Source organism: Chitinophaga caeni (assembly GCF_002557795.1).
In the GTDB taxonomy this organism is placed as follows: Bacteria; Bacteroidota; Bacteroidia; order Chitinophagales; family Chitinophagaceae; genus Chitinophaga; species Chitinophaga caeni.
Genome location: NZ_CP023777.1, coordinates 2285687 through 2401029, shown reverse-complemented (window position 1 = coordinate 2401029; position 115343 = coordinate 2285687). Strand labels below are relative to the sequence as shown.

Annotated in this window: 113 protein-coding genes, 6 tRNA genes and 1 other RNA gene (2 of these 120 running past the window's edge); 36 read left to right on the top strand and 84 right to left on the bottom strand. The window is 42.9% G+C overall.

Annotation, left to right across the window (positions count from 1 at the left end; translation table 11 throughout):
- From COR50_RS10220 to rpsU, 20 genes are all read right to left on the bottom strand, one after another.
- On the bottom strand, positions 1 to 433 hold the beginning of the coding sequence (locus tag COR50_RS10220) for a hypothetical protein (RefSeq protein WP_198405820.1). It extends 2597 nt beyond the left edge of the window; only the first 433 of its 3030 coding nucleotides appear in the window; its start codon is at positions 431 to 433; the stop codon falls past the left edge of the window.
- Positions 434 to 573: 140 nt separating this feature from the next.
- Positions 574 to 2061 (bottom strand): hypothetical protein, encoded by a 1488-nt coding sequence (locus COR50_RS10215; RefSeq protein ID WP_098193889.1) that lies wholly within the window; start codon positions 2059 to 2061, stop codon positions 574 to 576.
- A 56-nt stretch (positions 2062 to 2117) separates the two neighbouring features.
- Complete coding sequence (locus COR50_RS10210; protein WP_098193888.1) at positions 2118 to 3317, bottom strand: hypothetical protein; 1200 nt, start codon at positions 3315 to 3317, stop codon at positions 2118 to 2120.
- 721 nt (positions 3318 to 4038) lie between these two features.
- Positions 4039 to 7158: an efflux RND transporter permease subunit gene (locus tag COR50_RS10200; protein WP_098193886.1), complete on the bottom strand. Its 3120-nt coding sequence runs from the start codon at positions 7156 to 7158 to the stop codon at positions 4039 to 4041.
- Between the two features lie 33 nt (positions 7159 to 7191).
- Positions 7192 to 8292, bottom strand: a complete 1101-nt coding sequence (locus tag COR50_RS10195) for an efflux RND transporter periplasmic adaptor subunit (protein ID WP_098193885.1) — start codon at positions 8290 to 8292, stop codon at positions 7192 to 7194.
- A 17-nt stretch (positions 8293 to 8309) separates the two neighbouring features.
- Entirely contained in the window at positions 8310 to 9581 is a 1272-nt protein-coding gene (locus COR50_RS10190) for a TolC family protein (RefSeq protein ID WP_098193884.1), read from the bottom strand.
- Between the two features lie 166 nt (positions 9582 to 9747).
- The gene (locus COR50_RS10185; RefSeq protein WP_098193883.1) at positions 9748 to 11103 is read right to left on the bottom strand and encodes a sensor histidine kinase; all 1356 of its coding nucleotides are present in this window, start codon (positions 11101 to 11103) and stop codon (positions 9748 to 9750) included.
- Between the two features lie 33 nt (positions 11104 to 11136).
- The gene (locus COR50_RS10180) at positions 11137 to 11820 is read right to left on the bottom strand and encodes a response regulator transcription factor (RefSeq protein ID WP_098193882.1); all 684 of its coding nucleotides are present in this window, start codon (positions 11818 to 11820) and stop codon (positions 11137 to 11139) included.
- A gap of 694 nt (positions 11821 to 12514) precedes the next feature.
- Positions 12515 to 13084: a transcription termination/antitermination protein NusG gene (gene nusG / locus COR50_RS10175; RefSeq protein ID WP_098193881.1), complete on the bottom strand. Its 570-nt coding sequence runs from the start codon at positions 13082 to 13084 to the stop codon at positions 12515 to 12517.
- Positions 13084 to 13275: a preprotein translocase subunit SecE gene (secE, locus tag COR50_RS10170; protein ID WP_098193880.1), complete on the bottom strand. Its 192-nt coding sequence runs from the start codon at positions 13273 to 13275 to the stop codon at positions 13084 to 13086. The genes nusG and secE overlap by 1 nt, the downstream gene beginning before the upstream one ends.
- A 108-nt stretch (positions 13276 to 13383) precedes the next feature.
- Positions 13384 to 13454: transfer RNA gene (locus COR50_RS10165), tRNA-Trp, on the bottom strand.
- Positions 13455 to 13575: 121 nt separating this feature from the next.
- Complete coding sequence (gene tuf, locus COR50_RS10160) at positions 13576 to 14763, bottom strand: elongation factor Tu (RefSeq protein ID WP_098193879.1); 1188 nt, start codon at positions 14761 to 14763, stop codon at positions 13576 to 13578.
- 70 nt (positions 14764 to 14833) lie between these two features.
- A tRNA-OTHER gene (locus COR50_RS10155) sits at positions 14834 to 14906 on the bottom strand.
- 97 nt (positions 14907 to 15003) lie between these two features.
- A tRNA-Thr gene (locus COR50_RS10150) sits at positions 15004 to 15075 on the bottom strand.
- A 58-nt stretch (positions 15076 to 15133) separates the two neighbouring features.
- Positions 15134 to 15206, bottom strand: a tRNA-Gly gene (locus COR50_RS10145).
- A 141-nt stretch (positions 15207 to 15347) separates the two neighbouring features.
- Positions 15348 to 15430: transfer RNA gene (locus COR50_RS10140), tRNA-Tyr, on the bottom strand.
- Positions 15431 to 15478: 48 nt separating this feature from the next.
- Positions 15479 to 15555, bottom strand: a tRNA-Thr gene (locus COR50_RS10135).
- A 244-nt stretch (positions 15556 to 15799) separates the two neighbouring features.
- Complete coding sequence (locus tag COR50_RS10130) at positions 15800 to 16099, bottom strand: HPF/RaiA family ribosome-associated protein (RefSeq protein WP_098193878.1); 300 nt, start codon at positions 16097 to 16099, stop codon at positions 15800 to 15802.
- A gap of 327 nt (positions 16100 to 16426) precedes the next feature.
- Positions 16427 to 17377 carry a tyrosine-type recombinase/integrase gene (locus tag COR50_RS10125; protein ID WP_232516345.1) on the bottom strand — a complete coding sequence of 317 codons (951 nt, stop codon included), beginning with the start codon at positions 17375 to 17377 and terminating at the stop codon, positions 16427 to 16429.
- Between the two features lie 77 nt (positions 17378 to 17454).
- Positions 17455 to 17652, bottom strand: a complete 198-nt coding sequence (rpsU, locus tag COR50_RS10120; protein ID WP_098193877.1) for a 30S ribosomal protein S21 — start codon at positions 17650 to 17652, stop codon at positions 17455 to 17457.
- 159 nt (positions 17653 to 17811) lie between these two features.
- Between rpsU and COR50_RS10115 the strand changes: the two genes are divergently transcribed.
- The 10 genes from COR50_RS10115 to COR50_RS10070 all read left to right on the top strand — a co-directional run bounded on the left by COR50_RS10115 (position 17812) and on the right by COR50_RS10070 (position 27321).
- Positions 17812 to 18429: a riboflavin synthase gene (locus tag COR50_RS10115; RefSeq protein WP_098193876.1), complete on the top strand. Its 618-nt coding sequence runs from the start codon at positions 17812 to 17814 to the stop codon at positions 18427 to 18429.
- A 51-nt stretch (positions 18430 to 18480) separates the two neighbouring features.
- Positions 18481 to 19482 carry an NAD(P)H-dependent flavin oxidoreductase gene (locus COR50_RS10110; RefSeq protein WP_232516344.1) on the top strand — a complete coding sequence of 334 codons (1002 nt, stop codon included), beginning with the start codon at positions 18481 to 18483 and terminating at the stop codon, positions 19480 to 19482.
- Positions 19483 to 19527: 45 nt separating this feature from the next.
- Positions 19528 to 20661, top strand: a complete 1134-nt coding sequence (locus tag COR50_RS10105; protein ID WP_098193875.1) for an MFS transporter — start codon at positions 19528 to 19530, stop codon at positions 20659 to 20661.
- A 6-nt stretch (positions 20662 to 20667) separates the two neighbouring features.
- Positions 20668 to 21468, top strand: coding sequence for a glycoside hydrolase family 16 protein (locus COR50_RS10100; protein WP_098193874.1), 801 nt, complete (start codon positions 20668 to 20670; stop codon positions 21466 to 21468).
- A gap of 34 nt (positions 21469 to 21502) precedes the next feature.
- Complete coding sequence (locus tag COR50_RS10095) at positions 21503 to 22153, top strand: hypothetical protein (RefSeq protein ID WP_157760731.1); 651 nt, start codon at positions 21503 to 21505, stop codon at positions 22151 to 22153.
- Between the two features lie 177 nt (positions 22154 to 22330).
- An RNA gene (ffs, locus tag COR50_RS10090) (signal recognition particle sRNA small type) lies at positions 22331 to 22430 on the top strand.
- Between the two features lie 220 nt (positions 22431 to 22650).
- Positions 22651 to 23301, top strand: a complete 651-nt coding sequence (gene fsa, locus COR50_RS10085; RefSeq protein ID WP_098193872.1) for a fructose-6-phosphate aldolase — start codon at positions 22651 to 22653, stop codon at positions 23299 to 23301.
- Positions 23302 to 23518: 217 nt separating this feature from the next.
- Complete coding sequence (glpK, locus tag COR50_RS10080) at positions 23519 to 25024, top strand: glycerol kinase GlpK (protein ID WP_098193871.1); 1506 nt, start codon at positions 23519 to 23521, stop codon at positions 25022 to 25024.
- Positions 25025 to 25056: 32 nt separating this feature from the next.
- Positions 25057 to 25764, top strand: coding sequence for an MIP/aquaporin family protein (locus tag COR50_RS10075; RefSeq protein WP_098193870.1), 708 nt, complete (start codon positions 25057 to 25059; stop codon positions 25762 to 25764).
- Positions 25765 to 25989: 225 nt separating this feature from the next.
- A complete protein-coding gene (locus COR50_RS10070; RefSeq protein ID WP_098193869.1) occupies positions 25990 to 27321 on the top strand; it encodes an NAD(P)/FAD-dependent oxidoreductase in 1332 nt (443 codons plus the stop codon).
- Between the two features lie 81 nt (positions 27322 to 27402).
- Here COR50_RS10070 and COR50_RS10065 read toward each other — a convergent pair whose 3' ends face one another.
- Complete coding sequence (locus COR50_RS10065) at positions 27403 to 28689, bottom strand: type IX secretion system plug protein (protein ID WP_098193868.1); 1287 nt, start codon at positions 28687 to 28689, stop codon at positions 27403 to 27405.
- A 161-nt stretch (positions 28690 to 28850) separates the two neighbouring features.
- Here COR50_RS10065 and COR50_RS10060 point away from each other — a divergent pair, with 161 nt between their 5' ends.
- A complete protein-coding gene (locus tag COR50_RS10060; protein WP_098193867.1) occupies positions 28851 to 30083 on the top strand; it encodes an ABC transporter permease in 1233 nt (410 codons plus the stop codon).
- 331 nt (positions 30084 to 30414) lie between these two features.
- Here COR50_RS10060 and COR50_RS10055 read toward each other — a convergent pair whose 3' ends face one another.
- Positions 30415 to 31164 (bottom strand): RNA methyltransferase, encoded by a 750-nt coding sequence (locus COR50_RS10055; RefSeq protein ID WP_098193866.1) that lies wholly within the window; start codon positions 31162 to 31164, stop codon positions 30415 to 30417.
- A gap of 95 nt (positions 31165 to 31259) precedes the next feature.
- Here COR50_RS10055 and tamL point away from each other — a divergent pair, with 95 nt between their 5' ends.
- Positions 31260 to 33698 carry a translocation and assembly module lipoprotein TamL gene (tamL, locus tag COR50_RS10050; RefSeq protein WP_098193865.1) on the top strand — a complete coding sequence of 813 codons (2439 nt, stop codon included), beginning with the start codon at positions 31260 to 31262 and terminating at the stop codon, positions 33696 to 33698.
- Here the strand turns inward: tamL and truB are convergent.
- The 4 genes from truB to COR50_RS10030 all read right to left on the bottom strand — a co-directional run bounded on the left by truB (position 33695) and on the right by COR50_RS10030 (position 37636).
- On the bottom strand, positions 33695 to 34381 hold the full coding sequence (truB, locus tag COR50_RS10045; RefSeq protein WP_098193864.1) for a tRNA pseudouridine(55) synthase TruB: 687 nt from the start codon (positions 34379 to 34381) through the stop codon (positions 33695 to 33697). The two genes, tamL and truB, sit on opposite strands and share 4 nt — an antisense overlap.
- A 48-nt stretch (positions 34382 to 34429) precedes the next feature.
- Positions 34430 to 35164: a shikimate dehydrogenase family protein gene (locus COR50_RS10040; protein WP_098196174.1), complete on the bottom strand. Its 735-nt coding sequence runs from the start codon at positions 35162 to 35164 to the stop codon at positions 34430 to 34432.
- A gap of 93 nt (positions 35165 to 35257) precedes the next feature.
- A complete protein-coding gene (locus COR50_RS10035) occupies positions 35258 to 36022 on the bottom strand; it encodes a phosphosulfolactate synthase (RefSeq protein ID WP_098193863.1) in 765 nt (254 codons plus the stop codon).
- Between the two features lie 183 nt (positions 36023 to 36205).
- A complete protein-coding gene (locus COR50_RS10030) occupies positions 36206 to 37636 on the bottom strand; it encodes a tetratricopeptide repeat protein (RefSeq protein WP_098196173.1) in 1431 nt (476 codons plus the stop codon).
- Positions 37637 to 37792: 156 nt separating this feature from the next.
- On the opposite strand from COR50_RS10030, the gene COR50_RS10025 reads away from it, so the two are divergent.
- Positions 37793 to 38197 (top strand): hypothetical protein, encoded by a 405-nt coding sequence (locus COR50_RS10025; protein WP_098193862.1) that lies wholly within the window; start codon positions 37793 to 37795, stop codon positions 38195 to 38197.
- Between the two features lie 98 nt (positions 38198 to 38295).
- Here COR50_RS10025 and COR50_RS10020 read toward each other — a convergent pair whose 3' ends face one another.
- From COR50_RS10020 to pafA, 3 genes are all read right to left on the bottom strand, one after another.
- The gene (locus COR50_RS10020; protein ID WP_098193861.1) at positions 38296 to 38946 is read right to left on the bottom strand and encodes a DUF4412 domain-containing protein; all 651 of its coding nucleotides are present in this window, start codon (positions 38944 to 38946) and stop codon (positions 38296 to 38298) included.
- A gap of 56 nt (positions 38947 to 39002) precedes the next feature.
- Complete coding sequence (locus COR50_RS10015) at positions 39003 to 39782, bottom strand: enoyl-CoA hydratase/isomerase family protein (RefSeq protein WP_098193860.1); 780 nt, start codon at positions 39780 to 39782, stop codon at positions 39003 to 39005.
- A gap of 186 nt (positions 39783 to 39968) precedes the next feature.
- The gene (gene pafA / locus COR50_RS10010) at positions 39969 to 41630 is read right to left on the bottom strand and encodes an alkaline phosphatase PafA (RefSeq protein WP_232516343.1); all 1662 of its coding nucleotides are present in this window, start codon (positions 41628 to 41630) and stop codon (positions 39969 to 39971) included.
- Positions 41631 to 41751: 121 nt separating this feature from the next.
- Between pafA and COR50_RS10005 the strand changes: the two genes are divergently transcribed.
- Entirely contained in the window at positions 41752 to 42993 is a 1242-nt protein-coding gene (locus tag COR50_RS10005) for an aminotransferase class I/II-fold pyridoxal phosphate-dependent enzyme (RefSeq protein WP_098193859.1), read from the top strand.
- A 134-nt stretch (positions 42994 to 43127) separates the two neighbouring features.
- On the opposite strand, the gene COR50_RS10000 is transcribed toward COR50_RS10005, so the two are convergent.
- Positions 43128 to 45323, bottom strand: a complete 2196-nt coding sequence (locus COR50_RS10000) for a glutamine synthetase III family protein (protein WP_098193858.1) — start codon at positions 45321 to 45323, stop codon at positions 43128 to 43130.
- A 382-nt stretch (positions 45324 to 45705) separates the two neighbouring features.
- Here COR50_RS10000 and purL point away from each other — a divergent pair, with 382 nt between their 5' ends.
- Positions 45706 to 47931, top strand: coding sequence for a phosphoribosylformylglycinamidine synthase subunit PurL (gene purL / locus COR50_RS09990; protein WP_098193856.1), 2226 nt, complete (start codon positions 45706 to 45708; stop codon positions 47929 to 47931).
- Positions 47932 to 48204: 273 nt separating this feature from the next.
- Here purL and COR50_RS09985 read toward each other — a convergent pair whose 3' ends face one another.
- A complete protein-coding gene (locus COR50_RS09985) occupies positions 48205 to 49293 on the bottom strand; it encodes a PepSY-associated TM helix domain-containing protein (RefSeq protein ID WP_157760729.1) in 1089 nt (362 codons plus the stop codon).
- A 2-nt stretch (positions 49294 to 49295) separates the two neighbouring features.
- Positions 49296 to 51647, bottom strand: coding sequence for a TonB-dependent receptor (locus COR50_RS09980; RefSeq protein WP_198405819.1), 2352 nt, complete (start codon positions 51645 to 51647; stop codon positions 49296 to 49298).
- Positions 51648 to 52324: 677 nt separating this feature from the next.
- On the opposite strand from COR50_RS09980, the gene COR50_RS09975 reads away from it, so the two are divergent.
- Complete coding sequence (locus COR50_RS09975; protein ID WP_098193854.1) at positions 52325 to 52537, top strand: hypothetical protein; 213 nt, start codon at positions 52325 to 52327, stop codon at positions 52535 to 52537.
- A 92-nt stretch (positions 52538 to 52629) separates the two neighbouring features.
- Positions 52630 to 53250, top strand: a complete 621-nt coding sequence (locus COR50_RS09970; protein WP_098193853.1) for a hypothetical protein — start codon at positions 52630 to 52632, stop codon at positions 53248 to 53250.
- Positions 53251 to 53372: 122 nt separating this feature from the next.
- On the opposite strand, the gene accC is transcribed toward COR50_RS09970, so the two are convergent.
- From accC to efp, 3 genes are all read right to left on the bottom strand, one after another.
- The gene (gene accC, locus COR50_RS09965) at positions 53373 to 54710 is read right to left on the bottom strand and encodes an acetyl-CoA carboxylase biotin carboxylase subunit (protein ID WP_098193852.1); all 1338 of its coding nucleotides are present in this window, start codon (positions 54708 to 54710) and stop codon (positions 53373 to 53375) included.
- Between the two features lie 126 nt (positions 54711 to 54836).
- On the bottom strand, positions 54837 to 55325 hold the full coding sequence (gene accB / locus COR50_RS09960) for an acetyl-CoA carboxylase biotin carboxyl carrier protein (RefSeq protein ID WP_098193851.1): 489 nt from the start codon (positions 55323 to 55325) through the stop codon (positions 54837 to 54839).
- Positions 55326 to 55376: 51 nt separating this feature from the next.
- Positions 55377 to 55943, bottom strand: coding sequence for an elongation factor P (efp, locus tag COR50_RS09955; protein ID WP_098193850.1), 567 nt, complete (start codon positions 55941 to 55943; stop codon positions 55377 to 55379).
- 223 nt (positions 55944 to 56166) lie between these two features.
- On the opposite strand from efp, the gene COR50_RS09950 reads away from it, so the two are divergent.
- The 5 genes from COR50_RS09950 to COR50_RS09930 all read left to right on the top strand — a co-directional run bounded on the left by COR50_RS09950 (position 56167) and on the right by COR50_RS09930 (position 59754).
- Complete coding sequence (locus tag COR50_RS09950; protein ID WP_098193849.1) at positions 56167 to 56679, top strand: peroxiredoxin family protein; 513 nt, start codon at positions 56167 to 56169, stop codon at positions 56677 to 56679.
- 93 nt (positions 56680 to 56772) lie between these two features.
- On the top strand, positions 56773 to 57714 hold the full coding sequence (gene mdh / locus COR50_RS09945; protein WP_098193848.1) for a malate dehydrogenase: 942 nt from the start codon (positions 56773 to 56775) through the stop codon (positions 57712 to 57714).
- A gap of 173 nt (positions 57715 to 57887) precedes the next feature.
- Positions 57888 to 58466, top strand: coding sequence for a YceI family protein (locus COR50_RS09940; RefSeq protein ID WP_098193847.1), 579 nt, complete (start codon positions 57888 to 57890; stop codon positions 58464 to 58466).
- Positions 58467 to 58731: 265 nt separating this feature from the next.
- A complete protein-coding gene (locus COR50_RS09935) occupies positions 58732 to 59193 on the top strand; it encodes a MarR family winged helix-turn-helix transcriptional regulator (RefSeq protein ID WP_098193846.1) in 462 nt (153 codons plus the stop codon).
- A gap of 27 nt (positions 59194 to 59220) precedes the next feature.
- Positions 59221 to 59754 carry an NADPH-dependent FMN reductase gene (locus tag COR50_RS09930; RefSeq protein WP_098193845.1) on the top strand — a complete coding sequence of 178 codons (534 nt, stop codon included), beginning with the start codon at positions 59221 to 59223 and terminating at the stop codon, positions 59752 to 59754.
- Positions 59755 to 59775: 21 nt separating this feature from the next.
- Here the strand turns inward: COR50_RS09930 and COR50_RS09925 are convergent, their stop codons facing one another.
- The 3 genes from COR50_RS09925 to COR50_RS09915 all read right to left on the bottom strand — a co-directional run bounded on the left by COR50_RS09925 (position 59776) and on the right by COR50_RS09915 (position 63114).
- The gene (locus COR50_RS09925; RefSeq protein WP_098193844.1) at positions 59776 to 61047 is read right to left on the bottom strand and encodes an MFS transporter; all 1272 of its coding nucleotides are present in this window, start codon (positions 61045 to 61047) and stop codon (positions 59776 to 59778) included.
- A gap of 39 nt (positions 61048 to 61086) precedes the next feature.
- Positions 61087 to 61773 (bottom strand): DedA family protein, encoded by a 687-nt coding sequence (locus tag COR50_RS09920; RefSeq protein ID WP_098193843.1) that lies wholly within the window; start codon positions 61771 to 61773, stop codon positions 61087 to 61089.
- Between the two features lie 90 nt (positions 61774 to 61863).
- Positions 61864 to 63114: a dicarboxylate/amino acid:cation symporter gene (locus COR50_RS09915; protein ID WP_098193842.1), complete on the bottom strand. Its 1251-nt coding sequence runs from the start codon at positions 63112 to 63114 to the stop codon at positions 61864 to 61866.
- Positions 63115 to 63389: 275 nt separating this feature from the next.
- Here COR50_RS09915 and COR50_RS09910 point away from each other — a divergent pair, with 275 nt between their 5' ends.
- Together COR50_RS09910 and COR50_RS09905 are read left to right on the top strand one after the other, a co-directional pair.
- Positions 63390 to 64838 (top strand): amino acid permease, encoded by a 1449-nt coding sequence (locus tag COR50_RS09910; RefSeq protein ID WP_098193841.1) that lies wholly within the window; start codon positions 63390 to 63392, stop codon positions 64836 to 64838.
- A 230-nt stretch (positions 64839 to 65068) separates the two neighbouring features.
- Positions 65069 to 65779: a YebC/PmpR family DNA-binding transcriptional regulator gene (locus COR50_RS09905; RefSeq protein ID WP_098193840.1), complete on the top strand. Its 711-nt coding sequence runs from the start codon at positions 65069 to 65071 to the stop codon at positions 65777 to 65779.
- Positions 65780 to 65837: 58 nt separating this feature from the next.
- On the opposite strand, the gene COR50_RS09900 is transcribed toward COR50_RS09905, so the two are convergent.
- The 5 genes from COR50_RS09900 to COR50_RS09885 form a co-directional block, all read right to left on the bottom strand.
- A complete protein-coding gene (locus COR50_RS09900) occupies positions 65838 to 66803 on the bottom strand; it encodes a D-2-hydroxyacid dehydrogenase (RefSeq protein WP_098193839.1) in 966 nt (321 codons plus the stop codon).
- A 116-nt stretch (positions 66804 to 66919) separates the two neighbouring features.
- Positions 66920 to 67189 (bottom strand): hypothetical protein, encoded by a 270-nt coding sequence (locus COR50_RS22295; RefSeq protein WP_157760727.1) that lies wholly within the window; start codon positions 67187 to 67189, stop codon positions 66920 to 66922.
- A 206-nt stretch (positions 67190 to 67395) separates the two neighbouring features.
- The gene (locus COR50_RS09895; RefSeq protein WP_098193838.1) at positions 67396 to 67755 is read right to left on the bottom strand and encodes a hypothetical protein; all 360 of its coding nucleotides are present in this window, start codon (positions 67753 to 67755) and stop codon (positions 67396 to 67398) included.
- Between the two features lie 6 nt (positions 67756 to 67761).
- Complete coding sequence (locus COR50_RS09890) at positions 67762 to 68697, bottom strand: DnaJ C-terminal domain-containing protein (RefSeq protein ID WP_098193837.1); 936 nt, start codon at positions 68695 to 68697, stop codon at positions 67762 to 67764.
- Between the two features lie 153 nt (positions 68698 to 68850).
- Positions 68851 to 71247, bottom strand: coding sequence for an alpha-ketoacid dehydrogenase subunit alpha/beta (locus COR50_RS09885; RefSeq protein WP_098193836.1), 2397 nt, complete (start codon positions 71245 to 71247; stop codon positions 68851 to 68853).
- A 246-nt stretch (positions 71248 to 71493) separates the two neighbouring features.
- Between COR50_RS09885 and COR50_RS09880 the strand changes: the two genes are divergently transcribed.
- Both COR50_RS09880 and COR50_RS09875 read left to right on the top strand, forming a co-directional pair.
- Positions 71494 to 71892, top strand: a complete 399-nt coding sequence (locus COR50_RS09880) for a DUF1573 domain-containing protein (protein WP_098193835.1) — start codon at positions 71494 to 71496, stop codon at positions 71890 to 71892.
- Between the two features lie 158 nt (positions 71893 to 72050).
- On the top strand, positions 72051 to 73244 hold the full coding sequence (locus COR50_RS09875) for a pyridoxal phosphate-dependent aminotransferase (RefSeq protein WP_098193834.1): 1194 nt from the start codon (positions 72051 to 72053) through the stop codon (positions 73242 to 73244).
- 1133 nt (positions 73245 to 74377) lie between these two features.
- On the opposite strand, the gene carA is transcribed toward COR50_RS09875, so the two are convergent.
- The 33 genes from carA to fusA form a co-directional block, all read right to left on the bottom strand.
- Complete coding sequence (carA, locus tag COR50_RS09870; RefSeq protein WP_098193833.1) at positions 74378 to 75487, bottom strand: glutamine-hydrolyzing carbamoyl-phosphate synthase small subunit; 1110 nt, start codon at positions 75485 to 75487, stop codon at positions 74378 to 74380.
- Between the two features lie 307 nt (positions 75488 to 75794).
- A complete protein-coding gene (gene rplQ, locus COR50_RS09865) occupies positions 75795 to 76280 on the bottom strand; it encodes a 50S ribosomal protein L17 (RefSeq protein WP_394336709.1) in 486 nt (161 codons plus the stop codon).
- A 130-nt stretch (positions 76281 to 76410) separates the two neighbouring features.
- Positions 76411 to 77406 carry a DNA-directed RNA polymerase subunit alpha gene (locus tag COR50_RS09860; RefSeq protein ID WP_098193831.1) on the bottom strand — a complete coding sequence of 332 codons (996 nt, stop codon included), beginning with the start codon at positions 77404 to 77406 and terminating at the stop codon, positions 76411 to 76413.
- 75 nt (positions 77407 to 77481) lie between these two features.
- Entirely contained in the window at positions 77482 to 78087 is a 606-nt protein-coding gene (rpsD, locus tag COR50_RS09855) for a 30S ribosomal protein S4 (protein WP_098193830.1), read from the bottom strand.
- Between the two features lie 154 nt (positions 78088 to 78241).
- Positions 78242 to 78637, bottom strand: coding sequence for a 30S ribosomal protein S11 (gene rpsK, locus COR50_RS09850; protein WP_098193829.1), 396 nt, complete (start codon positions 78635 to 78637; stop codon positions 78242 to 78244).
- A gap of 114 nt (positions 78638 to 78751) precedes the next feature.
- Entirely contained in the window at positions 78752 to 79132 is a 381-nt protein-coding gene (gene rpsM / locus COR50_RS09845) for a 30S ribosomal protein S13 (protein WP_098193828.1), read from the bottom strand.
- A gap of 56 nt (positions 79133 to 79188) precedes the next feature.
- Positions 79189 to 79305, bottom strand: coding sequence for a 50S ribosomal protein L36 (gene rpmJ, locus COR50_RS09840; RefSeq protein ID WP_072360626.1), 117 nt, complete (start codon positions 79303 to 79305; stop codon positions 79189 to 79191).
- Between the two features lie 102 nt (positions 79306 to 79407).
- Positions 79408 to 79626, bottom strand: coding sequence for a translation initiation factor IF-1 (infA, locus tag COR50_RS09835; protein ID WP_012789309.1), 219 nt, complete (start codon positions 79624 to 79626; stop codon positions 79408 to 79410).
- A gap of 159 nt (positions 79627 to 79785) precedes the next feature.
- Positions 79786 to 80586, bottom strand: a complete 801-nt coding sequence (gene map / locus COR50_RS09830; protein WP_098193827.1) for a type I methionyl aminopeptidase — start codon at positions 80584 to 80586, stop codon at positions 79786 to 79788.
- A gap of 103 nt (positions 80587 to 80689) precedes the next feature.
- Complete coding sequence (gene secY, locus COR50_RS09825) at positions 80690 to 82036, bottom strand: preprotein translocase subunit SecY (RefSeq protein WP_098193826.1); 1347 nt, start codon at positions 82034 to 82036, stop codon at positions 80690 to 80692.
- 78 nt (positions 82037 to 82114) lie between these two features.
- Entirely contained in the window at positions 82115 to 82561 is a 447-nt protein-coding gene (gene rplO / locus COR50_RS09820; RefSeq protein WP_098193825.1) for a 50S ribosomal protein L15, read from the bottom strand.
- Positions 82562 to 82681: 120 nt separating this feature from the next.
- Positions 82682 to 82867 carry a 50S ribosomal protein L30 gene (gene rpmD / locus COR50_RS09815; RefSeq protein ID WP_098193824.1) on the bottom strand — a complete coding sequence of 62 codons (186 nt, stop codon included), beginning with the start codon at positions 82865 to 82867 and terminating at the stop codon, positions 82682 to 82684.
- A gap of 54 nt (positions 82868 to 82921) precedes the next feature.
- Complete coding sequence (gene rpsE / locus COR50_RS09810) at positions 82922 to 83440, bottom strand: 30S ribosomal protein S5 (protein WP_098193823.1); 519 nt, start codon at positions 83438 to 83440, stop codon at positions 82922 to 82924.
- Positions 83441 to 83502: 62 nt separating this feature from the next.
- Positions 83503 to 83859, bottom strand: a complete 357-nt coding sequence (gene rplR, locus COR50_RS09805) for a 50S ribosomal protein L18 (RefSeq protein ID WP_098193822.1) — start codon at positions 83857 to 83859, stop codon at positions 83503 to 83505.
- Between the two features lie 150 nt (positions 83860 to 84009).
- Positions 84010 to 84564, bottom strand: a complete 555-nt coding sequence (gene rplF / locus COR50_RS09800) for a 50S ribosomal protein L6 (RefSeq protein WP_098193821.1) — start codon at positions 84562 to 84564, stop codon at positions 84010 to 84012.
- A 115-nt stretch (positions 84565 to 84679) separates the two neighbouring features.
- Complete coding sequence (gene rpsH, locus COR50_RS09795) at positions 84680 to 85078, bottom strand: 30S ribosomal protein S8 (protein WP_098193820.1); 399 nt, start codon at positions 85076 to 85078, stop codon at positions 84680 to 84682.
- Between the two features lie 124 nt (positions 85079 to 85202).
- Positions 85203 to 85472 (bottom strand): 30S ribosomal protein S14, encoded by a 270-nt coding sequence (gene rpsN / locus COR50_RS09790; protein ID WP_098193819.1) that lies wholly within the window; start codon positions 85470 to 85472, stop codon positions 85203 to 85205.
- 94 nt (positions 85473 to 85566) lie between these two features.
- Positions 85567 to 86145, bottom strand: a complete 579-nt coding sequence (rplE, locus tag COR50_RS09785) for a 50S ribosomal protein L5 (RefSeq protein WP_098193818.1) — start codon at positions 86143 to 86145, stop codon at positions 85567 to 85569.
- On the bottom strand, positions 86145 to 86483 hold the full coding sequence (gene rplX / locus COR50_RS09780) for a 50S ribosomal protein L24 (RefSeq protein ID WP_098193817.1): 339 nt from the start codon (positions 86481 to 86483) through the stop codon (positions 86145 to 86147). Before rplX ends, rplE begins: the two co-directional genes overlap by 1 nt.
- A gap of 153 nt (positions 86484 to 86636) precedes the next feature.
- A complete protein-coding gene (rplN, locus tag COR50_RS09775; protein ID WP_098193816.1) occupies positions 86637 to 87005 on the bottom strand; it encodes a 50S ribosomal protein L14 in 369 nt (122 codons plus the stop codon).
- A 70-nt stretch (positions 87006 to 87075) separates the two neighbouring features.
- Positions 87076 to 87333: a 30S ribosomal protein S17 gene (gene rpsQ / locus COR50_RS09770; protein WP_098193815.1), complete on the bottom strand. Its 258-nt coding sequence runs from the start codon at positions 87331 to 87333 to the stop codon at positions 87076 to 87078.
- Positions 87334 to 87430: 97 nt separating this feature from the next.
- Positions 87431 to 87631, bottom strand: coding sequence for a 50S ribosomal protein L29 (rpmC, locus tag COR50_RS09765; protein ID WP_098193814.1), 201 nt, complete (start codon positions 87629 to 87631; stop codon positions 87431 to 87433).
- 61 nt (positions 87632 to 87692) lie between these two features.
- Positions 87693 to 88112, bottom strand: coding sequence for a 50S ribosomal protein L16 (rplP, locus tag COR50_RS09760; protein WP_098193813.1), 420 nt, complete (start codon positions 88110 to 88112; stop codon positions 87693 to 87695).
- Positions 88113 to 88205: 93 nt separating this feature from the next.
- Complete coding sequence (gene rpsC, locus COR50_RS09755; RefSeq protein WP_098193812.1) at positions 88206 to 88985, bottom strand: 30S ribosomal protein S3; 780 nt, start codon at positions 88983 to 88985, stop codon at positions 88206 to 88208.
- 66 nt (positions 88986 to 89051) lie between these two features.
- A complete protein-coding gene (gene rplV / locus COR50_RS09750) occupies positions 89052 to 89402 on the bottom strand; it encodes a 50S ribosomal protein L22 (protein ID WP_098193811.1) in 351 nt (116 codons plus the stop codon).
- A 98-nt stretch (positions 89403 to 89500) separates the two neighbouring features.
- On the bottom strand, positions 89501 to 89767 hold the full coding sequence (gene rpsS, locus COR50_RS09745) for a 30S ribosomal protein S19 (protein ID WP_098193810.1): 267 nt from the start codon (positions 89765 to 89767) through the stop codon (positions 89501 to 89503).
- Positions 89768 to 89835: 68 nt separating this feature from the next.
- The gene (gene rplB, locus COR50_RS09740) at positions 89836 to 90669 is read right to left on the bottom strand and encodes a 50S ribosomal protein L2 (protein ID WP_098193809.1); all 834 of its coding nucleotides are present in this window, start codon (positions 90667 to 90669) and stop codon (positions 89836 to 89838) included.
- An 87-nt stretch (positions 90670 to 90756) separates the two neighbouring features.
- Positions 90757 to 91056: a 50S ribosomal protein L23 gene (gene rplW, locus COR50_RS09735; RefSeq protein WP_098193808.1), complete on the bottom strand. Its 300-nt coding sequence runs from the start codon at positions 91054 to 91056 to the stop codon at positions 90757 to 90759.
- An 80-nt stretch (positions 91057 to 91136) separates the two neighbouring features.
- The gene (gene rplD / locus COR50_RS09730; RefSeq protein ID WP_098193807.1) at positions 91137 to 91784 is read right to left on the bottom strand and encodes a 50S ribosomal protein L4; all 648 of its coding nucleotides are present in this window, start codon (positions 91782 to 91784) and stop codon (positions 91137 to 91139) included.
- Between the two features lie 2 nt (positions 91785 to 91786).
- Entirely contained in the window at positions 91787 to 92404 is a 618-nt protein-coding gene (gene rplC / locus COR50_RS09725; protein WP_098193806.1) for a 50S ribosomal protein L3, read from the bottom strand.
- A 157-nt stretch (positions 92405 to 92561) separates the two neighbouring features.
- Positions 92562 to 92867 carry a 30S ribosomal protein S10 gene (rpsJ, locus tag COR50_RS09720; RefSeq protein WP_012789286.1) on the bottom strand — a complete coding sequence of 102 codons (306 nt, stop codon included), beginning with the start codon at positions 92865 to 92867 and terminating at the stop codon, positions 92562 to 92564.
- 629 nt (positions 92868 to 93496) lie between these two features.
- Positions 93497 to 94123 carry an outer membrane beta-barrel protein gene (locus COR50_RS09710; RefSeq protein WP_098193804.1) on the bottom strand — a complete coding sequence of 209 codons (627 nt, stop codon included), beginning with the start codon at positions 94121 to 94123 and terminating at the stop codon, positions 93497 to 93499.
- A 316-nt stretch (positions 94124 to 94439) separates the two neighbouring features.
- Positions 94440 to 96587, bottom strand: coding sequence for an elongation factor G (gene fusA / locus COR50_RS09705; RefSeq protein ID WP_198405818.1), 2148 nt, complete (start codon positions 96585 to 96587; stop codon positions 94440 to 94442).
- 532 nt (positions 96588 to 97119) lie between these two features.
- Between fusA and COR50_RS09700 the strand changes: the two genes are divergently transcribed.
- Genes COR50_RS09700 through COR50_RS09685 form a run of 4 tightly spaced genes read left to right on the top strand, consistent with a single transcriptional unit; the run spans position 97120 to position 102416 of the window.
- Positions 97120 to 97635 (top strand): T9SS type A sorting domain-containing protein, encoded by a 516-nt coding sequence (locus COR50_RS09700; protein ID WP_098193802.1) that lies wholly within the window; start codon positions 97120 to 97122, stop codon positions 97633 to 97635.
- Between the two features lie 39 nt (positions 97636 to 97674).
- Positions 97675 to 98841: a type IX secretion system outer membrane channel protein PorV gene (gene porV, locus COR50_RS09695; RefSeq protein WP_157760725.1), complete on the top strand. Its 1167-nt coding sequence runs from the start codon at positions 97675 to 97677 to the stop codon at positions 98839 to 98841.
- 54 nt (positions 98842 to 98895) lie between these two features.
- Positions 98896 to 99339: a hypothetical protein gene (locus tag COR50_RS09690; protein ID WP_157760723.1), complete on the top strand. Its 444-nt coding sequence runs from the start codon at positions 98896 to 98898 to the stop codon at positions 99337 to 99339.
- Positions 99336 to 102416: a collagen-like domain-containing protein gene (locus tag COR50_RS09685; RefSeq protein WP_098193799.1), complete on the top strand. Its 3081-nt coding sequence runs from the start codon at positions 99336 to 99338 to the stop codon at positions 102414 to 102416. The genes COR50_RS09690 and COR50_RS09685 overlap by 4 nt, the downstream gene beginning before the upstream one ends.
- A gap of 760 nt (positions 102417 to 103176) precedes the next feature.
- Here the strand turns inward: COR50_RS09685 and rpsG are convergent.
- The 4 genes from rpsG to COR50_RS09660 all read right to left on the bottom strand — a co-directional run bounded on the left by rpsG (position 103177) and on the right by COR50_RS09660 (position 105821).
- Complete coding sequence (rpsG, locus tag COR50_RS09675; RefSeq protein ID WP_098193797.1) at positions 103177 to 103644, bottom strand: 30S ribosomal protein S7; 468 nt, start codon at positions 103642 to 103644, stop codon at positions 103177 to 103179.
- A gap of 30 nt (positions 103645 to 103674) precedes the next feature.
- On the bottom strand, positions 103675 to 104055 hold the full coding sequence (rpsL, locus tag COR50_RS09670) for a 30S ribosomal protein S12 (protein ID WP_012789278.1): 381 nt from the start codon (positions 104053 to 104055) through the stop codon (positions 103675 to 103677).
- 132 nt (positions 104056 to 104187) lie between these two features.
- Positions 104188 to 104487, bottom strand: a complete 300-nt coding sequence (locus COR50_RS09665) for a hypothetical protein (RefSeq protein ID WP_098193796.1) — start codon at positions 104485 to 104487, stop codon at positions 104188 to 104190.
- Positions 104488 to 104714: 227 nt separating this feature from the next.
- Complete coding sequence (locus COR50_RS09660; RefSeq protein ID WP_232516333.1) at positions 104715 to 105821, bottom strand: branched-chain amino acid aminotransferase; 1107 nt, start codon at positions 105819 to 105821, stop codon at positions 104715 to 104717.
- 125 nt (positions 105822 to 105946) lie between these two features.
- Between COR50_RS09660 and COR50_RS09655 the strand changes: the two genes are divergently transcribed.
- From COR50_RS09655 to COR50_RS09630, 6 genes are all read left to right on the top strand, one after another.
- A complete protein-coding gene (locus COR50_RS09655; RefSeq protein WP_098193795.1) occupies positions 105947 to 106444 on the top strand; it encodes a Rho GTPase-activating protein in 498 nt (165 codons plus the stop codon).
- A gap of 19 nt (positions 106445 to 106463) precedes the next feature.
- Complete coding sequence (gene rdgB / locus COR50_RS09650) at positions 106464 to 107039, top strand: RdgB/HAM1 family non-canonical purine NTP pyrophosphatase (protein WP_098193794.1); 576 nt, start codon at positions 106464 to 106466, stop codon at positions 107037 to 107039.
- Between the two features lie 15 nt (positions 107040 to 107054).
- A complete protein-coding gene (locus COR50_RS09645) occupies positions 107055 to 107495 on the top strand; it encodes an acyl-CoA thioesterase (RefSeq protein WP_098193793.1) in 441 nt (146 codons plus the stop codon).
- A gap of 11 nt (positions 107496 to 107506) precedes the next feature.
- Positions 107507 to 108106 carry a nitroreductase family protein gene (locus COR50_RS09640; RefSeq protein WP_098193792.1) on the top strand — a complete coding sequence of 200 codons (600 nt, stop codon included), beginning with the start codon at positions 107507 to 107509 and terminating at the stop codon, positions 108104 to 108106.
- 137 nt (positions 108107 to 108243) lie between these two features.
- Positions 108244 to 108876, top strand: a complete 633-nt coding sequence (locus COR50_RS09635) for a helix-turn-helix transcriptional regulator (protein ID WP_098193791.1) — start codon at positions 108244 to 108246, stop codon at positions 108874 to 108876.
- A complete protein-coding gene (locus COR50_RS09630; RefSeq protein ID WP_098193790.1) occupies positions 108866 to 109591 on the top strand; it encodes a DUF3307 domain-containing protein in 726 nt (241 codons plus the stop codon). Before COR50_RS09635 ends, COR50_RS09630 begins: the two co-directional genes overlap by 11 nt.
- A 139-nt stretch (positions 109592 to 109730) precedes the next feature.
- Here the strand turns inward: COR50_RS09630 and COR50_RS09625 are convergent, their stop codons facing one another.
- The 4 genes from COR50_RS09625 to glpK (COR50_RS09610) all read right to left on the bottom strand — a co-directional run.
- Complete coding sequence (locus COR50_RS09625) at positions 109731 to 110675, bottom strand: glycerophosphodiester phosphodiesterase (RefSeq protein ID WP_232516332.1); 945 nt, start codon at positions 110673 to 110675, stop codon at positions 109731 to 109733.
- A 49-nt stretch (positions 110676 to 110724) separates the two neighbouring features.
- The gene (gene glpT, locus COR50_RS09620; protein WP_098193789.1) at positions 110725 to 112059 is read right to left on the bottom strand and encodes a glycerol-3-phosphate transporter; all 1335 of its coding nucleotides are present in this window, start codon (positions 112057 to 112059) and stop codon (positions 110725 to 110727) included.
- 43 nt (positions 112060 to 112102) lie between these two features.
- Entirely contained in the window at positions 112103 to 113671 is a 1569-nt protein-coding gene (locus COR50_RS09615; RefSeq protein WP_098193788.1) for a glycerol-3-phosphate dehydrogenase/oxidase, read from the bottom strand.
- 324 nt (positions 113672 to 113995) lie between these two features.
- Positions 113996 to 115343, bottom strand: the 3' portion of a protein-coding gene (glpK, locus tag COR50_RS09610; protein ID WP_098193787.1) for a glycerol kinase GlpK. The gene runs 140 nt beyond the window's last position; only the last 1348 of its 1488 coding nucleotides appear in the window; its start codon lies off the right edge, out of view — the gene reads right to left on this strand; its stop codon occupies positions 113996 to 113998.

Below are 115343 nucleotides of genomic sequence, written 5' to 3'. Positions count from 1 at the left end.
CTCCTTTATTTAAACGCACCAGGTAATTATAATCAGCGGATGCTCCGCTGGTTGTTTGATATGGATCCAAATCCAATGATTTCCTTGTCGCTCCAGATAGATAACCGTATGTTGGAATTTCATCTGGCAAACCAACCAACTGCCTACTTACATTTCCTCCAACATCCAAGGCCCAACCTGAGCCCACCCAACTCGGGTAATCGTATATCCTAATGCCTGAAGCATGGTAAACAAGGCTAATAGGGATTTCCAGTCCTCCTGATTTAATTGTGTACAAGGGAATAGAAATGTTGGGTACCCCAGAAAATAGACTGACATCATAATCACCGAATTTATCGAGGATCGCCGTGTTTGGTGATTTAACTAAATAAGAAGGTTTTTGAGGGGATTCATAATAATTATTTTGTGCTCGAACATTCATAAAAATTGACATCCAGAGAATTAACTGGAACCCAAATGATTTATATGGGAATTTTAATCTGCTCTTAAAGTACATACTGCCGACTTTAATTGTTTTATTACTAATACTCCTAATAATTTTTGTTATATGCGAATATGTCCAAGTTGCACTCATCACCTCGTATAACTCACCCTAAACACCACCGGGCTCCTCCCTACTTCCTGCTGCGCGTACAAAATATCATACAGCAACATCATACTTCCCTTCAGCTTCTTGCTCACTTTAAATTTCTTACTGATCCCGATCAGACCGCTCGCTTGCCAATTACTCAACCCTTGTAGTTGCTCGATACGATCAAAACGGCTCAGGTAATTTTGTTCATAACCACCGTTGATATAAAAACTACCTTTCAGTTTCCAATCGATGAAAGATCGGAAACCTACGCCTTCATGGCTCAGTGCCAGGTGATCCAGACCGCTACCCAAACCTAGTTTATAGGCCGCACCAATACCGAGGCTCCCTTTCTTATGAAATTTATATGCAACTTGCCCGGCGATATCGCTGGTCGTGGGGAAAACGCCGTTCGATTTTTGAAACTGTATATTGCCGCCGAACTCCAGCCTTTGTAAGAAGCTCTTGCTTTTTAAATCCTTGGGTTTAAAATTGGGCATCTCGGCTGCATTGTCCGAGCCGGGGAATTTATCCTTCAGTTCATTCATCTGGTCGCGGGCTGCTTGCATTTGTTGACTGATTTGCGAACGACCTTCAGCAGTGGCGCCCGCTAATCTTTCTTGGATCAACGATTCCACCTGGGCGCGTGTTTGCAGGCCTTCCAAGTTAGCAGGATTAGCATTCGCCTGCATATTGAACAGGGATGCTAAGGCGGAGTTTTGTGCCATGAAGTTGTTGAAGGCTTTAGTTTTTTTCAGCATCTCCAGGGCTTTTTGTTCCACTTTCTTTTTATCCTTGAATAATTCTTTGTACTCGTTAATCTTCTGCCCATAGTAATAGGCTTCCTTGTTCAATTTGCCGAGGTCTTTACTCCAATCAGTGTATTTAGTGGCATAAGATTTTAATTCGTTTTTCCGCTCTTGTAAATACTTCTTGATATTACCAACATCATTCAGTCGACCTTTTAATGCTTCTACTTTTTCAAATGCATCGCTGACTTGGTCTTTATACTTCCCGGCTTCTTTCATAAAACCGATGCTGTTGCTCAACGTATCGAAATAGCTGAAATAATCCCCTTTTAATGCCCCGGTATATTTTGCTGCCTTGCCGGATAGTTTTGATTTCAATTGCTTCAGCGAATCGATGGACTTATTGAACATATTATTCGCTGCAACGGAATCGACCTTGGCCATTTTGGCTTTTAACTTCTCTTCCGTTTTAATGAAGACGTCCAAAGACTGCTTCGTTTCCTTGACCAGTTGCTGATCCAGCTTATCCATCTTCTTCTTCACTGTGGATACGTACGATTTCGGTACTGCGGACAGGCTATCGATCGCGGATTGCGTTTCGCTAAGCTGTTGTTGCGCGAATAAGATCCTTGGGAGGAATATTAATAATAAGATCGCCCAGGATAGCGGAAGGTATGGATTCCGCAGAAATTTAAATGTATTTGGGCTATTCTTATAATTACGATTTGTATTCGTTTTCAATATGCATCGTTTTTTATGAAGAAGAGTAGTGGGAGCTTTCCCCCGCCGGTTTCGGATTATTGATGATGCTTTAATGCTAGTACTTCTTTCTTTAAACGTTGATTCTCTTCTTTTAGAGCATCTATTTCCTTTTGATGTTCTATCAGGTATAGGCTAATTTCTTCTACTTTTTGTAATAGCTTCTTATTGATGTCGGCTACGTCAATGCCATCCTTTGCTACTTCTGTGGCTGATGGAATGCCGGGTAAATGTTGGTGTTTTTGGATGTATTGCTCCAGTTCATACAAACTAGGGAATCGGTAGCCCGGCTCAAATACGAAATCACTCCAACCACCTGATAATACCTTGACTTTTTTCGCGGTAATGGTACCGTTTACAGATAATAATGATTGCGGGCTATTGGTGCCAATGCCTACGTTTCCATTAAAATCTATGGCCATTCTTGCATATCCCCTGGTCATGAATTTTATCCCTGCATAAGCGCTTAACCAATAGGACATACCGGCGGTTGCCCAAGAGGTATCCAGCGTATATTGAAAGCCGTAATGCGGCATGGTTTTGCCTTTATATACGAAGTTGTCATTCAAAGCATAACCGAAAAATTTATCACGCTTCATTTCAAAATTTCCGAAGGTGTAATGATCTCCCAATTTATCGGTATAGGGCATCGGCCTTGTTACATTATTTACGAAATCAAAATTCTCGTTTCCATAGGCTACTTCTTTGATAAAGCCTGTTGGCGCCGTCTTCGTTTGATCATAAGGCCATTCGTTCCGGGGGTTAAAATTGGTAAAATCCGCTACCGTGCGCATGAATATATGCCCCCATTTATTATTCGATGTTACCCACAATTCATTATTATAAACATAAAACTTACCGGCATTTGGATTACCCGAAGTACATTTTATATGAATACCACCAAATCGATTAGTTACATTTTCAAACTTGGAAATATGCACGAGGTAAGTACCTTGATAATCTGCATAGTTAGGATCGGCCTCTATACTGATCTCTAATAGAGTATTGTACCTGTGGGAAGGATCATTGATTTTGGCTATTTTATAATAGTATAGCGCATAATCATTGAAATTGTCATTGGTCACACCAATATTTATCCAATTAGTAGGATTATATGGGAGAACCGTATCTCCAACAAATGCGGCTTCATTAGCCCGATTAGAAATACCTGCTGCATTATTGGCATGGCTAACAAACAGGCTCAACATACATAATAAACTAAAGCTCAAACGCTTCATATAGATATAGGTTACATACGCAGTGGATAGTTCTTGCTTGCATCTCCTCCCGATGCATCTCTACAATTTATTATTGTATTTCATGGGAAAACACGATTTCTACCGGGGGATTATTATGGGAAACAATCTTTTTTATTTCACTGGTATAGGTTAAAGGTAAACTTGGTTTTAATTACGATACAATGTTACTCATTTTTTTTAATAATAAAAATCTATTATTGTCTGACTCAATTTTCAATGAATAAATTATCGTCTCCACTTAAGTTCGATGCAATGTATTCCTCCTCGTTTCTTGTATTTTTTTGCTTGCCCAAAAAAAGTACCAAAAAAGGGCACATATTGGCCATCACGGCCGCCAATTTGATCGCGCGATCCAGCTTTTGTACTACTGTATGGCCTAGCTGCCGTTCGCTATCAACGGTGCGAAATTCCACGGTTGTTTTGGCGGGGCTACCCGGGATTTTGAATATATCTTGCTTCGCTTATATTTTTGATCAGGTAAGGAATTCTAGTGCGTTTAAAGCAATTGTAGGCCGGACAACAATGCAATTGTAGGCCGGACAACAATGAATAAATATCTATTTCTGCCGCGCCTCTTTAGGAACCGGGGAAATAGTTTTCCACAGGATTCTAAATAAAGCCGGTACGGTATCCACAAAAAATGGCGCGGGCAGATGCCCACGCCGTCTGATAGAATTGATATAGCGGTGTATAACGAAAACTACTTTTCCTGTTGTTGTAATATCCTTTTATAGATCCAGTAGAATAATAATGGAAATATGAAAAGGGCAAATACCGTATTCGTGATCAATCCACCGATCACCACCCTGGCCAAGGGCTTCGCGGTTTCCGAACCGATCCCTTTGCTGATCGCCGCCGGCAACAGACCGATCGCCGCCATCATGGCCGTCATCACGACGGGACGGGTACGCATTATCACGGCTTGGCGAATGGCTTCCCTCAATGAAAAGTTGGCTTGATGTTGCATTGCCCGGGTATTGGCTTTGAAGGTACTTAGCAAAATCACGCCGTTTTGTACGCAAATGCCGAACAGCGCTATGAACCCGATACCTGCCGCGATGCTAAAGTTCATCCCGGTGATCCACAATGAAAAGATACCACCGATGATTGCGAACGGAACATTTCCCAATACCAGTAAAGCATCTTTCACTTTACCAAACAACATAAATAAGATCAGGAAAATAATGGATAAACTAATCGGAACGACTTGTCCCAATCGTTTTGTAGCACGTTGCTGATTCTCGAAATCACCCGCCCATTCAAGGTTGTAACCTTCCGGTATTGTCACCTGCTCCTTCACTTTAGATTGCGCCTCTTCGATTGTGCTGCCCATATCTCTTCCCCTGATGGAGAACTTGATGGCGCCGTAGCGTTGGTGCTTATCCCTGTAAATAATACTCGGCCCGGTGATATGTTGCAATGTGGCAATCTCCTTGATCGGCACCTTGTTGCCGCGTATCGTTGGTATCATCAGGTTGCCGATCGCTTCTTCATTTTCCCTGAAGCTTTCGGGATAGCGGATCCTCAAATCGAAATATCGCTCCCCTTCGTAGATTTTAGTAGCCGCTTTACCACCGATAGCCATCTCTATTACCGAGTTAGCATCTTCAGTCGTAACGCCGTACATGGCCATCTTTTGCTGATCCAGGTTGATGCGTAGTTCCGGCTGACCTAAATTCCTGAGGATCCCCAGGTCCTCGATACCGGGAACGGTTTTCAATACTTTCTCGACCTGTTCCTCCGTGTGTTCGATCACTTTGTAATCGTCCCCGAACATCTTTACAACCAGTGATCCTTTTACACCGGAAACGGCTTCTTCCACGTTATCCATGATGGGTTGCGAGAAGTTCAGGGAAATGCCCGGTAAGTCTTCCAGGTTCTTTTGCATACTTGCAATTAATTCTTCCTTGCTCATCCCGCTTTTCCATTCTTTTTGGGGATAAATATCTACGTGAAATTCTATGTTATAAAAACCGGTGGCATCCGTACCATCGTTGGGTCTACCGGTTTGAGACAATACTTGTTTTACTTCCGGGTAATTCAATAATCGCTTCCGGATCGTATTGGCCACTTTTACGGATTCGTCTAACGAGGTGCTTAACGGTCCCGTGGCACGAATATATATTGAGCCCTCGTTTAGCTCCGGCAAAAATTCCGTTCCCAGGAATTTAAAACAATATAATCCCGATCCCAAAACGATCAGGGTTACGATACCGGCGATCTTTTTATTTCTAAAACAGAAATCGAACCCATTGCTCACCCTTTTCAACAGCCATTCGATAAAAATATTATGCTTCTCGCGAACATCATTCTTCAATAAAACGCTTGCCATCGCCGGTACCAACGTAAAGGTTAATATCAATGCACCCAGCAAGGCAAAACCTAAAGTCCAAGCCAAGGGAGAAAACATCTTCCCTTCTACTTTCTCGAAAGAGAAAATGGGTAATAAACAAGTTATGATAATCAACTTGGCGAAGAAAATGCTCTTCCCGTTTTCCAGGCTGGCCTTCCGGATCAACCCCAGTTTGCTAATCTTGTTAAAGCGATCCATTCCCACGTGCTTGGCCTTGTGATCCAACAACACAAATATTCCTTCCATCATCACCACGGCCCCATCGATTATAATACCGAAATCAATCGCGCCCATCGATAATAAATTGGCGCTCATTCCTTTCAGTTTTAAACAGATAAAGGCAAATAACAAGGATAAAGGAATAACCACTGAAACGATCACCGTGGTGCGCCAATCGGCCATGAAGACGAACACGATCACCGTAACGAATACGATCCCTTCCAACATGTTATGCAAAACGGTATGCGTGGCAAAGCCGATCAGGTCTTCACGGTTGTAAAATGGTTTGATCTGTACATCCGGTGGTAAAATCTTGGAATTTAACTCCGATACCTTTTCCTGCAACGCGGCAATGACCGGCGCGGAACGTTCCCCTTTGCGCATCACCACGATACCTTCCACCACATCATGATCCCTATCCCTACCAACTTGTCCTAACCTGGGTAATGCGTCAACTGCCACGGTGGCTACATCTTTCACTAAAATCGGAACATCGTTAATATGATCCACGATGATGTTCTTAATCTCTTCCACGTTGTTCAAAACACCGATACCACGCACCACGTAAGCCTGCCCGTTTTTCACGATCACGTCGCCACCCACGTTGATATTACTTTTAGATAAAGCTTGATACATCTCTTGTGCTGTAATTCCATATTGCACCGCCTTATCCGGGTTCATGGTAACCTGGTAGATTTTTACCGAACCGCCGAAGCTCACGATATCCGCCACGCCGGGTACTGCCAGTAAATTCTTTTCAACCACCCAATCCTGGATCGTTTTTAATTCCTGTACATCCCTGCTGTTGCTCTCCAAGGTATAGCGGTAAATCTCGCCCGTTGGCCCGTAAGGGGGTTGAATCTCCGGTTCTACCCCTTCGGGCAAGCTGGCTGAGCTTATATTGTTATTGATTTGAATCCTCGCATCCGTATCGTTTACGTCATCATCAAAAATTACTTTTACTACCGACAAACCAAACAATGATGATGAACGGATAAATGTTTTACCCTGTGCCCGGTTCATCGCGATTTCAATAGGCCTGGATACGAATTTCTCCACTTCCTCGGCGCTTCTTCCGGGCCATTGGGTAATAATAGTAACGGAGGTATTCGTCACATCCGGGAATGCTTCGATACCTATTGCCTTATAGCTCGTATATCCCAATACCGCCAACACTGCCGCTACGAAGAAGATGAAGTATTTATTACGCAGCGAAAATGCCAATACTCTTTTTATCAATTTGTTCATCTGGTATTTCTTTTTTATTCCGCGGTAAAGGGTTTACTGTTGTAAGGATTCATAAATGAATACCTGTTTAGATGCGATTACTTTATCACCGTTCTGTAAGCCGCTGGATATGTAAGCGCGGTTTTCCAATGTTTTAGCGACCTGTATTTCCCGCACCGCTACTTTAGCAGGATTATCAGCCAATACCAATACATAATATTTATCATGGTCGAAGATGATACCGCGGGAAGGGATACTCAACATTTCATCGTTAATGTGCCGTTTTGCTTTCACGCTTACGAACATTTCCGGCTTTAATAAATAACCGGGATTATCGATCACTACCCTGGCTTTCATGACTTTGCTTTCCGGGTCAAGGATATTGTATAGTTTTTCGATTTTACCGTAAAAGATCTTCCCGGGGTATGATAATGTTGATATTTCAACTTGATCTCCAGCTTTAATATTGGCGATATCTGATTCATACACGTTAAGCATTGCCCAAACATTTTTCAAATCAGCGATCACGAAAATCGGATCGGCATTATCGCTTCTCCAATGTAAATTCTCGGTGGCCGATTTTTGAATAACGAAGCCCGGCACCGGGGATTTAATCACGTAATTATCTTCGGAGGAACCGCCGTTGACGGCAATCACACTTTTGGCTCTTTCCAGTTCCGCTGCTGCCGTTTCCAATTCCGTTTTAGCTTTCGTTACTTCCTGTTCCGTTCCTAATCCATTTTTCAAGAAAGACTGCGCGATGTCATATTGCTTTTGCGCGGCAGATACGTTTCCCTTGGCTATAGCGATATCAGCCGAATACCCTGCCATCTCGCCGCTTTTGATGGTTGCTAATACTTCTCCCCGTTGTACAAAATCGCCGGAATGTACTTTCACGCTGGTCACTATGCCGCTGATAAAAGGGAAAATCCTCGCGGCCTGATCTTCATTAGCGGTGATCTTACCGGTTAAATCAATTTCACATTCCACCGGGGAATTAGTTGCGGTATCAATCTTTAATTGCTTGAGTAAACTCTCGCTTAAAACCCATTTCTCCGGCGCTTCTACCGGGTCTTGCTTCTGGCTGGAGCAAGCTGATATTGCGACCACAAAACCTAACAACAGGCTAATACGGGTAATTATCTTGGTTCTCATATAAATCGTCTATACTTTTAATCGAGTGAAATGATATCGGTTCCGGTGGTATAATTTATTTTGGCTAATGATTGTGCGAACTGGTATTGTAGTTGATGTAGTTTCAATATGCTGCTCCTGTAAGCATCGTACATATCCACGAATTCCAATATGCTGATATTTCTAAGCCGGAATTGTTCTTGTACGTTCCTCACGAGTTGGTTAAACTGATCAGGGAAATGTACATCCACCTCGTCTAGTAACTGCTTGGCCCGGATAGCTTGCCGGTAGCTGTTCATTACATCTTGCTGTAATTGATCTGTAACGGATTGCGTTGCCAATTCACTGCTTTTCAGCGCGGTCTTTGCCAACTTGATATTCCCCTGGTTGCGGTTAAATATTGGAATGGGCATACCAAGGCTTAAGCCCGTGTAATTCCGCATGAAATTTCCTTGTTTATCATAACTAAATCCAACCGTTAATTGCGGGACGGCGAGCGATTGTTGCAATCTTACATTCAGCTCCTGGTACTTTTCGTTCGCCTTGGCAAGATTTAAATCGGCTCTATTATTATTGGCAGTATCTAATAGCTGGATATATGAATAACCGGATGGTTGGATGTTCATGATATTTTTACGCGGTGCTTCGGCTATAAAGTCACTATCGGCGGGTATTCTTAGTAGTAAGTTTACATTCCCCCGCTGAACTTGAAGCTCCTGTTGTATATCATTTCTTTCGGAAAGCAAATCGTAATATAATGCCTGCATGCGCATCACTTCCTTCGCGCTGACATTACCATTCTTTTGCTCCTTTTGCAAGGCTTGTAAAAAAGTTTGTAAAGAATTTACTTGCTCTTGAAACAACTGTAACGATTGCTGCAAATAATAAATATTATAAAAATCATCTTGCAACTCGTATTTCAAACTTCTCAGCAGATCATAGAACTGGTATTCATCTAGTTTTACACCTTGTTTAGCTAATTGTATTGCCTTGTTTCTTTGTCCCGCCAGGTTAATAACCTGTTGAATTTCCAATGCATTTTGTCCACCGTAAGATAGATCGAACCAACGGTGATTCGTGCTGTTGTAAATCACATTCTCATAGCTGATGGTCGGATTGTCGTATAACTTCGCCGTGATTACTTCGGCTTTAGCTGCATCTACTTGGTATTTTTGTAATAATAAGGGTATGTTTTTTTCTAACATCCTTTGTTCTGCTCCGTGTAGTTCCAGCCGCAGATCATGGTTCTGCGCGCTACTGATTCTCGGGATACAGGCTGATATTATTGCGATTGTTAGCAGTTTGTACATATGCGTTTCGATTCTGATGCAAAGATCAGGGCAGGTTATTAGGAGACGCTTAGAAGAAAATTAGAATGGGATTAGAAATGTTCACGGATTTTTATGGATTAACGGATTTCACGGATTTTTTCTGGGGTGGCGAATTTGATGTATTGATTGTTGTTTGAAGAATGTGCTATAAACTTATTGGGAAGATGATGGTAAAGTGGGTACCTTTTTCTACAATGCTTTTTACCAGGATTTTTCCTTTATGGAATTGTATGATTTTTTCAGATAGGGGTAGGCCAATGCCATATCCTTTGTAGGTTCTCGCGTTTTCGCCTCTAAATAACGGCATGAAAATATTTTCTAAATCCTTTTCCGGTATACCGATTCCTTGATCAGAAACTGTGAGTAATAATTGTTCGTTTTTATATATTAGTTCAACATTGACCGGTTGGTTATGAGAATATTTAAATCCATTTTTTATAATGTTTTCTATGGCCAATTTTAGCAATTCACGGTTACCGAATAAAGTATATACTTTTTCCGGATGATTTATAGGCGCAATGGTTAAATGTAAGGTTTCTTCTTTTGTACGGTTTTCTTTCAATTCCGTTAATAATTCATCTAAACGTAAGAATTGCATATTACCCGGTAAATCCCACCAATCCGTTTGAGCCAACATTAAGAGCCCGTTAGATATCCGGTGTAATTTCTCCGATTCATCCAGTACGGAACGTAAGGTTTGAACATATTCTTGCGGATTGCGTTCCTTTTGCAGGCTCACTTCTATCTCCCCGATGATGGTCGTCAAAGGTGTCCTTAGTTCATGCGATGCATTGTTAACGAATGACTGCTGCCTCGCAAAAGCGATTTCAAGTCTTTCGAGCAAATCATTAAAATTGCGGGCAAGCTCATCCATCTCATCTTGATTCTTGCCCCGGGCAACGCGCAGATGCAAATTATTCGCGCGGATATCTTTAACTTGCCTGTTGACATCCTTGATTGGCTGTAACGCTTTCCGTGCATACCATCTGCTTGAAAAGAAAATGATTAATAAGCCTAGGATAAAGAGTGTAAATAAAATCCAGGCAAGATTATTGAGTTGTGCCTTTCCGTATTTGTTCCTTGCCACTGCAATGACTACAAAATTTCCTTGGTTATCTTTATAATAAATACCCAGGCCGGGTTTATCTTTGAAAGTGAAGCGGTATTCACCCTTGGCCCTAACCATATTCACCAGTGATGGCGGCCAATTGTATTTGGATTCTTCCAGGAAAACCGGTTGATTGTTTTCATCATAAATATTCAAGGTTTCACCGGGAATACTTTCTAAGTACTTCTGTTGTATATCCATGAACTTCCTTACCGCCAATTCATCTCTTTCCAAAAATACTTGCGCGGTAATATAAGCCCGTTCTTTCAAAAGATTATAAAAGTAATACTTCATAAACCGCGCACTCAAGAAATAGATCACGACAAATATCCCCGATAATATTATACCGGAGATCAATGTAAATTGTAGTGAAAGCCTATTCCTGACCGTCATTGGCAAAGCTTAGGATTGATAAAAATCATACAATTATTTCAAGCGCATCATGTACCCCATGCCGATTACCGTATGAATTAATTGTCCACCGGAAAAGCCCTTATCAATTTTATTCCTTAGATAATTAATATAGACATCGATCGTATTTGTCCCGGTATCAAAATCCAAGCCCCAAACATACTCTGCAATCGTCATGCGGGATAATACCTTGTGGGTATTTTTCATAAAAAGTTCCAGCAAGGCGTATTCTCGGGCTGTCAGCTTGATCTCTTGATCTTCGCGGTAAGCCATCTTGGAATGGGTATCCAGGCTCAGATCTTCATATTTTAACAGGTGGTTATTATTTGGGTTGATAACAGTATTTTTCCTGCGGGCCAGGGCCTCGATTCTTGCCAATAATTCCGCGAAATGAAATGGTTTAGCTAGATAATCATCCGCACCGGCACGCAAACCAGAAACGACATCTTGCGTGGTATTTAAGGCCGTCAGCATGATAATCATAATAGGGGTTTCCTTCCGTATAATTTCTGCCAGTTCCAGCCCATTTTTATAAGGAAGCATTACATCTATGATAGCGATATCATAATCCTGCTGTAAGGCAGCCTTTTCACCCGTAAGACCATCGTATGCAACATCTACCTGGTGCTGATGCTCTTCCAGTCCTTGTCGGATAAATGCTGCCACCTTGGGTTCATCTTCTATCAGTAATATTTTCATGATAATCCAGGCTTGAACGGCACAAAAATACGGGGAAAATATGGGCGGGGTTGTTAAAGGAGATTAAAAAAGGGTTGGAATATTCTATATATTTCAGCACCACCCTTACCGGACGGAAAACGGTAGTAGCAGATACTGCGGCCGGGGGATTGGTTTTATCAGGAAGTTCATAAATTCTGTCTGGCCTTATATTAACCTAATTAACATTCTTAAAGGCTCATAAAATAGCCGGTCATCGATAACCATTCCCTTTTTGCTACCATATATATTCAAGTTGCAGAGGCCTTGCCTGCTTGATGAGCATCTAAATGAAAAATTAGCCAATATTCAAAAGGTTGATTTGAATTGGCCATTCTCTCCTGCATTTAAAATTGCTTGATTAAACGATTTTTTCTTGCAATCATTCTTATCCAATGCCCAGCATACTTGATCGTATTTATATTCCTTCCTAGGAAAATTCGGTAGCCCTATTAACAAATGATAAGGTATTAAAACCTTCACTAAGCACCTTGAGCTTGACAGCAAGCAACATAAACTTGCTAAAGTTAGACATCCCCGTATTTTGGCCTTTAAACAATCAATATAGTAGGCTTCATCTTACAATAAACTAAAAATAGACGCTAAATTAGGGAATCCAATAAGCACAAAAAAACCCGGCACAATGTACCGGGTTTTAAAATATCCTGAATCGATACTAGCTGATTTTCTCAACTTGCATGAAGTTCAATTCTACAGGTGTAGCGCGACCGAAGATCTTCACGGTTACCTTCAACTTCTTCTTATCTTCGATTACTTCTTCGATAATACCGTTGAAATCATTGAACGGACCATCGATAATTTTAATGGTTTCACCCACGATAAACGGTTCACTCATGGTAATACCCTGGTCGGTCAGCTCATCTACTTTTCCGAGCATTTTATTTACTTCGGATTTGCGCAGTGCGATCGGTTGGTCTTTACCGAGGAAATGGATAACGCCAGACACGTTGCGGATAGCTTGGATCACTTCGTCAGTCATTTTACCATCCACCGCTTCGATCATCACGTAACCAGGATAGAAGTTTTTCTCCCGCATTACTTTTTTACCGGCTTGCACCTTGTAAACTTTTTCTACGGGTAAGAACACTTGGGAGATCACATTACCCCAGTCGGAGCGACGGATTTCGATATCCAAATATTCTTTTACTTTCTTTTCCTTCCCACTCACAACGCGCAGCACGTACCATTTAGTTTCTTGGGTGGGGTTATTGGCTGCATCCATCATTAGAACAAATTATAATATTGGGTTAGAACTAAATGAGAAAGGGTGTCCATACCCCAAACCATCAAAGTGATGATAATCGTAGCAACAAGTACAATCATCGTAGAAGATTGTAACTCGTCCCAGGTAGGCCAGGTAACTTTCTGTGTTAGCTCGTAATATGATTCCCTAAAATAATTTCTGATCTTGTTCATCTTACAGTAAATTAATCGTTATATGAAAGATAACCGTATATCGTTCATGATACATTGCTGATCATAATCCGGAAAGATAACGATAAAACGATAACCAGATCAATCATGCACGGGCAATAGGATTCGAACCCATATCAACGGTTTTGGAGACCGCTATTCTACCATTGAACTATGCCCGTTTGAGAATACAGCGTTCTTCGTCAAATGAAACATTCGCTAAAGAACGCTGTACTTTATGATTCAGCAAGCAAGGTAAATATATAACTTTATTATGTATTTCCTACTTGCGAATGGGAATTATTACTTAACGATCTCGGTAACTTGACCAGCACCTACGGTACGTCCACCTTCGCGGATAGCGAATTTCAGACCTTTTTCCATAGCGATCGGAGCGATCAATTTAACTTCCAAGCTCACGTTATCACCAGGCATAACCATTTCTACGCCAGCAGGCAATACGCACTCACCGGTAACGTCTGTAGTACGGAAGTAGAACTGAGGACGGTATTTGTTAAAGAATGGAGTGTGACGACCACCTTCTTCTTTGCTCAATACGTAAACTTCAGCTTTAAATTCAGTGTGAGGAGTGATAGAACCTGGTTGGCAGATAACCATACCGCGACGGATTTGAGTTTTCTCAATACCACGCAACAATAAACCTGCGTTATCACCAGCTTCACCTTCGTCCAATAATTTTTTGAACATTTCCACACCGGTACAAGTAGATTTCAATGGTTCTGGAACCAAACCTACGATTTCAACGTTCTCACCAACTTTGATACGACCGCGTTCGATACGACCTGTAGCAACAGTACCACGACCAGTGATAGAGAATACGTCCTCAACTGACATCAAGAACGGTTGATCTACCGGGCGGGGAGGTAATGGAATGTATTCATCAACTGCAGCCATCAATTCGTCGATAGCAGAAACCCACTGGGCTTCACCAGCTAAAGCGCCGGTTGCAGAACCTTTAATGATAGGAACTTCGTTACCGTCGAAACCGTAAGAAGACAATAAGTCGCGGATTTCGAACTCAACTAATTCTAATAACTCAGCATCGTCAACTAAGTCAACTTTGTTCATGAACACAACGATACGAGGTACACCTACTTGGCGAGCCAACAAGATGTGTTCTTTAGTTTGTGGCATTGGACCATCTGTAGCAGCAACCACCAAGATAGCACCGTCCATCTGAGCCGCACCAGTAATCATGTTTTTCACATAGTCAGCGTGACCTGGACAGTCAACGTGCGCATAGTGACGGGTAGATGTTTCGTACTCTACGTGAGCTGTATTGATAGTAATACCTCTTTCTTTTTCTTCAGGAGCCGCGTCAATCTCATCGTAGCCTCTCTTCTCTGCCAAACCTTTGTTTGACAAAATTGTAGTAATGGCAGCAGTCAAGGTAGTTTTACCGTGATCTACGTGACCGATGGTACCGATGTTAACGTGGGGTTTATCCCGCTTAAAGGTTTCTTTTGCCATTGTATTTTCTTTTTAGATGGTTTGTAAAGATTGTATTGATAGTTGTTAAAAAACGGTTATTACAAACTTGAGCTGTTGATGAGGATTGAACTCATGACCTTTTCCATTTCCCAGGAACTGCTCTTCCACTGAGCTACAACACCGTTTTGAAAAATTCCTTAAAAGGAATGAATTGTTTCGAGATTATGAACGGGTAACAAACGCTATCGCTGTTTACCCCTTATAGTCTAAGAACATTTGAGCTGTTGAAGAGAATTGAACTCTCGACCTCTTCCTTACCAAGGAAGTGCTCTACCCCTGAGCTACAACAGCATGGAAGGAAAGTTGTAATGAATTATGCCTACATCTTTCTACTCCTATTCAAAATAAGAGCGGGAGACGAGGTTCGAACCCGCGACCTACAGCTTGGAAGGCTGTCGCTCTACCAACTGAGCTACTCCCGCATAATTATTTCATCTCTTTTAAAGAACTTAATCTCCATCCTGTTCAGCTCATTTTCTCACCCTGCTCAACATGTACAGTCCAATTCATGTACACTACTAAGTTCCGCCCCTGAATGAACAAAAGCGGAACAATTCGATGGGTGGGCAGGATAGGATTCGAACCTATGAAGTCGAAAGACAGCGGATTTACAGTCCGCCCCATTTGGCCACTCTGGAACCTGCCCGACTTTTTTCTATTACTCCAGTTTCCAGAAGGAACACTTCGAAACTTTTGGAGCCAGCAGAGGGATTCGAACCCCCGACCCACTGATTACAAATCAGTAGCTCTGGCCAACTGAGCTATGCTGGCATATTAGAAACTTTCCTAACTAGTAAGTTACTGTCTTGAAAGGAGTTGCAAAATAAGCGAGAGTTTTTGAAACCACCAAATATTTTTTCAACTTTTTTTTAGCTTTTTCGATGAATTTTCACAATTCTAAAATCGGCTAAAACACTCTACAGGAAAGAACTTTACTACCTTTGCCGACCGACTTTTTTCGTTCGGGATGGCAAAGGTAGTAAACGAATTCATATTTCCAAAATATTTTTAGGAATTAATAGATATTCTTCTCTTTTTTACGCTTCATCTGGTTAACGAGGGAGTCAAAAGCGAGGTCAAAAGACTCTTCAAAGGATTTACTCTCGTGCTTTACAAAGAAATCATGGCGTGGAATATGGACTTTAATTTCCGCGATCTTATCCTTGATCTGGTGGGCTATATTATCCAATTTCAAGAAAACTTCTACACTAACGATACGATCATAAAAGGTGGCTAGTTTCTGGATCTTCTTGTTCACGTGATCAACAAGTTTTGCGTCAGCATCGAAACGCACTGTTTGGATTTGAACATTCATAGCACATTTTTTTTTAATTTTTAACAATCTGGATTCAAATACGTAAAGTACAGATCATAGTGCTTTTTTTATGTAAAAGAACTGTTTTACTAATTTAGCAAACTTTCCATTATAATACTTAACATTCCCGTAATATTTTGTTAAAATGACTAAGATCACCTGCTTTCCTGCTTATTGTCAATTAGCCAAACACGTAACATCCCCTCCTCAAATCCCTTTACAGTAAAGAGTTTCAAGCAGTTCATATTTGCGTTCACGGTAAACCATGCAAGCTGTTTAATGAAGGTGAATATGTTGTCCTAGATGAGTTTTCGCTATGCTAATTACTTACGCCTTGGGATGCGCCTTGCTATGTACTTCTTTCAGCCGATCCATTTTCGTATGGGTGTAAACCTGCGTGGATGCCAAGGAGCTATGTCCTAGTAACTCCTTGATCGCATTGAGATCTGCCCCGTTATTGGTCAAATGTGTAGCGAATGTATGCCTGAGTATATGGGGACTCTTCCTTTCGATCGTGGTAACCTTCGATAAAACGGTTTTCACTGCCCTGTAAATAAACTTCGGGTAAAGTTTACGGCCTTTATCATTCACGAGCAATATCTCTTCGTCAACCTCTTTCAACTCGGAATATTTCCTTTTCAGATAGGCGTCGATCATCGAAAGTAGCTCGGGTTGAACCGGGATAATCCGTTCTTTCCGGCCTTTGCCTAACACCTTGATATAGCGGTTAGCAACATCTACATCACGTTCCTTTATCGAGATCAGCTCCGACAACCTGATACCCGTTTGGTAAAATATTTCCACCGCCAATTGTTGTGTTATGCCGTTAAAATCATCCGGAAATAGCGGCTCCCTGACCAATTCACCATCAACTTCCCGCTCCATTCCATCCTTGATCTTTTCCATCCCCTCTACTTCTACAAACATCGGCAGGCGTTTGTTGACTTTCGGCGGAATAATTTTAGCCAAGGGGGAATGTTGCACCCAGCTTTGGCGCATCGCGTATTTGAAAAAAGATTTAAGTGTCGAGATTTTGCGGTTGATGGTCCGGGCGGTAACTTTCTGTTGATCTTTTAACCCGGAAGCGATCCAGCTCCGAACATGCGGATGCTCGATGGCGGCGAGGGGCATATCTTCCCCGTAGGTAACGTATAAAAAGCTTTGAAATTGGACGAGATCCTTCCTGTATGCGGTAACAGTATGTTCAGAGTACCTGCGCTCCAGGGCGAGGTAAGCAAGGAATTGTTCGATATACTGCGAAATGGTAGCTGTTTCCACAAAAAAATGATGATTGTAAAGTTAATAAAAACCTTACAATCATCAAGTATCGTATAAATATAAAATTAAAATCGAAATTAGATATCGAATTTACCGGAAGCAACTTGTTGTTTATAAACTGCTTTCAATACCTGCGTACGACGCTTTACTGATGGCTTAGTAAATGATTGACGAGTTCTCAATTGCAACAAAATACGTGCTTTTTCGAATTTCTTTTTATATTTTTTAAGCGCTTTGTCGATGTTTTCGCAATCTTTGGAATCGATAATTAACATAATACTCCTTTTCGTGTTTTTTAGAGAGGGCAAAGGTACTAATATTTCAAATAAATACCAAAACCAGGAAGATTTATTTTTAACCCTTTTTGCCGGGCAAAGTTAAATTATTATTTCACATCCTAATGTCCGAAATTCGATCTTGGAAAATGTTATCTCATGTTTACAGGAATTATTGAAACAATGGGCCGCATCAAGGCCATCAGGAAAGAAGGAACAAACTTGGTTTTTTCGCTGGAAACTAGCATCAGCAATGAATTGAAAGTTGACCAAAGCCTTGCCCATAACGGTGTGTGCCTGACGGTATCATCGCTCAACGACCAGGGATACGAAGTCGTAGCCGTTGATGAAACATTACAAAAAACCAACTTGAAAACATTGGCCATCAATGACTTGGTTAACCTGGAAAGGGCCATGCTCCCCAGCAGCCGCCTGGATGGTCACATGGTCCAAGGCCACGTGGATGGAGTCGGCAAATGCCTGTCCGTCGCTTCCCAAGACGGTAGTTGGTTATTCCGTATCCAATACCCTTCCCAATTCGCGGGACTTATTGTAGAGAAAGGCTCCATTTGCCTGAACGGCATTAGCCTGACGGTGTTCGACATTACCAATGCCGAGTTTACGGTGGCCATTATACCTTATACATATGAGCATACCAATATGCATCAATTGCAAGCCGGCAACCCGGTTAACTTGGAGTTCGACATCCTGGGTAAATACGTAGCCAGGCAGATGGCTGCACACCTGCAATTTTCTGACCACCTGGTTGAACCATAATCCTTCAGGGGAGTTAATCTATTTAATTATTTACCCTTAAATGTTCCCGGTTTGCAACATTCTTTAGCCAGGTTACTCGCAATACAGCACCCGATCATCATGGCGCCCATGTTTCTAGTAAGTAATGAAGCCATGGTAAAAGCAGCTATGAAGGCCGGCATCGCGGGCACTTTCCCTTCCTTGAATTTCCGCCAGGCCGGGGAATTGGCGGACCTGCTGGCCCGGCTAAACGATTATAAAACCAGCCTGAACAACAACCATGGCACTTACGGGGTAAACCTGATCGTTCAGAAAACGAATCCTTTATATAAAAAACACCTGGATGCCTGTGCCTCGGCCCGGGTACCATTATATATAACATCTCTCGGCAATCCCAAGGAAGTAATCGGCGCCGCACATAGCTACGGCGCCAAGGTGTTATGCGATGTTACGAACTTAAAACATGCTGAAAAGGCTGCCGAGGTAGGCTGTGACGGATTTATAGCGGTTTGTGCAGGCGCGGGCGGACATGCCGGCCCCTACCCCATGCACATCTTGGTACCTGCCTTGAAAAAAAACTTTCCCGGCTTAACCGTGGTTGCGGCCGGAGGTATTGCCACCGGGCAACAAATGGCCAGCGCAACGATCCTCGGCGCGGAAGGCGTTTCCATCGGCACCCGCTTTATTGCCAGCGCCGAAGCTACGGTGAGCGATGCTTACAAGGAAGCCATCGTGGAATACGGCATGGAAGATATCGTTCTTACCGAAAGACTATCGGGTACGCCCTGCAACGTAATTAATACACCGATGGCCCAAAAGATGGGTTATAAGCAAAATTGGTTTGAGAAAATGCTATCGAGAAGTCCCCGTACGAAGAAATATTTCAAAATGCTCGTGCAAATGAGGGGGATGAAAAAACTGGAACAAGCCATCAAACCCGGTTCTTATCAACATTTATGGACAGCCGGGCAAAGCCTGGAAATGGTTCATGACATCCTTCCTGTTGAATCGATCGTGGAAAGGTTGATCTCCGAATACCATGAAAGCCTGCAAATAATACCAGGGGATATATAATATATGTTGCTTTGACTTTTGGCAATTCCTTTATATTTTGTTGACATGTCCATGGATTACAAACGTCGCGCACGCATTGCTCTCAGCGCATTCTTCTTTTTACACGGTGTATGTTTCGCTAGCTGGACTTCCAGGATACCGGCCATACAGGAATCCCTGCAACTGGGGGAAGCTGAATTGGGAAGCGTTTTGCTCGCCATCCCCGTAGGTTCATTAATATCGCTGCCGATAGCGGGCTGGTTGATTGCCAAGATCGGTAGCAGGCCCGTAATGATTACAGCCGCCTTATTATATGCAGCATTGTTATGCCTGATCGGTTGGGCGCCATCGGTATGGGCATTGGTTGCCTGCTTGTTTTTCTTTGGCTTCATGGGCAACATGGGAAATGTTTCAACCAATACGCAGGCCGTCGGCTTGGAAATGTTATACGGTAGAACGATCATGTCTTCTTTCCATGCAATATGGAGCTTGGCGGGCTTAGCAGGCGCTAGCATCGGCACATTGATGGTAAACTTGCACTTGGCACCCTTACAACATTTCTTGGTTGTGGCGGCCCTGGTGCTCGTGGTAATCCTTGTAAGCGCCAAGCATACCTTGCATCAAAGCGGATCTAAAACCAGCAAACAACCCTTCTTCGTAAAACCGGACCATTATTTATTAATTTTAGGCATCATCGCTTTCTCTTGCATGATTTGTGAAGGAGCAATGTATGACTGGAGCGGGGTGTATTTTGCAAAAGAAGTGAAAGTTTCCCCCAACAAGGTAACGATCGGCTTTACGGCTTATACCTTGGCAACAACATCGGGTAGGATTGCCGGGGATTGGATCGCGCAAAAGTTGGGAGCAGTAAAACTCTTGGTAGTTAGTGGTATTTTGAGCGCGGGCGGCTTGGTATTATCGGTTATGTTTCCAACCGTGATATTTGCGGCGCTCGGTTTCTTCCTGGTAGGCTTGGGTGTTTCGAACATCATCCCGATGGTGTACAGCCGCGCGGGAAAATCGACAAGCATGCAACCCAGCATGGCAATTGCTTCCGTTTCAACACTGGGATTTATGGGTTTCTTAACGGGCCCTCCATTAATAGGTTTTGTTGCCGGGGCATCCAGTTTACGTATTTCCTTCGGGATCATAGCCTGCATGGGCATCCTAATTATTATAATGGCTAAAAAACTAAAATAAATCAAGATGAAATTATTTATTCCACGTTATGTACTTGCTGCTATTCTTACCGTTACTTGTTTTTCATTTCTCGCATCCTGCAAGAAGTCCCCGGGTGAGAAATTAGTTTGGAGCGATGAATTTGATAAAGATGGCATGCCGGATGATGCAAAATGGAAGTACGATGTTGGCGGGAACGGCTTCGGCAACAACGAGTTGCAATATTATACGGATCATAAAAAAGAAAATGCATTTGTGAAAGATGGCCACCTGGTGATCAGGGCCATCAAGGAAAACTTTGAAGGGAACACTTACACATCCGCCAAATTATGGACGAAAGGTATCGCCTCATGGGATCATGGCAAAATAGAAGTAAAAGCAAAACTTCCTGCTGCCAAAGGAACTTGGCCTGCAATTTGGATGCTTCCCGATGTACCGCAGTTACATTGGCCCGATGATGGAGAAATTGATATCATGGAACACGTTGGCTACGATCCGGGTATCATCCATGGGACGGTGCATACCAAAAGTTACAACCATGTTATCAATACCCAGAAGTCCGGTCAATACACGGAGCCGAACGCAACATCCGGTTTCCATATTTACACCATTGAATGGGATCAGCAGCAGATCGATTGGTTTGTTGACAACAATCATTATTTCACCTTTCAGAACGAGGGAAAAGGAAAAGATACCTGGCCTTTCGATGTGAAGTTTTATTTAATATTGAACTTAGCAGTTGGTGGTAACTGGGGCGGTAAAATGGGGGTGGACTCCACGGCGTTCCCGCAACAAATGGAAGTAGATTATGTTAGGATATATCAATAAGCAACTAATTATTATATGTTTATTATCGGCTGGCATGTTAATATGCTGGCCGAATCATCTCGCGGCACAGGCTAAAGTTCTTTCGATCGAAGCCGTTCTCGATAAGGAAGCCGTGGTAGAACTGTATGACCAAACATCGATCGGCTTTATTTTCCATTACGATGATGGCAGCTGTGTTAAGACCGAAGGTTTATTAAAAGGTCCCATCCGCTGGAAACATTTATCTGTTTCCTCTCCGCAAGCCCGGTTTAAAAACGGCGTTATCCTTATTAACCGGGAAGCCAGCCGTGCCAATCATCACCAGGTACATTTCGATATAGAAGCGAAAGATGCCAAGGGTAAAGTACTAGCATGTGATTTAGCGATACCTTATTTGGATAGCATCCGTTTTAATCATTATACCGATAGCCTCAAGCTGGGAATCCGGTATTACCTGAACGTGGAAGGAATTTTCAGCAGCGGGAAAATATTCCCGCTAGACACGAACCGGGTCAGGTTTGAAAAGTCCGCCGGAAAAATAATCGGTCATGATTTATTAGTAGATCCCATGTTAAGCGAAGTCAAATTTGTTAAAGTCCGGGCAACATTGAAAAGTGATCCGCAGATGAGTATTTTGAGTGATATTCCTGTTAAGCAGGGCCCCATGGATACGACCACCGTGAAAGATCCGTTCCGGGGAAGGTGAGTGCCCCATCCTATTTTATTTTGTTTACTATTTTAAACTGCTTACTGTCATTAAACAGTTTTTTTATTGAACAAAATATATAAGTGTAATAGAATGATGCAAATGGAACTATTCATTTAACGCCAAAATTTCCTCCCAATTTATTTGCTTATTAATTGAAATTCATTACCTTTGCATCGGCAAGTCTTATACGACCAGCTCCTACTGAACTCCCCCAGGACAGGAATGTAGCAAGGGTAGGTGGTTGTAGCGGTGCGATATAAGTAACTTGCCATTTTTTATGGCATAAACCCCAACCGTCCCTCTATAATTTGCCATCTCTCCCGACTATTACCAGGCATTCATCATAAATAAATAATTAGGATCCAGGCTAGGAAACTTGCATGAGTTCCAATATTTTTTTACTTACATTTGGACTGAAATTTGTTGCCTTTCACCAGGGTAAAGCCCTTGTTTAACAGGAACATTACAAATTGTAAGTCACAATACGAAAAATCATGAAATTCTTTATTGACACGGCCAATTTAGCGCAGATTAAAGAAGCCCAGGAACTGGGTATTTTAGACGGTGTAACCACCAACCCTTCTTTAATGGCTAAAGAAGGCATCAAGGGTGCAGAAAATATCGCGCAGCACTATGAAACTATCTGCGAATTAGTGGATGGCGATGTAAGCGCAGAAGTTATCTCCACAGATTTTGAAGGAATTATCGAAGAAGGAAAGAAATTAGCCGCGATCCACCCGAAAATCGTGGTGAAAGTGCCGATGATCAAAGATGGTATCAAGGCCATCAAATGGTTTACCAAGAACCAAATCCGTACAAACTGTACCTTGGTATTCTCCGCCGGTCAAGCTATATTGGCTGCTAAAGCAGGAGCAACATATGTATCGCCTTTCATCGGTCGCATCGATGATAGTAACTGGGATGGGATCGACTTAATTTCACAAATTGCCCACATCTACTCTATCCAAGGCTTCGAAACCGAAATCCTGGCCGCTTCTATCCGCACACCTTTACATATCGTGAAATGTGCCGAAGCCGGCGCCGATGTTTGCACTTGCCCCTTGGATTCTATCCTGGGCTTGCTGAAACACCCCCTCACCGATATCGGCCTCGCGAAATTCTTGGAAGACGCTAAAAAACTGTAATTAATAAATTACGTTGATATCATTCATATTATAAATGTCCTGCCGCCGCTCCATGGTAGCAGGACCTTTTATTTATTCAAGCCCTCTCAATACCCTTTGCACAGTTATTTCAACGTTCGTGCAAATTAAACTGAACAATTTAATTTATTTTGTAACTTACTACCTCGTAAAACTATGTACCACGTTATCCGATTAACGAACCAAACATCTTATGAGCATGGAAGATAAATACATCATGGCGCTCGACCAGGGCACCACGAGTTCTAGGGCGATCATTTTCAATCACGATGGAGAGATTGTTGCCGTTGCACAAAAGGAATTTAAGCAATATTTCCCACAACCGGGCTGGGTAGAACATGACCCGGTGGAAATATGGAGTACACAGGCCGGCGTTACCGGCGAAGCCTTATTGAAAGCCGGTATTCAAGGCGACCAAATCGCCGCCATCGGTATCACCAATCAAAGGGAAACTACCATCGTTTGGGATAAAAAGACCGGGAAACCAATACACAACGCGATCGTTTGGCAAGATAGGCGGACTTCAGAATTTTGCAATCAACTGAAAAAAGAAGGCTGGAGTGAAAAGATCAAGGCCAAAACCGGCCTGATTCTCGACGCTTATTTTTCCGCGACCAAGGTAAAATGGATACTCGACAACGTGGAAGGCGCCAGGCAAAGAGCCGAAAATAATGAATTAGCCTTCGGTACGGTCGACAGTTGGCTTGTTTGGAACTTTACCCGCGGTGAGCATCATATCACCGATGTGAGTAATGCTTCCCGCACAATGTTGTATAATATCCACGATTTGAAATGGGATGAAGAATTATTAGAGCTGATGGATATCCCGGCTTCAATGTTGCCACGAGTGAAATCGTCCAGCGAATTATACGGGCATACAGTGGCAACCATCACTCCATATAATATCCCGATAGCAGGAATTGCCGGGGACCAGCAAGCCGCCTTATTCGGGCAGATGTGCCTGGAACCGGGAATGGTAAAAAATACCTATGGCACGGGATGTTTCATGATGCTAAATACCGGCGAAAAAATTACCGATTCACAAAATAACCTGTTGAGCACCATCGCTTGGCAGATCAATGGTAAAACACAGTATGCTTTGGAAGGCAGCATCTTTATCGGCGGCGCCATCGTGCAGTGGTTGAGAGATGGGCTCGGCGTGATCCGCCACTCCGCTGAAGTTGAAAAATTGGCAGCCACCGTTGAAAATACGGATGGCGTTTACCTGGTGCCGGCTTTCGCCGGATTGGGTGCACCCTATTGGAACCAGGATGCCCGCGGTACCATCGTGGGATTAACCCGGGGTTCATCGGCTGCACATATTGCGAAAGCCGCGCTCGATAGCATTGCCTACCAAACGATGGATGTATTGAATGCCATGCAATCTGATGCCGGCATCAAGTTAAAAGAACTCCGCGTTGATGGCGGCGCTACAGCCAACAACTACCTGATGCAATTCCAGGCAGATATGTTGAATTCCAAGGTGATACGCCCGAAAATCGTTGAAACAACCGCATTAGGCGCCGCGTACCTTGCAGGCTTAGCGGTTGGATACTGGAAAGATATAGATAGCTTGAAAAAACAGTGGCTCGTTGACCAGGAGTTCGAACCAGCTATGACCGATGAGCAAAGGGCACCTTACGTGAAAGGTTGGAAAAGGGCCATACACGCAGCCCAAGCTTGGACGGAAACCGATTCTAAATAAAACACCTATTCCAACTCAATTAAATTTCACGTATGTCTCCTTTCTTATCTGAATTTATCGGTACTGCCATTCTCATTATTTTGGGCGATGGCGTAGTAGCCAACGTATTATTAAATAAATCAAAAGGTCAAAACAGCGGTTGGATCGTCATTACCTTCGGTTGGGCCATGGCTGTATATGTCGGCGTATTTGTAACGGGTCAATACAGCGGGGCGCATTTAAACCCGGCTGTAACGATAGCCCTGGCGGCTACCACACAATTTGAATGGCAGCAGGTGCCCATCTATATTTTAGCACAGGTACTGGGCGCTATCGTGGGAGCCGTGGTCGTTTACCTTGCTTACAGGCAACATTTCGATGAAACCGATGATGCTAACGCCAAGCTGGGTATCTTCTGCACCGCACCCGCTATAAGGAATTATAAATTCAACGTATTAACGGAAGTGATCGGGACTTTTATCTTGATTCTCGGTGTACTGTATATCGTGAAACCCGGTGTAGGGCTCGGGGCATTGGAAGCATTCCCGGTTGCCTTCCTCGTGCTGGCTATCGGTCTTTCATTAGGTGGCCCCACGGGCTATGCGATTAACCCTGCCAGGGATTTAGGCCCCAGGATCGCGCATTTCCTGCTACCTATAAAAAACAAACGTGATAGTGACTGGAGCTACTCCTGGGTACCGATCGTAGGGCCGATCATCGGCGCTTTAATCGCGGCAGGACTATTTATAGCGCTACAATAAGCCAATAACCTTTTTCATAAAATGCTGTTAGTCATTAAGGGAACTATTCCCTAAAACTGGCAGCATTTTTTTAATTTTCAAAACTTTCATTTTTTTCTGAAAGTTTTGTAACTTTGTAATAAATAGCCGTGGCATAACATTTGTCGCGGTATATAGAGCAGGTATCATGGATGTTCGAACGCCTAAATCACTGTTATTTCATAAGAGGATTAAAAACTTAGCGTAATGATACAACCCAACATTCCGGACACTACCCTTCCCCGCATCGTTGTCGTGGGAGGTGGTTTTGCAGGAATATCAATCGTCAAAGCTCTCAGGAAGGCGCCGGTACAGGTGATCTTATTAGATAGGAATAATTATCATTTATTTCAACCCCTGCTATACCAGGTAGCCACGGCCGGGCTGGAGCCTGAAAGTATCGCTTTCCCCTTGCGCGGCATGTTCCATAAATATAAGAACGTGCATTTCAGGATGGCCGAAGTACGGGCCGTCGATACGGTAAATAATATCCTGGAAACAGGTATCGGGGACATCCATTATGATTACCTCGTAATTGCTTCTGGATCTAATACTAATTTCTTTGGGAATAAACAGGTAGCGGAAAATGCCATCGGCATGAAATCCCTGATCGAAGCGATCCAGATCCGTAATTACGTATTGAAACAATTCGAAGAAAGCCTATTGCTGGAAAAAGATGAGGAAATTAGTCCCAAGCTAAATTTCGTTATGGTTGGTGGTGGCCCAACGGGAGTAGAATTGGCCGGAGCCTTCGCTGAATTGAAGAAATATATCTTGCCGAGGGACTACCCTGAATTGCCGATCCACCTGATGAATGTTTTCCTAATCGAAGCCGGGCCGAGATTATTAAACGGTTTCTCAGATAAACTCTCCAACCGCACCAAAGAAGATCTTGAAAAACTGGGCGTTAAAGTAATGACGAATGTTGCCGTGAAAGATTACGACGGGAGCACTTTAACCCTCAGCGATGGTAATACGATCAAAACACAATCCTTGATTTGGTCCGCGGGCGTAAAGGGCTTCCCGTTAAAAGGATTACCCGGGGACTCATTATTGCCGAACGGCCGCATCGTAGTAGATGAATTTCAACTTATCCAAGGTTTGAAAAATGTTTATGCTATCGGTGATATCGCGCAATTAACCAATGATCCGAGGTTCCCGAAAGGATATCCCATGGTAGCCCAGGTGGCTTTGCAACAAGGGAAAAACCTTGGAAATAACTTGCTCAATTTCTTCCGCAATAAACCCATGAAGCCTTTCAAATACAAAGACCTGGGAAGCATGGCCACCATTGGGAGAAACCGTGCCGTAACCGAGTTTTCAGGTATCCAATTAACAGGCTACCTCGCTTGGCTAGCTTGGATGGTGGTGCATTTATTGAAGTTGATCGGTTTCAGGAACAAGTTGGTTGTATTTATTAACTGGATGTACCGTTATTTCACTTACGACCGGGGTACCCGCATCATTATTAAGCGGGGCGCCGCCAACATCGTCAAACTTGGAAAAACGGTAACGCAGGTAGACCCTTCGATTGACTAAGAATTGCCATAAATTTCAACACATCCCTAGGATTTCTCAAGCAACTCCGGGGATGTGTTTTTTTATTCTATAAATATGATATTACCTTCTATCGATAATGCTATTCAGCACCAACCTACCCACCAATTCATCAGCACGGCCACCTAAGGCCCTGTAATAAACCAGTATCGTGTAATTATTTTCCGTTTCCCAAGAATCTCCTTCCGTAAGATCCATTTGCAATCCTTGATTATTAAACTGATCTACCAAGCCATACATATAATTGTAATAGCCTTGCTTCAGGATTAACGTGGTTTCATAAACGCCCTTTGCAGTGTTATAACGCATTTTGAACTGGTCGTTATATTCGTAGTTAGTCATCTCCCCATAGATATACATATTAAACCCGGCATAAGGCTGCTCCGCTGCATAGGTAAAATGAACCGCCGCATAATCCCCTTCATAATTAGGATCTGTATTATCCAAGGTTCCCGGGAAATATTGACCGTTAATATCTTTCAGGTAAAAATACCGGGTACCTGAACGCTCCTGGTCGGGTACTACCCAAATATCCGTCCCGTTTCTCCTGTAATCCGATTTCTGCACCCTTTCGGTTTGCAACCTGAAGCTTCTCAAATCAACCCAGCGCCATTCCTTCGTTCCGGGAAACAGGCAATCGTTTTCAGCATTATATTCTATTACCGTTCCTTTCAGGAACATCGGTTTAATATTCTTGATAGCATTATCCCAACGGTTATTTTGAAGGATCACGACTTTAACCTGTTCAAAGGGATTATTGACATTCAGCGTTTGAGTATTTACCGCGAAATTTACTTTCTGGTGGGTATTGAAGAATTTGGGATTTACCGGCTGCGAGATATAGCCGCTGATAGTTGCCTTATTATCAAGCACGAAAAGCCTGCGCGTAAATGCGAGTTTCGATGTATCGCTATCCAGGTAAACTTTTAACAGGTAATTCCCTGATCGTTTCGGCATGCAGTTCCGGTTCGGTATGCTTACGGCATAATGCGTATAACGTTGAAAGGCGATGCTGGAAAATTTATAATCCCTGATCGGCACTTCTGAAAAACCCTTCAAATATTCAATCGGGCTGATTTGAGCCGGTGTCCAATCCTGGTTGCAAAGTACCAAGGTGTAGAAGTAACTCTTTACATCGTTATCCAGGTCATCGAAGTTCAATTCCAAGCCGGAAGGATTTGATAATCCCATCACCGGGACGGTTAAAAAATCGCCCGCCTGGTTAAACTTTACGCTCTTTATGTTCGGTAAATAAACATGATCCGGTGAAACACCTCCCTGTCCCAGCACTTGAACACTGATCAACAAACAAAGCCAAAAACAATTGAATAACGCTGAAATCTTCTTCATAACATCATAGAATATAAAGGTCAAGTTACAATTATTTGAGGAAATAGCCCCCTAACTACCTTTCAGCCAAGAAATGCCCCGGGTTAATTTCAAGGTATGTACATAAATCATAATCAATTAATAAATTTTAATTAGGTTTGAAGCTGGGTAAATCAAGATCCATGCAGGCATCGTACTTTATAGGAAAAAGAATCGCATTTAATAAAGCTTCTTCATTTTCAAAATTCATCATCCGGATTGCAATTATCGCTACCACGATCAGCGTGGCCGTGATGATCGTTGCCACTTCCATGATCCATGGTTTCCAAAGAACGGTGCAGGAAAAAATCTTCAGCTTTTGGGGACATATTCATATTACCAAGTACTCTCCAAATTCAGGTCCCTTAAGCGAACAGATGCCTTTCGATAAGAATCCCCAAATTGAAGATTCAATCTTATCCATGCCCGGGGTAAAGTCGATCAATGCTTTCGTGAATAAGTCTGTTATCGTGAAAACAAATTCCGAAACAGAAGGCTTAATTTTTAAAGGGGTTGATAAAGATTACCACCTGGAAAATTGGCAGCGATTCATTACCCAGGGAAAATTTATTACGTTTAATGATAGTACTTATTCCAATGATGTGCTGATTTCTGCGGCCATGGCTAACCGCCTGGAATTGAAATTAGGCGACCCAATGATCGTGTATTTCATCCAGGGCGCGGGTATGGCTCCGAGAGCCAGGAAGCTGAAAATTGCCGGGATCTACAAAACAGGGATCGATGAATATGATAACACCTACCTGGTGGGCGACCTCTCGCTGGTGAGAAAGTTAAACGATTGGGAACCGAATCAAATCGGCGGATACGAGGTATTTGTAAATGATTATCAAAAAACGGAGCCGATCGCCTACGACATGCTCGACTTTTTGCCGATGGAACTCGCCGTGAGAACGATGGAACAGATTTATCCCAACATTTTCGATTGGCTACAGTTACAACAAAAAAACGAGATCATTATCATCATTATCATGATTATAGTAGCCATTATTAATATGATAACAGCCATCCTGATATTGATTTTGGAACGGACGAATATGGTTGGTATTCTGAAGGCAATCGGTATGCACAACCGTGAAATACAAAGAATATTTATTTACCAAGCAGCTTACATTGTTATCATAGGTATCCTTGCCGGCAACTTGCTTGGGCTCGGCTTTTGCTACTTTCAATCAACCACCGGCTTCTTCAAACTCCCCGAGGAAACTTATTATATGAATGTTGTCCCGATTGCAATTCAATGGTGGAAAGTGATTGCCATCAATATCGGCACCCTGCTCGTTTGTGTATTCGTAATATTGATACCCGCTGCAATCATCAGGAGAATAGTTCCTGTAAAGGCAATTCAGTTCAAATAATATCATTATTATTTAAGCTTTAGACCTAGCAATCACAGAGATGCCTGCTGGTTCGAGCTTCCAAGCTATGGACCACGCACAATTAAGGACACTTAAAATTTTATTGAATTCGCAACCGCACCTGCTCATTGCACTATAAACAGCCAATTGTTGGGTTCCTAATCCCGCCGAACAAGATATTCAATGGAACTGAACGTTCTTCCAGGTAGGAATCCGGGCCACTTGGAAGCTCGAACTAGCCAGGATTTCAGATTATTTTATTAATAAAATTCAAAATAACAAGCACGAAAAATCAATCTTCGAAAGCCAGCAACGCCAAAGTGAACTTAAATTATAATAATAACCGTCCGCAAATAATCCCGGTGGCAATAGCCGCATTTAAGGATTCGGCATGGCCGATGCGCGGTATCGTAATTTCGTGGCTGCTGGCTTTAACAATGGCTTCACTTAAGCCCCTGGATTCGTTTCCAATTAAAATAACCCCTTCCTTGATAGGTGGGAATGTCGTAATATCTTTTCCATGTAAAGTAGCGGCATATACCGGTACGTCCTTTTGGGCTTCGAATAAAGATTGCAGATCGGTTTCATATACGGGGATGCGGGCAAAGCTACCCATCGTGGCCTGGATAGATTTTGCATTATAAGGATCCACTGTATCCTTGGAACAAATAACTTGAGATACACCGAACCAGTCGGCAATCCTAATGATCGTTCCCATGTTACCCGGATCTTGCAAGTTTTCCAAGGCTATAGTAACTTTTCCTTTCAATTCAATCTTCCCCGGCGCTGGAAACATTTTTACTAAGGCGATCGCATGGTTCGGAGTAGATAAGGAGGATATTTGTTTCAATATGCCTTCTTCTACTGTCACGAGTTCCAATTGGGCGTTATCGCCCGGCAGGAGCGGTTTATGTTGTTCCAACCAAATCCCGGTCGCATATACCGCAACCACGCTATCTAACCTGAACCGGAGCAGCTCTTGGACAATTTTGTCACCCTCTGCTATGAACTGGCTAAATTTTTGACGGTATTTTTTATGCTGTAATGATTGAATATATTTAATTTGCGCCTTTGATAACATGGGGTCAAACCTACATGAATTAATTCATTTGGCAAATAACCCCCATCTAGGTATCTGAAAAATAGATCGTAATTTCCAGGTAATAAAGTACTCAAGTGAAGCAAAAATCGAAATTAGCATACTTACCCAAAACATACTGTTTCTTAGCTATCGTGGCAAGTTGCTTCTTTTTCGGTTGCTCCAATACCAAGTACCTGGAAGAAAGCCAAACTTTATATATCGGTAATGACATTAACATATCCGGGGAACTGACCAATGCGGAGAAACAGGATCTGCGCAACGCCCTTTCTTCCAAATCCTTGGCGGTACAGCAGCCCCAGCGCAAAACCTTGGGTACGAGGTTCAAAACATGGTTATATAATCAAAAATACAATGAGAAAAAATCAAACTGGTTCTGGGGTATTCTCCTGAGAGAATCCAACATGGCCGAACCGGTGATCTATGATTCTACCAAGATATTGGAATCCGTTTCCCGCATGAAAAGTTACCTGGAGAACCAAGGTTTTTTTTACGCCGAAGTCGATTTCGAGTCAAAAACAAAGAACAAGAAAACTATCGTCGACTATAATGTCAATACCGGCAAAAGCTTTATCATGGATACTATCACTTATGCTATTCATGATAGCGCCATTGCGAGGATCGTTGAAATAAACAAACCGCTATCGCTCATAAAAAATAAAGCTCCCTATAAAGGTGTTACCCTCAGCAGCGAACGTGACCGCCTAATGCGGGTGATCCGGGATTCGGGCTATTATAAATTCAACAGGGATTATATTTCCTTCGAGCTCGATACGGTGAATAAGTCCGTTCTAAGAAACTCCATTAATCCCTTTGAAGGGCTTTTTGAAATCTTCGACTCTAACAAACGGCTGGAAAAACCAACTATGGATGTGGAAGTTCATATTGAACCGGTACCGGGAGATACGGTAAACGAAGGGGAAAAGTTATTTCATATCAATAATGTTTATGTGTACCCCGATTTCAGCTTGGTCGGCAACCCGACTGATAGCACGTTGAAAGAAGATGATAGGAAGTTCTTTACATTACGATACAACAAGGATATAATCAGGCCCAGGGTATTGGCAAGGTCAATCTTGGTTCGCCCGGGCGATAAATATTCTACTCAAAACTATACAACCACTATCAACAAGTTATATGATTTAAACGTTTGGCAGTTCGTGAACTTGCAATACATTGAAAGTACCAGCAAACCGTATTCGCTCGATGCATATATCTACCTCACGCCCCGCAAGAAAAGGGAACTGAGTTTGAACTTCGAGGTAACAACGAGTTCCGATTATTTTATCGGTAGCGGTATTAACGCGAGCCATCGCTGGTTAAACTTAAACCGCGCTGCAAACGAATTAAAAGTAAGCGCCATGAGCGGCGTTGAAGTCATCCGCGATGTCGGGCGTTTCGAGTTACAGTCTATCCAGTACGGTATCAATGTGGATGTAACATTACCCCGTTTCGTTACGCCGTTCTTCAAAGTGAGACAAAGCAACAGGGCTACCGTGAAAACGAGGATAGCCGCGGGTGTAAATTACTTGTCGCGTATTAATAAGTTTGATATAACCAACGTTTCCGGCTCCTTCGGTTATGAATGGAGTGAATCGATTTATAAACGTTGGCAACTTACCCCTTTTAACTTAACTTATGTAGGCGTAAAGTTAAATCCCCAATTTAAAACAGATGTGGTAGATCAAAGTCCTTACTTGAAAAGGAGCTTCGAACCCGCGTTCATCGGAGGAGAAAACGCCACATTTGTTTATAGCAATAATGATATTTTCCACCAGAAACAAAACTCGTATGTAAGGGTAAGCCTGGAAGAGGCCGGTTTGTGGTTGAAGGGGATCGATAACGCAGTATATTCATTAACGAATCATAAAACAAGCTTGGAATCGGGTACAGGTGTATCGATCTCGCAATTCGTCCGCCTGGAAACGGAGTACCGGCATTATTGGAATTATTTTAGATCGAGCATTGCTACCCGTGTATATGCCGGTTTAGGTATCCCATATGGACGCTCGGATGTGTTACCTTATATCAGGCAGTTTACCGCCGGTGGTCCGAATAGTATCCGCGCATTCAGATTGCGTACGCTAGGGCCGGGTTCTTACCTAGATACATCGAGTATTGCGCAACAGTTCCCCGATCAAACGGGCGATATGAAATTAGAGGGGAATATAGAATACCGGTTCAACTTACTCCGCATGTTCGGGGGGAGTATTTTGCTGAAAGGCGCCACTTTCCTGGATATTGGAAACATCTGGATGTTGAAAAGGGATACGACCCGTGCCGGTGCAGATTTTCAGTTTAAGAATTTTTATAAAGACTTGGCCGTTGGCTCTGGTGCAGGCTTGAGACTGGATTTTTCGTTCCTGGTATTCCGCATCGATTGGGGTATACCGCTTAAGAAACCTTATTCAACCAACAACCCTAACGGCTGGTATTTCAAGGATTGGGATCTTGGAAGCGCCACGTGGCGACGCAACAATATTATTTGGAACATCGCCATAGGCTATCCTTTCTAAGCTTCCTTTTCTCCTTTGAATTGGGTAATGAACTCATCCATATTTACAGCTTCTTCCAAGGTAAATTCACCTATTTTCGTGCGGCAAAGTTTACTCAGGTAGCCACCGCAACCAATTTTGGCGCCGAAATCATTGGCCAGCGAACGGATATATGTACCCGTACTACAAACTACGCGAAAGCTTACCACCGGTAAATTCACTGCTGTTACTTCGAAAGCTTCAATGAAAATTTTACGGGGCTCAACTTTTACTTCAACACCTTTCCTGGCGAGATGGTAAATGGGCTTCCCATTTTGCTTGATAGCGGAATGGATCGGGGGCAATTGCATTTGTTCACCTAAAAAAGTATTTGCAGCGGCTTGCAAGGCAGCCAGGTCCAAGCTAGGAACAGGCTTATGATCCGTAGGCCCGGATTCCAAGTCGTACGTAGGAGTAACAGCTCCCAGCGTAATCGTCCCGGTATATTCCTTTTCCTTGGCTTGATATTCATTGATCTTTTTAGTCATTTTCCCTGTACAGCAAATCAGCAGGCCGGTAGCTAGGGGATCTAAAGTTCCGGCATGGCCGATCTTCGCTTTAGTCAAGTTCCGGATTTTGCGTACCACATCGAAGGAAGTCCAATTCAGCGGCTTATCAACCAAGATCACGGTTCCTTCTTGATATTTATTCCCAGTTTGTTCCATCCTGCAAAGATAATACGCCGAGGATTAATTTCCCGTGGTAGTAGCAGTTCAACTATTCCAAATCTCCCATGAGGCCTCCGCTTGCAAGATCAGCATTTCATGACCGTTCTTGATCTGTGCGCCTCGTGCTGCACCCAATTTTAAGAACTTCGTTTCGGCCGGGTTGTAAACCAGGTCGTACAGTAAATGGTTAGAATCAAGGTATTGGTAAGGAATCTCCGGCGCTGCGTCCAAGTTAGGGTACATGCCGAGCGGGGTTGTATTGATCAACAAAGTATGCGTGGCTAATAGTGAAGGGCTGATATCAGCATAAGTAATATGCTCCCCGGCAGCTTTGCGGCTCACCGATTTATATGGTATGTCTTGTTGTTCCAGGACGTATTGAACAGCTTTCGCGGCCCCGCCTGTTCCAAAGATTAATGCCTTTTTATGATGGGGTTTTAACAGGGGTAATAAAGAGTTTCCAAAGCCGATTACATCGGTATTATAGCCTTCCAATACCCCGCCGGGTAATACCTTGATACAATTTACGGCCCCGATCCGTTGAGCGGCAGGGGAAAGGCTTTTCAAATAACGAATTACTTGTTCCTTGTAAGGTATCGTAACATTCAAGCCCTTGATACCGGGATGCGCTTCCAATAAAGCCGGGAAATCTTCGATGGAAGGAATCGCGTAATTTTCGTAAATGCAATCCTGTATATGTTCCCTCGAAAACTTTTCAGTGAAAAAACCTTTAGAAAAAGAATGACTTAAAGGATAACCTATCAAACCGTAGATATTCATCAATTGGAAATTAACGATAACCAAAACAAGGAGCGATTTCCTAGGGCGGCACGAGTTAAAAACCCGTGCCGGCAGGAGGAAATTATAAGTTAATTACTCTTTATCAAGAAAAAGGTGGAATGTATCTCCCCTCAAACCGATACGCATAGCTTCCAGGGCTATTACCTCGTGGGGGGCAAGATTACCGAGGTTCACGTTGCAACCGATCAGTTCCAGGAAATACAATTGCTGCGCTTTTTGGGGCGCTTCCCAAATAATTTTTTCAGAAGGTATCTGGGTTAATATCTCTTGCACTAAACCTTCCCTCACTTCCCCGCTACCGCGGTAAATACCTACATTACCACTTTCCCTTGCCTCTGCGATCACGTAGCTGGCGCCTGCGCTTAATTCGGCGCTCATCAATTCGATCCATTTATACGGCGGGATGATGTGTTCTGCATCCTTGGAACCCACTTCACTCAACACGGTCCCATAATTCGCTAATTTCTCGATATAACCGCATTTTTCAGCATGGGGAATGGTAATAGAGCCATCACTTACTTCCATATAGCTAATGCCATAATCTTGAATCACCTTGATATAATCTTCAAATTGATTCCTGATCAAGAAAGCTTCAAATAAGGTACCACCGAAGTAAATAGGGATATTAGCAGCTTGGTATAGCTCGATTTTCTCTCTAAGGTTAGGTGTCACGAAGGAGGTACCGAAACCCAACTTCACGATATCCACATGCGGTTCTGCAATGGATAAAAAGTTCTTTGCCTCTTCAACGCTCAAACCTTTATCCATAACCATGGTAAGGCCTGATTGACGTGGTTTCGCGGTACGTTGCGGGATTTGCGAAAGGTTAAAATTCATTTTGAAACATGTTTTTCTTCTAATAAGCCATAAAGGCCAATTCATTTACCGATGCTAGTTCATAGCAGTTACCGTATCAAAAAATCATCCTCTATAATACACGGGGACAGCTCCAAGTTGGTAAGATAGAAAATCGCCGCAAAAATAAGAAGTATCATGAATTGAAAGGGAGAAATATTATTGCTACCTTTTTTTCTTGTACTGGGCAACCAGTTCAACGACCCCGGTATGTTGTAAAATCGCCGGGTCAAGTTCCAACAATTTCTTCAATACTTTCGGTGCCATCTGCAAGGCGGTTTCCAAGTGTAATAATCCTTCCTTGGTCCTACCGGTAGCAATATAAATAGCAGCCCTGTAATATACGAAAACAGGTTTTTTGCCAATTTTACCCTCTGCCAGTTCCAATTGTTCTAGTGCGTCATCGAAGTAATCGCTTACATACAGCCCACGGATTAAAGACAGGCGGGCATTTATGCTACCCGGGCGAATCCTTATTGCATTCACGAGGAAGCCCAGGGCCTCTTTATTTCTTTGCAATTCCAGCAAGCAGCCTCCCATCGACATATTGTATTCCGCGCTCTGCTTATTTAATTTCATCGCGCTTTGTAGAGATTTAACTGCATTTTCCCAGTTCTGCTCCAACATGTAAGCGACTGCAATCTTGTAGTACAGCTTATCATCGGTTGGATTCAAATGCACCGCTTTCCTGTAATAGTAGCGGGCCTGGGTGTACCGGCGCATTTTTTCAAAGCAATAACCGATAGCTTCGTAGATCACATCTTCGGGCTTCGCAATTTCCAGGTGCTTTTGCAATACTTCTATGGCCTCGTTGTACTTACGCAGGCGGATATAGGCATCGCCGATGTTACGGTAGGCATAATCAAATTTTTCATCGATTACGATCGCGTATTGATAAGCATCTATTGCTTTTTCGTAAAGTTTAAGTCCTTGGTAAGCCGTGCCCAGGTTAAACCAGGCGAGATGGTTGTAAGGGTAATCATCGATGATCTGGTTATGAAGGCGGATACTTTCCTCGTTCCTACCGGTAAACTCGGTCCAGAAGCCGATTTTATGTAGCGCTTCTTCATTATTAGGATCATGCTCTAAAACCATTTTCAGGCAATCGAATACCTTTTCAAATTCTTCCCAATCGTCGTACACATCTGCCAGTTCCAACAGCAGGTCGGTCCGATCTTCACCGGAGAATTGATCCAGGTGCGCTTCTAAAAGTTGGGCAGCTTTTTTGTGTTGATTTAAAGCCAGGTACGCATCAGTTTTAAGAATATATAAGTTAATGTCGTTACTATCTAAAACTGCTGCCTTATCGAGTAAGGCCAATGCTTCCTTGTATTTCTTGGCGTCTAAAAGAAGGCTAGATTTTTTCAAGAGTAATTGAGAAGAGAATGGGAACTGCTCGATGGCCAATTCCGCTGCCTGCATGGCATTATTTAATTCGTCGTGCTCGTCGTAATAATCGATGATAAGTTCGAAAGAATCCTCGTCCAGGAAGGAATGAGAACGCCCCTCCCTTAGATTTTCAAATTGTTGAAGCAAGTCCCTCAAATCTTCAAAATCCTCGTTATGCTCGTTAAATGATGGGAAATCGTGATTCATTAATTGTAAATATAGGTTAAATACGACTACCAACAAACCTGCATTTTCCACCGTTTTTCCACCGGGAATACCACTTTTAACTTTTTTTTAAGAAAAAATGTTATTTAGCGTTAAGAATCTGTTATGATAGTAAATTTTTCGTATATTTGTGCCATAATGAAAAGCATATTACATAAAACCAAATCTTTATCCTTGTCTTTCCTGTTGATGGGAGGCTTGCTGTTTACTGCTTTTCAAGCTCGGGCAAACGACAATGATTTGCCTAGCGACAACGACAAAGACAAGATCGCGAAAAAAGCGGACGAACGTCTTTATGCCCCTAAAACCAAGCTGAGCATGGATGCCGGCTTTACTTACAGCGGGATGCTGAATTCCGAGTTTAAGTTATCCTCTTACAAACCGAGTGTACATTTCTTAAATACGTCTTCCGCTCCGGCAGCGTCAAAAAGCACGAATGCTATCTTCGTATTACCTAACAAGGTTCAATTACACAACCAGTTAGATATGCAGAGATATCACAAAGTTCAAGTTGTTTTGCCGCTTTCGCTGAAAAGGAAATAAAGATATTCGTAAAAAATTCAATGGGTTGATTCAAACAGAATCAACCCATTTTTTATGTAATCATAAATTTGATTTTATTTATTCCCCGGCTCCACCATTTACCCCCTTAATTTCTTTAACTCTTCTTGCGAGATCTCCTTGTAACCCGACGGTGTATCAAAAATTGATGCCGGCACGGGACCAATCTCTAAAGAGGTGGCCAATACCTTGATCTTGGCATTATTTTTCGCGGGAATTTCAAACTCCAAGGGAAAACCTTTCAGGTTCACGAAACGCCTGTTATAAAGCTTGTTTTCCGGGGCTATGTCGACCGTGTAAAATACCTCGAACTTGCTTCCGTCCGACATGATACCAATGGCCTTGCGGCATTTATAACCGGCTATTTCCTTCTCTTCCGGCTGATCCACAAACTGGATTTTACGGTACTCTTCCAATTCCTTTTCAAACTCCTTTTTATTCGTCCGTATCATATATTTATCACCGTGGTTATCTATCATGATCAACATGGTCTTAGTACGGGCATTGCTGATATAGATATAATTCACCACGTTAAAATTCATATCGATCCGGCTCATGTTTCCGCGGACGTATTGCACGAGATGGCTGTTATTTAACATGGCATCCATTTGCGCCTGTTCTGCCGGTAATTCCATCTTGTAATAGATCTTCAGATCAGATACGAGCCTTTGCGCGTAAACGAACTGTATACCGCAGACTAATGCACAAACTATGAAGGTAATTTTTTTCATATTGCTTTAGTTTCATAGGATAATGGTGAAAAATGCGTGCCAAATGCTATAAGCCTTTACCAGCTTGGTTTTTCTTTATTTAAAAATGCTGCAATGCCGGCTTTACAATCGGGATGTTCCCGGGTACGCGCATTTTGCGAAGCGGCATATTCTAATGCGGCTTCTAATGGCAAATCTTGCACCTTGGCGATCAAGCTTTTCGTGGCGGCCAATGAATTTGTAGAAGCTTGTTCGCACAGCCCATTGGCGAAATTGGTGACATGGGTACGGATTTGGGCCGCATCTACAACTTGGTTGACCAAACCCAGGTCGGCCGCTTCGGAGGCATCTATCAAATTGCCCCGCAATAGCAACTCACGGGCCTTTCCTTCCCCTATCTTACGGATTAGGAATATGGACACGATCGCCGGGATAAAGCCGATTTTGACTTCCGTATAACCTATTTTAGCGGCGGGTACCGCGAAACAAAAATCGCAAACCGTTGCCAAACCGGCCCCACCTGCAATTGCATGCCCTTCGGCCATGGCAATCACCACTTTATTTAACGTGTAAATCAAGGAAAATAACGCCTTTAACTGCCTTGAATCTTCCAAATTTTCCCCGAAGGAGTTTTGTTGTAATTGCTGCAAGTACCCCAAATCGGCCCCGGCACAAAAAGCCTCCCCTTTACCTTCCAGGATAATTACTTTCACCGCTTCATCCGCTGCGGCCGCTTCAAATGCATGGGTTAATTCCGCGACAACTTCCCCGTTCAAGGCATTCCTCTTTTCCGGCCTGTTCAATGCAATCCAACCCAATCGACCTGATACGGTGTAGTCTATATACGAATAGGTCATGTTTAGATGATATTTATCGGTAATCTTCCCCGGTAAGGTACGATTTATTTACTTAGTTTAACTGGCTTCCCTTGCCTCATTTCCCCATGCATATTTTTCTGTCATCCCGCTTTATTTATTTGATATATCAATATAAATATCAAAAAAATACCCGGGCAATTCCACCCGGGTATTTTTTATAAATAATTATTTATTCGTGATATCAATTATCGGTTCCCCGATACAAGCATTCGGCATCTGGATATGCAATAATGCGGCCACCGTCGGCGCGATATCAGTCATATGAACGGTACGGTTAGAAGCACCCTTGCGGATTCCCCAACCCATCCATACCAGGGGAATATGCGTATCGTACGGGTTCCAAGATCCGTGGCTGGCGCCCGAGGACCCACCATAGTAAAATCCAGGGTTTAAAATTACCATTAAATCACCACTACGTTGAACATTGTACCCCCTCATCAACATGGATTTCAAAGGTTCTACCAACGGGGCATCGCCCCATTTTTCCTCATCTATGACATTGGCTACGCCTTCGTATTTTCTTAGTTCCGGAACGAGTAAGGCCTTAACTTCTTCCATCGTTTTGCCGGCTGCTGAAATAGCGTCGTAATCAAAATATACCTGGTAATTCGTCATGGATTTTACCAACTTAGTAATGCCCAGCTTCTCATTGGCGAGGTTGTTTACATACCTTGTAAAATTACCGGTACTCCAACCCCCACCCGGTATGTTATGCTGGTTTGCAAAACCACCGATATGGGCAACGCCGTGATCCGCGGTTAAGAATACCGTATATTGACCTTTACCGATCTCGCTGTCGAGATAATCGAAAAAGGCGCCTAAATCTTTATCCAATCTCAAATACGTATCTTCTGTTTCGATGGAGTTCGGACCAAACTGGTGACCAACATAGTCGGTCGATGATAAACTCACCACCAGCATATCCGTTACGGGACCTTTACCCAGTGCATAACCTTCCAAGGCGCGCTTGGCAAACTCAAGCGTGTAGCTATTACCGAACGGCGTAGAACTTAAAGTTCCTGCACTGGCCTTGGTTAAATCGTGGGGGAAAGTAGCCGCATCGGCCCCTTTAAATTTGCCTTCAAAATCCTGGTCATCCGCGGCGCTTTGCACATAGGTGTCGATCGGGTACAAAGTGTTCCATGGCTTGGATAAATATTTTTCCGGCCATTTTTCATCGTTGAATTTTTTAGCGAATGCCGGTAATTCTTTCATATAGTAAGAAGAAGAAACAAAATTCCCGCTTTTGCCATCATACCAAAATGCAGCATTAGCGCTATGGCCCGCCGGTAGGATGGCGCCGCGATCCTTGATCGCTATGCCAACTACTTTACTTCTGAAATTAGTCGCTAAACGCAATTCATCGGTTACGGTAGTGGCTAATAAATTTTTAGGGCTCATTTGCCCCGCATCTGTTCCTGAACCAACTGTCTGAACACTTTCATCTTCCACGCAATAAATCGTCCTGTTTTTCTCCCTGCTAAACCAGGAATTCCCCATAATCCCGTGCAAAGCCGGTACGGAACCGGTATAGACGGAACTATGCCCCACCGCCGTGATGGCAGGTGTATAAGGAATAAAAGTATTCTCACATGTAAACCCTTCATTAACAAGGCGTTTAAAGCCCTTGGTGGAATACCTGTCATAATAACGGTACAGGAAATCCCAACGCATTTGGTCTACAACGATTCCGACCACTAACTTGGGCCTTTCTAATTGGCTAGATGCATGATTGTTAGATACAGTCCTAACTGTTCTCTGCGCGAAAATCCCTAAAGGTGACGTAAATAGGAGGATCCCGGCGAGTAATTTAACCCGGTTCATCATGATAATGTAAATGGTTTAAAGACAAAAGTAAGTCCTAAGTTTACAAAAAATAAATATTTAATACCTTTGTACCCGAATTTTGCTAACTTTTAATCTAAAAATAATTTTCAACAACGACAATATGGATATTTTCGAGAAGCTATTGAAAAGCCTGGGGCCTATTGGCCAGCACTCTGACAGGGCACACGGCTATTTCGCTTTCCCTAAATTGGAAGGAGAAATTGGAAATAGAATGACATTCAGGGGCAAGGAGAAGATCGTTTGGAGCCTAAATAACTATTTAGGTTTAGCCAATCATCCGGAAGTACGCCAAGCTGATATCGACGCGGTAACGCAATTCGGGTTAGCTTACCCGATGGGTGCCCGCATGATGAGTGGTAACACCGATTATCACGATCAACTGGAGAAAGAGTTATCCGAATTTGTACAGAAGGAAGATACCATGTTGTTGAACTACGGTTACCAAGGCGTTTTGAGCGCTATCGATGCCATTTGCGGCCGTAGGGATATCATCGTGTACGATGCTGAAAGCCATGCTTGCATTATCGATGGTGTGCGTTTGCATCCCGGTCACCGGTACGTATTCAAACATAATGATGTTGCAGATTGCGAAAAACAGTTGCGCCGTGCTACGGAATTAGCAAAAACGAGTGGCGGTGGTATTTTCTTGATTACCGAAGGCGTGTTCGGAATGGGCGGCGACCAAGGTAAATTAAAAGAAATCATCGCGCTGAAAGATACTTATGACTTCCGCATCCTGGTTGATGATGCCCACGGTTTCGGTACCATGGGTAAAACCGGCGCCGGTACCGGTGAAGAACAAGGTTGCCAGGATGGCATCGACCTTTATTTCTCCACTTTTGCCAAATCCATGGCTTCTATCGGTGGATTCATCAGCGGTAATAAAGATATCATTACTTACCTGCGTTATAACATGCGTTCGCAAATCTTCGCGAAATCATTGCCGATGCCTTACGTATTGGGTAATTTGAAACGCTTGGAACTGCTGCGTAACAAACCGGAATTAAAAGACAAGCTGTGGGAAAATGTTAGGAAAATCCAACAGGGTCTCAAAGATAACGGCTTCGATATCGGCGCTACCGATACCCCGGTGACCCCGATTTACATGAAGGGTTCTATCCCGGAAGCTACGGCCATGTGTTTGGATCTGCGTGAAAACTATAACGTATTCTGCTCTATCGTGGTATACCCTGTAATTCCGAAAGGACAGATTATTTACCGGATCATCCCAACGGCAGTGCATACAGATGAAGACATCGAGCTGACTTTAAAAGCATTTAAAGAAACCAAGGCGAAATTGGATGCCAAGGTGTACGATGTGGCCGAAATTCCGTTGACTTAAGCGATTTTTTCGAGATATTTTGATGTAGAGCCAAGGCATGCCTTGGCTCTACGCATATATGGGCGTATATGGGCACAAAAAAACCCCCGATAAAAATCGGGGGCCATCATACACCAAAACAATCTTACGGTTTTTTATCGCAAGAAAAGCAGCTCTCTGTACTTGGGTAAGCCCCAAATCTTGTCATCAACCAAGAACTCTAACTTATCAGCATGGTAGCGGATAGTATCGAAGTAAGGCTGTTTGATCTTCTCGCAGTAATCGATCGCTTTCTGGCGGCTATCATCCAATTTGTTGGCTGTTTTGCGCGCCTCAATCATCGCCTGTACTGTTTCACTGATGACGTTGATATGTTCAGATATTTTTGTCGCAATTTGCAATTGCGCCTTGTATGCACTTTCAGGGAAACCGTTTTCTTTCAGCCCTTTAATGTTTACCAACAACTCGTTCATGTAACGAACGGCCGACGGTAAAATATTATTGGTAGCGATTTCACCGATTACACGGGCCTCGATCTGTACTTTCTTCACGTAATCTTCCAACAACACTTCGTGGCGGGCGTGTAATTCTTTCTCGTTATAAACACCCGTTTCTACGAACAACTGCGTAGCTTTAGGCGTAACGAATGCATCCAATGCGCGCGGGGTTGTTTTTACATTCGGTAAACCTCTTTTCTCTGCTTCTTTTTCCCAATCTTCGCTGTAGCCATCACCTTCGAAAAGGATTTTTTCAGAATCCACGATGTATTTACGCAAAGTTTGCATAATCGCGATCTCCTTTTTCTCCCCTTTCTCGATCAAGCCGTCTACTTCGGTTTTGAAATTTTGTAAAGTTTTAGCCATAATCGTGTTCAACACGGTCATAGCGGAAGCACAGTTTGCAGTAGAACCTACCGCGCGGAACTCGAACTTATTACCGGTGAAGGCAAATGGCGAAGTACGGTTACGATCGGTGTTATCCAACAACAACTCCGGGATATGACGGTGCAAGTCCAATTTCAAGATAGCTTCGTCTTGCTCGTCAAACTTGTTACTTACACGGGTTTTTACTTCCTGCAATACTTCGGAAAGATATTTACCGGTAAATACCGAGATGATTGCCGGGGGCGCTTCGTTAGCTCCTAAACGGAAATCGTTGCTAGGGGAAGCGATAGAAGCCCTCAACAAATCAGAATAATCATGTACTGCCTTGATCGTATTTACGAAGAAAGTCAAGAACATGAGGTTTGTTTTTGGCGTTTTACCGGGTGCCAACAAGTTAACACCGGTATCGGTAGCCATGCTCCAGTTATTGTGTTTACCGGAACCGTTGATGCCAGCGAATGGCTTTTCGTGGAACAAGATACGCAATTTATGACGTTTTGCAACCTTGCTCATCACATCCATCAACAAAGAGTTGTGATCCACGGCGATATTAACCTCTTCAAATATAGGAGCGCACTCAAACTGGGAAGGCGCCACCTCGTTATGACGGGTTCTTAAAGGGATACCTAATTTATAAGCTTCTTCTTCGAAATCGCGCATGTAAGCATACACCCTTTCAGGGATAGAACCGAAGTAATGATCTTCTAATTGCTGTCCTTTAGCCGGCGCGTGACCAACAACCGTACGGCCGCACATCACCAAGTCAGGACGCGCATTAGCCATAGATTCGTCAACCACGAAATATTCTTGTTCCCAACCCAAGGTAGTAGTCACCTTGGTGATATTTTTATCGAAGTAGTTACAAACATCCACAGCAGCTTTATCTAAAGCGGCGGTAGCTTTCAACAACGGCGCTTTATAATCGAGCGATTCACCGGTGTAAGCTACGAAGATGGTAGGGATACATAATGTCTTACCAGCACCCTGGTCGATGATAAATGCGGGGGAAGAAGGATCCCAAGCAGTATATCCCCTAGCTTCGAAGGTAGCACGGATGCCGCCATTCGGAAAACTAGAAGCATCGGGTTCTTGCTGAACCAAGGCATCACCATCGAAAGTTTCGATCGCGGTACCGTCAGATTTCAACGTAAAAAATGAGTCATGTTTTTCAGCAGTGGTGCCAGTAAGGGGTTGAAACCAGTGGGTATAGTGGGTAACACCTTTCTTCATTGCCCAGGCTTTCATGCCGGAAGCAATTTGGTCAGCCATTTTACGCTCGATTTTGGTACCAGCCTTGATAGAGTTCATCAAACTCTTATAAGCCTCGTCGCTCAAAAACTCGCGCATTGTTTTGGCAGAAAAAACATTACTACCGAAGGCGTCGGTGATCTTGCCGTTCAGTTCGGTTTTTAGTTTTACATCTACGCCGGTTAATCCTTCCAGCGCTGTTAAGCGTAAAGATTGCATGCTGTGAGAAATTTTATACAAAAAAACATTCAATAAATTTAAAAAGCAAGAAAGTGTTCAATTTTAGACAAAAAATTACAATCAGATTGAAAAAAGGTGCATTTTTTTGCGATTTAACCAAAAATTTCGATTGATCCGGCAAAATTTTGTGTACATTATAAAATTTATAATATGTTTTTAAAAGGATTTTCGCTTGTATGATGCCCGATTTATTGATACAGATCATATTTAAGGGGCATTTGCGTCGAATCGCGAATTTCGATGGCGGGTGGTCGACCTATTATCATAATATATTAATATATAGGAGAAAGGATCGTTGCTTCTTGTCAATTGACAAGAAATCTCGTAGGTTTGCATCTTCTTTTTAAATCGTTAAAGTTACATGCAAACCACAGTAGAAACAGCCGAACAACTAGGCTTAACAGCAGATGAATTTGAACGTATTAAATCCGTAATGGGCCGCACGCCCAATTTCACGGAGCTCAGCATGTACTCCGTAATGTGGAGTGAACACTGTAGCTATAAAAATTCAATTGTTTGGCTCAAGACTTTACCCCGGGATGGCGACCGCCTTCTTGTAAAAGCTGGAGAGGAAAATGCAGGATTAGTGGATATCGGTGATGGATATGCTTGCGTATTTAAAATCGAATCGCATAACCACCCTTCTGCCATCGAACCGTTCCAAGGAGCTGCCACGGGGGTTGGAGGTATCCACCGCGATATCTTTACCATGGGCGCCCGCCCGGTCGCGGCACTCAACTCGCTCCGCTTCGGTAACATCAACGATAAAAAAACTCAGCATCTCTTAAAAGGCGTTGTACACGGTATCAGCCATTACGGTAACTGCTTCGGCGTGCCGACTGTTGGTGGCGAGGTGTACTTCGAAAATTGCTATAGCACCAACCCATTGGTAAACGCGATGAGCGTAGGTATCGTAAAGGTTGGTCAAACGGTTTCCGCAACCTCTTACGGTGTGGGAAACCCCGTATTCATCGTAGGTTCCGCGACCGGTAAAGACGGCATCGGCGGTGCATCTTTCGCCTCCGCTGATATCACAGAAGAAAGCGCACAAGATTTACCTGCCGTGCAGGTGGGTGACCCCTTCCAAGAAAAGAAACTGTTGGAAGCTTGCTTAGAAGTTATACCAACCGGCGCTATCGTGGGTATGCAGGATATGGGCGCTGCCGGTATTACCTGCTCCACTTCCGAAATGAGCGCTAAAGGCGAACATGGCATGGACATTCAACTGGAGAAAGTGCCTACCCGCCAAGAAAACATGAAAGGCTGGGAAATGTTGCTGAGCGAAAGCCAGGAGAGAATGTTGATCGTGGTAGAAAAAGGTCGTGAAAAAGAAGTGTTGGACATCTTCGAAAAATGGGATCTGCATTGCGTACAAATCGGCGAGGTAACCGATTCCCCTAACTTGAAATTTTACATGGATGGGGAACTGGAAGCTGAAGTGCCTACAGAAAGCATGGTATTAGGTGGCGGCGCCCCTCAATATCACCGCGCATACGTAGAACCGGCGTATTTCGAAAAATTTAAATCCTTCGATATCCATTCTATCGCGGATGTGAAAGATGCTAAAACCACGGCCGAAAAATTGATTCAACTCCCTAATATCGCTTCTAAACGCTGGGTATATAATCAATATGATAGCATGGTAGGTACTGCTAATGCCAGTACAAACGCCCCGAGCGATGCTTCCATCGTTTTAGTAAAAGGCACCAAGAAAGCCTTGGCTTTAACAACGGATTGTAACAGCCGCTACGTATTTGCCAACCCGCAAATCGGGGGACAAATTGCCGTAGCTGAAGCAGCCCGCAACATCGTTTGCAGCGGCGGTGAGCCGGTTGCAATTACGAACTGCTTGAACTTCGGTAATCCTTATGATCCCGAAGTATATTATCAATTCGTATACGCTATTAAAGGTATGGGCGAAGCTTGCCACAAGTTCGGTACGCCTGTAACCGGCGGTAACGTAAGTTTTTATAACCAATCTCCGGACGGCCCGGTTTACCCAACCCCCACAATCGGGATGTTGGGCGTGTTAGATGATATGTCTACCCGCACCACGTTGAACTTCAAAAATGAAGGCGATTTAATTTATATCGTGGGACGTAGTTACAACGATATCGGCAGCTCGGAATATGTGCATAAGTTGTTGAACATTGAATACAGCCCTGCCCCGCATTTCCACATCGAGGAGGAATACCAATTGCAACAAGCAATCAGTAAAGCTATCAAGGCCGGTTTGGTCGAATCAGCCCACGATGTAAGCGAAGGTGGTTTATTTACAACATTGCTGGAAAGTGCGATGGTGAATAAAATCGGTTTCGATGTTAAAACCAATAGCCATTTCCGTAAAGATGCTTACCTGTTCGGTGAAGCTCAAAGCCGCGTTGTTGTTTCTATTAACCCGGCTAATAAAGAGAAGTTCGAAGCCTTATTACACGGCTTGGTAGATGCCAGCGACCATTCTGTTCGCTACGAGCAGATCGGTACCGTTAAAGGTGCTAATATCGTGGTGGATGGCGAAAATTGGGGCGCTACAGCCAGCTGGAAAGAAAAATACGATACCGCTTTAGAAAAGCATTTTAAACAATAATATTTCCTGTTTTCAAGGAAGCATAATATTATTTCTGCAAATCTACGGAAGCCTCCCGGCATTGGGGGGCTTCTTTATTTTTATAGAGATGCCAATATGAATTGCGTGGGAAAATATGCAGGGGATTCCGCTCGATAAATCCTAATGCATCCTAAGTGCATTGAACCGCAACTCAGAAACTTGAACAGGCGGGAATTACAACCGGTGTATTTTATTATTACCAGGGAGCGGGATTGCCGCACCTATTATTTTCAATTCCGCAGGGCATTTGCATTAAGTGATACCCGCGAGCTGCTTCTTTACCACTTTCCCTTTAGGTTTCAATAAAGTTCTTCTTAATAAAATTACCGTCCCGGAAAGTGATAATATTCCAGGCATTAAACCGAATAAGCTATAAACAATCTTAAGAAAGATCCCCCCGTAATTTCCAAAATGTAACGGTTTAACTGCCGCAGCGAATTTTTGAGAAAATGAAGCATTATTAAAATCTAGGACCTTTACAACTTTACCGGAAGCCGCATCTACCTGCACGCCCGAGTTATATTCCCCGAAAAACTTCGTACCGCCCTGGTTGCCCATTACTACTACGGGCCCGCCTTCAGCTTTAGGTAAACGGATACCCAGTATATTAAGATCAGGCATCGCTTGTTTCGCGATCTTGTAATAATCATCGAATGCCAAGCGGTGAGCTCCATAACCTTGTATCACGCTCATATCCTTCCGGGCATTCACAACTTTTACCTGCATCAAGATCCCCGTTACCACGATGAGCAAGTTGAATACAACCGACCAAACGCCGACGATCCTATGCAAGTTACGCCACCTTCTTCTTGGGTTTGACCATTCTAACTTCGATTTAAATGCCAATACTTTCCCGAATGATTTACGGTAAATTATAATCCCGGTAACTAGGGATATTAGGAAAATGCCACCGATGAACAATTGTACCATCGCACCGCTTTTCCCTGCCAGCAACGTAAAATGTAAATACAGCAACCAGCCAGTAAAATAGCCTTTGTTGGAACGGGTGCCAACCACTTCGCCCGTATAAGGATTCATCAAGATGTAAACCTTGTGTTCAGGACCGTATTCCGCTCTCAAGATGACCGGTTCACCGGGATTTTGCGGTAAGCGCAAAAAATACATAAATGGGTGATGCCCAAGGTAAGCTTTTGCATTGCTATAAAGCTTTTCCAAGGGTTGAGGCTCAGCACCGTTTACCGGCAGGTGAAATAATTCGCTGTTCATAGCCTCATCGATTTCATCACTAAAAACGAGCACACTCCCGGATAAACTCAAAAGCAGGAGAAAAACTCCTGCTATGATTCCAGCAACGCTATGTATTTGAAATATGTTCTTCAATATTAGAATTTGTAATTATAAGTTAGATTTACACGGGTGCCGGTTCCTTTCAAATAATTCTGTCCACGGGCGTCCCACTGAGAATAAACGAGGTAATAATCCTTGTTGAATAAGTTGTCAACGCCCAGTTGCAAGCTGCTGTGCGTATCGAAATCAAAGCTACTGTAAAGATTAAACAACGCGAAAGCAGACACGGGGCCTTTTCCATAAGTATATGTACCGGAAGTACTTGGCTCGAAGCGATCCCTGTTGCCGGCATATAACATCTGTAAACGTACGTTCCATTGGCGTAAAGGTTGATAACGGATGTACGCGGTCAATTTGGGCGGTGCAATTTTTTCTCCTCCCATGTAAACATCTTCCGCATCATTATATTTTCCATTCTTATTGATATCTAGTTTCCCTTCAATATAAGAATATGAGGCACCCATGCCCATGTTCTTCAAAATCCTTACATCGGCAGCCATTTCAAAACCATAGATCTTCTGTGGATCCCTGGCAATCTGGAATTTACCATCTACTTCCACGTAGTTGGCACCCAACTTAGATGTGCTGATATAGGTATTTGCTTCATAGCTCACCGGCCCGGCAGTTCCGCTGAAACCAAATTCATAGTTATTGGCAATTACCGCTTTCGTATTTAATAATGCAATCGTATTTTCTTCGGCAGAACGTAAAATCCTACCTAGTTCATTTACAGAAAAGCTTTGAGAATAGCTGATAAACGGTTTAAAATAACCCAGTTTGTTATAACGTAACCCGGCATTAAACACGAACGCATTGTAGTCGATAGTACCGCCTGTAACCGGGACACCACCTACATCGTACGCACCCGTTTTAGTATTCTTAGAAACGATCGTTGTAAAATCAGGAACATCGATGTTGATATTTTCGTAGCGGGCGCCGGCTTTGAATACAAAATGATCCCAGAATGTTGCTTTCAATTGGGCATAAGGAGCTATGTTTTTCATATCCATTTGTGGCACCCATAAGCGGCCATCCGTAAGGGATTGATCGGTTTTATCATTCAAAACATCCAAACCGTAAACGATCTCGGATTGAATATTGCCTCCAAGATTAAACGGCGTAGCCAAGTTAATCCGCAAGCCTCTTTTCTTAGAATTGATCTGCGATTGACCACCACCTTCCCAAGAATCTGTCCAATAATAAACGGTATTAAAATCTTGGAAATAAAGGTTTACATCCAGGTCGGTGTTACCAACAATTTGCCGGGATGTATAATGCAAACTCCCGTTATGATTATACGGGGTGCCTTCCGGGTCGCCCAGCCTTTTGCCCAATACTCCCGTAGCCGGTTTGGTGGGATATACACCATCAACCGCTACATAATCGGAACGCTGTTGGCTACCGAAAAAGTTATACATTAACTCGACCCGGTTTTTATCGTTGACCTGGAAACCCAGTTTTGTAAAAGCATTCCACAATTGCGTTTCGCCTAATCCGTATGTCGGGGAAATGACGGTTCCATCGGCATCTTTATAAACGCCAGTTTGTTCATAATGGCCGGAAACAACGAAATCGAATTTTTTATAATTGCCGGAAAGCAATTGTCCCAAGTTAAAACCACCCGTATGTTGGGCATCTTTCAACTGGGTATTTAAACCTAATGTAGTTTTCCCACTTAAGCCGGATTTATTTCTATCAGCTTTCTTGGTAATGTAGTTTATCAACCCTCCATCAGCGCCATTACCGTAAATAGCGGTGGCCCCTTTGATCACCTCCACCCTTTCAATGGCCGAAGGATCAATGGTGCGGATATCACGTGCGCCGTTCCTGAGCGGGGTGGATTGCGGGATACCATCGATCATCACCAAAACATTTCTACCACGGAGCGTTTGCCCGGAATTACTAGTTTGGTTGCTGCTGAAACCGAGACCGGGAACACTGTTCATCAAGATATCGGAAATATTATTACTGATGGATTTCTGTATTTCTAAATCTTTCGGGGAAATGATAGTAACCGAAGAAGGCACCTGGTCCAAGGTTTCTTGTTTACGGCTCGCTGAAACGATGACTTCTTGTAAGCTACCGTTTGCCGGCAAAACAAATTGAATATCTTGCTTTCCCCCGGCTGATATTTCTATCTTTTGTTCAATGCTTTTAAATCCTACGCTGCTGATCTTGAAAATAACCAGTCCAGGTTTGGCTAATTGAAGGATAAAAGCGCCGTTGCTATTTGCTATGGTGCCAGTCTTTTCGGAAGGGATGCTAATGTTTGCAAAAGCAACAGGACGGCCGTCCTCCGCTTTTACCGTACCTTTAACAACAATCTCTTGTGCTTGCGCAATGCAAGCCATTGCTATGATTCCGGTCGTAAGTAAAAATTTGCGCATGTTGTAGTGTATAAAATATAGTGGCGCAAAGGTAGTTGCCGGTTACTACTCATAAATGACGTATCGGGAAAAGCAATAATCAAAACGGGAAAAATTCTTGGCCAGGTGAAACTCCCGTGATAATTCAAATCCTAGATTGTCACAGTATTCTTTAATTTAACAAGCCATTAACAAAATACAACTTTCGTGTTATTCGCCATACTTAAATACTTAGTTATCTTTATTATAGAGAGAATGTAGAGAATTGATATTCCTCACAACAAACAGCAAATACACCATAATATTGTATACACCAAATATGGATATATATAAGATATTTCCATATTCTATGAGAAGCAAATTAAACCTTACCATGTCCGAATGAGATCCATTTTACACCTAGTGAAAGAAGGATTATTGAAGGGAATCGATTGCAATCGATTCCCTTTTTATTTTACATAAAATGCTGCCTTTCCAACCTGTTTTACCTAAATAACTCATTATCAATAATTTCATAAATACAATTTTTTTTCGTATCTTCATAATTCGCGTTAAATCCCGCGTATACATATAAACTAATATTAATTACAATGGATAGCCTAAAGGATTATTATCCAATTTATTCATTAACCCTCCCACTCCTGTAAGAACAACTCGCGGTGTTCCGGCATGGAGTCGGATACAAACCCCTGGGTATCATGTTCAAATTTATCAACAAATTATTCGAAGGATTTAAATCATCCAAAAACAACCATCAAGGTTATAATTATCCCGTCGGTGCAGATTCAATGCCTACCGTTACGGATGTACACGAAGATGGGCAAGACAAGAGGATCAGTAGGATCAGCGCCCGTTATTACAAAATAATCCGTCGCCAACCGGATCACCACGCCGTGGGTTTCCCGAGGTAGGATAAAGCGGGGCGCGCAATGAAATGTTAAAAGTTAGGGTTCTTTAAACCTTCAAAATAATTTCATGTCATAGATCTACAAAACATTAGACTATGAAGAAAATTATCATCGCTTGCCTATTTATGGCTTACTTGCCAGTAGCCATGGCGCAACAGAAGAAAGCCCGCCCGATGATGGATACCAGCGGCCTGCACCTCAGCACAGCCCAAAATGAACAAATTCAGCAACTCAATAAAAAATATTTTGCAGAAGCAAAAAAATTGAGAGGTGACTCTTCCCTTTCCAGGCAACAACGGATGGAGAAAATGAAAGGCATGGAAAAAGATCGCCAAACAGGCTTGAAGGGTATTCTCAGCCCGGAACAATACAGCACCTTGTCGCAAAACCGTAAGGCTAACATGGACAAGATGATGAAACAACGCCGTGACCATATGCAGCAAGATCGCAAAATGCAACATGCCGACATGAAAAAAGACTGGAAAGATCTCGGCTTGAATGCCGACCAGGAAGCTAAACTGAAAACCATCAATAAAAATTATCATGATGGTATGCAAAGCGTGATGCAATCATCTACCCTCAGCGAGAGCGATAAAAAAGCTCAAATCAAGCAGCTGAAACAAAAAAGGAAGGATGAAGTAAATGCGGTATTAACACCGGAACAACAAGCGAAATTAGCCCAGCAAAAGAAAAAACATAAGGGCAACAAAAGATAAGAGTGAGGTATAAAAGACTTTATGCCTTTATAATGGCTAAATGTTCTAACCAGTGTATATGAAAAAGAGCGCTTAAGTAGCGCTCTTTTTCTATAAATAAACTTACCGAATAATATAAGGTACTACTCAATTTTGAAAGATTCCGTGAACTTGGTCGTGAAATTACCTTGGCGGAAATCTTCATTCCTCATCAATTGCTGGTGGAAAGGAATCGTAGTTTTCACACCTTCAATCACGAACTCGCTCAATGCACGTTCCATCGTATTGATAGCTTCCTCTCGGGTTTGAGCGATCGTGATGATCTTAGCGACCATCGAATCGTAATACGGCGGAATTACATAACCTGCATAAATATGGGAATCCACCCTAACGCCATGCCCACCGGGAGTATGCAATACCGTGATTTTGCCCGGTGATGGACGGAAATCATTGTGAGGATCCTCCGCGTTGATACGGCATTCGATCGCGTGCATTTGCGGGATGTAATTCTTACCTGAAATCGGTATACCGGCAGCGATCTTGATTTGTTCTTTAATCAAATCAAAGTTGATCACTTCCTCCGTTACGCCATGTTCCACCTGGATACGGGTATTCATCTCCATGAAGTAGAAATTACGGTGTTTATCAACCAGGAACTCGATGGTACCTACACTCTCGTAATTAATAGCGGCAGCGGCCTTAATGGCAGCTTCCCCCATCTTCTCACGCAATTCAGGCGTCATGAAAGGAGAAGGAGATTCTTCTACCAATTTCTGGTGACGGCGCTGGATAGAACAATCCCTCTCGCTAAGGTGGCAAACTTTCCCGTATTGGTCGCCCGCAACCTGGATCTCGATATGGCGCGGCTCTTCCACGAATTTCTCCATGTAAATACCGTCGTTGTTAAATGCGGCACGGGCTTCATTTTTGGCCATATTGTACGCATTCTCCAACTCGGATTCTTCCCAAACAACGCGCATCCCTTTACCACCGCCACCGGCAGTAGCTTTCAGGATAATCGGGTAAGTCATTTCCTTGGCCAGTTTCCTAGCTTCGTCCATACTTTGTAATAACCCTCCTGAACCCGGGATTACGGGTACGCCCGCGGCGATCATCGTTTCCTTGGCTGTCATCTTATCGCCCATCTTGCGGATCATATCCGCGGTTGGGCCGATAAACTTGATACCGTGTTCGCTACAAATTTCAGCGAAGCGGGCATTTTCAGCCAGGAAGCCATAACCTGGATGGATGGCGTCTGCATTAGTAATTTCAGCCGCCGCCATGATATGCGGGATATTGAGGTAAGAGTCGCTACTTTGCGGTTTTCCGATGCAAACAGCTTCGTCGGCGAAGCGAACATGTAAACTGTCGCGATCAGCAGTTGAATAAACCGCCACCGTTTTGATACCCATTTCTTTACAGGTACGGATAATGCGCAAAGCGATTTCCCCACGGTTGGCAATCAATATTTTTTTAAACATTGTTATTGATAATAGTTTATAAAAAGTGTAAAGTTGAAAAGTGAAGCAAACTTAGCTCGAACCCGGCAAAAATAATAGAACAGGGTTCGGCAGAAGTGTCATCCACCTTTCAACTTTATAACAAGTTTATGGTTCAACTAAGAATAGCGGTTGATCGTATTCTACCGGAGATGCATCATCTACCAATACTTTCACGATTTTACCGCTTACTTCGCTTTCGATTTCATTAAACAATTTCATCGCTTCGATGATGCAAACTACTTTACCGGGAGCTACATCATCCCCGACATTCGCAAATGGCGGCTTATCCGGACCGGCGGAGCGATAGAAAGTACCGATCATTGGAGATTTGATGGTAATCAAGTTGCTGGCAGGAGCCTCGGCAGCTTTAGGTTTTTCAGCAGCAGGAGCGGCAGCGGCAGCTTGTACAGGGGCTGTTGCCGGGGCAACGGCTTGAACGGGAGCGGCAGCTACTGGAACAGTTACGATCTGTTGAGTTGTTTCTTGCTCTTTTTGTTTTATCGTAATCTTAAACTTTTCTTGCTCAATGCTCAGTTCACTGATATTAGACTTATTAACAATCTTAATCAGCTCCTGGATCTGTTTAAAATCCATGTAAACAGTTTTTGGTTTAGAAATTTTAGTTATTGGACTAGGTATGATCTACTATTCTTTTACTCTTTCGATGTAGTCACCTGTTTTGGTGTTAATACGGATCAATTCACCTTCATCGCAGAAAAGCGGTACCATCACGGTTGCACCGGTTTCAACGGTGGCTGGTTTCAAGGTACGTGTCGCGGTATCGCCTTTCATCCCGGGTTCGGAATAAGTAATACGCAAAACGATCTTGTCTGGTAGTTCCACGCTCATCGGTTGTTCTGTTTCGGTGTTGATCGCAACATTCACTTCTTGGCCTTCTTTCAAGAACTGTGGAGCATCCACCATATTTTCTGGCAATGCGAGCTGCTCGAAGGTTTCGTTATCCATGAAATTGTAACCGGTATCATCTTGATACAAGAATTGAAAAGCTTTCTTTTCAACGCGAACCGGGTAAATGGTATCACCAGAGTTCCAAGTATGCTCGATTGAACGGCTATTGTCAACCCCCTTCAACTTTGCCCAAACTTTGGCAGCGGCACGGGCGGTCTTATTCTGTCCAAACTCTACGACAGAATATAAACTGTTATCCAGTTTAATGATTAATCCTGTCCTGATATCTGCAGTTGTAGCCATAAAAAAATGGTGACTAATTTAAAGTTAAAAATTAATTAGGATTGCAAAAGTAAAAATTAAATGATATGTACAAACATAGTTTGCCAATTTTACAACGAAATACATTGAATTTGGCTTGATTTTCGTACTTTTTTCTCCTTGCTGCGTAAAAATAGGGTATTTTTATCACTCCTTGCATATGCCGGGAGCCCTTGCATCATTACTCAATCATTAATTATTCATTATGCGTACAGTTCTATTTTTGGCTTTATGGATCGCCTGTTGCATTCCGAATACCGGCCATGCACAGGTTAAGAATCAACAAAACAACTCGCAATTACCTGTTTACCAACAATTTCCAACTTTACCCCCGTTCCAGCTTTACCTGGAAGATGGCAGTGTTTATAACAAGCAATTGCTGCATAATAATAAACCGACTGTCCTGATTATCTTCAGCGTAGAATGTGATCACTGTAAAATACTTACAGAAGATATTACGAAGAAGATCGAAAAATTTAAAAATGTGAATATCTTGATGATTACCCCTTTCAGGGTTGATCGCATGAAGGAATATTACAATGAATACAAAATCGGTTCTTATCCCAATATTACGATGGTGAGCGAACCTACCCGCCAAATCATGTACTTCTACGGCTTGAGGGAATTCCCCGGGGTATATATATATGATAAAAAGCGGCAATTAAAACATGAAGTTACGGCAGCCTTAAACGTGGAGAATATTTTATCTAGTTTATAAAGCGTTAAAACTGGATTTTTTCACGGTGGAATCCGTACATAATCATTATTTTTGTTACCCAAATATTCTTCACTCAAAAAATTATACAATAAAATGAAAGTTACTGTAGTAGGTGCTGGAAATGTGGGCGCTACCTGCGCTAATGTGCTGGCACACAGGGATTTCTTGCAAGAAGTAGTATTACTGGATATCAAGGAAGGAACTGCCGAAGGTAAAGCTTTAGATATGTGGCAACAAGCCCCGATCGACTATTATAGCACCAAAACTTTAGGCGTTACCAATGATTATGCAAGAACTGCAAACAGTGATGTGGTAGTAATCACTTCCGGCTTACCTCGTAAACCGGGTATGAGCCGCGATGACCTGATTTCTACGAATGCTAACATCGTGAAGTCAGTAACAGAAAACATCAACAAATATTCCCCTGATGCTATCATCATCGTGGTGTCCAATCCTTTGGACGTGATGACCTACTGCGCTTTCCTTGCTGCCAAAAAAGACAGCAACAAGGTATTCGGTATGGCCGGTATCCTCGATACTGCCCGTTACCGCGCTTTCTTAGCCGACGAAATCGGCTGCTCCCCTAAAGATATTCAAGCGATCCTGATGGGTGGCCACGGCGATACCATGGTTCCTTTACCAAGATATACTACCGTGGGTGGTATTCCCGTAACGGAGTTGGTAGCCGGCGATAAATTAGAAGCGATTATTCAACGTACCAAAGTTGGTGGTGGTGAAATCGTTAACTTGTTGGGAACTTCCGCTTGGTATGCCCCCGGTGCTGCTGCCGCTCAAATGGTGGAAGCTATCCTGAAAGATGAAAAACGTATTTTCCCTTGCTGCGCATGGCTGACAGGTGAATACGGTTTGAAAGATATCTACTTGGGCGTTCCTGTAGTGCTGGGTAAAAACGGTATCGAGAAAATCATCGAATTGCAATTGAACGATGATGAGAAAGCGTTGTTGAGCACTTCTGCCAATCACGTTAAAGAAGTAATGGATGTATTGGACAATATGAAAGTAGTAAGCGCTTAATATAGCAGCTTAAACTGTATTATTTTAGGCCCTATTCCGTTGGATCGGAATAGGGCCTCTTTTATCGCCGGGATAACCTTAACTGTAATTATTATTTTAACAGTAAATTGACAATATATGTTGCAACATGTATTGTCAATAATGCTACATTTGCATTATAAAACACATACAATATGAAAAAATTATTGCTAGCCCTAGTGGCCTTTGCTCCCCTGGCGCTTTTTGCCCAAAAAACTACCTGGAAGGCTGACCCAGCGCATACTTCTGTAAATTTCAGCGTAAACCACCTCGGGATCTCCCAGGTAGCAGGTAAATTCGAAAAGTTCGATGGAACTGTTGTTAGCTCCAACAAGGATTTTACAGGCGCTCAAATCAACTTTACCGTTGATGTAAACAGCGTAAACACCGGGGTAGATCAAAGGGATACGCACTTGAAAAGTGATGATTTCTTCAATGCTGCCAAGTTCCCCGAAATGAAATTTACCGGTACCGCTTTCAAGAAAATTAGCGATGATAAATACTTGCTAGTTGGTGACCTTACGATCAGGGATGTAACGAAAACAGTTACTTTCGAGGTCGTACATAAAGGTGGTATCATCGTGGATCCCTGGGGTAATAACCGCGCCGGTTTTATCGCCAAAACTAAAATCAACCGCTTCGATTTTAATATCAATTACGGGAAAGACAATACTGCTGTTGGTAAAGAAGTGCGCCTGGTGATTAACCTGGAAATCGTACAACAAAAATCTTAAGGAATACAACAAAATTTAACCAGGCAAGGCGGTGTAAAAAACATCGCCTTTTTTTGTAAAGTATTTTTTAGCGTAATATCCTTAATTTTATGCTGGATGATGGATTATTGAAAAACCTATCCCCCGGGAGCCAAGTACAAGAATCAACCAATTACCGACAAGACTAACTTGGTGCTTGTCAAATGCTTAGCTTTCTGAAAATGGATGCAATTTCGTACCTTATTCGTAATTTTATTTTTATTGAAGTAGCTTATACTCTCCATTTATGTCGAATCTAGAAAAACTGATCGCAACAAAAGCTTTTACTAATGACTATCACCGCGGGATGGTGAGCCTCGTATTTGTAGGAAATTGGATGGTAGACCGTCACCAACAATTTTTTAAACAATACGATATCACCATGCAACAGTTCAATATCCTGCGGATATTGAGGGGACAACACCCTAAAGTTGCTAGTATCAATTCCTTGAAAGAAAGGATGCTGGATAAGATGAGTGATGTTTCCCGGCTAGTACAACGGTTGAAAAAAGCGGGATTGATTGATACCAAAAGTTGCGAGATGGATCGCCGCGCTGTCGATGTTTCCATTACGGCAAAAGGTTTAGAGCTATTGAAAACCATCGATTTAGAACTGCACACCTTGGAAGATAACCTAAAAGATACCTTGAACGATGGAGAAATTCAACAGTTAAACCATCTTTTAGATAAGATATTGACCAATTATTAAACTTTGAGCAGGGTAGGAACTTAGTATATGGAAAAGAAGAAAAGTATCTTGATTATTAACGGTAGCGCCAGCCATCCATCTTCCAACTATAGAATCATTGAATTTATTGCCCGCCAGGCAAAAGATATTTTCAATACCCGCATCTATAATAACTTAAAATCCTTACCGCATTTCGATCCCAGTTTATCCACCGATGAGCCTCCTGCAAGCATCCTCGAAGTTAGGGAATCGATCTTGCAGGCAGATGGCGTCATTATTTGTTCCCCGGAATATATCTTCAGCATACCCAGCGGGTTAAAAAACCTCTTCGAATGGTGCGTGGCTACGACCGTGTTTAATGAAAAACCTGTTGGCATCATAACTGCCGCGGCAATGGGTATTAAAGGACATGAAGAATTACAACTGATACTTACTACCTTGATGGCCCAATTGCAAGATTCCTGTAGTTTAATCATCCAGGGAATCAAGGGGAAAATTAATTCCGACGGTGATTTCCTCGATAGTCAAACGGAACAAGAATGCCTGCAATTCGTGGAAAGCTATAAGCGTTGGGTGCTATAATTGGCACTTAATTTTGAATACTTAGTCATTTTCAACATAATTCAATTCTTTGCCGAAAGTTTCATCACTAGTTAAGGCGGCGATGAAAGCAACAGCCATGCAGATTAAACCTGTTATCAAACCGCTGGCCAGGTAGGAAGAGTTAAAACGACCTTCTAAAACAGTTTGCAATGATAAAAAAACCGGTGTAATAACATTCAGCATGCCACGGGCGTAGTTAGGCGCCGTAGTAGCTGCCATGGCGCGGTAGTTTGTACCAAACTGTTCTGCTGCCACCGTTACAAATATTGCCCAGAACCCAACACTGAAACCCAGCAAACCGCAGATGCAATAAAATGCAGTCGTAGAAACACCGTGAGCAGAAAAATAAATAATGATGCTGGCCAAAGTCAATGCATAAAATATGTACAGTACTTTTTTCCTGCTTTTCAAATATTGACTCAACGCACCGCTGGCAAAATCCCCGATGGTTAAAGCGGCATAACAAATCATGATCGCTTTGCCGGGTTCTATTTTACCTTGTACCCCTAAATGTTCGGCAAAAGAATTGGAGAAAAATATCAGGATACCGACAACATACCAAGTCGGTGTACCGATGAGTACACACTTTAAGTAACGTTTAAACCGGTTGCCATCTGTAAAAAACTTGAGATAATTGCCGCGGCTCACATTTTCCTGCCGGCTATTATGGAACATCCCGCTCTCTACCACGCTGATCCTTAAGAATAAAAGCGTCAAGCCAAGCCCACCGCCAATGTAGTAACACATCCTCCAATCATCCCCGAAATAGGTTGATACGAAATATGCCGCTATAGCCCCGGAAATACCTATGCTTGCAACGATCATAGTACCGATGCCCCGCTTCTCCTTCGGTAATACCTCTGAAACGAGGGTAATCCCTGCACCGAGTTCTCCAGCCAAGCCAAGCCCCGCAACAAATCTCCAAACGATATACCAGGTAATGGCATTATCCCCACCGATCATTCCATTGGCGATATTAGCAACGGAATACAGTAGGATGCTACCGAAAAGAACAGATAAGCGGCCACGTTTATCGCCTAAAATACCCCAGATAATACCACCGATGAGTAACCCGGCCATCTGGTAATTAATCAATAATAAACCGTAATGTTCAATCTGTTCCTTATCTAAGCCTAAGGATTGTAAGCTCTTAATACGAACGATTCCAAATAATAGGAGATCATAGATGTCTACAAAATATCCAAGCGAAGCAACGATAACGGCCGCGTTGAATACCCGGGTTTTCCCGGTTGACGTGGATTCAGGATGCATATATAATTATAACGTGAAATGACGCGTGTATAGCTTCCCCTACTCTTGCTGCTGATCTTGCGATGAAGCCTCTACCTGTCCGGCCCCGATTGGTTTCTTCGCTTTACCGAAGAATAATTTGATCAAAACCGGCAAGGTCGTAATCAAGATAATAATGATGATGATTAACTCCAAATGATTTTTCAGATCTGGAAAATATTTATCAAGATAATGCCCTGCTAGCATGAGCGAAAATACCCAGGCGAAAGAACCGATAATGTTGTAGAACATAAATTTTTTACGATCCATCTCCACGATACCGGCAACAATAGGTGCAAAAGTCCGCACGATAGGAAGAAAACGGGCTACGAAAATAGCGCCGCCACCGTATTTCTCATAAAATTCATGTGCTTGATGCAAATGCTTTTGACGGAACAGGAAAGTGTCTTTCTTGCGGTATAACATGGGGCCAGATTTGCGGCCAAACCAATAACCAACCATATTCCCCAAAATACCCGCGAGAGCAACGAGCAACATCAATGCAAAGAACGGAATATTGAAGAAGCTTTCGCATAACAATCCACTGTAAATACCCGCCACGAATAACAAGGAATCTCCTGGAAGGAAGAATCCAACGAACAGACCTGTTTCTGCGAAAATGATAAATAAAATCAAATAAAAACCACCATGCGTAATAATCCACTCGGGATTAATCAAATGCTTCAAAAACTCGATAATCTGGTCCATGCGTATTCAAATGTTAAAAAATAGATCCTTGCCATTCCAACTGAAATGACAAGGAAAAATACAGATTTAAATGCTAAACAAAAGTTATTTTTAAGCTTCTTCGGGCTGTAATTCCAATTTACCTTCCCATTTAGATACGGCTGTGCAAGCCATCGCGTTACCGATTACGTTGGTTGCGGAGCGTCCCATATCGAGGAAATGGTCGATTCCTATTAAAAGCAACAAACCTGCTTCGGGGATATTAAATAAAGCTAATGTACCTGCAATTACTACCAATGAAGCCCTCGGCACTCCGGCAATACCTTTACTTGTAATCATAAGAACTAACAACATCGTGATTTGTTGTTCTATACTTAAATGCATTCCATAAGCTTGCGCAATAAATAAACTTGCAAAAGTCATATACATCATAGAACCATCCAGGTTGAATGAATAGCCTAACGGCAATACGAAACTTACGATCCTATTATCACAACCGAACTCTTCCAAAGATTGCATGGTACGGGGGTAAGCTGCTTCACTACTAGCCGTAGCAAATGCCATAGTGATGGGAGCAATTAGTTTTTTGTATAAACCGGTAATCGGCTTTCCAACTATCACATACCCCGCAAATAATAATATGAACCATAGAATCATTAATCCTATATAGAACTGGATTAAAAAAACAAGGTAAGTAATGAGTATATCCGGGCCAGATTTAGCAATGATCGCAGCCATTGCTCCAAATACCGCGAACGGGGCAAAATTCATAACATAGCCAGTAACTTTTAACATAACATGGGCTACTGAATCCATCAATTTAACTATCGGTGTTCCCGCTTCACCAATAGCGGCCGTTGCAATTCCAAAAAACAATGCGAATATTACAATTTGTAATATCTCATTCTCCGCCATAGCCATGATAGCACTTTCCGGAACTATGTGGTCAAAGAAGCCCCTAAGTGTCATATCCGCTCTTTCTACCCCGCTTGATGCATGGATATCTGGAAGCGGTAAATTTAGTCCTACACCCGGTTTTAAAAGATTTACTAAAATTAACCCTAGAAATAGGGAAACGAATGTCGCGGTAATGAACCAACCCATAGTTTTAGCACCAATCCTCCCAACAGCCTTTATATCTCCTAATTTAGCCACCCCTAATACCAAAGTTGAAAAAACTAAAGGTGCAATAATCATCTTCACTAAACGCAAGAACACGTGGGATAAAATAGATATTTTTTCCGCAAACTGATCACGGCTTTCCACTTCCGGCACCATTTTCCAATAAACATATCCTAAAATGATACCCAATATCATGGCACCGAATATAAAGATCGTCAGCAGGTTCGATTTTTTCTTCATTCCTATGTAGTTAGTTTAGATGATTGTTGATCAATAAAATGGAATCCCTCCAGCCATCTCCAGGCCATTCAGATTTTGGAGCGCGTTACAGGAAGTCCTATTCTAAAATTTCCCAAAAATAAGGTTATAAATGATAAACTGAAATTGTTATTCAGCTTGTTTTCCCCATTTTCCGATTAAATAAAAAATTAAGACTTTTCAACATAGATGCCTATATTTGACGAATCTATAAAAATCTAAACGCAAAAATATCAACCTTACAACAACAACATTGTATGAACGGACCTTTTGTCAAAAAGCCGCTAGGACGACTGTTAGCAGAAGCTTCAGAGTCTGAAAAAGGCTTGAAAAGAACATTGTCAGCCAACAATTTAATTGCTCTAGGAATTGGTGCCATCATCGGTGCTGGACTTTTCTCTCTAACCGGCCTTGCAGCAGCTAATAACGCGGGACCAGCCGTTACTATTTCCTTTGTAGTAGGTGCTATCGGTTGTGCTTTCGCAGGTTTATGTTATGCAGAATTTGCCAGCATGATCCCAATCGCGGGTAGTGCTTATACATATTCTTATGCTACGATGGGTGAATTGGTGGCCTGGATCATCGGTTGGGATCTCGTGTTGGAATATGCGTTGGGCGCTGCAACAGTATCCATTAGTTGGTCTCAATACCTGGTTAAATTCTTACATAATTTCGGTTTACACCTCCCCCCGCAACTTACTTGCTCTCCTTTCGAATCCGTTACCATGGCTGATGGAAGCGTTGTAAGCGGTATACTAAACCTTCCCGCTGTTGCCATCGTAGTAGCCTTGTCTTTGATTTTGATCCGCGGTACGAAGGAATCTGCTTTCATGAACGGCTTATTGGTTATATTGAAAGTAGCTGTAGTGCTAGTGTTCATCGCTGTAGGTTGGGGTCACATCAACCCGGCTAACTATAATCCGTATATCCCTGAAAATACCGGCGTATTCGGTCATTTCGGAGTTTCCGGTATCTTGAGAGGCGCTGCCGTTGTATTCTTTGCGTTTATCGGTTTTGATGCCGTGTCTACTGCTGCACAGGAAGCGAAAAACCCTCAAAAAGATATGCCACGCGGTATCCTGGGTTCCTTGATGATTTGTACCGTTTTGTACGTATTGTTTGCGCACGTAATGACCGGTTTAGCCAATTATACCGAGTTTAAAGACAGTGCTGCTCCCGTTGCTATCGCGATCGCGAAAACACCATACGAGTGGTTACAACAAGGTATTATCGTGGCAATTTTGGCAGGTTACACATCTGTAATCCTAGTGATGTTGATGGGTCAATCGCGCGTATTCTACAGTATGAGTTTGGATGGTCTATTACCGAAAACATTCTCTAACATTCACCCTAAATTCCGTACTCCGTATAAATCCAATATCTTATTTCTTTTCTTCGTAAGCTTGTTCTCGGCATTTGTTCCGGTGCATGTTGTAGGTGAAATGGTAAGTATCGGTACATTATTCGCATTTGCATTAGTTTGTATCGGTGTAATCGTGATGCGCAAATCACAACCTGACGCGGTACGTCCGTTCAAAACACCACTGGTACCTTTAGTACCGATCTTAGGTATTTTGATTTGTATCGGCTTAATGGCTTCTTTACCTTGGGATACCTGGTTACGCCTCGCCATCTGGATGGGACTGGGCTTTATCATTTACTTCACTTATGGTAAGAAACATAGTAAGCTAAGAAATGACAAATAATTCCTTAGACTTTATAAATTATTCCAATAAGAAAGGTCAACTTTTAGAAGTTGGCCTTTCTTATTAATTTTAGGTTCAAGGTATACGGATTTTCATCTTTGAATAACGCCCAAATTGGCAGAATTTAATATTTTTGCAACCGCCAAGCTTGTATTATAACCTTACTGGCTAAATGATTACGAATAATGTAATACTGCTGGGATTCACGGTATTACCTTCAAAAAATATATATGGGAAGAATATTTGAAGTTAGAAAGGCCACGATGTTTGCCCGCTGGGATAGGATGGCCAAGCAATTTACCCGTATCGGTAAAGAGATCGCTATCGCTGTAAAGGCCGGTGGTCCTGATCCGGATAACAACCCTGCTTTGCGCCGTTGCATGCTGAATGCCAAGGGTGTGAACATGCCGAAAGATCGCGTGGAAGCAGCGATCAAAAGAGCCATGGGGAAAGACAAAGCTGATTATGAAGAAGTAGTGTACGAAGGATACGCGCCGCACGGTGTTGCCGTGATGGTAGAAACGGCTACCGATAACTCTACCCGTACCGTTGCTAATGTGCGCATGTATTTCAACAAGGGTGGCGGCAGCCTAGGGAATAGCGGCTCCGTTGCATTTACATTCAACCGCATGGGAGAATTTAAAATAGCTAAAGAAGGTCAAGATATCGAGGAATTAGAGCTGGAACTGATCGACCATGGACTGGAGGAAATCGGGGAAGATAGCGAAGGTAATATCATTATACGTACTGCTTTCAATGATTTTGGGAATATGTCCAAAGCATTGGAAGAACGCGGTATTAGCGCCATCAGCGCAGAATTAAAACGCATTCCTTTAAATACAGTGGAACTGAACGAAGAACAATCTAAAGAAGTACTGGAATTGATTGATAGGATCGAGCAAGACGATGATGTTCAACAAGTATTTCACAACCTTGCATAATTTTACACCGCCCGGTTTCCCGGTATGCCGGGCGGTGTTTTTTATTTCAGGATGAATATTATTTTACCGGATCGTTTACAACATTCGTTGGTTTACCTGACTGAAACGCCGTTATATTATCTACTAAAACCCCTAGTAACCGTTCCCTAGCCTCCTTCGTAGCCCAAGCAATATGCGGCGTGAGAATGCAATTCTTCGATGAAAGCAAGGGGTTTGTTGAAACGGGTGGTTCTGTCGATAATACATCTACCGCCGCACCGGCAATTACATTATTTTTTAACGCATCGGCCAAATCTTGTTCATTGATTAGCGGACCGCGGCTAGTATTGACCAGGAATGCCGTCGCTTTCATTTTACGCAACAAACCTGCATTGACAAATCCTTTATTAGCATCGTTTAACGGGCAATGCAAGGAAACAACATCGGCATTCTGAAAACAATCTTCCAAGCTTGTAAACCTGACTCCTTCCATGCGGTCCCTTTCCGGGTGTTTATGATGCGCGATAATATGCATCCCGAATGCCTGCGCCAACTGCGCAACCTTTCTGCCGATATTCCCCAAACCCACGATACCCATAGTTTTCCCAGCCAATTCAACCAAGGGGTACTTCCAGAAACTAAAATCCGGTGCGCCCGTCCATTCTCCCTGCTTCACCGCGGTATTATGTTCACCAACATGATGGCATAACTCCAACAGAAGTGCGAAAGTTAATTGCGCAACACTCTCCGAACTATATGCCGGGACGTTGGTCACGGGTATACCGCGCTTGTTCGCCGCTGCAAGGTCAACAACATTATATCCCGTTGCCATTACGCCGATATACTTAAGGTGATCAAATTGTTCGATCATCTCGGCGGTTAGCACCACTTTATTAGTGAGTATAATATCGGCATCTTTAGCCCTTTCCACTACTTCATTCGGTGGCGTGCGGGTATACATTTTCACACTTCCCAGTGCAAATAATGACTCCCAACTTAGATCACCGGGATTTAAAGTGTACCCGTCGAGTACTACAATCTGCATACTTTGTTTTTGCAAAATTTAATAATAATTCTGCAAGGATGGAGTTATTAGGGAGATTTTTTTAGATATCCTGCATGAAAGGCAGCGTGGGTATGAAGCTGAGACAGGACTAATCCCTATGAGAACCTTAAATGCGATGAGCTTAATTGTTCAAATTTATTGGTCAATTCATTGATAACATAAGTCCCGAAACTCGATTTATAAATACCATAACATTGCTTGTTATCGATCACGATACTATGCTGCTCGCCTAAAGGATGAATTCCCTGCATAAGCTTTACAAATTGCATTCTCTGTACAGGGCCACCGCATCTTTCACAACGAACATGTTTCGAATTTTGCTTGATAATAATTGCATCACTACAGTAAAGGCATCTTACATCCATTACAATAAATTTTGGTATTCTTCAAGGATAAGTTTGAATTGGCGTCTTTTCCACACGGATATTACTCCGTATAGCATTCAACATGACCTTTGGTTTGGTTATTTACTACCAGGTTTTGATAGAATACAAAATTAATTCTAATTCCTGCGCAGGAAACGCAGCACAAAAAATGAACAAAAAATGAACAGGGCTGGAACTGGGAAAACTTACTTCTTGCGGGGCATTTTACCTCCTTGTAGGCCGATAAGTAATTGTGCTTTAGCTACGTTGGGATTTGAAGGATCACAATTTATAACGAGGAAGTAGCAACCGAGCATACTCATTTGCCAATCCGTTAGCATTTCGCCGTCCTTCCAACAATAAGTTTTCTTGAAATGTAAATTAACAGGGTAATGCAATGCGACGCAAGCTTCCATCGCCCTAAACATGGCTTGTTTAATGGCGTTGACATCCCCGTAGCCCAAGAGGCGGATAATATCACTGGCATAATATTCCAAGGGCTCTTTATCAAATTGAACTTGTCGCATCGAGATAACTTCGTCTAAGTATTCATATAGTTTCAACATGATCGTTTACTTTTGACGGTTTGCTAATTTTTCGATTTGGGCTTTCTCATCATCACTGAGGTTCTTAGGTACCTGTATAGCAACTTTCACGTAAAAATCACCGGTAACACCGTTAGCAGAAGTCATACCTTTGCCTTTTAACCTGAACATCCGGCCGCTGTCAGTCCCGGCAGGAATATTTAACTGCAAAGTGCTGCCGGGTGTCTGGACCTGTATTTTCCCACCCAATATCGCCGTAAAAACATCGATGGGAACATCCGAATAAATATCATTGCCCTGCAAGTGGTACTGCGCATCATCTTGCACTTGAATGGTAATCAATAAATCGCCTGCCTCGGCACCGTTGTACCCCGGTTCTCCTTTTCCTTTGAGTCTTAATACCTGTCCATCGTAAGTGCCCGGCTTAATCTTCAAATTCAGTTTCTGGCCACTTATTTCGATTTGCTTCGTTGCACCGGCATAAGCATCCGTAATTGATATCCCCATCGTGGCGCGTATATCTTGTCCCCGCATGGAACGGCTTCTCCTACCCCTTGACTGGGAGCGGAAATTTCCACCGAATAAATGTTCGAAGAAATCTGAGAACTGCCCCCCATCACCGAACATATCGTTAATGTCCTCCTGCGAAGCCTGCCGGTAACCACCGGCACCGCCTCTCCCTGCATTTTGCCATTTCGACCAATCGAAATCACCTTGTTGTCCACCGGCTTGTTCATAATACTTCCAATTTTCACCGAAAGCATCGTATTTCTTTCTTTTTTCTGCATCGCTCAGCACTTCGTATGCCTCGGTGATTTCTTTAAATTTTTCTTCTGCTAATTGATCATCAGGGTTTTTATCCGGGTGGTATTTAACGGCTAGTTTTCTATAAGCTTTCTTGATGGCATCCGGCGTAGCGTTTTTTTCTACCCCTAAAATTTTGTAATAATCTTTGTAATCCATGTTAAAGATGATTTGAGGCCTTCCTATATAGATCTAATAGCTATAACTATACCATTTTACAAGGCAATCACTTACAACATTGCTAACAAAAAAAGCGCAAAACTTGTTCAAGGTCCGCGCTTCCGTTTATGGGTAGTTAAATAGTTATTTTTCTTATTCCGCCATGACTTCCATTACGGTGCTGATCACATCTTCTGCATTCGGCTTAGAGAAATAATCCCCGTCCGATCCGTACGCCGGTCGATGTGCTTGGGCAGTCAAGGTACGCGGCTTCGTATCTAACCAGCGATAACCGCCCTGTACTTCGATCACCTGTTGGAACATGAAGGCGGCTGCACCGCCCGGTACATCCTCATCTACGAAAAGAATCCGGTTCGTTTTTTTCAGCGAAGCAAGGATATCATGATCGAGATCGAATGGCAGCAGGGTTTGAATATCGATTAATTCAACCGAGATGCCTAGGTTCTCCAACATGGGTAATGCTTCCTGCACGATCCTCAGCGTGGAGCCGTAAGAAACGATGGTGATATCATCACCTTCCTTCATGATATCTACCTTTCCTAAGGGAACGGTAAAGTCGGCTAGATTAACCGGTAATTTTTCTTTCAGCCGGTAACCGTTGAGCGATTCAATCACGATTGCCGGTTCATTAGCCTTTAGCAAAGTATTATACATTCCTGCTGCTTGAACCATGTTCCTCGGAACACAAACATGCATGCCCCTTAATGAATTGATGATCATCCCCATCGGGCTGCCGGAGTGCCATATACCTTCCAGGCGATGGCCCCTGGTACGCACGATGATCGGGCAGAACTGTTTTCCCTTGGTGCGGTATTGCAGCGTAGCCACATCATCGCTTAAAGGTTGTAAACCGTACAATAAATAATCCAGGTACTGAATTTCCGCGATGGGCCTTAAACCCCTTAGCGCCATCCCGATGCCCTGCCCCATGATCGTTAGTTCACGGATACCTGTATCGGAAATTCTCAGCTTGCCATGTTTCTGTTGTAAACCGGAGAAGGCCTGGTTGACATCCCCGATTTTACCAACATCTTCCCCGAAGGCAAATACCCTGGGATTGCTGGAGAAAAGTTGATCAAAATATTTATTTAAAACTTCGTAACCGTTTACCATTGCTGCCTCTTCAGCATATTCAGCAGGTATTGCCTGCACGTTTAATGCGGAATTAACACCGGAAGCGTATAAGTCCGAGTTATAACTTTGCTTTTGTAATGTTAGCAGTTCAAGGTAGAAATTTTTCAGTTGAAGCACCGCATTGCTGTTCGACTTTGAATTTCTAAAAACGATAGATGCGGCAGCCTTCAAAACATCTTTCCTTTGCGGTTCCCTGTTAGCCTGTAATTCTTGAATGGTTTTATTGATAAAAGCGGCATCGGTGCCTTCATTAACAAGGTTCGCCGTGTATTTGACCAAGTCTTGAACTTGCTGTTTGATGACAACGATGTATTTCTCCCAAGCTTTCTTTTTCGACTCTATAACGGCAGCTTTAGCTTCTACTTCAATTTCATCTAGTACAGCTTCCTCAACGAGTGCATTTTCAACCAGCCACTGGCGCATTTTCGCGATACAGTCAAATTCCCTTTCCCAAGCCAGGCGTTCTTTTGATTTATACCTTTCGTGTGAACCGGAAGTAGAATGCCCCTGTGGCTGGGTTATTTCTTCTACATGGAATAATACGGGAACATGCGTTTCGCGGGCTTTGCGGATACCTTCTTCAAATACTTCGCACATCCCGGCATAATCCCAACCTTTCACCGTATAAATTTCGATACCGTTAGTATCGGGTTGTTTTCTAAATCCTTCCAGCACTTCGCTGATAGATCCTTTTGTTGTTTGAAACTTACGTGGTACGGAAATACCGTAACCATCATCCCAAACAAATATTGCTAAAGGAATTTGTAATACGCCCGCGGCGTTCACCGTTTCCCAAAAGTGCCCTTCCGAGGTGGAAGCATCACCGATAGTAGTAAAGCAAACTTCGTTGCCGTTGTTAGATAACCCTTGAAAAGCTTCTAGTTCCGGTACATTTCTAAATAATTTGGAAGCGTAAGCCAAGCCGATGGAACGTGGCATTTGACCTGCGGTCGGGGCCATATCAGCCGCCGTATTTTTCATATCTACCAAGGGAAGCAGTTCCCCGTTTTCATCGATGTTAGGAGTGGCAAAATGCGAGTTCATCTGCCTTCCTGCTGAGAATGGATCATGGTTAATATCCGGGTCAGCATATAATTGGGAGAAAAATTGTTCGACCGTTGCAATGCCGCTAGCGAATGCAAAAGTCTGGTCACGGTAATACCCGGATCTGAAATCACCCGGTTGAAAATATTTCGCCATCGCTACCTGTGCCAATTCCTTACCATCTCCAAAGATTCCAAATTTTGCTTTTCCCGTTAACACTTCCCTCCTGGCAAGCAAGCTGGTCTCCCTACTTTCACAAGCAATGCGGTAATCGCGTATCACTTCCTCGCGGAATTGATCGAATGATAACTGGCTATCCGATTTCATGGCTAATTCATTATTTTCTTTCATACCTATGCTGTTAATAATTACAAATGTAAGGTTTAAAAGTAATAAGTTCGTCCCAGGTACTCATCTGTTGACAGCTTTCAATTCTCGGCAACATTTGATAGATACATTCATATAAAATAATAGTTTTTTTAAGAAGATTTTAATAAATTGTTGTGGCCGCTAACAAAATTGGCAGTAAATTTGTTTTAATGACAGATGTTAAATTCTATTATATTTAACCATTCGTAAAAAACCAAATATTTAACGATGAAAAAGTTTATCTTATCCCTATTTGCGAGTATGTTCTTAGCAACTGCACTGTTTGCCCAAGCTCAATCCGGTAGTACTAACCCGGTTGATGCAAAAGTTAAATTCAAGAACGAGACGATCGACTTCGGTACCACCAAGTTGAACAAAGCCGTTACCGTGAATTTTGAATTTACCAATACGAGTAAAGAACCGGTGTTAGTTGAAACTGCAAGGGCAAGCTGCGGATGTACGCAACCTACTTGGACTGTTGAACCGGTATTACCTGGTAAAACTGGAAAGATAACAGCGACTTACTCTGCAAATGGCGTGGGACAACAAAGAAAAACCATTTGGGTTAAATTCAAAGGCATCGATTCTGATAAGGAATTGTACCTGACAGGTAAAGTTGAAAATTAATTCGACATTCACTTATTTTAATATGGAAGCTGGTTCGAAAGACCAGCTTTTTTTATGTCCCTAACCAAGCCAGTAATTTTCCTTCCCTTACTTTATATTTCCAGCTATTCGTAACGGTACTTTCACTTACATTTGCATCGCTAAAAATTTGTATAATCATGCCCACCATTAGCCAAAGAGGTCAATTGATGCCACCATCTCCTATCAGGAAATTGGTGCCCTACGCGGAAGCCGCCAAGAAAAGAGGCGTTACAGTGTACCATTTAAACATCGGTCAACCGGATATCGAAACACCGGAACCCGTTTTGGACGCCGTACGCCAATCCCATTTCAAAATCTTGGAATATAGCCACAGCGCCGGAAACGAAAGCTACCGCCAAAAACTAACCGGTTATTACAAGAAATTCGATATCGATGTAACATCACAGCAGATTATTGTAACTACGGGGGGATCAGAAGCGATCCTGTTCGGTTTCATGGCCTGCCTGGACCCGGGTGATGAAGTCATTATACCGGAACCGTTTTACGCTAATTATAATGGTTTCGCAGTAGCGGCAAACGTGCATGTAAAACCGATAACTTCGAGTATCGAAACCGGTTTCGCGCTGCCGCCCATCGAAGAATTTGAGAAGCTGATCACGCCGAAAACCAAGGGTATCCTAATCTGTAACCCCAATAATCCCACCGGTTATTTATATAGCCGCGAGGAGATGGAAGTATTGAAACATATCTGTTTGAAGTACAACCTGTTCCTGTTTTCGGATGAGGCTTACCGTGAATTTTGCTATTCCGGCAAGCATTTTTCGGCCATGAACCTGGAAGGGATGGATAATAACGTGATCCTGATGGATACGATATCCAAGCGTTACAGCGCTTGCGGTGCGCGTATCGGCGCGTTGGTTACGAAAAACCAAACCGTCCTGGATGCGGTGATGAAATTTGCCCAGGCACGCCTGAGCCCGCCAAGTTTCGCACAGATCGCGGCGGAAGCGGCAGTTGATTTACCTGCTGACTATTTTGACGGGATCAAGGCAGAATATGAAGCCCGCAGGGATATCTTGGTAAAGATGCTGAACGAAATCCCGGGAGTTTATTGCCCGAACCCAGGCGGTGCTTTTTACGCGATGGCGAAGCTTCCTATCGACGATGCCGATAAATTCTGCCAATGGCTGCTTGAATCATTCGAATACAAGCAACAAACCGTCATGCTTTCCCCCGGTACCGGCTTTTATGCAACGGCGGGACTAGGTAAGGATGAAGTGCGTTTGGCCTACGTTTTAAATACGGGGGATATCCAGCATGCCATGGAATGTTTGGCAGCCGCACTAAGGGTCTACCCGGGTAAGAAATAAAGCATTTTCGGCATTTAAACATAATTGCACCAGGTTTCATCAATAAAACATCAACAATGTTAATATTGAATTAACCCGGTGCAATTTTTTTATTTGTAATTTTGATCCTGTTACCGACAAAAAGAACGGAAAATATATTACAAATAATTACATATATGCTTTTCTTATAAATTTTTTGATTTTTTAAGCATAAACTATTTTATTTTTCGATTTTCCGACTTATATTTGTATCAAGTTCTTAACAAAACAACAAAATAGCAAATATTAAATTATTTATAATATAATATTTCAAAACCCTAAACCTGTTTTTCAAAATAGAAACTTGTAGAATTTTGACAAACAATAAATCGGCGAAGGATTTCGATTATAATCTAAATGTAAAAAAGTTTGCTATAAACTAAAACGTTTTAGCAAAATATCATATTTTTGTATCAGTTTTTCATAACGTGGAATTTATAAAGGCAAACGGCTCTGATCACAGGGCCGTATTTTTTTTATATATTCCGCCCAATCCTTTACTGTAGCATATTTCAGCTACTTCTTTCCCAAAAAACACCTCTTGCCGCCCAAGATTTTTTAAAAAACGGTGCTAAAACCCATCTGTACGTTCTAATTTTTTCATATTATTGTTATGTAATGAAAAGACAAGTTAAGGATTGTGTGCTTACATGATTCTTACGCTAGTTTTCATAACGTGGAATTTTTAAAATGCGCGGTCCTGATTCTTCAGGACCGTCCTTGTTTTATGTGGATTAATAGAGAAGTTCTTACACGGATTGATACGGATTTTCACCGAAATACACGGATTTCACTTTCGCGGGTTTATTTGATCTACTGCTATTTGCAAGGGAAGGCAATCTAACTTGATAGCTTTAGGATGATTTCTGGATACTTATTCCCTGTTTTCTTTCTCTTTGCCTAGCTTAGTTTACCTCATCCTATTTCTTCTTTCTTTTCTCTTATTCTTCCTATTATTTTTTCTCTTGTAAACGGTTTATACCAAGGGGAATTTCTTCGCTGGGGTATTGTGTATGAAATATTAATTGCGCAGATAAATATCCGGGAATGGCAAAGGTTTACTGTGCACCGGGGCACTAAATAAAATGGCCGGCTTCTAAGAGCCGGCCATCCAATTACATATTTTCACGGATCATCGTGAAGAAATCATCAAATAAATACCTGGAGTCGTGCGGGCCGGGGGTCGATTCCGGGTGATATTGCACTGAAAATGCAGGCTTATTTTTCACTTTGATACCTTCGATCGTGTTATCGTTCAGGTTAATATGCGTCACCTCGATGTTTTCAGACTTGGTTACCGCATCTGCATCAATAGCGAAGCCATGGTTCTGCGTCGTGATCTCACATTTACCAGTCTTGAGATTTTTAACCGGGTGATTCAACCCACGGTGCCCATGGTGCATTTTATATGTCGGGATGCCATTAGCCATGGCTAATAATTGGTGGCCAAGGCAGATACCGAACAGCGGGCGTTCTACATCAAGTACTTTCTTGATAGTTTCCACCGCGTATTTCAAGGGCGCCGGATCACCAGGTCCATTGGAAATAAAATAAGCATGCGGTTTGAAGCTTTCGCACTCTTCGAAGCTTGTTTCAGTTGGGAATACCTTGAGGTAAGCGCCTTTCTCGGACAAGCATTTCAGCATGTTCCTTTTCACACCATTATCCAACACCGCGATACGGATATCAGCATTAGCATCCCCTACATGGTACGCTTCCTTGGTAGACACTTCGGCGCAAAGAGCCAGTCCTTCCATTGAAGGTACTTTCGCTAATTCGGCTTTCAACTGCTCTTCATCAAGGATTTCGGAAGAGATAATCACGTTCATAGCTCCTTTACTGCGGATATGCGCCACCAATGCGCGGGTATCCACATCATAAATTGCTACCAGGTTGTTATCCAGTAAGAATTGTTCCAATGAACTGTCAGCCATTTGCCTGGAATAGTTGTAAGCGATATTCTTACAGATCAATCCGCTGATTTTAACGCTGCTACTTTCAACATCGTCGGTTTTTGTACCATAATTACCGATGTAGCAATTATTCATAATCAGCACCTGTCCTTTATACGAAGGATCCGTAAAAACTTCCTGGTAGCCAGTCATACCGGTATTGAAACAAAGTTCCCCGGATGCGGTACCGATTTTACCGAATGCTTTCCCATGAAAAACAGTACCATCTTCTAACAACAGCATGGCGGGCTGGACGGATTTTGACTGAGGCATTTCTTTCTTCCTGTTTTTGATTTTGTGGCTTTGAATATCAATTACTTACATTCAAAACCGATGAAACAAACTGTGCAAAGTTATGAAAGCATGCGTTAAATCCCCCAAATATTTTACGGAATTTCAAATAATTCTTGCGAAAGAAATCACTACTGCCGGCTTCGGGGCATATATATAAATAATTACGATTTTTAAACCGCTCATTTGCTTTTTGGCAGAAGGGAAGATACCCTAATTTGGGCAGGTGGAGACATAAAAAAAGCCGGTCATAAAGACCGGCTTTTCCAAAAAATAATTATTCCAAAGCTTATTCAGCAGATTCAGATTTTTCTTCTTCTGCCGCCGGAGCAGCAGTTTCTTCTGTAGCGGCTTCAGCAGTTTTAGCAGTAGCTTTTTTCCTGCTACCACCGGCACGGCGGGTTTTCTTAGCTTCAGTTTTTTCTGCTTGTTGGCCATAGATTTCATTGAAATCAACCAACTCGATCAGGGCAACTTCAGCGTTATCCCCCATACGTTTACCTAATTTGATGATACGAGTGTAACCACCTGGACGGCTAGCGATTTTTTCGCTGATCGTTCCAAATAATTCCTTGATAGCTTCTTTCTCTTGCAAGTAGCTAAATATAATCCTACGATTGTGTGTAGAATCATTTTTAGACCTTGTCAATAAAGGTTCAACATATACACGCAAAGCTTTAGCTTTCGCCAAAGTTGTTGTAATACGTTTGTGAGCGATCAATTCGCAAGCCAAGTTAGACAAAAGGGCTTTGCGGTGAGCAGCTGTTCTGCTCAAATGGTTTAATTTTACACCGTGGCGCATGACTGTAAGTTTAATTCCCCTGTACCGTGTCAGGAATTACAGGGTACTTTTTATAGTTTAATTGTTATTCTACCTAATTTAAGCGGTGCTTAGCCGTTATAGACTATTCTTCGTCTAATTTCAACTTAGATAAGTCCATACCGAAATGCAAACCTCTTTCACCGAGAACCTGTTCAATTTCGCTCAAGGATTTTTGACCGAAGTTTCTGAACTTCATCAATTCCTCTTGTTCGTATTGAACTAATTCACTCAGAGAGTTGATTTTAGCAGCTTTCAAGCAATTGAATGCACGAACGCTGAGATCTAAATCTTCGAGCGGTGTTTTCAAGATTTTGCGCAGTTGCAAAGTTTGTTCATCTACAACATCTTCTTTTTCCGCGTCCTTGGTATCAAAACTGATATTTTCGTCAGTGATGATCATCAGGTGTTGGATCAAAATACGGGAAGCTTGTTTCACGGCTTCTTCCGGATGGATAGTACCGTCCGTAACGACTTCCATGATCAATTTCTCATAATCCGTTTTTTGTTCCACACGGGTATTTTCGATGCTGTATTTCACGTTTTTAATCGGGGTGAAAACAGAATCGATCGCGATGTAGCCGAACGGTGCATCTTTGGGTTTGTTCTCTTCTGCGGGAACGTAACCACGGCCTTTGCCGATAGTCAGTTCAATATCCAGCTTAGAAGAAGGGTCCAGCGTACAGATCAACAGTTCTGGGTTCATGATTTGGAAGGAGTTAGTAGCCTTCTCGATCATTTCCGCGCGGAACTCGGTTTTACCTTTGATAGAGATCTGCACTTTTTCGTTGGTCACTTCATTTTCTACGATCCTTTTGAAACGAACTTGTTTCAGGTTCAGGATAATCTCTGTTACGTCTTCGGTAATACCTTTCAAGGTAGCGAACTCGTGATCAGCGCCTTCAATCTTAATTCCCACAATGGCATAGCCCTCCAAAGAAGACAACAGCACACGGCGAAGCGCGTTACCGATTGTCACACCATAACCTGGTTCTAATGGACGGAATTCGAATTGAGCTTCAAAGTCAGTTGACTTTTGCAAAACGATCTTATCAGGTTTTTGGAAATTTAGAATTGCCATGTGATATGCGAGGTTTATGTGTTTTATGATATACTTATATATGGCTAATAGCCACCCGTAGGTGGCTATAACGACTTATTTAGAGTACAATTCCACGATCAATTGTTCCTTGATATTTTCAGGAACGCTTTCTCTTTCTGGATAAGCGATGAAAGTACCTTTAAATTCTTTCTCGTTAAAATCTACCCAGCTAAATTTAGGATTTTTTCCGCGAACTGCGCTAGTGATAGCTGTATTGTTTTGAGCTTTAGGCTTCAAAGCAACCACATCACCGGGTTTCAATTGGCAAGAAGGTGTATTTACCACGATACCATTCACGGTAACATGCTTGTGGGAAACCAATTGACGGGCAGCAGGACGGCTAGGCGCCATACCCATGCGGAACACCGCGTTATCCAAACGGGCTTCCAACAATTTGATCAATGTTTCACCGGTAACACCTTTCCTACGGTTAGCTTCTTCGAAAAGGTTACGGAATTGTTTTTCCAATACACCGTAAGTGTATTTTGCTTTTTGCTTTTCTCTCAACTGCAACGCGTATTCACCCAGTTGTTTACGCTTACGGCTTGCACCGTGCTGACCTGGAGGGTTGCTGTTTTTACCTAAATATTTACCATTACCTAGAATGGGCTCACCGAAGATCCTGGAGATCTTGGTCTTTGGTCCTGTGTACCTTGCCATGTTTTAATCTTTAGATTTTTTAGTTCCAGTGTATGCTCTTCAAAAAATCTGAAAACCTGATCATACACCCACCAATTATAAAAAATATAAATGCGAATTCCAAAACGAAAACCCCGGTTCAACCAGGGTCTCGCTTTGGAACAAGTATCTTTAACTAGACTCTACGTTTCTTAGGAGGACGGCAACCGTTGTGAGGTAAAGGAGTAACGTCTTTAATCAAGGTTACTTCGATACCGGAGTTAGCGATTGCACGGATAGCACTCTCACGACCAGCTCCCGGACCTTTAACGAAAACATCAGCTCTTTTGAAACCAGCATCGATCGCAGTTTTTGCTGCATCGGAAGCTGCTAACTGGGCAGCGTAAGGGGTGTTCTTTTTAGAACCTTTGAAACCCATTTTACCAGCAGAAGACCAAGAGATCACCTGACCTTGCTTGTTGGTAATGCTCACGATAATGTTGTTAAAGCTAGCAGAGATGTGTACATCACCGTAGCTATCCACTTTCACTACACGCTTTTTAGCGGCAGCTTTTGTATTAGATTTTGCCATAATACTTTATGAATTCCTATATTGCTATTCCAAATCCTTTATAACAGAAAAAATCATTTTGTGTTTGAAATCCGGATTTGGAATGATGAATTTCAAATACGACTATCTTACCTACTATTTTTTCGGTGCTTTCTTCTTACCCGCTACTGTCTTACGTTTACCTTTACGAGTACGGCTGTTAGTACGAGTACGTTGACCTCTAACTGGTAAACCTTTCCTATGGCGAAGACCACGGTAACAAGCAATATCTAACAAGCGCTTGATATTCATTTGAACTTCAGAACGAAGTTGACCTTCAACTTTAAATTCTGCGTTAATTACATTACGAATAGCAGCTTGCTCATCATCGTTCCAATCTTTCACTTTCTTGTTGAAATCGATACCTGATTGGGTCAGGATATACTGCGCAGTTGAACGACCAATACCATAGATGTAGGTAAGGCCAATTTCACCTCTTTTGTTTTTAGGAAGATCTATACCGGCTATACGTGCCATATCACTTGTTTAGTTTTATGATGTCTTTTTTGTAATTAGTTCCGTGGTAATCAATATTACCCTTGACGTTGTTTAAAACGGGGATTCTTTTTATTGATCACCAACAGTTTACCTTTTCTGCGCACAATTTTGCAATCTGCACTTCTTTTTTTGATTGAAGCTCTTACCTTCATTGTTACTAGTATTATAAGTAAAAAGTTAAATTTGTATTTATTAAGTTAAGCGTGTCATCTGCATAAAGAAACTGTTAGAATAAGTCCCTTTTAACCCCTGACTTACTTATACCTGAAAATAATCCTACCTCTTGACAAATCATATGGACTCATCTCTACCCCTACTTTATCACCGGGGAGAATGCGGATATAGTGCATTCTCATCTTCCCAGATATGGTTGCTAATATTTCATGCCCATTTTCCAATTTTACACGGAACATAGCGTTCGATAAAGCTTCTAAAATAATACCATCCTGTTTAATGAGTGCCTGTTTTGCCATAAAAATTTTTAGGACTGCAAAGATAGCACAAAAGTTTTGAAATTGAAAAATTCTGTACTAGAAATCTTTTCTTTTCAAGGCTATTTATGCTTTCACGTTTAATTATTGAATTAATATAATTGTATTATCCTGATTAATAATTATTTACAAATAACAAAATTAATAATCAGAACAGAGTGCCGGGTTATTTTTCTCCGCTTCTTCGATGATACTGAAGGAACTCAATACATCTGCCTGTCCTTTCTTCACGGCCACCGTATGTTCAAAGTGAACGGAAGGTTCCCGGTCAGCTGTTACCACGGTCCATCCATCCTCCAGGTATAGCACGTCCTTGGTTCCCATGTTAATCATCGGCTCGATGGCAATTACCAAGCCTTCCTTCATCATGTTACCGGAGCCTCTCCTGCCATAGTTCGGCACTTGTGGATCTTCGTGCAACTGCCTACCCAAACCGTGACCCACCAATTCACGCACGATGCCGTACCCGTGTTCCTTCTCGATATAATTCTGTATGGCGAAAGAAATATCACCGACGCGGTTACCCACCACTGCCTTCTCAATACCTAAAGCGAGGGACTTTTTCGTGGCCGCCATCAATTTCTTGATATCATCAGACACGTTCCCGATACCGAAGGTATAAGCGCTATCGCCGTGGAAACCGTTCAAATATACACCGACATCCACCGAGATGATATCCCCGTCCTTCAACACGTAATTATTGGGGATACCGTGTACTACGGCTTCGTTTACCGAGATACAGCAGGTGTTAGGAAACCCATGGTAGTTCAAGAAAGAAGGTACCGCCCCGTTGCCCGTTATGAACTTGTAAGCAATAGCATCTACATCGAGGGTAGTCATCCCGGGTTTCAGCTGCTTGGCGACTTCTGCCAATGTAGCGCTTACCAACTGGGCGCTTTTCCTCATCAACTCAATCTCTTCTTTCGTTTTATAATGAATCATAGCCTAACCTTTTAAATCACCTACCTAAAAAAGAACCACCGGGGAATAGGTAATTACTACGCCCAGGTGGTTAAATATGATGTAGCGACACCATAACGCATGGTTATTGCGCACTGGCCGGGGATGTTCTTCCCTTGATACGGCCGGAACTCATCAAACCATCGTAATGGCGCATCAACAATTGACTTTCAATCTGCTGCAAAGTATCCAGGATAACGCCCACCATGATCAGCAGGGAAGTACCACCGAAGAAGGTAGCAAAGTTGCTGTTAATGTTGAGGGCAGCCGCGATACCGGGCATAATACCAACCACGGCCAAGAAAAAGGCACCGGGTAAGGTAATACGATCCATCACCGCGCCGATATAATCGGCAGTGGCTTGCCCCGGTTTCACACCCGGGATAAACCCGTTATTCTTTTTCATTTCATCCGCCATCGTAGACGGGTTGAAAATCAAGGCAGTATAGAAGAATGTAAATACGATTACCAAGATTCCGTAGATCACGTTGTATATCGGGTTGGTATGATCGCTAAACACGCGGATAAACCCGCTGGCGCTTTCAGCGTTCGTAGCGAAGCTGATAGTGGTTGCCGGGATAAACATGATCGCTTGCGCGAAGATGATCGGCATCACACCTGCTGCGTTCACTTTCAACGGGATGAACTGGCGCACACCGCCGTATTGTTTGTTACCTACAATACGTTTAGCGTAGTTCACGTTGATTTTACGGGTACCTTGAATCAGCAATATCAAACCTATCGTGATCACGATAAAGAAGGCTATTTCCACCAGGAAGAATACCAATCCGCTACCACCATCCGCTGTTTTAGAAGAAAACTCTTGCAGGAGGGCTTCCGGTAAACGGGCCAAGATACCCATCATGATGATGATAGAAGTACCGTTACCGATACCTTTATCAGTAATTTTTTCGCCTAACCACATCACGAACATGGTGCCGGCCGTCAAAACGATCGTCGTTGACAACCAGAACATGGAAGCTCCGTATTCTTCAATGATCGCGCCACCGGACTGTTGTTTCAAGAAAGCGACGTAAGCGCTGGCTTGCAGTGCGGTCACGATAACGGTAAGCACACGGGTATACTGGTTAATTTTCTGGCGGCCGCTTTCCCCTTCTTTCTGCAATTTCTGGAACTTGGGAACCGCGATGGTTAACAATTGAATTGCGATCGAAGCCGAGATATACGGCATGATCCCCAATGCGAAAATGGAAGCGCGCGAGAACGAACCACCTGCAAACATATTAAACAATCCCAAGATACCTTGATTAGAGGTTTTGGAAAAGCTATTCAATGCCGTCGGGTCTATACCAGGTAACACGATATAGGAGCCAATACGGTAAATGAGTACCAGGAGTAACGTTGTAAGGATGCGTTTACGCAAATCCTCAATGCTCCATATATTCTTGATTGTTTCGATAAATTTCTTCACAGGAAGATTAGGTTTAATAGCGCTTGTAAAATACGAAAAGACGCACTACTCCGTAGGCGCCTTCTCGGTCGTAAAGTCTTATACCAGTTCCACTGATCCGCCCGCGGCTTCTACTACTTGTTTCGCCTTTTCACTAATCGCGTTCACTTTAAAGTTAACCTTAGCTTTCAGTTCACCTTGGCCGAGTATCTTGATTTTCTCAGTTTTCTTGATCATTAAGATGGTCCTCAAAGCGTCATAAGAGAATTCGGACAAGCCGTAAGTTTCCACTATATGATCAACATCGCCAACGTTAAACACTTTGTATTCAACGCGGTTATTGTTTTTGAAACCACGCTTAGGTAAACGGCGTTGGATAGGCATCTGTCCACCTTCGTGACCTAATTTAGATTTATAACCTGCGCGGGATTGGCCACCTTTGTTACCTTTTGTAGAGGTACCACCTTTACCGGAGGCTTCACCACGACCTAAACGTTTTTCTTTATGTACAGAACCTTTGGCGGGTCTTAAAGAATGCAAATTCATGATGTTAATTTTTTTTACTTACGCGGAAATTAACCGCTCGCTTTTGAAATAGATGTAAATGTAATTAGTTGACAGTAAAAGTTCTATATAAGAACGTGGGATTTTAGTGTTATATTATGATTATCCCTTTACTTCTTCAACTTTTACTAGGTGATTAACCGCGCGAACCATACCTAAGATTTGCGGGGAAGCTTCTTTCTCCACGGAGCCATTCAGCTTGCTAATACCTAGAGCCTTCAAAGTAGCTTTTTGCTTTTGAGGGCGATCAATGCCACTTTTAACCTGTGTGATCTTAATCTTTGCCATTTGTGAATCAGTTTGTAGTAGACACGAGACGTAAAGTGTTTCGCGGCAACTAAATTATCCGTTAAATACTTTCTTCAAAGAAACGTTTCTGCTTTTAGCAACGTGGATAGGTTCACGGAGCAAGCTTAACGCTTTGAAAGTAGCTTTTACCACGTTATGAGGGTTAGCAGAACCCAGGGATTTTGCCAACACGTCGGTAATACCAGCACTTTCCAAAACAGCGCGCATAGAACCTCCGGCGATCACACCGGTACCGTGTGCAGCTGGTTTAACTAAAACCTTAGCAGCACCTTCTTTAGCGAATTGATCGTGGGGAATTGTACCGTGCATAACAGGAACTTTGATCAAGTTCTTCTTAGCATCGTCGATACCTTTAGTGATAGCTTCCTGTACTTCTTTGGCTTTACCCAAACCGTGTCCAACCACACCGTTTTCGTTACCCACTACAACTAATGCTGAGAAGCTGAAAGTACGGCCACCCTTGGTGGTTTTTGTAACCCTGTTAATAGCTACAACCTTTTCTTTCAGTTCCAGGTCACCAGCTTTGATTTTATTGAATGAATTCTTTGCCATTTTATTAATAAGAATTACGAGTTGAAATTTACTTCTTTTTTAGGTTTATTCAACCTACGTGATTAGAATTGAAGACCACTTTCGCGGGCTCCTTCAGCCAAAGCTTTTACACGGCCATGGTACAAGTAACCACCCCTATCGAATACGCAGGTAGTGATACCTAAACCGGTTGCTTTTTGAGCCAAGGCGCTACCTACCAATTTAGATTTCTCTGATTTGGTACCTGTTTGAGCCTGGATATCTTTATCACGGGAAGAAGCTGATGCTAAAGTTGTACCGTTAGTATCATCAATCAATTGCGCATAAATAGCTGCATTACTGCGGAATACAGACAATCTTGGTTTCTGCGCGGTTCCGCTCACTTTCTTACGAATACGGTAGCGGATATTTTGCCTTTTAATAGCCTTTGTCGTGCTCATTATTTTATATTTAGTTCCCCGATGCTGCCGGGTTGTTTTAATTGAAATCCTATCCCGCCGCCTGTTCGGCTTAGCGGTATAGTATTGAAGATCAATTGCCAGGTAAAATCAACTAACCGCAGGCGCCAAGATAGGCACCTACGGATATAATTATTTACCGGCAGATTTACCTGCTTTCTTACGTACAACTTCATCGCTGTAGCGAACACCTTTACCTTTGTATGGCTCGGGTTTACGCAAGCTACGGATCTTAGCAGCTACTTGACCTAACAATTGATTGTCGATACCTTCCAACTGGATTTTAGGGTTTTGACCCTTTTCAGTTACGGTGTTCACTTTCAATTCCTTAGGAATTTCAACCACGATATTGTGAGAGTAACCTAAAGACAGGTCCAATAATTGTCCTTGGTGCGTAGCTTTATAACCTACACCCACTAATTCCAATTGCTTGGAGAAGCCTTCGGAAACACCTTTTACCATGTTAGCCAACAACGCGCGGTACAAACCGTGTAAAGCGCGGTGACGGATTTGTTCGGTAGGGCGTGTTAAAACTAACTCGCCTTCTTTCACTTCAACTTTGATATCCCTATCGATAGTTCTTTTCAACTCACCTTTAGGGCCTTTTACTGTTACCTCATTAGCAGGGGAAACGGAAACCGTTATACCGCTGGCTAATTTAATAGGATTCTTACCTATACGAGACATAACTATTACAGTTTATAATGTTTTCATTCTTGTTTCAAGCGGATCCGTGTTCAGCGCCGTATAGAAAGCTTAATTGTCGGAAACGCCGCAAATCCCACCGGGGTGGGAAAATATCTTAGTATACGTAGCAAACTACTTCGCCACCAACATTCTGAACATTCGCTTCTTTATCGGTCATAACACCTTTAGAAGTAGAGATGATCGCGATGCCTAAACCGTTTTTAATGCGTTTGAATTCGCCCGGTTTAGAATATTGGCGTAAGCCTGGACGGCTGATACGTTGCAAATCAGTGATAGCAGGTACCTTAGTTTGAGGATCGTATTTCAAAGCTATCTTGATAACACCTTGTTTGTTATCATCTTCGAATTTGTATTTCAGGATATAACCCTTGTCATACAAAATTTCTGTAATACGTTTCTTCAATTTGGAGGCCGGAATTTCCACGATCCTGTGGGTAGCCATTTGAGCGTTCCGGATTCTTGTTAAAAAGTCAGCTATTGGATCAGTAACCATTGTTAATGCTGTTAATTAAAATGTGTACAATGCGATATCCAATCGAACAGAAAGGAAAATCAAGTTAAATACTTAACCTTTACCGAGCCGGGTAAAGGAGGCGCTAATAATAATATCTTGTTGATTACCAGCTAGCTTTAGTTACGCCAGGGATTTTGCCTGCCAATGCCATGTCGCGGAACATGTTACGGCAGATACCGAATTGACGCATATATCCTTTAGGACGACCGGTCAACTGGCACCTGTTTTTCAGGCGAACGGGAGAAGCGTTTTTAGGTAATTTGTCCAAAGCTGCATAATCACCGGCTGCTTTCAAAGCGGCGCGTTTTTCAGCAAATTTGGCCACCATGGCTTCTCTCTTTCTTTGTCTGGCTTTTACGGATTCTCTTGCCATAATTTAATTTAGTAATTCCTGTTTTTAAATTCCAAATCCCAAACTCCGAAAAGCCGGAATTTGGAATTTGAGTAAAGAGGTATATGTAATGAAATTAGTTATTATCTCCTCTCTTGATACCCTTGAACGGCATACCCAATTCCTTCAGCAATTCGAATGCTTCGGCGTTAGTGTTTGCAGTTGTCACGAAAGTGATATCCATACCGGTCATTTTAGACACTTTATCGATATCAATTTCAGGGAAGATGATTTGTTCGGTGATACCCATGGTATAGTTACCGCGGCCATCGAACGCTTTATCATTGATACCTTTGAAGTCACGAACACGTGGTAATGATACGGAGATCAAACGATCTAAGAATTCGTACATTTTAACACCACGTAAAGTTACGCGCGCGCCAATAGGCATATGTTTTCTCAACTTGAAGTTGGAGATATCCTTTTTAGATAAAGTCGGGATCGCCTTTTGACCGGCGATACGGCTCATTTCTTCAACAGCAACATCTACCAATTTCTTATCGCTAACAGCACCATTAATACCTTGGTTAAGGCAAATTTTGGTGAGGCGTGGTACTTGCATGACAGTTTTGTAGTTGAATTTCTTCATCAAAGCAGCAACTACTTCGTCTTTGTACTTCTTCTGGAGCCTGGGATTATATGATGTGTTTGCCATTATTTAATTACCTCCCCTGATTTTTTAGCGATACGAACTAATTTACCATTTTCTCTCGTTCTGCTAATCCTAGTAGCTTTACCAGCCTTAGCGTCCCACAACATTACGTTGGAGATAGCGATCGGCGCTTCTTCTTTAACGATACCACCTTTAGTATTGCTAGCAGTAGGTTTGGTGTGTTTTGTTACGATGTTCACACCTTCCACCAAGACGCGGGATTTGTCAGTGATTATTTCAAGAACTTTACGAGGCTTCGTCCTGTCCTTGTCATCACCGGCAATTACCACTACCAAATCGCCTTTTTTAATGTTGAACTTAGGCTTGAATCTAGTTTTCATCAGTTTGTTTATTTAAACGCCAAGCGGAAATTTGTCTCCACTTGATTAATTGTTATTTCGTTTTTGAAACGGGCTGCAAAGATACGCAAATATTTCGAAAGTCGAAAACTGCGTTTTTCCAAGCAATTCCCGACTTTCCGTACAGATGAATTCTTACAACACTTCCGGTGCAAGAGAAACGATCTTCATATAGCCTTTATCCCTAAGTTCACGGGCAACCGGACCGAAAATACGGGTACCGCGCGGCTCATCGGCATTATTCAGCAATACAACGGCGTTATCATCGAAGCGGATATAAGACCCGTCTTTGCGACGCAATTTGTTTTTAGTTCTAACGATTACTGCCTTGGTAACAGTACCTTTTTTAACACCACCGGCTGGGATGGCGTCTTTAACAGTAACTACAATTTTATCGCCAACCTTGGCGTAGTCTTGACCGGAGTTACCTAGTACGCGGATGCAGAGTACTTCTTTAGCACCACTGTTATCGGCTACGCTCAGTCTTGATTCTTGTTGTATCATCGTAATACGATTTTTCTTTGTTTAACAGCGGCTGCAGCAAGGGATTGCACACAGCTTGAAACAATAATAATTATTTTACTTTTTCGATAACTTCTACCAATCTCCAGCATTTGTTTTTGCTGAGGGGGCGAGTTTCCATGATTTTCACGGTATCCCCGATGCTGCACTCATTTTTCTCGTCATGAGCCATGAACTTGGTAGTTTTTTTAACGAATTTACCATAGATAGGGTGCTTTACCTTACGCAAAACGCTTACGGTAATAGTTTTATCCATCTTGTTGCTGGATACAACCCCAATCCTGGATTTTCTCATTTTTCTTTCGGTCATTGTGAAAGTATTTTACCACCTGGTCTCCATCATCATGGAGGGGTGAATTAAACTTAATTTTAAAGTGATCCACCGCCGTAGCGCTGGTCAAATGGATTTAGAAGCCTAACTCTCTTCTACGCAATTCAGTTTTCAAGCGGGCAATATCCCTTCTCATCGCGCGGATGCTCATCGGATTTTCGATGGGGGTGATTGCATGGCTGAAAATTACTTTCTTCAGGCGTAACTGATCATCGGAGATTTTCTCCTTTAATTCTTCGTCACTCAAGCTTTTCAGATCCAATTTAGCTGTTGCCATTTGTATTTGATTTTGTTCTGTGTTTGATTTGATTTATTGAAACTCTGCGGATTATGAAGGATTAAGCTTCGTAGTCGCGGCGCACAATAAATTTCACTTTGATCGGCAATTTTTGTGCAGCGAGTTCCATTGCGTCTTTAGCGACTTGCAAAGGTACACCGTCAGCTTCGAACAGGATTCTTCCCGGTTTAACTACGGCAGCCCAATGGTCTGGAGCACCTTTACCTTTACCCATCCTTACCTCTAACGGTTTAGCGGTAATTGGTTTATCAGGGAATATACGGATCCACACATTACCTTCACGCTTCATAGCCCTAGTCAGAGCAACCCTAGCAGCTTCGATCTGCCGGTCAGTGATCCACTTAGGTTCTAATGCCTTCAGGCCGAAAGATCCAAAAGAAATGGTAGCACCTCTCTTTGCATCTCCCTTGATGCGGCCTTTATGCATCTTCCTGTGTTTCGTTCTCTTTGGCTGTAACATCGTTTATGTTATTAAAAGTTGTTTTTAAAATCTTTTGGATGCTCAAAGCAGCATCAAAATGTTAATTCCTATTGGTTTTCGACGGGCTGCGCCTTAAGATTGCTTGTTACGACCACCACCGCGGTTGTCGCCACCTCTCCTATCACCACCTCTTCTATCGCCACGGCCACCTTGATGATGATGTCCACCACCTCTAGTTTCGCCATCTTTACCGGAAATTGCATTTGGATTCAGGTCACGTTTACCCAGTACTTCACCTTTACAGATCCAAACTTTGATACCGATTTTACCGTAAACCGTCAAAGCGAACAAAGAAGCGTAATCGATATCCATACGGAAAGTATGCAAAGGTACGCGGCCTTGTTTCATTTCTTCGGAACGGGCAATTTCAGCACCACCTAAACGGCCACCAACTTTCACCTTGATACCTTCGGCACCCATTCTCAACGCGGTAGCGATAGCCATCTTGATAGCACGTTTGTAGTTGATACGGCTTTCAATTTGTTTGGCGATGGTTTCAGCCACGATATTCGCATCGATTTCAGGGCGGCGGATTTCGAGGATGTTGATTTGCACATCTTCCTTACCAGTCAATTTCTTCAACTCTTCCTTGATGCGATCAACCTCGTTACCACCTTTACCTATAATGATACCAGGTTTAGAAGTATGAATAGTGATGATCAGTTTTCCTAAAGTTCTCTCAATCACTACCCTTGAAATGCCACCTTTATTGATACGAGCATTCAGGTAAGTCCTGATTTTGTTATCTTCGATCAGTTTGGTAGCATAATCTTTTTTACTACCATACCAATTAGAGTCCCATCCTCTGATGATACCTAACCTGTTACCAATAGGATTTGTTTTCTGACCCATGTGTCTGGTTTATTTGTCTAAAAGTTAAATTGAATTTATTTTGTCAACTTTTTGCTACTCCCGTGATTATTGACCAACACGGCTATCCACGATGAGAGTTACGTGGTTACTTCTCTTGCGGATACGGTAACCCCTACCTTGTGGAGCAGGACGCATTCTTTTCAGGATACGGCCACCATCTACGAAAATCGTCTTCACGTACAAGTTAGCATCTTCCGCCCTTTCACCTTCATTCTTTTGTTTCCAGTTAGCAACTGCGGACAACAAAAGTTTTTCCAAGGGAACACTCGGGTGTTTTGGGTGGAATTTCAAAATATTCAAAGCCTTCTCAACATCCAGACCGCGGATTAAGTCTGCCAGCAAACGCATTTTGCGGGTAGATGTTGGATTATTATTAAGCTTAGCAACTGCTTCCATTGTTGTTAATTTCTAAGTAGTTTACAGTTATTGTATAAGCGCCGGGCTACTATTCTTCCTCGCGGTTTCATCGCAACGCCACCTGGCCGCTTACACGATTACATTTTCTTGTTTACGTGTCCTTTGAAGTTACGTGTTGGCGCAAATTCACCTAATTTATGACCTACCATAAACTCTGTTACATAAACAGGGATGAACTTGTTACCATTGTGTACAGCAAATGTATGGCCTACAAAATCAGGAGTGATGGTAGAACGACGGCTCCATGTTTTAATCACGGTTCTTTTAGTGCCTTCATTCATTTTCAACACTTTAGTTTCTAATTTCTGGTCAACATAAGGACCTTTTTTAATGGAACGACCCATATTTCTATAATTGAATTCCTTTATCAGTTTCCGTGCTTGTTACGGCACGGAAACCGGGATATTTAATATTATAATTTCTTACCGTTTTTTCTACTGATGATCAGTTGATTCGAGCTCTTATGCGTTTTCCTGGTTTTCAGACCTTTCGCATATTTACCCGTTCTAGATCTCGGGTGACCACCTGAAGACCTACCTTCACCACCACCCATCGGGTGATCTACTGGGTTCATCGCAACACCACGGTTTCTCGGGCGGATACCTCTCCAACGGTTAGCACCTGCTTTACCGATAGATTGAAGACCGTGATCTGAGTTAGAAACAGTACCTACGGTAGCCATACAAGTAGACAATACTTTGCGCAATTCACCGGAAGGCATTTTCAATACAGCGTATTTTTCTTCCTTCGCGTTCAATTGGGCGTAAGTACCAGCGCTACGAGCCATGGCGCCACCTTTACCGGGTTGCAATTCGATGTTGTGAACCACGGTACCGAGCGGCATGTTTTTCAACGGCAGCGCGTTACCTACTTCCGGGGCAACGGCTTCACCGCTTACAACGGTAGCACCAACTTGTAAACCTTGCGGAGCGATGATATAACGTTTCTCACCATCCGCGTAGTTCAACAGGGAGATAAAAGCGGTACGGTTCGGATCGTACTCGATAGATTTCACGACAGCAGGCACATTGTGCTTGTTACGTTTGAAATCGATGATACGATATTGTTGTTTGTGACCACCACCGATGTAGCGCATAGATCTTCTACCTTGCGTGTTTCTACCACCGGTTTTCTTCTTGGATTCCAAGAGGGATTTTTCCGGCTTGTCGGTTGTCACTTCTGCATAAGCGTTACCGATTTTCCAGCGGGTACCGGCGGTCATCGGTTTAAATTTCTTCAGTGCCATTTTTTACGATTCAAAAAATTTAAGTCTTTGTTTTTATTTCAGTCGATCTGTATATACAACCATCTTGCTTGTTAGGGCAATTGGGCACTATATGTTAGCATACAGATCTATAGAGTCGCCTTCAGCGAGGGTAACGATAGCCTTCTTGAAAGAAGGTTTTCTACCGGAGATAAAACCAGCTTTAGTGAAGCGGGTTTTAGTTTTACCGGGCATTACCGAAGTATTCACAGACACGGGTTCAACACCGTAGAATTGTTTAACCGCGTTCTTGATTTCTACTTTGTTCGCTTTTTTATCAACGATGAAGTAGTAGCGATTAAATTTTTCGGTAGCCTTGTTCACCTTCTCAGTAACAACCGGTTTGATTAAAACATCTGAAAGATTCATTGTTTATCTTTTTTCGCCTTCAGCCGGGGCTTCGGGCCGTGTTTTTTAATGTTTAATAAGCCAAAAAACGATGCATCTGCTTATGCTTCAGCTGGAGCTTCTTCGGTTTCAGTTAAGAACTTCACCGCGCTTTCAGTGAATACCAAGTAGTTGCTATTGAGGAGATCATAAGTGTTGATGTCCTGCAATACGGAACTGTTCACAGTCGGGATGTTGCGCAAAGACAAGTAAACGTTATCGTTCACTTCCGGAAGGATGAACAAAGTCTTTTTGCTGTTTGCGTTGATGTTCAAGCTATTCAAGATATTCAAGAATTGCTTGGTTTTCGGAGCATCAAAGTTTACATCCTCGATGATCAAGATGCTGTTTTCTTTAGCTTTTACGGAAAGTGCGGAGATTTTAGCTAAATCTTTCACTTTCTTGTTCAACTTGAACGCGTAATTGCGCGGTTTAGGACCGAAAATGGTACCACCACCTTTATACAACGGGTTACGGATGTTACCTTTACGGGAACCACCGGTACCTTTTTGTTTGTGCAATTTGCGGGAAGCACCTTTTACTTCCGCCCTAGTTTTCACTTTATGAGAACCTTGACGTTGAGCGGCCAAGTATTGTTTCACAGCCAGGTAGAGTACGTGATCGTTGGGTTCTAGTCCGAATACTTCTTCGGGCAACTCAACAGTTCTACCGGTTTTCTTACCTTCTATATTTAAAATATCGAGTGTCATAATTACTTCTGGATTAAAACGATTGAACCATTGTGGCCCGGAACGGAACCACTTACCAGGATATAATTCTTTTCAGGGAATACCTTCAAGACTTTAAGACCTTTAACTTTTACTCTTTCGTTACCAGTTTGGCCAGCCATACGCATACCTTTAAATACGCGGGAAGGATAAGAAGAACCACCTACAGAACCTGGAGCGCGGCTTCTATCGTGTTGACCGTGAGTAGACTCACCAACACCGCTAAATCCATGGCGTTTAACAACACCTTGGAAACCCTTACCTTTGGAAGTACCCACAACGTCAATAGCCTCTCCTTCGGAGAAGATATCTACTGTAACGGTATCGCCAAGGGCTTTTTCTACGTCAGGGTTACGGAATTCTACAACGTAACGTTTAGGGGAGGTTTGTGCTTTCGCGAAGTGATGTAAAGCTGCTTTTGAGGTGTTTTTTTCTTTCTTTTCACCAAAAGCTAATTGAACGGCGTTATAACCATCAGATGAAACTGTTTTCACCTGTGTTACCACGCAAGGACCAGCCTCGATAATGGTACAAGCTGTCTGCTTACCATTGGCTTCGAAGATACTGGTCATACCAATCTTTTTACCAATAATTCCTTTCATTGTTATATAAATTATACCCAGCGCCTGGGGGTGTTCTAGCTATCCACAGGATGGGCGTTTAAAAAACTTTATTGGTGGCCACCCAGAAGGCGTGACCGAATTTACTTACGTTAGAAAATACTTCAGGCGGGCCTTTTGCCCACCTGCTGAATGTCCATTACGCTTTAATTTCAACTTCTACACCAGAAGGCAGGTCGAGCTTACTTAAAGCATCTACTGTTCTGCTGGAAGATGTGTAAATATCCAACAAACGCTTATGCGTGCAAAGTTGGAACTGCTCACGCGCTTTCTTATTTACGTGCGGAGAACGCAATACCGTGAAAATTTTCTTTTCTGTTGGTAAAGGAATTGGACCAGTTACCACGGCACCCGTGTTTCGCACGGTTTTTACGATTTTCTCAGCAGACTTATCTACTAAGTTATGATCGTAGGACTTCAGCTTGATTCTTATTCTCTGAGACATATGCAATGAACTTCTACTTTGTATTGACCCCATTCGATTTGGGACGGCAAAGGTATGTAACTTTTTATTATCAGCAAATTATTTAGGGAAAAAATTTTACCAAAAAACTAAAAAAAATTTAGTCCTATGGCTATTTTCAACCCCGAAAAAGTTTCGGAAACTTGCTAAGTTACAGATTCTCACTGCAATTTATCCACATACTTGTGAATAATTTACAAAACGTCGGGTACCCGCAAAAAAAGAAGCCATACCGGTATGGTATGACCTCTACAGAGTTTTCCCTGCCGATTAACCCGGCTCTTGGGCTTACAAACCTCCCAACAAAGATTGAAGAAGATTTAATACTGCTGATAACAATTGGTTTAATAAATCCATGGTTACTCAGGTTTTCATATTCGGTTAACGCCTACTCTATTCCCCTGGTTTTCGGCAATCCCAGTTTGGTTATAAACCGATACGAAAATAATTATATGCATTTATAAAACCTCCATTCAGTTCATTCATTATCAATAAGTTTGTTCATTTCATTCATTCTAAATAAAGAGCAAAATACAAAGGCCGGGGAGATACCCGGCCTTCTATAATTAACCCTATGAAAAACACGAACATTAATGCTCGATTTGTTAACCCTATTTACCCGTTTCCTCGCGGATTATCTGGCGGGCATTTTTACCCGGCAAATAGATCTGGAAACCCAGGTTTAAGCCAAGTTTGTGTACCGTTGTGGAGCTACCGAAGCCCACTGTAATGTCATATTTCAACAAGGCCTCCAGCGCCACGTTCGGCGTTATAAAGAACGCCAAACCCGGACCGAAACCTAAACCTAAGCCATTATTATTTATACTGCTGCTGGAGCCGTCAGCTACCTTTGTCTTGGAGTTTGTGCCGTTAAACCCGGCGCTTGCCTCCAGGAAAAAACGGGCCCTCTTGCTGAACTCGATGCTCTCGTCGGTTATATAATAGCGACCGAATGCCCCGATCCCGTAAGTAAGATCCGTTACCTTCGTATCCGTATTATCATATTTCGTTGTTTTAATACCTAAATTAACTTCTGCTCCCAAAGCCAGGTTATCCTTTATAAACCAACCCGCCTTCGGCGTTAAATTAAACTGGAAAGAGTTCGCATCACTGCTAAATGTGCCCAAAATATTGGCCATGTTGGCGCCCACCATAACATTGCCTTTCTGTGTTTGTGCCTGCACCGTGGTACCCATCAATAAAATGAATGCTAGGATTAAAAGATGGACTTTTCTCATAAAATATCAATTTTGGTGTAATTATAATTGATTGGTTATAAATAATAAGCGATTTACAAACGGGTTAGGTATGCTTTTACGGGGATAAACAGGGCTAAACTTGTTATTGGAATAACAACACTAGTTTACAAAAGGTTTAAATTCAAGACGAAATATAGAATATTTTATCTGTTTTGATATTTAGCGGCAGCAGAAAGGGGTATTTAGCAGGGGAACAGGGGCTAAAGTGCCAGTACCGGGAATGGTGCGGGCATAAAAAAAGCCCCGGTATTGCTACCGGGACCTATACTTAAATCTATCAAACTTTTAAGAAGAATTAGTCTTGGTTCACTTTACCTTTCACCTTAGCCACCACTTCTTCAGCGATGTTATTCGGAGCAGGATTGTAGTGAGAGAACTCCATGATAGAAGTTGCACGGCCAGAGGAGATAGAACGCAATTGAGTTACGTAACCAAACATTTCACTCAATGGAACTTTCGCCTTGATCACTTGAACGTTGTTCCTCATTTCCATACCTTCCAACATACCGCGACGACGGTTCAAGTCACCGGTAACATCACCCATGTATTGGTCAGGAGTTTGTACTTCAACTTTCATGATCGGCTCCAACAAGATTGGTTTCGCTTTACGACCGGCTTCGCGGAAAGCTTGTTTCGCACAAAGCTCGAAGGAAACGGCGTCAGAATCCACAGCGTGGAAGCTACCGTCGAACAAGCGAACTTTCAGGTTATCTACAGGGAAGTTAGCCAATACACCTTGTGACATGGATAATTCGAAACCTTTCTGAACGGCCGGGATAAATTCCCTAGGGATAGAACCACCGAAGATATCATTTACGAATTGGAAATGTTTACCATCGTTAGCAGCTAACCATTCAGCATCAGCAGGACCAATTTCCACTTGGATATCGGCGAATTTACCTTTACCACCTGTTTGTTTCTTGAATGTTTCGCGGTGGGAAATGGTAGCTGTAAAGGCTTCTTTATAAGCTACTTGAGGAGCACCTTGGTTTACTTCCACCTTGAACTCACGACGCATACGGTCAACGATGATTTCCAAGTGCAATTCACCCATACCACTCAAGATAGTCTGACCTGTTTCTTCATCTGTTTTCGCTTTCAAGGTAGGATCTTCTTCTACCAATTTAGCGATAGCCATACCCATTTTATCTACGTCAGCTTGAGTTTTAGGCTCGATAGCGATGTGGATAACCGGCTCTGGGAAAGTCATTGTTTCGAGAACAATTGGATTTTTCTCATCGCAAAGGGTATCACCGGTTTTAATGTCTTTAAAACCAACAGCCGCACCGATATCACCGGCTTCGATGAAATCGATCGGGTTTTGCTTGTTCGCGTGCATCTGCATGATACGGCTGATACGTTCGTTTTTACCGGTACGGGTATTCAAAACGTAAGAACCTGCATCTAACTTACCGGAGTAAGAGCGGAAGAACGCCAAGCGACCCACGAATGGATCTGTCATAATTTTGAACGCCAGTGCAGAGAATGGTTCTTTTACATCTGGTTTACGTTCAATTTCTTCACCGGTGTCCGGGTTGGTACCTTTTACCGCTTCGATATCCAAAGGAGAAGGAAGATAGCGGCAAACGGAGTCCAACATTTTCTGAACACCTTTGTTTTTGAAAGAAGAACCGCAAAGCATCGGGATGATAGCGATGTCGATCGTTGCTTTACGGATCGCTTCGTGGATTTCATTTTCAGAGATCGAGTTAGGATCTTCGAAGAATTTCTCCATCAAAGTGTCATCGTATTCAGCAACGGCTTCCACCAATTTACCTCTCCACTCTTCAGCTTCTGCTTTCATATCCTCGGGGATTTCGATTTCCTGGTAGGTAGCACCTTTACCAGCTTCATCCCAGATAATACCTTTCATGGTAATCAAGTCAACCACGCCCTTGAAAGAATCTTCTGCCCCGATAGGTAATACTAAAGGAACAGGATTTGCGCCCAACATTTCTTTAACTTGTTTTACAACGTTCAAGAAGTCGGCACCGGAGCGGTCCATCTTGTTTACGAAACCGATACGTGGTACACGGTAACGGTTTGCTTGACGCCAAACGGTTTCAGACTGTGGTTCTACACCGGATACGGCACAGAACAAAGCCACCAAACCGTCCAATACACGAAGGGAACGCTCTACCTCTACGGTAAAGTCCACGTGACCTGGCGTGTCAATGATGTTAAATTTAAAACTTTTAGTATCAGGCGTAACTTGTCCTTGATCGGTAGGGAAGTTCCAGAAACAAGTAGTTGCAGCCGATGTGATGGTAATACCTCTCTCTTGTTCTTGCGCCATCCAGTCCATGGTAGCTGCACCTTCGTGAACCTCACCTATCTTGTGGGTTTTACCTGTATAATACAGGATACGCTCTGTGGTAGTGGTTTTACCGGCATCGATATGCGCCGCAATACCAATATTTCTTTGAAATCGTAAGTCTGCCATAATTATAAAATGACTAAAAATAATGCAATTTGGGGGGCAAAGGTAAGATTTTTTTATTTACAAATAAAACCAAGTAATTTGTTTAATTGTTAAATCATTGGTAATGCTGCGAAATATCGATAACCTTATCCTAAACTACCCTTGTTTGTAGTGAAGGCGCAAAATTAGCTATTACTTACAACATATTTGTCATGGAACCGGTTATTTTCTTCCAGTTTTCAGGTGTTTGCAGCCAGTTATCATTTTTAAGCCGGTAGATTATATGTAATGGGTTTATAATTATTAATTTTATACCTATTAATGGTAAGTAGAATCTGATAATCGAATATGACCTATTCTAATTAAACCCTATAATCAGAATGTGTCAACCTTATTTTTACTATTTAATTGTAACTGTATAAATATTAATAGCTAATAATGCTGATATTCTTGCCCTGGCACGGTAATCTATATTTTATCCGCCCGGCACCAAAGGGCATATAAGCTGTTAAATAATCTAATCTGTTTCATTTTTATTTAAATCTATCCAAGCATGAAGTCCAAACTTCTACCCTCCTGTATTTGTTTGCTGCTCAACCTGTTATTACTATCGAAACCGACCAAGGCTCAATTCGAGTTGCAACTCGTGCGTGAAGTTGTAGCCAGTACTGGCGGCACTGCCATCGCAAACGGTGTTTTATATGAATATACCATCGGTGATTTCGCAATTTTAACGCTTTCTTCGGGCAACCGGATGCTTAGCCAAGGCTTTCATCAACCGGAGATAATACCAAGGCCTCCCCTCGGTATCCCTATTGTAACCAACTTCATGATATTTCCCAACCCGGTGAAGACTACCATGAAAATTCAGTTCGATTTGGCGCGGGAAGCTACTACTACCGTGATTATTATGAACGCCGCGGGACAAATCATCTTTCAAGACATCAGGCAATATGGAACCGGTAAAGTCTTGATACCAGTGCCGGCAGATCAATTCGCCAGTGGTATTTACACCGTTATTCTCAAGGTCGATGGTAAGGTCTACACCGATAAAATCGTCATCCAATAATCATATACCGATGTCTGCCCGGCATCTAAATCATCCAATATGAAATATTTCTACAGATCAGTTTGTGTCCTGGGCATGGTATGCTTACCGGCATTGTCCCTGGTCGCCCAAAAATCGGCTCCCAATTCTTTGCAGGTTGGCGCTCCTTTCTTAATGATCAACCCCGACCCTAGAACGAGCGCTGTCGGAAGTGCCATGACGGGGATTGCCCCCAATGTCAATGACCTGTTGGGCAACTCCGCTAAAATAGCCTTCGCCGGCGATTGGGGCATCGGCGCATCCTATTCTCCATGGCTATATGAGCTGAATAATGATAACACGCAATCTGCCGTGGCTTATTTATCCGGATTCAAAAGCTTTAACGGCAAGGAAGCTATCGGGGCCTCGTTGCGGTACATGTCGCACGGAACGGTCACCTTCCGCGATGATAATGGTCAGCAACTTTCCAATTACAAGCCGCGCGAATTCGCTATAGATGCGACCTATGCGCGGAAATTAGGTGATCATTATTCGTTGGGAGTATCGTTACGCTATATCCGCAGTGATTTAGGTGAAGGTACTTATAACGGCATCCAGCAGAAAGCGGCCAGCGCCGTGGCGGGTGATGTTGGGTTTTACTACCAAAATTATGCAGATCATATAGATTTTGGTAACCGGTATTGCTGGGGGATCAGTTTTTCTAACATCGGTTCGAAATTAAGTTATTCGGATGATGATAATAAGAAAACATTCCTACCGATGAATCTGAAGATCGGCGGGGGTTATACCTTCGTCCATACAACTGAACACACATTTACTATCGCACTGGATATCAATAAATTATTAATACCTACCCCACCGCAATACGAGCTTGATGATCAAGGATTTCCTACGGATGTGATCATCAAGGGAAAAGATCCGGACAGGAGCGTCGTAGAATCTATATTTAGCTCGTTTGGAGATGCTCCGGGCGGGTTCAAAGAAGAGATCAAGGAGTTGACCTTCGCTACCGGTGTGGAATATGCTTACCGGGAGCAGCTTTTTATCAGGGCCGGATATTTTTATGAAAATGAATTGAAGGGTCACAGGCAACATGCTTCCCTAGGAGCGGGCTTCCGGTTGAAACCCTTCGAGATTAATATGGCCTATATCATGCCTACAGACGGAACCATGTACCAAACCCGAACTTTTAAGCTAGGATTGTTAGTCAATATGTATGCAGATTAATGTCTACTATCAACTTATAAAACAAACATTCTCTACACCCAAATAAACTGGAATATGAAAATGAAACTACTCATGTCATTAGCTATTGTTTGCTTGATGTCGGTCTATGCAAAAGGCCAATCCAAGGGCAAAGCATCTACTAAATATTTACTATTCAATTCTTTCGATGAAGATATCCGCAAGTTGAATATAAAACCGGAAGAAAAGATGAAATTCGATCCGAGCAGACCTATCCGGGAACAGATTTTCACTAATTATAGGCCCTCGAGCCCTGCCCCTGCCCGTAAAGCCGCTGCTCAATCCAAAGCAAGTTCCAATACGCAACTACCTTCCGCGATGAACGGCGAGCAAGCTAAGAAAAAAGCCGCAGAGCTTAATCAATCGGCAGAAAAAGCGAAAGCCCCGGAAATGCAGGGGGGAATGAGCGAACCTAAAGCTAATGCAGCAACTCCAACCAAATCTACCATTCAACCCCAAACTAAAAAATCAACAAAATGAGACGAATTTTAATCCTACTTATATTTCTATCCAGCTCTTGGGGCTTAGCTAAAGCTCAAAACAGCTTTTCGGGCATCAACTACCAGGCGGTGGCACGAAATGCAAATGGAACCGTGCTCTCTAATCAAGCGTTATCGGTAAGAATTTCCATTTTGGGAGGCTCTTCGGCTGGGCCGGTTCAATACCAGGAAATGCACGATGTAATAACTAATAGCCTTGGGTTATTTAATCTACAGATCGGGAAAGGAGCAGCGCAAACCGGAACCTTCAACAGTGTTCCATGGAATAATGCCAATCAATATCTGAAGGTAGAAGTAGCCGTGGGTAGCAGCAGTTATGCCGTGCTCGGAACTTCGCCTTTATTAGCTGTGCCGTTCGCATTATATTCAGCTAACGGTGTTAAAGGCGATAAAGGGGATAAGGGCGATCAAGGGGATCCCGGGCCTGCGGGGCCGCAAGGTCCTAAAGGGGACCAGGGAGACCCGGGAGCTACAGGCCCTGCCGGTCCGCAAGGAGTACAAGGCGTGCCCGGACCTACAGGTGCAACTGGTCCCATAGGCCCAGCAGGGGCAATGGGAGCGCCGGGACCAATCGGCCCAGTTGGGCCAGCCGGAGCACAAGGCCCACAAGGTGATCCGGGACCTGTCGGACCACAGGGTGTACAAGGCGATCCGGGACCTATAGGTCCGGCAGGAGCAACAGGCCCACAAGGAATACAAGGTGATCCCGGACCAATTGGACCGATCGGACCGGTTGGACCAGCGGGTCCACAAGGACCTGCCGGGGAATTAACTGGGGCCGCCGGGGGCGATTTATCAGGAAATTACCCGAATCCTACCGTGGTAAAATTAAATGGTACACCCGTAGAAGCAACTCCTCCTTTAGCCAATCAATTACTAGGCTTTGATGGTACTAATTGGAAACCTACTACTATTTCTTCCGGCTTAGTTTTGCCGTATTCCGCGACATTAAACCTGGCCAATACCATGTTTGACCTTACAAACGATGGTGATGGAACGGCAATCAGGGGAGCCAACAACAGCACCACGGTCAACGTGAGCGCTATCCGTGGTGATATTCTCCAAACAGCGCCGGGTGGATTTAGCGCGGCGGTTAGAGGCGTTAACGCTGGAACAGGCGGTTTAGGTATTGGCGTTTGGGGTTCACAAGATGGAAGCGGCTGGGGTGTATATGGTGTCACACCTACCGGTTTGGGAGTTTACGGAAATTCTTCCGGCGCGGGAACAGGCGTTTATGCGAACAGTAATAGCGGTATAGGTTTAATAGCCACTTCTAATAATGGCTCTGCAGCTTCTATGGCGATATACAACAATGCGAACAATAATAACGTGGCGGCTATCTCAACCGTAGGGAATGGTACCGGTTTAACGGTGAATACTACGGGAAACGGGGCTGGTATCGTCTCGAATACGGGAAACGGCTTTTCTGTGCATGGTATAACTAGTCAACAAACATCCGCAGGAATAGTTGGAGACAACAATGGCGGCGGGGAAGCTATCGTTGGTAGAACTACCAGCGATATAGCCGGTGCCGTGGTTGGTAGAAATGACGGGGGAGGATACGGTGTCAGGGGTTTTATCGCTTCAAGCACCAATAATACCGGGGTTGGCGTTTACGGGCAAGTAGGAGTAAACGGCAGTACAGGCCGTGCAGGCAGATTTGAAAACTTTAATTCCACTAATATCGATGCTAATACCTTGGAAGTTGTTACAAATGGAAATGGTAACATTCCAGACAACACCTTGGGTAACGCTGCCTCATTTAAAGTAGATAATACCAATAGCGTCGGCGCCGCAGTAAGAGGGGAAGTGAATACGATCTTCGGAAACTTCGGAGCAGCAGGTATTTTCGGAATTTCTAGCGGAACGGGAGGCTTTGCAGGTTTATTTCATGCCGCTAATACCGGCGGGACCGGTCCTGCATTAGTAGCTCTTACGGATGGTAATGGCAATGCTATTACAGCAAATGCAGGTAAAGACGGCAATGGCGTAGAAACAAACGTGGATGGTAGCGGTAATGCATTATATGCATGGGTTCCCTCCTTTAGTTTAGGTAGGGCAGGAAGGTTTGATATTTTCAATACGGATAATGACAACGATGTAATTACCGTAACGACCGTAGGTAACGGGACGGCAGGGAATTTCAAAGTAGATAAAGCAACGGGTACAAGCCCCGCAATTAAGGGGGAAGTAAATTCCATATTTGCCAATTTTGGTACAGCGGGTGTTTACGGTTTATCTTCCGGTACAGGTGGATATGGCGGATTATTTTATTCATCTAACCCTGCGGGGAACGGACCTGCTCTATTAGCTTTGACAGAAGGCAACGGTAATGGTATTACGGCGAATGCAGGTGGTAGCGGGGATGGAGTTCAAGCGTCCGTTGACGGTTCCGGTAACGCCATCTACGGTTGGGTTCCGAATTTTGGTACCGGTAGAGCAGCTAGGTTTGCTAATTTTAATTCATCAAACTCGCAACCTGTTGTTCACATTACAACAGCCGGAACAGGCACTACCATCTTGGCAAATCATACGGGAGCTTCCGGAAACCTCGCGGTATTCCAATCTTCCGGAGCCAATGTTGCCCGTATTAATAAGGCTGGCCGCGGATTTTTCAACGGCGGTACGCAAAATTCCGGGGCGGACGTAGCGGAATCATTTGATGTTCAAGGATCTAAAGATGCTTATGAGCCTGGCGATGTCCTCGTCATTTCCGTTGATGTCGATCGCACCGTGGAAAAGAGTCAAGAAGCCTATTCTACGCTGGTTGCAGGAGTATATGCCACGAAACCCGGGGTATTATTGACAGAAAAGGATATTGAAGATCAAACGATAGAAAAACAAGTTCCGATGGGTGTCATCGGGGTTATTCCGACGAAGGTTTGTGATGAAGGAGGGGTTATTAAACGCGGTGACCTACTCGTTTCTTCGAGCAAACCGGGTTATGCCATGAAAGCGGATATCAACAAGGTAAAACCAGGACAGGTAATCGGTAAAGCGCTACAGGAGTTTGATGGTAAAACTGGCAAAATCAAGGTATTAGTAAGTATCAAATAGCATATTTATACCTCTAAATGATTGATTATTAATTCTGATAGGGCTATCCCTTTACAGGATAGCCCTTTTCATTTTATTGCACAACGTAATACTCACTGTTGCCCTTGCTGGTTCGAGCTTCCAAGCCATTGACACCCGAAACCTGATTTTTCGTGTTCGAAACCCCGGTGCGCTTTTTAATGCTTTGCCCCAAGATCCCAAGCCCTTGCTGGTGCGAGCTTCCAAGCCATTGACACCCGAAACCTGATTTTTCGTGTTCGAAACCCCGGTGCGCTTTTTAATGCTTTGCCCCAAGATCCCAAGCCCTTGCTGGTGCGAGCTTCCAAGCTCGGACCCACGCACAATTAAGGACACTTAAAATTGTATTGGAAACGAAGCGGCACTAACTCCTCGCACATTCACGGCCATTTGTTGAATTTCTAATGTTGCCGAACACGATGTTCTATCAGCAGAATCTTGTTCCCAACGGGAGTCCAAGCTTGGGGACTCGAATCAAGAAGGGCTTAAGGTTATTTCAAGATAAAATTCGAAGGTCAAAACAAGAAAAGCAGGTTTCGAACAATTGTAGTTCCAAACTCGAAAAACCGAGTTTCGAGCGCTCGTGGTTTCAATGCTCGACCATTACAGGATGCAGCAAGATGGAGGGAAGATATTAATCAAAAAAAATATAGCAAATACCAATAGTTAGAAAACTATAGTATTTGCTATAATATTTTGCAAACCATCTAAACAACGGAACGATTGCCCGCTGGTATGGCTATTAAACTTTAAAGTGGGAGAATGCCTTGTTAGCTTCAGCCATACGGTGGGTATCTTCTTTCTTTTTGAAAGCGGCACCTTCACCTTTACTAGCAGCAACGATTTCGTTGGCTAATTTTTCGGCCATGCTCTTACCGTTTCTTTCAGAAGCGTAACGGATCAACCATTTCATACTCAAGGAAACTTTCCTATCGGCACGAACTTCTGAAGGGATTTGGAAGGTAGCACCACCGATACGGCGGCTTCTAACTTCAACGGCAGGAGTTACGTTAGCTAATGCTTTTTTCCATACTTCGTAACCGTTTTCGCTAGTGATTTCGCTAACTCTATCGATCGCGTCGTAGAATATTTTATAGGCAACGCTTTTTTTACCTTGCTCCATGATGTTATTCACAAAACGGGTTACCACTTTGTCACCAAATTTTGGATCTGGAGCCAAGGGTAATTTTTTCGCAGCTTGCTTTCTCATTTATTTGAAAAATTTCAACTATTTTAACAATTATTTCTTAGCCTTTTCTTTCTTAGTACCATACTTAGAACGGCTTTGCTTCCTATCTTTCACACCCGCAGTATCCAAAGATCCACGTACGATATGGTAACGTACACCCGGTAAGTCTTTAACCCTACCACCGCGAATCAACACGATAGAGTGCTCTTGAAGGTTGTGACCTTCACCCGGAATATATGCGATCACCTCTACTTTATTAGTCAAACGAACTTTCGCTACTTTACGCAAAGCGGAGTTTGGCTTCTTAGGCGTGGTAGTGTACACACGGGTACATACGCCACGGCGCTGCGGGCAACTATCCAATGCTCTGGATTTTGACTTAGCCCGGATAATTTCTCTTCCTTTTCTTACTAATTGTTGTATTGTAGGCATTCTTACCTATGTTTTTTGCTGTCGGTTTACAATGACAACCAAATACCCTGAATGGGAATTTGGGAGGGCAAAGGTATAACTAACTATTAGATTTACAAAATTGTTTGCAAGTTTTTTTAACAAACCGGAAATTTATTTGACCGCACAACCAAGAAGCTCAGCAGTGATCTGCTGCCATTCTTCATCTAACGTATTGGGAGGCATTAATTTACCTGCCCTTGCATACCAATACTCAGCATTGCCCTCGTCTCCTTCTTTCCGGTGCAAATAGGCATGTATCCATGCCCCGGCTGTACTACGAATGTCTTGCGCTATATCATGCGCCCGGTTCCATTCATCTTTCGCATCCCACCATAATGCTTGCAAGGCCGGCGATAAGTCGGCTGGCGGTTGTGCGAGCTGCAAAGATGCATTAAATTCTGCAATTGTCATAACTCTTAAGGGGTAATATTATTTGTAATATTGTTGAATTTTGGTGTATTTAAATTGCCCCGAAAGGCAAATTTGCTGCTATTTTATTGTCTTGGTTGGTTTTATATATATGACAAAACGCTACATCTCCTACTCCCCCGTTAAAAAGGGGACCCAACTCTTGCAAGGTGGGTCCCGTTTATTTATATAGAATCACATAACTAATTTAGTGATTGCACTGCTGTTAATTATACACGGAAATTCCAACCCCGCGTGTCAGCTACTTTCCCGGTACGGATAGCATCCATCTGCTTGATGATTTCACTACCAACCGCGTATTTAGTTGTATCCAATTTGATGCTAACATCTTTATAATCCAATTGTTCAACATATGCTACACTTGCGGCGGTACCGGTTCCGAATACCTCGCGCAATGTACCATCTTTATAGGCCGCGATCACTTCATCGATAGAAATTGGGCGCTCTTCTACAGTTAAGCCCATATCTTTGAGTAGTTCCATCACGCTGGCACGGGTTACCCCTGCCAAGATTGTACCTTGACTAAGATCCGGCGTAATAGCCTTGTTGCCGATGATTACAAATAAGTTCATGGTGCCGCATTCCTGCAAGCTCTTATATTCAAACCCATCAACCCAGAGTACTTGATCGTAACCGGCTTTCTTGGCCAATTCTGTCGGGTACATCGTGCCCCCGTAGTTACCGGCTGCTTTCGCATAGCCAACACCACCCGGGAATGCCCTAACATATTTGTCTTGCACCAACAATTTGATCGGCTTATTGAAGTAAGGACCTGCCGGCGAATTGATGATCATGAATTTATAATGCTCCGACGGACGCACACCGATATACTCATCGGATGCGATCATGAAGGGCCTCAGGTACAGGGAGCAACCCTCACCTGTCGGGATCCAGTCGCGATCCATATCGATCAACTGGGCCAAACCGCCCATGAATAACCATTCAGGAACGCTAACCATACCCATACGTTCCGCGGAAACGTTGAACCTTTTAAAGTTGTCAACCGGGCGGAAGATCATCGGGTTACCTTCCTGGTCCTTATAGGCTTTGATGCCTTCAAAGATGGCCTGGCCGTAATGCCAAGCTGCATTTGATGGGCTGACGCTGATATTTCCATATGGAAGGATCTCCGCGTTCACCCATTCCTTACCGTCAAAATCAGCCACCAGCATATGGTCGGCATACATTTTACCAAAAGCTAGGTTATTGAAATCAACAGCTCCAATCCTGGACTCCTTGATTTTCGTTACCTTGATCTTCTTTTTGCTTTCTTCCATCAGTGCTGATTTTGTCGTGGAATAATCTTCTACCATCATGGTTTATCGGTTTTATCTCAATAATTTTACACTCGCTTACGAGAAGACTCGTTCAGGGAACGATTTGCAAATAAACGTATTTTTCTTACCCTGGAATCACCCTAACACTAACAAATATAAACTGTATGGGCTTAGACAAGATACAATTTGATCCTTATTTATTGGCTAAGATCTACGACCAGCCTATCATTCCCGGGATTAAAAACCCGGCCAAAACGGTTCAAAAAGAGCTGCCGAAACTCAAATTTTTAGGTGAAAATCAAAAAAATATCGCCTTGCTCGTACAAAATGAAAATGAAGCGTATTTAAACGATGAATTATTCAATTTGCTCACCAATATTTTGAATGCTTGTCAACTCGGTATGCAGGATGTTGCCCTGGTCAATTTAAAGCATTTCCCTGCTACAAACCTGCGGGAATTACAACAGGTGCTGCCATTTCAAAAGGCCATCGGCTTTGGTTTAGAACCTAACAAATTGAATATTAGCGATATACCTAATTACCAGGTACAGTTCATCGATGGTGTTCAATTCGTTTCGTCGGAGCCCCTTACCGTAATCAATGAAAATAAGGTTTTGAAAGGTAAATTATGGCAAGCTCTGAAACAACTTTTTAATATTTAATTTTATCAAGATATTTAGCATGGAGCTAGTTTTTGCTACGAACAACGAAAATAAAGTAAAGGAAATCAAAAGTATGCTAGGGAATGCTTTCGAAATCATCACCCTGCAAGATGCCGGGATCGACATCGATATCCCCGAACCACACGACACGCTGGAAGCCAATGCCAGGGAGAAATCAACCGTTATACATAACATGACGGGTAAAAATTGCTTCTCCGAAGATACCGGCCTTGAAATAGACGCTCTCAATGGCGCACCGGGCGTATTGTCGGCCAGGTATGCAGGTGAACAAAAATCCGCTGCCGATAATATCGTGAAGGTACTGGCCGAAATGGAAGGAAAAACTAACAGGAACGCGCGGTTTAGAACCGTTATTTCGTTGATTCTCGATGAAAGGGAATACCAGTTTGAAGGTGTCTGCGAGGGGAAAATCGCCGGTACGGGAAGTGGCGAAAAGGGTTTCGGTTACGATCCTATTTTCATCCCCAATGGCAGCACTACCAGCTTCGCGGGGATGGATATGCAGGAAAAAAATAGTTATAGTCACCGGGCAAAGGCTTTCCGGCAACTTATCGACTTTTTAAAAAACAGGTAATAATTTATCATACGAATGGCTAGAGTTAAAATTGATATGCCGGATCGGTATGCATTTTCCATGCAGATCCCGGTTCGGATCCAGGATGTTAATTACGGTGGGCATGTAGGGAATGATGCCATCCTTTCCATGATCCACGATGCCAGGGTCCAGTTCTTGAAAAGCCTGGGCGCTAGCGAACTGGATGCTTTCGGCGCAGGCCTGATCATGGCAGATGTTGCCATCGTGTATAAAAATGAAAGCTTCCATGGCGATATATTACAGTTCGAGGTATGCGCCTCTGAATTTTCGGCTTTCGGCTTCGACTTATTTTACAAGGTTTCAACGCGCCGCGAAGGGAAAGACCTACTAATTGCCGAAGCTAAAACCGGCATGGTATGCTTCGATTACACGCAAAGAAAAATAACTAAAGTTCCTGCCGCCTTAAAAGCTGCCATGGAAATTAAAGAATCATAAACAGATAGAGAATGAGCACAACAACAACGGATCAAGCTAGTATCTTGAAAGATATCATACTAACGCGCCGCACCATTAAGCCGGCAAGCATGAATGGTAAAAAGATCGAAGATACACAAGTGCAACAATTATTCGAATTAGCAGACTGGGCGCCTACCCACGGCTTAACCGAACCCTGGTATTTCATGGTGTACGCGGGTGAAAAAGTGCAGGAATTCTGCCTGGCGCATGCCGAACTTTATAAAGCGAATGCGCAACCGGAACAATTCGTTCCCGGCACTTACGACAAGTTAAAGTCCATGGGCGACTTGGCCTCCCACCTGGTGGTCATGGCCATGAAACGCGGCGCTAATCCTAAAATCCCGGCATTGGAAGAGCTAGCAGCGACTTCCTGCGCTATTGAAAATATTCTTTTGGGTGCCAGCAGCATGGGTATTGCCGCTTACTGGGGTACCGGTGGTATGGCCTTAAAACCAGCCATGAAAGAATACTTGAAATTAGGGGAAGAGGACCAAATTATGGGCTTCCTGTACCTTGGTTACAGCGATGAACCCATCCATAAAGTTGGCAGGAGAACCCGCCCTTTAAGTGAAAAAGTACAATGGATGTAATTTAATTAGTCAATTTAGCCTGATTTTCATAAAATTCGTACATAAAAACTAATTCTATAAAAATTCGTAAAATAATACTTATTTTTTGAAAATTAGGCTAAATAACCTAACTTAGTCATCCATCAAAGTAAATAATAATGGAAGCAGTTATTACTGCGGATATCGTTAATTCCACCAAGTTAGATAGCCGGGATTTCCAGCTACTATTAATTGAAATACAAGAGCAATTCCCCGAGTGTGACAAGCTTGAATTTTACCGGGGCGATTCCTTCCAAGTTTTAGTAAAGGATGCAGCCACGGTATACCATAAAATGCTGCAATGCAGGCTAAAAGCCATCTCACATAGTATGCAAGAGGCGCGGGTAGATATTCGCCAAAGCATTAGCTTGGGCTATGTAGCAGCAGATATCTCCAACCTCGACTCCCACCTAGAAGATATTTTTGTAACTTCAGGACGTGCATTAGACCGGATTACGGATCCGAAGAGCCAACAGCACTTACTGATAACTTGCGGTGACGCTATTTTTGATATCTCTTATGATTTGATAGCCCATTACACCGATAGCTTGGTAAGCCAAGTAACAGCCAAGCAAGCGGAAGTATTATATTATCTTTTATTAGGGAAAAACCAGAAGGAGGCAGCCACCTTGTTAAAAAAATCTGCGGCAACTATCAATCAGCAAGTTAAAGCTGCCCGCTTCGAGGAGATGGCCTACCTGTTAGAACAATACAAAGTATTAACACAAGCATTTATCGAACATGGAAAATAGCATTATTTGGTTAACCAAGCTGATCTTTGCGCACCTGGTGAGCGATTTTGCATTACAAAAGAGATCTTGGATAGATGATAGGAACGAACGGAAGATAAAGTCGCCCCTACTGTATTTACATGTTCTGATTACGGGTGTAACGGCCTTGTTATTCATGGGCTTTCAATATATACAAACTGTAGCGATCATCACCATCAGTCATTTCCTGATAGATTTGTTCAAATCCTATCTAAAGCCCAACTTCAGGAATTTCGTTTATGATCAACTGGCACATATGGCCGTAATCGTCTTGTGTTGGTGTTGGCAATTCCAACTATTTCCTACCGAAAAAGAGATATTGGAATTCTATTACCAAGGCAATGCCTGGTATTTTGCTGCCGGAATATTCTTCTTGGTATATCCCTCTTCCATCATCATCAGCCTAGCTACCAAGCATTGGGCAGATCAAATATCGACACCAAGAAGCAGTACCGCCGACAAAGGCTTGGTAAATGCCGGGAAATACATTGGCATCATAGAAAGATTAATAATTGGCGTATTAGTTTTTATCGGCCAATATGAAGCTATAGGCCTCTTAATTGCGGCAAAAAGTATATTAAGATATAACACGGCCAAAGAAGAAGTAAAAACGGAATATTTATTAGTAGGCACACTCATCAGCATGTCGATCGCGGTAGCAGTAGGCCTCCTGTTAAAATACCTAGTCAACCAATAAATAAACCTAATTAAACCCCAAAAACTCGAACAAAACAAAACTCGAACAAAAAATCCGTGCAATCCCTAAATCCGGTATCATCCGTGAACATGGACCGCCCCAAGATTGAGGCGGCTATTTATTCGTCCACTATTCGGTTTTACATTCCGAGCTCTTTGAAGTAGTTGGGATAATCTGAGATAATACCATCTACTCCCATATCTTTCAGTTCTTGAATCTTGGCTTTATCATTCACTGTCCAGGGAACGATCTTAACACCTTTATCATGGCAGGCTTTCACCAAAGCAGGTGTCACCAACTTATAATCAGGGCTCAAGATAAAAGGCGTAAAACCTAGATCCTTGATATTTTCATCCAGCGATTTCTTGTTATTATCACCGATCAAGAAGGAAGTTTTTACGGCAGGAAATTTCTTATGTAAAACCTGCAAAGTTCTTTTATCAAAAGACTGTATCACGGTTCTATCCACGATACCGTTATCAATAACCACCTTCATCAGCAATGCCACGAATTGCTCCGGCTTTGGATTCCGAACGCCATCGTACTTGGCAGATGATTTTGTTTCGATGTTATACCATTTCGGGGCAACACCTTCCTGTTGGGTATATTTCTCTACCGCTTGAATCAAATCAGACAACAAGGGTTTGTTTACCTTCATCTTTTCCTGCTGCGGAAAATTCGGGTTTCCCCGCATCCCCACATCATACTTAACGATATCAGCATAATTCATTTGATATAACAACAAATCTTTCACCTGCTGCCGGGTAACGGGTGTACCATCCGGAGCAGTGGAGATATCCGGGTTCATGTACTGGTCGTGCGAAACAACAACTTTCAAATCCTTGGTAATATTCGCATCCATCTCCAGTGTTGTAACACCAATATCGATCGCATTTTTCATAGCGGGTATGGTGTTTTCAGGTTTCAGTCCCCTACCTCCCCTATGCGCTTCGGAATCAAAAGCAGGGAATTGATTTTCCATGGAAGCAACATTTTTTTGAGATGCTGCTTTCTTCTGGGAGGAGCAAGCTGACAATAACAAGCTTCCCACAAGTAAGGCAGACATCGATGAACGTACCATCATTTGTATAATTTTTAACTCGTGAAATTACAGTATCCTGGACTGTTGTATGTTAAATTAATCCTAACCTTTCTTTTTCCTTGCGCCAAGTCAATAACGTAAAAAAAATGGCGAGCAAACAAGCCACTATCAAGATAACGAAACCGCCATCCCAACCAAAATGATCCACGATATACCCCATGGCAACATTGGCAAACATGGCGCCACCCAAGTAGCCGAACAAACCGGTCAAGCCCGCCGCAGTACCCGCCGCTTTCTTCGGAACAAGATCCAAAGCCTGTACGCCAATCAGCATCACGGGGCCATAAATTAGGAAGCCGATAGCAAACAAAGCCATGTTATCTACCCAAATATTACCTGGAGGATTCTTCCAATATATCAACACGAAAACTAAGACCAATGCCATGTAAATAATCGTGGCAGGAGCCCGGCGACCTTTAAACACCTTATCACTGATCCAGCCACATAATAAGGTACCCGGAATCCCTGCATATTCATAGATAAAATATGCCCAGGAAGATTCATTCACATTAAACCCCTTCGCTTCTTTTAAATAAGTAGGCGCCCAATCCAATACACCGTAACGGAGTAGATAGACAAATATATTGGCCAAAGCAATGTACCACAGCAACCTATTCGGGAGAATATAATTCAAGAAAATCTCCTTGGCTGTCATTTCATTTTCCGACTTGCTACTGTAGTCTTTCGGATAATCATCTTTGTAAGCTTCGATAGAAGGCAAACCGCAAGACTGCGGCGTGTCCCTTACCAGCAAATAGGCAATCCCCGCCAAAACCATGGCAACAGCCGCCGGGAAGAAAAACTTACTTTGCCACATCCCGAAATAATACATTCCGAGGATTGTTAAAGGCCCTACTAAACCGCCACCCACATTATGCGCAACATTCCAGATAGACATCATCGTTCCCCTTTCCTTGATAGAAAACCAATGCACCATTACCCTGCCACTGGGAGGCCACCCCATACCTTGGAACCAACCATTTAAAAACAGTAAAGCAAACATGATACCGATGGAACCCGTTGCCCAAGGGAACAGTCCCATTAACAACATCGTTAGGGCAGAAAGAAATAAGCCTAATGAAATAAAGATCCTCGCATTGCTGCGATCAGAAACATTTCCCATCAGGAACTTGCTCAAACCGTAAGCAATGGAAACGCCGGAAAGAGCCAAGCCAAGATCTCCCTTGGAAAAACCTTTTTCCATAAGATCCGGCATAGCCATAGAAAAATTTTTCCTTACCAGGTAATAACCTGCATAACCGATAAAGATGCCGATAAATACCTGCATTCTCATCCAGGTATATTTACTTTTAATTTCTGATTGTGGAATAGTAGGCTTGTGCGCCGGTGGTTTTAACCAGTTCATGTTACTCTAAAGTGGAATAAATAATAAACGTGAAATTGAAAAATTAGCTTAGCATGTAGGTGGATGCCAAGGTATTGAATGATTGAATTTGTTCCTGCTCCCAGGTTGTATCTTTATTCAACTCTTTGGCCATGATAGCAGCCACTTTCGGCGCTATGCGTACCGCTTCGTGGGCATCGAGGAAAAGGGCCCTGATCCTTCTCGCCAACACATCTTCAACCTGTTGCGCCAACTCATGCCTCACCGCCCAAGCCACTTGTGCCGCGATGATTTGGAGGGATTCAGATAAAACCTCGCTCATTCCGGGTTCAGAAGCGGCTAATGCTTGAATGCCGGGCATATCGGCGCCATAAAAATATAGGGGGTTGTTTTCATCGGTGTTTTCGACGAAACCATGAATCGGGAGGAATTTTGTCGCGGTAGTCGTTTTCTTCCACTGGTGCACTTCTTCGAGCTTCGTAACTACATCTTCACCCATTCTACGGTATGTTGTCCATTTACCACCGAGGATACTTACCAAACCTGAAGGCGTTACCATTATTTTATGGTTCCTTGAAATTTCCTTCGTTTTGGCTTTTTCTCCCGTAGGCGCTGCCAAAGGTCTAAGCCCGGCCCAAACGCTCAACACGTCCGTTCTTTTAGGTGCTTTCGTAAGATATTGATCGGCTGTATCGAGAATAAATTGAATCTCCTTTTCTAAAGCTACGGGATCCAGGCTAATGCTCTCGACGAGAGTATCGGTAGTACCTACTACCAATTTATTATGCCATGGAACTGCAAAAAGCACCCTGCCATCACTGGTCTTGGGAATCATTAACGCCGTCTTTCCCGGGAGGAAGCTATGATCCAATACCAGGTGTACTCCTTGACTGGCCACGATAGAACGGGGTTCATTAGGATCATCCATTTGCAAAACATCGTCTGTAAATACGCCGGTAGCGTTAATAACACCTTTTGTCTTTACATGAAATACTTCACCGGTTTCATTATCCTGAAGTTTAAGGCCGCTCAATTTCCCAGTTATATCCTTTTCCATCGCCTTCACTTCCATGTAGTTAATAGCGATGCCGCCATGCTCCAAGAAAGTTTGCACCAGGTTAATAGCCAGGCGGGAATCGTCAAATTGGCCATCATGATATAATACCCCAGCAGAAAGGTGATCTTGCTTAATCGTAGGTAAACGTTCGATAGTTTTTTTACGGGAAATATATAAGGAACGGCCAAGGCTTAATCGCCCTGCCATCCAGTCGTAGAGTTTTAACCCGATTGTATAAAAGATCCCATCAAACCATGAATATGCTGGAATTACGAAGGAAAGGTTATGCGCTAAATGCGGGGCATTTTTTAATAGTAATCCCCTTTCAACGCTGGCTTCCCGCACCAGGGCTACATCCCCTTGAGCCAAGTACCGCACGCCGCCATGCACCAACTTCGTGCTTTTGCTGGATGTAGATTTTGCAAAATCTGCTTTCTCAACCAACAAGGTTTTATATCCCCTGGTAACTGCTTCAAGTGCAGCACCGATCCCGGTAGCACCTCCACCAATAACAACCACATCCCATTCCTGGTCGATCTTCGATTTAAACTGTGCTAATAAATTTTCCCGCATCATAACGTAATAATTATCCGCTTAGAATTCTTTGTATCGTTAACGAATATACCTCGTTAACTAATTATCCATACCGTTACAAGGTACATCGGAATACGATACACTACAAATATTTCTATTAAAATGATAAAAAATTAACATCAATAGCATGAAAATGTTTTAAACCAGGTGTTGATTATAACAGCCGGGACATAAAAAACACCGCGATCTTTCGAAAGCAGTGTCATTTAATAATTATAGAAAAGGATGAAAATATTTAACGTGAAATAAAATTTAGGCAGGATAAAGGATAATCTGTGAAACTTATGAAATCCATAAAATCCGGGACTAAAGATCCCAATTTTGCACGCGGGCAATAGCTTTCTTCCAACGGCTTCTCAATCGATTACTAAATTCCATGTCTTGCCTTGGGGAGAAGGACTCCCCCGGTTCGTACATCTTCTTTACGGTTTGCCAATCCCAAAACCCTGTAGCCAAACCCGCTAGATATGCGGCGCCCAAAGCACTTGAAGGCATTACAGCCGGACGGGTAACCGGGTATTGGAGCAAATCCGTCTGGAGTTGCATGAAAAAGGGATAAGTTGCAGATGTACCATCTACACGGATCTCCCCTATCTTGCGGCCACTATCTTTTTCCATGGCTTCCAGGGCATCAGCCAAACCGAGCGCTACACCCTCTAAGGCTGCCCTTGCAATGTGCCCAACAGAAGTGCCGCGCGTAATACCGATAATCATACCGCGTGCATAGGCATCCCAATAAGGAGCACCGAGGCCTGCCAATGCCGGCACGAACATTACGCCCCCGTTATCTTCTTCGGTTTGGGCCAAGGCTTCAACTTCCGCGGTAGCTTCAATAACCCCTAACCCGTCCCTCATCCAACGAAACACGGAACTCCCGCCGAAAACACTTCCTTCTAATGCGTAAGTCACTTTATCCCCGATCTTCCAAGCAACCGTTGTCAATAAATGGTGTTGCGACAAAACGGGTTGATCCCCGGTGTTCATCAACGCGAAACAGCCGCTACCGTAAGTATTTTTAACCATCCCCGGCTCCAGGCACATCTGTCCAAACAAGGCCGCATGTTGATCTCCCGCAACTCCCGCGATCGGAACCGGGGCGCCCAATATGGCAGGCGCAGTGTAAGCGATGATCTCACTGTTACTGCAAGTTCCAGGCAATAGTTTATGTGGAATATTAAATAGTTTCAACAAATCGGCATCCCAATCCAACGTATGGATATTAAACAACATGGTACGGGAAGCATTGGTAATATCGGTCACATGAACTTGCTGGCCGGTTAATTTCCAAATCAGCCAGGAGTCTATCGTCCCGAAAGCAAGGCTCCCTTGTTCTGCCTTAGCGCGGGCACCGGGAACATGATCCAAGATCCAGCTAATCTTGCTTGCAGAAAAATAGGCATCCAACAACAAACCGGTTTTTTCCCGGATCAACTCTGAAAATCCTTGGTAACGAAAATCATCGCAGATTTTGGAAGATCTGCGATCTTGCCAAGCGATAGCATTATAAATAGGCTGGCCGTTGGTTTTGTCCCATATAACAGTGGTTTCCCGCTGGTTGGAGATGCCGATCCCCGCGATATTAGCAGCGGTAATGCCGGAAGCATTCATCAGCTCCTCTATGGCAGCACGCATGCTAAACCATATTTCATCCGGG

Coding starts and splice junctions, on each gene's coding strand:
- rpmJ (WP_072360626.1), bottom strand. CDS start 79,305: ATGAAGGTAAGAGCTTCAATCAAAAAAAGAAGTGCAGATTGCAAAATT.
- rplV (WP_098193811.1), bottom strand. CDS start 89,402: ATGGAAGCAGTTGCTAAGCTTAATAATAATCCAACATCTACCCGCAAA.
- carA (WP_098193833.1), bottom strand. CDS start 75,487: ATGCCTCAGTCAAAATCCGTCCAGCCCGCCATGCTGTTGTTAGAAGAT.
- rpmD (WP_098193824.1), bottom strand. CDS start 82,867: ATGGCAAAGATTAAGATCACACAGGTTAAAAGTGGCATTGATCGCCCT.
- rplC (WP_098193806.1), bottom strand. CDS start 92,404: ATGAAAGGAATTATTGGTAAAAAGATTGGTATGACCAGTATCTTCGAA.
- glpT (WP_098193789.1), bottom strand. CDS start 112,059: ATGAACTGGTTAAAACCACCGGCGCACAAGCCTACTATTCCACAATCA.
- rpsM (WP_098193828.1), bottom strand. CDS start 79,132: ATGGCACGTATAGCCGGTATAGATCTTCCTAAAAACAAAAGAGGTGAA.
- COR50_RS10015 (WP_098193860.1), bottom strand. CDS start 39,782: ATGACCTATTCGTATATAGACTACACCGTATCAGGTCGATTGGGTTGG.
- COR50_RS09880 (WP_098193835.1), top strand. CDS start 71,494: ATGAAAAAGTTTATCTTATCCCTATTTGCGAGTATGTTCTTAGCAACT.
- rpsL (WP_012789278.1), bottom strand. CDS start 104,055: ATGCCTACAATACAACAATTAGTAAGAAAAGGAAGAGAAATTATCCGG.
- rplF (WP_098193821.1), bottom strand. CDS start 84,564: ATGTCTCGTATAGGTAAGAATCCTATTAAATTAGCCAGCGGTATAACG.
- COR50_RS10095 (WP_157760731.1), top strand. CDS start 21,503: ATGTTAATATGCTGGCCGAATCATCTCGCGGCACAGGCTAAAGTTCTT.
- rplW (WP_098193808.1), bottom strand. CDS start 91,056: ATGAATCTTTCAGATGTTTTAATCAAACCGGTTGTTACTGAGAAGGTG.
- mdh (WP_098193848.1), top strand. CDS start 56,773: ATGAAAGTTACTGTAGTAGGTGCTGGAAATGTGGGCGCTACCTGCGCT.
- COR50_RS09885 (WP_098193836.1), bottom strand. CDS start 71,247: ATGAAAGAAAATAATGAATTAGCCATGAAATCGGATAGCCAGTTATCA.
- accB (WP_098193851.1), bottom strand. CDS start 55,325: ATGGATTTTAAACAGATCCAGGAGCTGATTAAGATTGTTAATAAGTCT.
- COR50_RS10035 (WP_098193863.1), bottom strand. CDS start 36,022: ATGAATTTTAACCTTTCGCAAATCCCGCAACGTACCGCGAAACCACGT.
- infA (WP_012789309.1), bottom strand. CDS start 79,626: ATGGCAAAACAGGCACTCATTAAACAGGATGGTATTATTTTAGAAGCT.
- COR50_RS10020 (WP_098193861.1), bottom strand. CDS start 38,946: ATGAAAAAAATTACCTTCATAGTTTGTGCATTAGTCTGCGGTATACAG.
- rplD (WP_098193807.1), bottom strand. CDS start 91,784: ATGACACTCGATATTTTAAATATAGAAGGTAAGAAAACCGGTAGAACT.
- rdgB (WP_098193794.1), top strand. CDS start 106,464: ATGGAGCTAGTTTTTGCTACGAACAACGAAAATAAAGTAAAGGAAATC.
- COR50_RS09615 (WP_098193788.1), bottom strand. CDS start 113,671: ATGATGCGGGAAAATTTATTAGCACAGTTTAAATCGAAGATCGACCAG.
- rpsG (WP_098193797.1), bottom strand. CDS start 103,644: ATGAGAAAGCAAGCTGCGAAAAAATTACCCTTGGCTCCAGATCCAAAA.
- COR50_RS09920 (WP_098193843.1), bottom strand. CDS start 61,773: ATGGACCAGATTATCGAGTTTTTGAAGCATTTGATTAATCCCGAGTGG.
- rpsK (WP_098193829.1), bottom strand. CDS start 78,637: ATGGCAAAATCTAATACAAAAGCTGCCGCTAAAAAGCGTGTAGTGAAA.
- COR50_RS10005 (WP_098193859.1), top strand. CDS start 41,752: ATGGATATTTTCGAGAAGCTATTGAAAAGCCTGGGGCCTATTGGCCAG.
- fusA (WP_198405818.1), bottom strand. CDS start 96,587: ATGGCAGACTTACGATTTCAAAGAAATATTGGTATTGCGGCGCATATC.
- COR50_RS09930 (WP_098193845.1), top strand. CDS start 59,221: ATGGAAAAGAAGAAAAGTATCTTGATTATTAACGGTAGCGCCAGCCAT.
- COR50_RS10030 (WP_098196173.1), bottom strand. CDS start 37,636: ATGAATCACGATTTCCCATCATTTAACGAGCATAACGAGGATTTTGAA.
- COR50_RS10195 (WP_098193885.1), bottom strand. CDS start 8,292: ATGAGAACCAAGATAATTACCCGTATTAGCCTGTTGTTAGGTTTTGTG.
- rplP (WP_098193813.1), bottom strand. CDS start 88,112: ATGTTACAGCCAAAGAGAACGAAACACAGGAAGATGCATAAAGGCCGC.
- COR50_RS09900 (WP_098193839.1), bottom strand. CDS start 66,803: ATGCAGATTGTAGTACTCGACGGGTACACTTTAAATCCCGGTGATCTA.
- COR50_RS10065 (WP_098193868.1), bottom strand. CDS start 28,689: ATGAAGAAGATTTCAGCGTTATTCAATTGTTTTTGGCTTTGTTTGTTG.
- rpsQ (WP_098193815.1), bottom strand. CDS start 87,333: ATGACCGAAAGAAAAATGAGAAAATCCAGGATTGGGGTTGTATCCAGC.
- COR50_RS09890 (WP_098193837.1), bottom strand. CDS start 68,697: ATGGATTACAAAGATTATTACAAAATTTTAGGGGTAGAAAAAAACGCT.
- rpsS (WP_098193810.1), bottom strand. CDS start 89,767: ATGGGTCGTTCCATTAAAAAAGGTCCTTATGTTGACCAGAAATTAGAA.
- COR50_RS09645 (WP_098193793.1), top strand. CDS start 107,055: ATGGCTAGAGTTAAAATTGATATGCCGGATCGGTATGCATTTTCCATG.
- COR50_RS09925 (WP_098193844.1), bottom strand. CDS start 61,047: ATGCATCCTGAATCCACGTCAACCGGGAAAACCCGGGTATTCAACGCG.
- rplB (WP_098193809.1), bottom strand. CDS start 90,669: ATGGCACTGAAGAAATTTAAACCGATGACCGCCGGTACCCGCTGGAAA.
- COR50_RS09630 (WP_098193790.1), top strand. CDS start 108,866: ATGGAAAATAGCATTATTTGGTTAACCAAGCTGATCTTTGCGCACCTG.
- COR50_RS09875 (WP_098193834.1), top strand. CDS start 72,051: ATGCCCACCATTAGCCAAAGAGGTCAATTGATGCCACCATCTCCTATC.
- COR50_RS09980 (WP_198405819.1), bottom strand. CDS start 51,647: ATGCGCAAATTTTTACTTACGACCGGAATCATAGCAATGGCTTGCATT.
- COR50_RS09975 (WP_098193854.1), top strand. CDS start 52,325: ATGTTCAAATTTATCAACAAATTATTCGAAGGATTTAAATCATCCAAA.
- rpsD (WP_098193830.1), bottom strand. CDS start 78,087: ATGGCAAGGTACACAGGACCAAAGACCAAGATCTCCAGGATCTTCGGT.
- pafA (WP_232516343.1), bottom strand. CDS start 41,630: ATGATGAACCGGGTTAAATTACTCGCCGGGATCCTCCTATTTACGTCA.
- truB (WP_098193864.1), bottom strand. CDS start 34,381: ATGGAACAAACTGGGAATAAATATCAAGAAGGAACCGTGATCTTGGTT.
- COR50_RS09905 (WP_098193840.1), top strand. CDS start 65,069: ATGGGAAGAATATTTGAAGTTAGAAAGGCCACGATGTTTGCCCGCTGG.
- COR50_RS09910 (WP_098193841.1), top strand. CDS start 63,390: ATGAACGGACCTTTTGTCAAAAAGCCGCTAGGACGACTGTTAGCAGAA.
- COR50_RS09915 (WP_098193842.1), bottom strand. CDS start 63,114: ATGAAGAAAAAATCGAACCTGCTGACGATCTTTATATTCGGTGCCATG.
- rpsC (WP_098193812.1), bottom strand. CDS start 88,985: ATGGGTCAGAAAACAAATCCTATTGGTAACAGGTTAGGTATCATCAGA.
- COR50_RS09660 (WP_232516333.1), bottom strand. CDS start 105,821: ATGATGGTAGAAGATTATTCCACGACAAAATCAGCACTGATGGAAGAA.
- COR50_RS10100 (WP_098193874.1), top strand. CDS start 20,668: ATGAAATTATTTATTCCACGTTATGTACTTGCTGCTATTCTTACCGTT.
- rpsH (WP_098193820.1), bottom strand. CDS start 85,078: ATGGTTACTGATCCAATAGCTGACTTTTTAACAAGAATCCGGAACGCT.
- COR50_RS09635 (WP_098193791.1), top strand. CDS start 108,244: ATGGAAGCAGTTATTACTGCGGATATCGTTAATTCCACCAAGTTAGAT.
- porV (WP_157760725.1), top strand. CDS start 97,675: ATGAAATATTTCTACAGATCAGTTTGTGTCCTGGGCATGGTATGCTTA.
- COR50_RS10105 (WP_098193875.1), top strand. CDS start 19,528: ATGTCCATGGATTACAAACGTCGCGCACGCATTGCTCTCAGCGCATTC.
- nusG (WP_098193881.1), bottom strand. CDS start 13,084: ATGATGGATGCAGCCAATAACCCCACCCAAGAAACTAAATGGTACGTG.
- COR50_RS10070 (WP_098193869.1), top strand. CDS start 25,990: ATGATACAACCCAACATTCCGGACACTACCCTTCCCCGCATCGTTGTC.
- COR50_RS10190 (WP_098193884.1), bottom strand. CDS start 9,581: ATGTACAAACTGCTAACAATCGCAATAATATCAGCCTGTATCCCGAGA.
- COR50_RS09940 (WP_098193847.1), top strand. CDS start 57,888: ATGAAAAAATTATTGCTAGCCCTAGTGGCCTTTGCTCCCCTGGCGCTT.
- COR50_RS09950 (WP_098193849.1), top strand. CDS start 56,167: ATGCGTACAGTTCTATTTTTGGCTTTATGGATCGCCTGTTGCATTCCG.
- COR50_RS10075 (WP_098193870.1), top strand. CDS start 25,057: ATGTCTCCTTTCTTATCTGAATTTATCGGTACTGCCATTCTCATTATT.
- rpsE (WP_098193823.1), bottom strand. CDS start 83,440: ATGGCAAAGAATTCATTCAATAAAATCAAAGCTGGTGACCTGGAACTG.
- COR50_RS10025 (WP_098193862.1), top strand. CDS start 37,793: ATGAAAAGCATATTACATAAAACCAAATCTTTATCCTTGTCTTTCCTG.
- COR50_RS10130 (WP_098193878.1), bottom strand. CDS start 16,099: ATGAATGTTCAAATCCAAACAGTGCGTTTCGATGCTGACGCAAAACTT.
- COR50_RS10055 (WP_098193866.1), bottom strand. CDS start 31,164: ATGTTATCAAAGGCGCAAATTAAATATATTCAATCATTACAGCATAAA.
- COR50_RS09860 (WP_098193831.1), bottom strand. CDS start 77,406: ATGGCAATTCTAAATTTCCAAAAACCTGATAAGATCGTTTTGCAAAAG.
- rplN (WP_098193816.1), bottom strand. CDS start 87,005: ATGATACAACAAGAATCAAGACTGAGCGTAGCCGATAACAGTGGTGCT.
- COR50_RS10040 (WP_098196174.1), bottom strand. CDS start 35,164: ATGAATATCTACGGTTTGATAGGTTATCCTTTAAGTCATTCTTTTTCT.
- purL (WP_098193856.1), top strand. CDS start 45,706: ATGCAAACCACAGTAGAAACAGCCGAACAACTAGGCTTAACAGCAGAT.
- COR50_RS10060 (WP_098193867.1), top strand. CDS start 28,851: ATGCAGGCATCGTACTTTATAGGAAAAAGAATCGCATTTAATAAAGCT.
- COR50_RS09625 (WP_232516332.1), bottom strand. CDS start 110,675: ATGATGGTACGTTCATCGATGTCTGCCTTACTTGTGGGAAGCTTGTTA.
- rplE (WP_098193818.1), bottom strand. CDS start 86,145: ATGGCAAACACATCATATAATCCCAGGCTCCAGAAGAAGTACAAAGAC.
- COR50_RS10210 (WP_098193888.1), bottom strand. CDS start 3,317: ATGAAGCGTTTGAGCTTTAGTTTATTATGTATGTTGAGCCTGTTTGTT.
- map (WP_098193827.1), bottom strand. CDS start 80,586: ATGATTCATTATAAAACGAAAGAAGAGATTGAGTTGATGAGGAAAAGC.
- COR50_RS22295 (WP_157760727.1), bottom strand. CDS start 67,189: ATGGATGTAAGATGCCTTTACTGTAGTGATGCAATTATTATCAAGCAA.
- COR50_RS10185 (WP_098193883.1), bottom strand. CDS start 11,103: ATGACGGTCAGGAATAGGCTTTCACTACAATTTACATTGATCTCCGGT.
- rpsJ (WP_012789286.1), bottom strand. CDS start 92,867: ATGTCTCAGAGAATAAGAATCAAGCTGAAGTCCTACGATCATAACTTA.
- rpsU (WP_098193877.1), bottom strand. CDS start 17,652: ATGTTAATTATCGATTCCAAAGATTGCGAAAACATCGACAAAGCGCTT.
- accC (WP_098193852.1), bottom strand. CDS start 54,710: ATGTTTAAAAAAATATTGATTGCCAACCGTGGGGAAATCGCTTTGCGC.
- COR50_RS10180 (WP_098193882.1), bottom strand. CDS start 11,820: ATGAAAATATTACTGATAGAAGATGAACCCAAGGTGGCAGCATTTATC.
- COR50_RS09685 (WP_098193799.1), top strand. CDS start 99,336: ATGAGACGAATTTTAATCCTACTTATATTTCTATCCAGCTCTTGGGGC.
- COR50_RS09665 (WP_098193796.1), bottom strand. CDS start 104,487: ATGACAATTGCAGAATTTAATGCATCTTTGCAGCTCGCACAACCGCCA.
- COR50_RS10200 (WP_098193886.1), bottom strand. CDS start 7,158: ATGAACAAATTGATAAAAAGAGTATTGGCATTTTCGCTGCGTAATAAA.
- rpsN (WP_098193819.1), bottom strand. CDS start 85,472: ATGGCAAGAGAATCCGTAAAAGCCAGACAAAGAAAGAGAGAAGCCATG.
- COR50_RS09970 (WP_098193853.1), top strand. CDS start 52,630: ATGAAGAAAATTATCATCGCTTGCCTATTTATGGCTTACTTGCCAGTA.
- rplX (WP_098193817.1), bottom strand. CDS start 86,483: ATGAAAACTAGATTCAAGCCTAAGTTCAACATTAAAAAAGGCGATTTG.
- rplR (WP_098193822.1), bottom strand. CDS start 83,859: ATGAGCACGACAAAGGCTATTAAAAGGCAAAATATCCGCTACCGTATT.
- COR50_RS09700 (WP_098193802.1), top strand. CDS start 97,120: ATGAAGTCCAAACTTCTACCCTCCTGTATTTGTTTGCTGCTCAACCTG.
- efp (WP_098193850.1), bottom strand. CDS start 55,943: ATGGCTACAACTGCAGATATCAGGACAGGATTAATCATTAAACTGGAT.
- glpK (WP_098193871.1), top strand. CDS start 23,519: ATGGAAGATAAATACATCATGGCGCTCGACCAGGGCACCACGAGTTCT.
- COR50_RS09690 (WP_157760723.1), top strand. CDS start 98,896: ATGAAAATGAAACTACTCATGTCATTAGCTATTGTTTGCTTGATGTCG.
- COR50_RS10000 (WP_098193858.1), bottom strand. CDS start 45,323: ATGCAATCTTTACGCTTAACAGCGCTGGAAGGATTAACCGGCGTAGAT.
- COR50_RS09935 (WP_098193846.1), top strand. CDS start 58,732: ATGTCGAATCTAGAAAAACTGATCGCAACAAAAGCTTTTACTAATGAC.
- secE (WP_098193880.1), bottom strand. CDS start 13,275: ATGAACAAGATCAGAAATTATTTTAGGGAATCATATTACGAGCTAACA.
- COR50_RS10115 (WP_098193876.1), top strand. CDS start 17,812: ATGTTTACAGGAATTATTGAAACAATGGGCCGCATCAAGGCCATCAGG.
- rplO (WP_098193825.1), bottom strand. CDS start 82,561: ATGAATTTGCATTCTTTAAGACCCGCCAAAGGTTCTGTACATAAAGAA.
- COR50_RS09895 (WP_098193838.1), bottom strand. CDS start 67,755: ATGTTGAAACTATATGAATACTTAGACGAAGTTATCTCGATGCGACAA.
- fsa (WP_098193872.1), top strand. CDS start 22,651: ATGAAATTCTTTATTGACACGGCCAATTTAGCGCAGATTAAAGAAGCC.
- COR50_RS09710 (WP_098193804.1), bottom strand. CDS start 94,123: ATGAGAAAAGTCCATCTTTTAATCCTAGCATTCATTTTATTGATGGGT.
- rpmC (WP_098193814.1), bottom strand. CDS start 87,631: ATGGCAACAGCTAAATTGGATCTGAAAAGCTTGAGTGACGAAGAATTA.
- tuf (WP_098193879.1), bottom strand. CDS start 14,763: ATGGCAAAAGAAACCTTTAAGCGGGATAAACCCCACGTTAACATCGGT.
- COR50_RS09655 (WP_098193795.1), top strand. CDS start 105,947: ATGGGCTTAGACAAGATACAATTTGATCCTTATTTATTGGCTAAGATC.
- COR50_RS09640 (WP_098193792.1), top strand. CDS start 107,507: ATGAGCACAACAACAACGGATCAAGCTAGTATCTTGAAAGATATCATA.